The organism is Burkholderia sp. CCA53, assembly GCF_001685525.1.
In the GTDB taxonomy this organism is placed as follows: domain Bacteria; phylum Pseudomonadota; class Gammaproteobacteria; order Burkholderiales; family Burkholderiaceae; genus Burkholderia; species Burkholderia multivorans.
Genome location: NZ_BDDJ01000002.1, coordinates 1,034,130 through 1,149,472, shown reverse-complemented (window position 1 = coordinate 1,149,472; position 115,343 = coordinate 1,034,130). Strand labels below are relative to the sequence as shown.

At 65.4% G+C, this 115,343-nt stretch carries 79 protein-coding genes and 3 pseudogenes (1 of these 82 only partly in view); 32 read left to right on the top strand and 50 right to left on the bottom strand.

Annotated elements, in window-relative coordinates:
- The 11 genes and pseudogenes from BCR55_RS21495 to BCR55_RS21445 form a co-directional block, all read right to left on the bottom strand.
- Nucleotides 1-1,423: the 5' portion of a feruloyl-CoA synthase gene (locus BCR55_RS21495; RefSeq protein WP_065495879.1), read on the bottom strand. Its footprint begins 500 nt before the window's first position; 1,423 of the gene's 1,923 nt are visible here — the first part of the coding sequence; it begins with the start codon at nt 1,421-1,423; its stop codon lies off the left edge, out of view.
- 100 nt (nt 1,424-1,523) lie between these two features.
- On the bottom strand, nt 1,524-2,975 hold the full coding sequence (locus BCR55_RS21490) for an aldehyde dehydrogenase (protein WP_065495878.1): 1,452 nt from the start codon (nt 2,973-2,975) through the stop codon (nt 1,524-1,526).
- A gap of 52 nt (nt 2,976-3,027) precedes the next feature.
- On the bottom strand, nt 3,028-3,855 hold the full coding sequence (locus BCR55_RS21485) for a p-hydroxycinnamoyl CoA hydratase/lyase (protein WP_006397493.1): 828 nt from the start codon (nt 3,853-3,855) through the stop codon (nt 3,028-3,030).
- Nucleotides 3,856-4,261: 406 nt separating this feature from the next.
- Nucleotides 4,262-5,167, bottom strand: coding sequence for an SMP-30/gluconolactonase/LRE family protein (locus BCR55_RS21480; protein WP_065495876.1), 906 nt, complete (start codon nt 5,165-5,167; stop codon nt 4,262-4,264).
- A gap of 39 nt (nt 5,168-5,206) precedes the next feature.
- Nucleotides 5,207-6,226 (bottom strand): L-arabinose ABC transporter permease AraH, encoded by a 1,020-nt coding sequence (gene araH / locus BCR55_RS21475; protein WP_006397496.1) that lies wholly within the window; start codon nt 6,224-6,226, stop codon nt 5,207-5,209.
- A gap of 37 nt (nt 6,227-6,263) precedes the next feature.
- A complete protein-coding gene (gene araG, locus BCR55_RS21470; protein WP_006404694.1) occupies nt 6,264-7,811 on the bottom strand; it encodes an L-arabinose ABC transporter ATP-binding protein AraG in 1,548 nt (515 codons plus the stop codon).
- A gap of 20 nt (nt 7,812-7,831) precedes the next feature.
- Nucleotides 7,832-8,836: pseudogene (locus BCR55_RS21465) on the bottom strand (arabinose ABC transporter substrate-binding protein).
- 70 nt (nt 8,837-8,906) lie between these two features.
- The gene (locus tag BCR55_RS21460) at nt 8,907-9,836 is read right to left on the bottom strand and encodes a Gfo/Idh/MocA family protein (RefSeq protein ID WP_006404693.1); all 930 of its coding nucleotides are present in this window, start codon (nt 9,834-9,836) and stop codon (nt 8,907-8,909) included.
- A gap of 22 nt (nt 9,837-9,858) precedes the next feature.
- Nucleotides 9,859-10,788 carry a dihydrodipicolinate synthase family protein gene (locus tag BCR55_RS21455; protein ID WP_006411020.1) on the bottom strand — a complete coding sequence of 310 codons (930 nt, stop codon included), beginning with the start codon at nt 10,786-10,788 and terminating at the stop codon, nt 9,859-9,861.
- A 31-nt stretch (nt 10,789-10,819) separates the two neighbouring features.
- Nucleotides 10,820-12,196 carry an MFS transporter gene (locus BCR55_RS21450; RefSeq protein ID WP_065495874.1) on the bottom strand — a complete coding sequence of 459 codons (1,377 nt, stop codon included), beginning with the start codon at nt 12,194-12,196 and terminating at the stop codon, nt 10,820-10,822.
- An 87-nt stretch (nt 12,197-12,283) separates the two neighbouring features.
- Entirely contained in the window at nt 12,284-14,035 is a 1,752-nt protein-coding gene (locus BCR55_RS21445) for an IlvD/Edd family dehydratase (protein ID WP_006404689.1), read from the bottom strand.
- Nucleotides 14,036-14,149: 114 nt separating this feature from the next.
- Between BCR55_RS21445 and BCR55_RS21440 the strand changes: the two genes are divergently transcribed.
- On the top strand, nt 14,150-15,100 hold the full coding sequence (locus BCR55_RS21440) for a LysR substrate-binding domain-containing protein (protein WP_006404688.1): 951 nt from the start codon (nt 14,150-14,152) through the stop codon (nt 15,098-15,100).
- Between the two features lie 38 nt (nt 15,101-15,138).
- Here the strand turns inward: BCR55_RS21440 and BCR55_RS21435 are convergent, their stop codons facing one another.
- The 4 genes from BCR55_RS21435 to BCR55_RS21425 all read right to left on the bottom strand — a co-directional run bounded on the left by BCR55_RS21435 (nt 15,139) and on the right by BCR55_RS21425 (nt 28,211).
- Nucleotides 15,139-16,878 (bottom strand): ShlB/FhaC/HecB family hemolysin secretion/activation protein, encoded by a 1,740-nt coding sequence (locus BCR55_RS21435; RefSeq protein ID WP_065495872.1) that lies wholly within the window; start codon nt 16,876-16,878, stop codon nt 15,139-15,141.
- Nucleotides 16,879-17,028: 150 nt separating this feature from the next.
- Nucleotides 17,029-17,292, bottom strand: coding sequence for a hypothetical protein (locus tag BCR55_RS32675; protein ID WP_139094072.1), 264 nt, complete (start codon nt 17,290-17,292; stop codon nt 17,029-17,031).
- A 433-nt stretch (nt 17,293-17,725) separates the two neighbouring features.
- Nucleotides 17,726-26,908: a hemagglutinin repeat-containing protein gene (locus tag BCR55_RS21430; protein ID WP_175403839.1), complete on the bottom strand. Its 9,183-nt coding sequence runs from the start codon at nt 26,906-26,908 to the stop codon at nt 17,726-17,728.
- A gap of 283 nt (nt 26,909-27,191) precedes the next feature.
- Nucleotides 27,192-28,211, bottom strand: coding sequence for a LacI family DNA-binding transcriptional regulator (locus tag BCR55_RS21425; protein WP_065495865.1), 1,020 nt, complete (start codon nt 28,209-28,211; stop codon nt 27,192-27,194).
- Between the two features lie 189 nt (nt 28,212-28,400).
- Here BCR55_RS21425 and BCR55_RS21420 point away from each other — a divergent pair, with 189 nt between their 5' ends.
- The 7 genes and pseudogenes from BCR55_RS21420 to BCR55_RS21390 all read left to right on the top strand — a co-directional run bounded on the left by BCR55_RS21420 (nt 28,401) and on the right by BCR55_RS21390 (nt 40,390).
- Complete coding sequence (locus BCR55_RS21420) at nt 28,401-29,549, top strand: ABC transporter ATP-binding protein (RefSeq protein ID WP_059940020.1); 1,149 nt, start codon at nt 28,401-28,403, stop codon at nt 29,547-29,549.
- A gap of 9 nt (nt 29,550-29,558) precedes the next feature.
- Nucleotides 29,559-31,544 (top strand): beta-galactosidase, encoded by a 1,986-nt coding sequence (locus BCR55_RS21415; RefSeq protein ID WP_065495863.1) that lies wholly within the window; start codon nt 29,559-29,561, stop codon nt 31,542-31,544.
- A gap of 72 nt (nt 31,545-31,616) precedes the next feature.
- Entirely contained in the window at nt 31,617-32,876 is a 1,260-nt protein-coding gene (locus tag BCR55_RS21410; RefSeq protein ID WP_006409669.1) for an ABC transporter substrate-binding protein, read from the top strand.
- A 53-nt stretch (nt 32,877-32,929) separates the two neighbouring features.
- Entirely contained in the window at nt 32,930-33,877 is a 948-nt protein-coding gene (locus BCR55_RS21405) for a carbohydrate ABC transporter permease (RefSeq protein ID WP_059940029.1), read from the top strand.
- Nucleotides 33,878-33,894: 17 nt separating this feature from the next.
- A complete protein-coding gene (locus BCR55_RS21400) occupies nt 33,895-34,746 on the top strand; it encodes a carbohydrate ABC transporter permease (protein ID WP_006404677.1) in 852 nt (283 codons plus the stop codon).
- 346 nt (nt 34,747-35,092) lie between these two features.
- Nucleotides 35,093-39,243, top strand: a pseudogene (locus tag BCR55_RS21395) (CheR family methyltransferase).
- Nucleotides 39,244-39,385: 142 nt separating this feature from the next.
- On the top strand, nt 39,386-40,390 hold the full coding sequence (locus tag BCR55_RS21390; RefSeq protein WP_053298083.1) for a chemotaxis protein CheB: 1,005 nt from the start codon (nt 39,386-39,388) through the stop codon (nt 40,388-40,390).
- A gap of 15 nt (nt 40,391-40,405) precedes the next feature.
- Here BCR55_RS21390 and BCR55_RS21385 read toward each other — a convergent pair whose 3' ends face one another.
- The gene (locus tag BCR55_RS21385) at nt 40,406-41,884 is read right to left on the bottom strand and encodes a nitronate monooxygenase (RefSeq protein WP_065495861.1); all 1,479 of its coding nucleotides are present in this window, start codon (nt 41,882-41,884) and stop codon (nt 40,406-40,408) included.
- Nucleotides 41,885-42,420: 536 nt separating this feature from the next.
- Here BCR55_RS21385 and BCR55_RS21380 point away from each other — a divergent pair.
- The 5 genes from BCR55_RS21380 to BCR55_RS21360 all read left to right on the top strand — a co-directional run bounded on the left by BCR55_RS21380 (nt 42,421) and on the right by BCR55_RS21360 (nt 49,255).
- Nucleotides 42,421-42,825, top strand: a complete 405-nt coding sequence (locus BCR55_RS21380; protein WP_035955890.1) for a heme-binding protein — start codon at nt 42,421-42,423, stop codon at nt 42,823-42,825.
- 34 nt (nt 42,826-42,859) lie between these two features.
- A complete protein-coding gene (locus BCR55_RS21375) occupies nt 42,860-45,034 on the top strand; it encodes a malate synthase G (RefSeq protein ID WP_065495859.1) in 2,175 nt (724 codons plus the stop codon).
- Between the two features lie 483 nt (nt 45,035-45,517).
- Entirely contained in the window at nt 45,518-47,086 is a 1,569-nt protein-coding gene (locus BCR55_RS21370; protein WP_065495854.1) for a sensor domain-containing diguanylate cyclase, read from the top strand.
- A gap of 117 nt (nt 47,087-47,203) precedes the next feature.
- Nucleotides 47,204-48,583 carry a cache domain-containing protein gene (locus tag BCR55_RS21365; RefSeq protein ID WP_065495852.1) on the top strand — a complete coding sequence of 460 codons (1,380 nt, stop codon included), beginning with the start codon at nt 47,204-47,206 and terminating at the stop codon, nt 48,581-48,583.
- A 27-nt stretch (nt 48,584-48,610) separates the two neighbouring features.
- Entirely contained in the window at nt 48,611-49,255 is a 645-nt protein-coding gene (locus tag BCR55_RS21360) for a response regulator transcription factor (protein WP_006404668.1), read from the top strand.
- Between the two features lie 172 nt (nt 49,256-49,427).
- On the opposite strand, the gene BCR55_RS21355 is transcribed toward BCR55_RS21360, so the two are convergent.
- Nucleotides 49,428-50,024, bottom strand: coding sequence for a phospholipid-binding protein MlaC (locus tag BCR55_RS21355; protein ID WP_006397524.1), 597 nt, complete (start codon nt 50,022-50,024; stop codon nt 49,428-49,430).
- Nucleotides 50,025-50,343: 319 nt separating this feature from the next.
- On the opposite strand from BCR55_RS21355, the gene BCR55_RS21350 reads away from it, so the two are divergent.
- A complete protein-coding gene (locus BCR55_RS21350; RefSeq protein WP_065495850.1) occupies nt 50,344-52,977 on the top strand; it encodes an MMPL family transporter in 2,634 nt (877 codons plus the stop codon).
- Nucleotides 52,970-53,983, top strand: coding sequence for a VacJ family lipoprotein (locus BCR55_RS21345; protein ID WP_065495849.1), 1,014 nt, complete (start codon nt 52,970-52,972; stop codon nt 53,981-53,983). Before BCR55_RS21350 ends, BCR55_RS21345 begins: the two co-directional genes overlap by 8 nt.
- Before the next feature lie 29 nt (nt 53,984-54,012).
- Here BCR55_RS21345 and tssM read toward each other — a convergent pair whose 3' ends face one another.
- The 13 genes from tssM to BCR55_RS21295 all read right to left on the bottom strand — a co-directional run bounded on the left by tssM (nt 54,013) and on the right by BCR55_RS21295 (nt 77,004).
- Nucleotides 54,013-57,966 (bottom strand): type VI secretion system membrane subunit TssM, encoded by a 3,954-nt coding sequence (gene tssM, locus BCR55_RS21340; protein ID WP_065495847.1) that lies wholly within the window; start codon nt 57,964-57,966, stop codon nt 54,013-54,015.
- 28 nt (nt 57,967-57,994) lie between these two features.
- A complete protein-coding gene (gene icmH, locus BCR55_RS21335) occupies nt 57,995-58,936 on the bottom strand; it encodes a type IVB secretion system protein IcmH/DotU (RefSeq protein WP_065495845.1) in 942 nt (313 codons plus the stop codon).
- Nucleotides 58,937-58,946: 10 nt separating this feature from the next.
- Nucleotides 58,947-59,201: a PAAR domain-containing protein gene (locus BCR55_RS31375; RefSeq protein WP_012216198.1), complete on the bottom strand. Its 255-nt coding sequence runs from the start codon at nt 59,199-59,201 to the stop codon at nt 58,947-58,949.
- Between the two features lie 1,173 nt (nt 59,202-60,374).
- On the bottom strand, nt 60,375-60,731 hold the full coding sequence (locus BCR55_RS31370; RefSeq protein WP_175403838.1) for a DUF1493 family protein: 357 nt from the start codon (nt 60,729-60,731) through the stop codon (nt 60,375-60,377).
- Between the two features lie 1,368 nt (nt 60,732-62,099).
- Nucleotides 62,100-62,606 carry a hypothetical protein gene (locus BCR55_RS21330; RefSeq protein ID WP_139094070.1) on the bottom strand — a complete coding sequence of 169 codons (507 nt, stop codon included), beginning with the start codon at nt 62,604-62,606 and terminating at the stop codon, nt 62,100-62,102.
- Nucleotides 62,607-62,735: 129 nt separating this feature from the next.
- Entirely contained in the window at nt 62,736-63,107 is a 372-nt protein-coding gene (locus tag BCR55_RS32670; protein WP_139094069.1) for a hypothetical protein, read from the bottom strand.
- Between the two features lie 226 nt (nt 63,108-63,333).
- Nucleotides 63,334-69,279 carry a type VI secretion system tip protein TssI/VgrG gene (tssI, locus tag BCR55_RS21325; protein WP_065495839.1) on the bottom strand — a complete coding sequence of 1,982 codons (5,946 nt, stop codon included), beginning with the start codon at nt 69,277-69,279 and terminating at the stop codon, nt 63,334-63,336.
- A 70-nt stretch (nt 69,280-69,349) separates the two neighbouring features.
- Nucleotides 69,350-71,227 (bottom strand): type VI secretion system baseplate subunit TssF, encoded by a 1,878-nt coding sequence (gene tssF / locus BCR55_RS21320; RefSeq protein ID WP_065495835.1) that lies wholly within the window; start codon nt 71,225-71,227, stop codon nt 69,350-69,352.
- A gap of 352 nt (nt 71,228-71,579) precedes the next feature.
- Nucleotides 71,580-72,284, bottom strand: coding sequence for a phosphorylase (locus BCR55_RS21315; protein ID WP_065495832.1), 705 nt, complete (start codon nt 72,282-72,284; stop codon nt 71,580-71,582).
- 5 nt (nt 72,285-72,289) lie between these two features.
- Nucleotides 72,290-74,263 (bottom strand): squalene--hopene cyclase, encoded by a 1,974-nt coding sequence (shc, locus tag BCR55_RS21310; protein WP_006409820.1) that lies wholly within the window; start codon nt 74,261-74,263, stop codon nt 72,290-72,292.
- Between the two features lie 11 nt (nt 74,264-74,274).
- A complete protein-coding gene (gene hpnE, locus BCR55_RS21305; protein WP_006404657.1) occupies nt 74,275-75,528 on the bottom strand; it encodes a hydroxysqualene dehydroxylase HpnE in 1,254 nt (417 codons plus the stop codon).
- Nucleotides 75,529-75,532: 4 nt separating this feature from the next.
- Entirely contained in the window at nt 75,533-76,381 is an 849-nt protein-coding gene (hpnD, locus tag BCR55_RS21300; RefSeq protein ID WP_053298070.1) for a presqualene diphosphate synthase HpnD, read from the bottom strand.
- A 290-nt stretch (nt 76,382-76,671) separates the two neighbouring features.
- A complete protein-coding gene (locus tag BCR55_RS21295; protein WP_006397539.1) occupies nt 76,672-77,004 on the bottom strand; it encodes a hypothetical protein in 333 nt (110 codons plus the stop codon).
- A gap of 213 nt (nt 77,005-77,217) precedes the next feature.
- On the opposite strand from BCR55_RS21295, the gene BCR55_RS21290 reads away from it, so the two are divergent.
- Nucleotides 77,218-78,102, top strand: coding sequence for an alpha/beta fold hydrolase (locus BCR55_RS21290; RefSeq protein WP_006404653.1), 885 nt, complete (start codon nt 77,218-77,220; stop codon nt 78,100-78,102).
- A 29-nt stretch (nt 78,103-78,131) separates the two neighbouring features.
- On the opposite strand, the gene BCR55_RS21285 is transcribed toward BCR55_RS21290, so the two are convergent.
- From BCR55_RS21285 to BCR55_RS21275, 3 genes are read right to left on the bottom strand one after another with little or no spacing between them, the layout of a single operon-like run.
- Nucleotides 78,132-79,070, bottom strand: coding sequence for a GGDEF domain-containing protein (locus BCR55_RS21285; RefSeq protein WP_006404652.1), 939 nt, complete (start codon nt 79,068-79,070; stop codon nt 78,132-78,134).
- On the bottom strand, nt 79,067-79,693 hold the full coding sequence (locus BCR55_RS21280; protein ID WP_035488064.1) for a chemotaxis protein CheC: 627 nt from the start codon (nt 79,691-79,693) through the stop codon (nt 79,067-79,069). The genes BCR55_RS21285 and BCR55_RS21280 overlap by 4 nt, the downstream gene beginning before the upstream one ends.
- Entirely contained in the window at nt 79,686-80,054 is a 369-nt protein-coding gene (locus BCR55_RS21275; RefSeq protein ID WP_006397543.1) for a response regulator, read from the bottom strand. The genes BCR55_RS21280 and BCR55_RS21275 overlap by 8 nt, the downstream gene beginning before the upstream one ends.
- A 468-nt stretch (nt 80,055-80,522) precedes the next feature.
- On the opposite strand from BCR55_RS21275, the gene BCR55_RS21270 reads away from it, so the two are divergent.
- Complete coding sequence (locus tag BCR55_RS21270; RefSeq protein WP_006404650.1) at nt 80,523-82,763, top strand: hybrid sensor histidine kinase/response regulator; 2,241 nt, start codon at nt 80,523-80,525, stop codon at nt 82,761-82,763.
- Nucleotides 82,764-82,820: 57 nt separating this feature from the next.
- On the opposite strand, the gene BCR55_RS21265 is transcribed toward BCR55_RS21270, so the two are convergent.
- The 3 genes and pseudogenes from BCR55_RS21265 to arsC form a co-directional block, all read right to left on the bottom strand.
- Entirely contained in the window at nt 82,821-83,372 is a 552-nt protein-coding gene (locus BCR55_RS21265) for an NADPH-dependent FMN reductase (RefSeq protein ID WP_006404649.1), read from the bottom strand.
- A gap of 667 nt (nt 83,373-84,039) precedes the next feature.
- Nucleotides 84,040-84,215 (bottom strand): annotated as a pseudogene (locus BCR55_RS32660) (NfeD family protein); the annotation flags it as partial.
- Between the two features lie 112 nt (nt 84,216-84,327).
- A complete protein-coding gene (gene arsC / locus BCR55_RS21260) occupies nt 84,328-84,684 on the bottom strand; it encodes an arsenate reductase (glutaredoxin) (RefSeq protein ID WP_065495830.1) in 357 nt (118 codons plus the stop codon).
- A 1,237-nt stretch (nt 84,685-85,921) separates the two neighbouring features.
- On the opposite strand from arsC, the gene parA reads away from it, so the two are divergent.
- Together parA and BCR55_RS21250 are read left to right on the top strand one after the other, a co-directional pair.
- Complete coding sequence (parA, locus tag BCR55_RS21255; RefSeq protein WP_006397552.1) at nt 85,922-86,584, top strand: ParA family partition ATPase; 663 nt, start codon at nt 85,922-85,924, stop codon at nt 86,582-86,584.
- Nucleotides 86,585-86,607: 23 nt separating this feature from the next.
- On the top strand, nt 86,608-87,669 hold the full coding sequence (locus tag BCR55_RS21250; RefSeq protein WP_006411925.1) for a ParB/RepB/Spo0J family partition protein: 1,062 nt from the start codon (nt 86,608-86,610) through the stop codon (nt 87,667-87,669).
- Between the two features lie 78 nt (nt 87,670-87,747).
- Here the strand turns inward: BCR55_RS21250 and BCR55_RS21245 are convergent, their stop codons facing one another.
- Nucleotides 87,748-89,112, bottom strand: a complete 1,365-nt coding sequence (locus BCR55_RS21245; RefSeq protein ID WP_006397554.1) for a replication initiation protein — start codon at nt 89,110-89,112, stop codon at nt 87,748-87,750.
- A 1,822-nt stretch (nt 89,113-90,934) separates the two neighbouring features.
- On the opposite strand from BCR55_RS21245, the gene BCR55_RS21240 reads away from it, so the two are divergent.
- Nucleotides 90,935-92,116, top strand: a complete 1,182-nt coding sequence (locus tag BCR55_RS21240; RefSeq protein ID WP_006404645.1) for a DNA-binding protein — start codon at nt 90,935-90,937, stop codon at nt 92,114-92,116.
- 139 nt (nt 92,117-92,255) lie between these two features.
- On the opposite strand, the gene BCR55_RS21235 is transcribed toward BCR55_RS21240, so the two are convergent.
- The 3 genes from BCR55_RS21235 to BCR55_RS21225 form a co-directional block, all read right to left on the bottom strand.
- Nucleotides 92,256-93,269 carry a tyrosine-type recombinase/integrase gene (locus BCR55_RS21235; RefSeq protein WP_059940074.1) on the bottom strand — a complete coding sequence of 338 codons (1,014 nt, stop codon included), beginning with the start codon at nt 93,267-93,269 and terminating at the stop codon, nt 92,256-92,258.
- Nucleotides 93,270-93,353: 84 nt separating this feature from the next.
- On the bottom strand, nt 93,354-93,740 hold the full coding sequence (locus tag BCR55_RS21230; protein WP_006411918.1) for a DUF2471 family protein: 387 nt from the start codon (nt 93,738-93,740) through the stop codon (nt 93,354-93,356).
- 125 nt (nt 93,741-93,865) lie between these two features.
- Nucleotides 93,866-94,477, bottom strand: coding sequence for a helix-turn-helix domain-containing protein (locus BCR55_RS21225; protein WP_006404642.1), 612 nt, complete (start codon nt 94,475-94,477; stop codon nt 93,866-93,868).
- 167 nt (nt 94,478-94,644) lie between these two features.
- On the opposite strand from BCR55_RS21225, the gene BCR55_RS21220 reads away from it, so the two are divergent.
- The 4 genes from BCR55_RS21220 to BCR55_RS21205 all read left to right on the top strand — a co-directional run bounded on the left by BCR55_RS21220 (nt 94,645) and on the right by BCR55_RS21205 (nt 98,742).
- Complete coding sequence (locus tag BCR55_RS21220; RefSeq protein ID WP_065495828.1) at nt 94,645-95,844, top strand: glycine C-acetyltransferase; 1,200 nt, start codon at nt 94,645-94,647, stop codon at nt 95,842-95,844.
- A gap of 13 nt (nt 95,845-95,857) precedes the next feature.
- The gene (gene tdh / locus BCR55_RS21215) at nt 95,858-96,886 is read left to right on the top strand and encodes an L-threonine 3-dehydrogenase (protein ID WP_006404640.1); all 1,029 of its coding nucleotides are present in this window, start codon (nt 95,858-95,860) and stop codon (nt 96,884-96,886) included.
- Nucleotides 96,887-97,582: 696 nt separating this feature from the next.
- Entirely contained in the window at nt 97,583-98,209 is a 627-nt protein-coding gene (locus BCR55_RS21210; RefSeq protein ID WP_065495826.1) for a TetR/AcrR family transcriptional regulator, read from the top strand.
- A gap of 53 nt (nt 98,210-98,262) precedes the next feature.
- On the top strand, nt 98,263-98,742 hold the full coding sequence (locus BCR55_RS21205) for a nuclear transport factor 2 family protein (RefSeq protein WP_006397563.1): 480 nt from the start codon (nt 98,263-98,265) through the stop codon (nt 98,740-98,742).
- Nucleotides 98,743-99,284: 542 nt separating this feature from the next.
- Here the strand turns inward: BCR55_RS21205 and BCR55_RS21200 are convergent.
- On the bottom strand, nt 99,285-100,370 hold the full coding sequence (locus BCR55_RS21200; protein WP_065496712.1) for a tartrate dehydrogenase: 1,086 nt from the start codon (nt 100,368-100,370) through the stop codon (nt 99,285-99,287).
- Between the two features lie 121 nt (nt 100,371-100,491).
- Here BCR55_RS21200 and BCR55_RS21195 point away from each other — a divergent pair, with 121 nt between their 5' ends.
- The gene (locus BCR55_RS21195) at nt 100,492-101,415 is read left to right on the top strand and encodes a LysR substrate-binding domain-containing protein (RefSeq protein ID WP_035488061.1); all 924 of its coding nucleotides are present in this window, start codon (nt 100,492-100,494) and stop codon (nt 101,413-101,415) included.
- Nucleotides 101,416-101,729: 314 nt separating this feature from the next.
- Here the strand turns inward: BCR55_RS21195 and BCR55_RS21190 are convergent, their stop codons facing one another.
- A complete protein-coding gene (locus tag BCR55_RS21190) occupies nt 101,730-102,164 on the bottom strand; it encodes a hypothetical protein (protein ID WP_065495825.1) in 435 nt (144 codons plus the stop codon).
- A 227-nt stretch (nt 102,165-102,391) separates the two neighbouring features.
- Between BCR55_RS21190 and BCR55_RS31345 the strand changes: the two genes are divergently transcribed.
- Nucleotides 102,392-102,781: a LysR family transcriptional regulator gene (locus BCR55_RS31345; protein WP_083211862.1), complete on the top strand. Its 390-nt coding sequence runs from the start codon at nt 102,392-102,394 to the stop codon at nt 102,779-102,781.
- Between the two features lie 73 nt (nt 102,782-102,854).
- On the opposite strand, the gene BCR55_RS21185 is transcribed toward BCR55_RS31345, so the two are convergent.
- The 4 genes from BCR55_RS21185 to BCR55_RS21170 are packed head-to-tail and all read right to left on the bottom strand — an operon-like array spanning nt 102,855 to nt 106,170.
- Nucleotides 102,855-103,319, bottom strand: a complete 465-nt coding sequence (locus tag BCR55_RS21185) for a hypothetical protein (RefSeq protein ID WP_006404630.1) — start codon at nt 103,317-103,319, stop codon at nt 102,855-102,857.
- A 60-nt stretch (nt 103,320-103,379) separates the two neighbouring features.
- Nucleotides 103,380-104,597, bottom strand: coding sequence for a patatin-like phospholipase family protein (locus BCR55_RS21180; RefSeq protein WP_039222782.1), 1,218 nt, complete (start codon nt 104,595-104,597; stop codon nt 103,380-103,382).
- A complete protein-coding gene (locus BCR55_RS21175; RefSeq protein ID WP_065495819.1) occupies nt 104,594-105,379 on the bottom strand; it encodes a 3-hydroxybutyrate dehydrogenase in 786 nt (261 codons plus the stop codon). Before BCR55_RS21175 ends, BCR55_RS21180 begins: the two co-directional genes overlap by 4 nt.
- A 50-nt stretch (nt 105,380-105,429) precedes the next feature.
- Nucleotides 105,430-106,170 (bottom strand): acetoacetate decarboxylase, encoded by a 741-nt coding sequence (locus BCR55_RS21170; protein ID WP_006404627.1) that lies wholly within the window; start codon nt 106,168-106,170, stop codon nt 105,430-105,432.
- Nucleotides 106,171-106,602: 432 nt separating this feature from the next.
- Here BCR55_RS21170 and BCR55_RS21165 point away from each other — a divergent pair, with 432 nt between their 5' ends.
- Nucleotides 106,603-107,184, top strand: coding sequence for an undecaprenyl-diphosphatase (locus BCR55_RS21165; RefSeq protein WP_065495817.1), 582 nt, complete (start codon nt 106,603-106,605; stop codon nt 107,182-107,184).
- 56 nt (nt 107,185-107,240) lie between these two features.
- On the opposite strand, the gene BCR55_RS21160 is transcribed toward BCR55_RS21165, so the two are convergent.
- From BCR55_RS21160 to BCR55_RS21150, 3 genes are all read right to left on the bottom strand, one after another.
- A complete protein-coding gene (locus BCR55_RS21160) occupies nt 107,241-107,465 on the bottom strand; it encodes a hypothetical protein (protein ID WP_006397574.1) in 225 nt (74 codons plus the stop codon).
- A gap of 172 nt (nt 107,466-107,637) precedes the next feature.
- On the bottom strand, nt 107,638-108,450 hold the full coding sequence (locus BCR55_RS21155; RefSeq protein ID WP_053298062.1) for a siderophore-interacting protein: 813 nt from the start codon (nt 108,448-108,450) through the stop codon (nt 107,638-107,640).
- 34 nt (nt 108,451-108,484) lie between these two features.
- Nucleotides 108,485-109,228: a PadR family transcriptional regulator gene (locus tag BCR55_RS21150; RefSeq protein ID WP_065495810.1), complete on the bottom strand. Its 744-nt coding sequence runs from the start codon at nt 109,226-109,228 to the stop codon at nt 108,485-108,487.
- A 373-nt stretch (nt 109,229-109,601) separates the two neighbouring features.
- Between BCR55_RS21150 and BCR55_RS33135 the strand changes: the two genes are divergently transcribed.
- Complete coding sequence (locus tag BCR55_RS33135) at nt 109,602-109,802, top strand: hypothetical protein (RefSeq protein ID WP_146123978.1); 201 nt, start codon at nt 109,602-109,604, stop codon at nt 109,800-109,802.
- Between the two features lie 227 nt (nt 109,803-110,029).
- A complete protein-coding gene (locus BCR55_RS33965; protein ID WP_065495806.1) occupies nt 110,030-110,362 on the top strand; it encodes a hypothetical protein in 333 nt (110 codons plus the stop codon).
- A gap of 105 nt (nt 110,363-110,467) precedes the next feature.
- Here BCR55_RS33965 and BCR55_RS21135 read toward each other — a convergent pair whose 3' ends face one another.
- Nucleotides 110,468-111,193, bottom strand: coding sequence for a GntR family transcriptional regulator (locus BCR55_RS21135; protein ID WP_226823185.1), 726 nt, complete (start codon nt 111,191-111,193; stop codon nt 110,468-110,470).
- A gap of 667 nt (nt 111,194-111,860) precedes the next feature.
- On the opposite strand from BCR55_RS21135, the gene BCR55_RS21130 reads away from it, so the two are divergent.
- The 3 genes from BCR55_RS21130 to BCR55_RS21120 all read left to right on the top strand — a co-directional run bounded on the left by BCR55_RS21130 (nt 111,861) and on the right by BCR55_RS21120 (nt 115,191).
- On the top strand, nt 111,861-113,300 hold the full coding sequence (locus tag BCR55_RS21130; protein WP_065495804.1) for an FAD-binding oxidoreductase: 1,440 nt from the start codon (nt 111,861-111,863) through the stop codon (nt 113,298-113,300).
- A gap of 134 nt (nt 113,301-113,434) precedes the next feature.
- Nucleotides 113,435-114,763: an MFS transporter gene (locus tag BCR55_RS21125; protein WP_083211861.1), complete on the top strand. Its 1,329-nt coding sequence runs from the start codon at nt 113,435-113,437 to the stop codon at nt 114,761-114,763.
- Between the two features lie 32 nt (nt 114,764-114,795).
- Entirely contained in the window at nt 114,796-115,191 is a 396-nt protein-coding gene (locus tag BCR55_RS21120; RefSeq protein WP_059940714.1) for a RidA family protein, read from the top strand.
- The last annotated feature ends 152 nt before the right edge of the window (nt 115,192-115,343 follow it).

Here is a 115,343-nt window from a genome sequence, read left to right as displayed (position 1 = left end):
TCAGCCCGATCTCGGGCCGCTGCGGATCGACGAAGCGCACTGCGTCGCCGCTGCGGTAATAGCCCTCGTCGTCGAACACGTCGCGCGCGTCCGCATCGATCGCGCGCCAGTAGCCGGCCATCACGTTCGGCCCGCGAAAGCGCGCCTCGAGCTTGCCGTCGACGGGCACGAGCTTAGCGTCGCAGCCCGGCGCCGGCAGGCCGATGTAACCGGCCGCCGAGAACGGTCCGGTCGTGAACATGCATGACGGCGCGGCCTCGGTCATCCCGAGCCCCGCCATGATCCGGATACGCTCGCCGCAGTGCGCGAGCGTCACGCGCTCGAGGCGATCCCACGCGGCCTGCGACAGCCCCGCGCCGGCGAAGAAATAGAGCTTCACGCGCGAAAAGAACGTGCGGCGCAGCGCGGCGTCCGTTTCGAGCGCGGCGATCAGTTCTTCCCAGCCCTTCGGCACGTTGAAATAGACGGTCGGCGCGATCTCGCGCAGGTTGCGCAGCGTCTCGTCGAACTTGCCCGCAACGGGCTTGCCGTCGTCGATGTAGAGCGTGCCGCCGTTGTAGAGCGCGATCCCGACGTTGTGGCTGCCGCCGAACGTGTGATTCCACGGCAGCCAGTCGACCAGCACCGGCGGCTCGATGCCGAACTGCGGAAACGTTTCGAGGAGCATCTGCTGGTTGCTGCACAGCATCCGGTGCGTGGTCGGCACCGCCTTGGGCAGCCGCGTCGAACCCGACGTGAACAGGAACTTCGCGATCCGGTCGCCCGTCACCGCGTCGTGCGCCGCATCGACGTCGCGCGGCACCGTATCGAGCAGCGACGCGAAGCGCGTCGCGCCCGGCATGCCGTCGCGCGCCGACACGATCACGCGTTCGACGTCGGCCGGCACCGCTGCATCGAGCGCCGCGCGGTAGGCGTCGCCGTCGGACGCGAAGACGAGCCCCGGCGTCAGCAGTGCGAGCGCGTGACGCAGCTTGCCGTAGTCGCTCGACACGAGCGAATACGCGGGCGACAGCGGCGCATACGGAATGCCGGCCCACATCGCGCCGAACGCGATCTGCAGATGCTCGAGATCGTTGCCGGACAGGATCGCGACCGGCCGCTCGACCGACAGGCCGCGATCGAGCAGCGCCTGGCCGATCGCGCGCGCGCGTTCGAGCATCTGCGCATACGTGATGCCGATCCACGCGCCGTCCGCGCCGCGCCTCGCGACGAGCCAGCGGTCCGGATGCGCCTGCGCGCCGCCGACGAGCCGGTCGGTGAGCCGGCGCGGATACGCGCCGAGCGGCGTCGCCGCGCGCAGATACCAGCAGCCGTCGCGCTGCACGATCTCCGGCGGCGCCGTGCCGATCGCGACCGGCCGGTAGCCGGCGGGAACGGTCTGCGCGGCCGCGTCGCCGCGCGATTGGGTCGGGTCCGCTTCCAAGTCTTGTCTCCGTGCGGTTCCGGCGCGCGTGCGCCTGCGCTCGGCCGGAACGTCGTTGTATCGTGATCGCGGCTGCGACGCGCGCAGCCCGTGCCGATCGTCAGATCGGGTAATGCCGCGGCGCAGTCTGCACCGTGATCCAGCGCAGATCCGTGAATTCGGCGATCGACGCCTTGCTGCCGAAGCGTCCGTAGCCGCTCGCCTTCACGCCGCCGAACGGCATCTGCGCCTCGTCGTGCACGGTCGGCCCGTTGATGTGGCAGATACCCGATTCGATCCGCTTCGCGAGCTGCATCGCGCGCGCGATGTCGCGGCTGAACACGGCCGCCGACAGCCCGTATTCGCTGTCGTTCGCGGCCGCGAGCGCGGCCTCGTCGTCGTCGACGCGCTGCACGGTCACGACCGGCCCGAACGATTCGTCCGCGTAGAGCTTCATGTCGCGCGTGACGCCGTCGACGATCGTCGGCTGCATCACCGCGCCGTCCACCTTGCAGCCGAGCGGCAACGCGGCGCCGTGCGCGCGCGCGTCGTCGACGAGCGCCGCGATCCGCTGCGCCGCCGCTTCGCTTTCGAGCGTGCCGAGCACGACGCCCGGCGCGGCCGGGTTGCCGGCCTTTAGCGTGCGCGCCTTCGCGACGAGCTTGTCGACGAACGCATCGGCGACCTTGCGATCGACGATCACGCGCTCGGTCGACATGCAGATCTGCCCCTGGTTGAAGAACGCGCCGAACGCGACCGCGTCGACGGCCGCATCGAGATCGGCGTCGTCGAGCACGAGCACCGGCGCCTTGCCGCCGAGTTCGAGCAACGCGGGTTTCAGATGCTGCGCGGCGAGCGTCGCGACGATGCGGCCGACGCGCGTCGAGCCCGTGAAGTTGACGCGCCGCACGGCCGGATTCGCGATCAGCCGCTCGACGATCGGCGGGGCGTCGTGCGGCGCGTGCGTGATCACGTTGACGACACCGTCGCCGAGCCCCGCGTCGTGCAGCACGCTGCCGATCAGCCGGTGTACGCCGGGGCAGCCTTCGGACGCCTTCAGCACGACCGTGTTGCCGCAGGCGAGCGGCATCGCAAGCGCGCGCGTCGCGAGGATCACGGGCGCATTCCACGGCGCGATGCCGAGCACGACGCCGCACGGCTGGCGCACGGCCATCGCGAGGCTGCCCGGCACGTCGGACGGAATCACGGCGCCGTCGATCTGCGTGGTCATCGCGGCGGCCTCGCGCAGCATGTTCGCCGCGAGCATCACGTTGAAGCCGTACCAGTTCGCCATCGCGCCCGTTTCCGCGCGGCCGATCTCGATGAACTCGCCGGCGCGCGCGTCCATCGCGTCGGCCGCCGCGAGCAGCCGGCGGCGACGTTCGGTCGGCGCGAGCGCCGCCCATCCGGGAAACGCGCGCGCGGCGGCCGCGACCGCGGCATCCGCATCGGCGAGCGTCGCGGCCGCCGCGCGCGAGGCGATCTGGCCGGTCGCCGGATCGATCCGGTCGAACGTCGCGCCGTCCGACGCGCCGCGCGACACGCCGTCGATCAACAAACTCACTTCGTGCATTTCGCTGTCTCCGCTCAATTTCCGCCCAGGTCGGGTTGCGCCGCGTCGCCGCTCAGCGCTTGTACGCCTGCAGGCCGGGCTTGATGCTCTTTTCGTCGAGGAACTGCTTGAGCCCCTGCTCGCGGCCGCCTTCCGGATCGCGATAGTTGGCCTGGTCGAGCTTCGCGTACAGGTAGTCCTCGTTCTGCTCCCACGTCAGTTCGCGGCACCGCTTGAAGCCGTGCTTCGCGTTGCGGATCACGACCGGGTTCTTGTCGAGCAGCTTGGCGGCGAGCGCACGCACTTCGTCGCGCAGCTGCGCGCGCGGCACGCTCTTGTTGACGAGGCCCATCTGCGCGGCCTGCTGGCCCGTGAACGTGTCGCCGGTCATGATGTAGTAGAGCGCCTGACGATGACCGACCGTATCGGCCATCGCCTTGCTGACCAGATTGCCCGGCGGAATGCCCCAGTTGATCTCGGACAGTCCGAACACGGCCTCGTCGGCCGCGATCGCGAGATCGCAGGCGACGAGCGGCGAGAAGCCGCCGCCGAAGCACCAGCCGTTGACCATCGCGATCGTCGGCTTCGCGTACATGCGCAGCAGCTGCCACTGCCAGCGGCTCGCGTCGCGGCGGATCTTTTCCTGCAGGATTTCGGGGCCTGCGTCGACTTCGCGGAAATACTCCTTCAGATCCATCCCGGCCGTCCATGCGTCGCCTTCGCCGGTCAGCACGAGCACCTGCGCTTCGGGGTCGAGTTCGATCGCTTCGAGCACGTCGATCATTTCCGCGTTCAGCGTCGGGCTCATCGCGTTGCGCTTCTCGGGACGATTCAGCGTCACCCACGCAATCCCGCCCTCGACGGCGACTTTCACGGTTTTCCAGCGACCTTCGTAACTCATCTTCGTTCTCCAATGACAGCGCCGCCCGTTGCGACTCGCCGCCAATTTACTATCAGGTAGCCTGATATGTAAAGCGGATTGGACGCGCGTCCGGACAAACCCCTAAACGGGTGCGAACGCGGCGCGGCGTGCCGTCTCGGACGCGGCGCCGCAGGCATGCGCGAGCGACGGCGGGCGCCGGTGGGACGATCGAGGACGAGCGGTTTCGCGGAAAACGGGAGTCGCGATGCGGATGCGCGGTGCGAGGACGACGTGCGGTTTTCGGCGACGTGTTCGGCGCCGTATTTGTCGCCGTTGTGCCTCGGCGCGGCGCGAGGAATGAAAGTGTGCGGTGCACGACGCACCGGCAGCGAAGCAAGACGCGCGGCGGCACGGCGATCGCCGCGCGCGCCGCCGCGTCGCGCGATCAGGTACCGACGCCGCGCTTCAGCGCGAATCGCGCGGTCGGCAGCCCCGCATGCCGCGCCGCCGCGACGAACACGCCGCCGGCGTGCGGATCGTCGGCAAGCGCGTCGTCGGCAAGGCCGACGCGCGCGCTCGTCACGTAGAGCCGGCCTTCGCCGTCGAGCGCCGGGCAGCTCGGCTGTGCGGTCGGCACGTCGACGCGCTCGGTCTCGATGCCGTCGGGGCCGTAACGCACGACGCGCCGTCCGCCCCACTGCGCACTCCACAGCCCGCCGTCGCGGTCGACCGTCGCCCCGTCCGGATCGCCGTCCGGATCGGTCAGACGCGCGAACGACCGCACGCCGGACACGCCCGCACGGCTGTAATCGCCGACGAAGATCTCGCGCACCATCGAATCGCAGAAGTACATCTTCGTGCCGTCGGGCGAGAACGCGATGCTGTTCGCGATCGCGGCCGGCGGCAGCGCGAGCCGCTCCAGCGCGAGGTCGGAACCGAGCCGGTAGAACCCGCCGACCGCGCGCGGCGGCTCGCCGCCTTCGTCCTTCATCCCGAACACGAACGCGCCGAACGGATCGCAGCGGCCGTCGTTCAGGCGCGTCGGCAGGTCAGGCTCGACGTCGACGATCCGCGTCAACGCGCCGCTGCGCAGATCGAAGAGCGCGAGGTGCGTCGCGAGCCCGACGAGCAGCACGTCCGGATCGTCGGTCAGTGCGAAGCAGGCGAGACGCTCGGGCATCGGCCACTGCGCGAGCGCGGAGCCGTCCGCGCGGCAGCGCCACAGCCGCGCGCCTTCGATGTCCGTCCAGTACAGCGTATTCGTTGCGTCGCACCACGTCGCGCCCTCGCCGAGCGCGTTGCGGCAGTCGGCCAGCAGCGAAGCCGCCTCGGCCGGTGGATTCTGTTGCATGCCGTCTCCCGATAATCGATGCTCAGGCGGCGCGCACGCTCAGATCTTCATCGCGCGCCGCTGGTTGCGACGATACTGGTCGAACAGCACCGCGAGCAACAGAATTCCGCCGCGTATCAGATATTGGTAAAAGGTCGGCACGTTCAGCAGGCTCATCGCGTCCTGCACCGAGCCCATGATCAGCACGCCGACGAGCACGCCGGAAATCGTCGCGACGCCGCCCGTCAGCGACACGCCGCCGAGCACGCACGCCGAGATCACGCCGAGCTCGAGGCCGACCGAGGTCTTCGGATCGCCGAGGCTCATCCGCGACGCGAGCATCACGCCCGCAAAGCCGGTCACGAGCCCTTGCAGCACGAACACGGTGATCTTGATCCGCATCACCGGCAGCCCCGCGAGCAGCGCGGCCTCGCCGTTGCCGCCGACCGCGAGCACGTTCTTGCCGAACACCGTCTTGCGCAGCAGGAAGCCGAACACGACGAAGCCGACGATGTTGCTCCAGATCGGATACGAGATGCCGAGGAACGAGCCGCCGCCGAGATCGAAGAAGCGCTCCTCGGAGATCATCACCGCGTCGCCGTTCGACGTGATGAACGCGAGGCCGCGCACGACCTCCATCATCGCGAGCGTGACGATCAGCGAGTTGATGCGCCAGCGCGCGATCAGCACGCCGTTGACGAGGCCGACCGCGCCGCCCGCGAGTACGCCGGCCGCGATGCCGAGCACGACGCTGTGCGTCGCCGTGATCAGCGTCGAGGCGACGACGCCCGAGAACGCGACGATCGACGCGACCGACAGGTCGACTTCGCCGAGCGCGAGCACGAACATCATCGTCACGGCGATCGAGCCGATCAGCGTGACCGACAGCAGCAGGCCCTGGATGTTGCGCGGCGTGAGGAAGTCCGGCACGGTCAGCGACAGCGTCGCGAACAGCACGGCGAACACCATCACGATGCCGGAGCGGTTGATCAGTTGCCACACGCCGCCGCGTGCGCGCACGGGGACGGCGGCCGCGTCGGGGGACGGGGAAGTCTGTTGGGGTTGCATCGCCTGGCTCATGTCATTGCATTCCGTTTGTCACGCGTTCGCGCATCCGTCAGCGCGGCAGCGCGAGCTTGATCAGCGTATCGGGCGTCGCCTGCGCCTTCGCGACTTCGCCGGCGATGCGCCCTTCCTTCATCACGACGATCCGGTCCGACACGCCGATCACCTCGGCGAGATCGCTCGAGACGAGGATCACCGTGCGGCCCGCTTCCGCGAGTTCGTAGAACAGGTTGTAGATTTCGGCGCGCGCGCCGACGTCGATGCCGCGCGTCGGCTCGTCCATCAGGAACACGTCGATGCGCTCGGCCAGCCAGCGCGCAAGCACGACCTTCTGCTGGTTGCCGCCGGACAGCGCGCCGATCGGCGTGTCGCCGTCGCGCGTCTTGATCGCGAGCCGCTCGATATAGCGCTGCGCGAGCTCGCGTTCGCGCCGCGCGTCGAGCAGCATCCGCGCGGGGCTGAAATGCCGGCGCGCACTGATGTTGAGGTTGTCGGCCACCGACGCGATCGCGACGATCCCTTCCTGCTTGCGGTCCTCCGGGCACAGCGCGATGCCGGCACGCACCGCGTCGCGCGGGCTCGCGAACGCGACGCGCCGCCCGTTCAGCTCGACGTGTCCGGCACTCGGCCGTGCGGCGCCGTACAGCAGCTTCATCAGCTCCGAGCGACCCGCGCCGACGAGCCCGAAGAAGCCGACGATCTCGCCGCGGCGCGCGGCGAACGACACGGGCTCGGCGAGGCCGGGCCCCATCAGCCCCTTCGCTTCGAGCAGCACGTCGCCGGCCGGGCGCGGCCGATAGCCGTAGACGTCCTGGATCGAACGCCCGACCATGCAGCCGATCAGCCGGTCGCGGTCGAGATCGGCGACCGACTCGAACGTCTCGATCTTGCGGCCGTCGCGAAACACCGTCACGCGGTCGCACAGCGCGTCGACTTCCTCCATGCGGTGCGTGACGTAGATGATCGCGCGGCCGTCCGCGCGCAGCGCGCGGATGATCCGGAACAGTTGGGCGGTTTCGCGCGCCGAGAGCGAACTCGTCGGTTCGTCGAACGCGATCACGCGCGCATCGCGCATCAGCGCCTTGCCGATCTCGATCATCTGGCGCTGACCGATCGACAGGTACTTCACCGGCACGTGCGGATCGATGCGTTCGCCAAGGCGTTCGAGCGCGTCGAGCGCGCGCGCGGCGAGCGTGCGTTCGTCGACCACGCCGAGCCGGCTCGGCAACTGCCCGAGCATCAGGTTCTCGGCGACCGTCAGCTCGGGCACCAGATGCAGTTCCTGATAGATGATCGCGATGCCCGCTTCGAGCGCCGCGCGGGTCGACGCGAAGCGCTGCACCTCGCCGTTCAGCGTCAGCGTGCCGGCCTGCGGCTGGTTCACGCCGGACAACACCTTCAGCAGCGTCGACTTGCCGGCGCCGTTCTCGCCCATCAACCCGTGCACTTCGCCGGCGCGCACCGACAGCGACACGCCGTCGAGTGCACGCACGCCCGGAAAGCTGACCGTGATCCCGTCGAGCGCGAGCAGCGCATCGCGCTGCACGGGCGCCGCAGCCGCGGCGGGAGGGGCGGCGGCCGTCATCGTCTGCGTCGTCATCGCGTCCTCGCTCGCGCCGCTCAGATGCCGAGCTCGGCGCGCACCGCCTGCCAGTTGCTGCGCGTCATCAGCTTGCCGCTCGTCTGCGTATCGGCGGGCGGCATCTTGCCGTTGCGGATCCAGTCGACGAGGTTCTGCGTGCTTTCCTTGCCGTGATTCGTCGAGCTGACCGCGATCGTCCCGAAGAAGCCGGTCGGTTCCTTCTTCTGGAATTCCGCGAACGCCTCGCCCGCACCGTTGATGCCGACGCCGATCACGTCGGCCGCCGGAATGTGCAGCTGTTCGGTCGCGCGCACGGCGCCGAGCACGGTTTCCTCGTTCAGTGCGTAGATCACCCACTTCTTCACGTTCGGGTGACGCGCGAGCACCGGTGCCGCCGCGCTGAAGCCGCCTTCGTCGTCGGTCGTCTTCTGCGGCGCGTCGAAGATGTTCTCCTTGCGGAAGCCGTTCGCAAGCAGCGCCTGCGTCGCGCCGTCGGTGCGCAGCTTCGCGGTCGGCAGTTCGTAGTTCGTGATGCGCAGCGCGCCGACTTCCTCCGGCTTCCAGCCGCGCCGCTTCATCTCGTCGGCGATCGCCTGGCCGACCTGGTTGCCGATCTTCGTCGCCGACATGCCGAGATGCGGCACGTTCGCGAGCGGCTTGCCGGTCGAATCGACGAGTTGGTCGTCGACGGTCACGAACTTCATGTTGTAGCGCTTCGCGCGCGCGGCGATCGCCGGCCCGAGCCGCACGTCGGGCGCGCAGATCACGAAGCCCTGCGCGCCTTGCGAGCCGAGGTTGTCGATCGCGGCCAGCACCTTTTCGCCGTCCGGCGTACCGATCTTCACGACCGAGAAATTCTCCTTCTGACCGAGCGCGGCCGCCGCGTTCTGTTCGTTGATGAACCAGGCCTACTCGGGCATCTTGACGAGGAAGCCGATCTTCAGCGGCGCATCGGCGCGGGCCGTGCCCTGCATGCCCAGCGGCGCGATGCACAGCGCCGCCAGCAGCGCGCGCAACAGGGTTCTGCGATTCGTGCGAAACATGTCTTTGTCTCCTTGTATGACTCTGCGTGTGTGGTGGTTCTCGAACATGATGCGCGTGCGGCCGCCGCGCTCAGCGGCCGAACGCTTCGGTGTCGACGCGGCGGCCGAACAGGAACGCGTCGGCGACGAGCCGCAGCGGCCGCACGTCGACGTCGCTTTCGCGGCGCGCGATGAGCGCATGAAACTGCGCATAGAGCGCCGGATACTCGCGCGCCGGCCCGACTTCGACCGGCTCGCCCGCGATCGACAGCTTCGCGCCGCCCGCACTGATCGCGAGCACGCCGTCGGCCGTGTCGACCGCAATCTCCCACTGCTCGACCGGGCCGTGGCGCCAGTCGAATTCCGCATGCACGGGCACGCCCTCGGTATCCGCGCATTCGAGCTCGGCCGCGATCGGCGTCTGCGTGTCGCTCGGCACGACGAGCGTCGCCTCGCGCAGCACGAGCTCGCGCGGCAGAATCCGCGTGACGATCGACAGCGCGTTGATGCCCGGATCGAACACGCCAAGGCCGCCCGGCTCCCAGATCCATTGCTGCCCCGGATGCCAGCGTCGCACGTCCTCCTTCCAGCGCACCTGCACCGCGCGGATCTCGCGCGTCGCGAGCCATGCGCGCGCCGGTTCGACCGCGCTCGCACAGCGCGAATGCCAGGTTGCGAACAGCGTGAGGCCGCGCGACTGCGCGAGCGCCTCGAGCGCGGCCACTTCGCCGAGCGTCGCGCCCGGCGGCTTCTCGAGCATCACGTGCTTGCCGGCGTTCAGCGCCGCGCGCGCCTGCGCGTAGCGCACCTGCGGCGGCGCGCACAGCGACACGGCGGCGAGCTCGGGTTCGCCGGCCAGCAGCGCGCCCAGATCCGGATAGTTCCGCACGCCGGTGACTTCCGCATGACGGCTCGCGCATGCGGTCAACGCGAAACCGGGCTCGGCGGCAATCGCCGGCAAATGCTGGTCGCGGGCAATCTTGCCGATCCCCACGACACCCAGCGAAACGACTTGGCTCATCGTGCGCTCCTTGGTTCGTTGCTCAGCGTGCCCAGCGCAGCACGAGCGGATCGAGACGGCGCGCGATCGCGATCAGCTCCGCGCGCGTGTCCGGATGCAGCGCCGGCATCGGATGCCGCGGCGCCTCGCACGCGATCACGCCGCCTTCGCGCATCAGCGCCTTCGCGGTCAGGATCCCGGACTGCCGGTTCTCGTGGTTGATCAGCGGCAGCCACGTCTGGTAGCGCGCGAACGCGTCGTCGTGGCGCCCTTCGCGATGCGCTTCGAGGATCGGGCGGATGCCGTCCGGATACGCACCGCCCGTCATCGCGCCGGTCGCGCCGGCGTGCAGGTCGGCGAGCAGCGTGATCGCTTCCTCGCCGTCCCACGGCCCTTCGATCGCGTCGCCGCCGAGCCGGATCAGCTCGCGCAGCTTGTTCGCGGCGCCCGGCGTCTCGATCTTGAAGTACGCGACGTGCTCGATCTCGCGCGCCAGCTGCGCGAGAAACGGCGCGGACAGCACCGTGCCGCTCGCGGGCGCGTCCTGGATCATGATCGGGATCGACAAGGCGTCCGACAGGCGCGCGTAGAACGCGTGGATCTGCGCTTCGGGCACGCGGAACGTCGCGCCGTGATACGGCGGCATCACCATCACCATCGCCGCGCCGAGCTGCTGGGCGCGCACGCTGCGCGCGATGCAGGTCTGCGTGCTGTAGTGCGACGTCGTGACGATCACCGGCACGCGGCCGGCGACGTGCTCGAGGATCGTGCGCGTCAGCACGTCGCGTTCGTCGTCGGCGAGCGCGAACTGCTCGGAGAAGTTCGCGAGAATGCAGAGCCCGTCCGAGCCCGCGTCGATCATGAAGTCGACCGCGCGCTTCTGGCTCGCGAGGTCGAGCTCGCCGGTCTCGGTGAAGGTCGTCGGAACGACCGGGAAAATGCCGCGGTAACGCGGCGTACGGCTCGATGTCATGGTTCGGATCCTGCGTCAGTCGAAACGGCTGTCAGCCGGAAAGCGGCCGCGATTCGCGCGCGAGCGCGTCGCCCGCGCGCTGCGGCGCACGCAGCGCCGCGCGCACCGCGAACGTGATCAGCACGGCGAACAGCAGCGTCGCCGCGAGAAAGTACAGGCCGGCAGCAAGACTGCCGGTCGCCTGCTTGATCAGGCCGATCCCGTACGGCCCGACGTAGCCGCCGAGATTCGCGAGCGAGTTGATCGCCGCGATGCCGACCGCCGCGCTCGTGCCCGTCAGGAATTCGCCGGGCAGCGCCCACACGACGGCCTGGATCGAATAGAGCGAAAACGCGGTCAGGCAGATGAACAGGAACTGCAGCGCGGGCTGCTGCACCCACGCGCTGGCCGCCATCGTCAGCGCCGCCGCGGCCGACACGACGACGATGTGCGCATAGCGCTCGCGCGTCCGATCGGAATGGCGCGGCACGACGAGCAGCCCGACCACGGCGAACAGGTACGGGACCGCCGACAGCAGCCCGGTCGCCGCATCGCCGGTGCCGAACGCCTTGATGATCGTCGGCAGCCACAGCGACAGCCCGTAGATGCAGAGCGGGAACGGCAGGAACAGCGCGGCGAGCAGCAGCACGCGCCGGTCGCGCAGCGCCGCGAGCGGATTGCGATGCGCGTCGGGCCGGTAGGTGTCGCGGTCGGCCGCGAGCTCGCGCGCGATCCAGCGGCGCTGCGCGTCGTCGAGCCAGCGCGCGCGCTCCGGCGATTCGGGCAGCATGCGCAGCGTCGGCCACACGAGCAGCACGGCCGGCAGCCCGCTCGCGACGAACAGCGTCTGCCAGTTCGACATGCCGAACAGGCCGTGCGTCGACAGCAGCCAGCCGGCGAGCGGGCCGGTCACGATGCCCGCGACCGGCTGCGCAAGCACGAGCAGTCCGATCACGCGCGCACGGTCGCGCATCGGAAACCACTGCGTCAGGAAATAGAGGATGCCCGGATACAGTCCGGCTTCGGCTGCGCCGAGCAGAAAGCGCAGCACGTAGAAGCTCGTGGGGCCGCGCACCAGCGCCATCGCCATCGTGATCACGCCCCACGTCGCGAGAATCCGCGCGAACCACACGCGCGCACCGAAGCGGCCCAGCGCGAGGTTGCTCGGCACTTCGCACAGGAAGTAGCCGATGAAGAACAGGCCCGCGCCGAGCCCGTATGCCGCGTCGCTCAGCCCGACGGCCGCGTTCATGTGCAGCTTCGCGAAGCCGACGACCGTGCGGTCGACATATGCGACCACGTAGATCAGCGCGAGAAACGGCACGAGCCTGCGCGTGAGCAGTCCCATCAGTTGCCGTTCGTCGACGGCTGCCGCCGGGCCGGACGGGGCCGCGGCCGATGCCGCGGACGTGTGCTGCGTCGTCGTCATCCTGTCTCCATCGATGTGCATGCCGGCGTTGTCGCCGGTCTGTGTCGTTTCGCGTCGTGCCGCCTCGCGTCGCCTCGTGCCATGCGTTCAGTGCGAGTGGCTCGGCACCTCCGCACCGCGCGTGCCGACCAGGAAGTCCAGGTCGCAGCCTTCGTCGGCCTGCAGCACGTGATCGAGATACAGCCGCGCATAGCCGCCCTTGCCCGCCTGCCCGGCGACGCCCGGCGCGGCCGCCGGATCGACGTCGGAGAGCCGGCGCTGCAGTTCGTCGTCCGGAATGTCGAGATGCAGCGTGCCGGCCTCGCAATCCAGTTCGATCCAGTCGCCGTTGCGCACCGCCGCGAGCGGGCCGCCCGCGGCCGCCTCCGGCGCGACGTGCAGCACGACCGTACCGTATGCGGTACCGCTCATCCGCGCGTCGGAGATCCGCACCATGTCCTTCACGCCCTGCCGCAGCAGCTTCGGCGGCAGGCCCATGTTGCCGACCTCGGCCATCCCCGGATAACCGCGCGGCCCGCAGTTCTTCAGCACGAGCACCGAGTTCGCGTCGACGTCGAGCGCTTCGTCGTTGATCGTCGCCTTGTAGTGATCGAAGTTCTCGAACACGACCGCGCGGCCGCGATGCTTGAGCAGCTCGGGGCTCGCCGCGGACGGCTTCAGCACCGCGCCGCGCGGCGCCAGATTGCCGCGCAGGATGCGGATCCCGCCGTCCGCGATCAGCGGACGGTCGAGCGGGCGGATTACTTCGTCGTCGTAGTTCGGCGCGTCGCGCACGTTGTCCCACAGCGTCTTGCCGTTGACCGTCAGCGCATCCGGATGCGGCAGCAGGCCGCCTTCGCCGAGCCGGCGCAGCACGGCCGGCAGGCCGCCCGCGTAATAGAACTCCTCCATCAGGAAGCGTCCGGACGGCATCAGATCGACGATCGTCGGCGTGTCGCGGCCGATGCGCATCCAGTCCTCCAGTTCGAGCGGCACGCCGATGCGGCCGGCGATCGCCTTCAGATGGATCACCGCGTTCGTCGACCCGCCGATCGCCGCGTTCACGCGGATCGCGTTCTCGAACGCCGCACGCGTGAGCACCTTCGACAGCACGAGCCCTTCGAGCGCCATCTCGACGATGCGGATGCCCGACATGTGCGCGAGCACGTAGCGGCGCGAATCGACGGCCGGGATCGCCGCGTTGTGCGGCAGTGCGACGCCGAGCGCTTCGGCCATGCACGCCATCGTCGACGCGGTCCCCATCGTGTTGCAGGTGCCGGCCGAGCGCGACATCCCGGCTTCGGCCGACAGGAAATGATGCAGATCGATCTCGCCGGCCTTCAGCGCTTCGTGCAGCTGCCACACCGCCGTGCCGGAGCCGATGTTCTTGCCTTCCAGCTTGCCGTTCAGCATCGGGCCGCCCGATACGACGATCGCCGGCACGTCGCAGCTCGCGGCGCCCATCAGCAGCGCGGGCGTCGTCTTGTCGCAGCCGGCGAGCAGCACGACCGCGTCGATCGGGTTGCCGCGGATCGCCTCTTCGACGTCCATCGATGCAAGATTGCGCGTGAGCATCGCGGACGGACGCAGGTTCGATTCGCCGTTCGAGAACACCGGGAACTCGACCGGGAACCCGCCCGCCTCGAAAATCCCGCGCTTCACATGCTCGGCGAGCTTGCGAAAATGCGCGTTGCACGGCGTCAGTTCGGACCACGTATTGCAGATGCCGATGATCGGCCGGCCGTCGAATTCGTGATCGGGAATGCCCTGATTCTTCATCCAGCTCCGGTACATGAAGCCGTTCTTGTCGTTGGTGCCGAACCATTGAGCGGAGCGCAGCCTGGGTTTCGTTGCCGACATCGTCAATCCTGTGGAGGCGAGATACCGGCGCAGTCTAGGGAGAATTTTGATAACCTACCAATGACGTTTTCGCCGTTTCCCATATCGAATCAGACATTGATATAAACCCGTACGATGCCCGACGCCAGTCCGTGGGGAAACCGTTCCCGCCTGAAGACCCGCCAGTTGCTGCTCGTCGTCGCGCTTGCCGACGAGGGCAGCATTCACCGCGCGGCCGCCGCGCTGAACATGACGCAGCCCGCTGCGTCGAAGCTGCTGCGCGAGCTGGAGGAGTCGATCGGCGCGGTGCTGTTCGAGCGGCTGCCGCGCGGAATGCGGCCGACGCTGTACGGCGACGCGCTGATTCGCCACGCGCGCGCCGCGCTCGGCAGCCTCGATCAGGCGAGGGAGGAGCTGGCCGCGCTGAAGTCCGGGCATCTCGGTCACGTTGCGGTGGGCGCGATCACGTCGCCGGGGCTGCGGATCGTGCCGGCCGCCGTCGCCGACGTGAAGGCGTCGCACGCGAACATCCGCATCTCCGTCGAAATCGACACGAGCCTCGCGCTGCTCGAACATCTCGCACAGGAAAAACTCGACATCGTGCTCGGCCGGCTGTCCGCCGAGCACGACAAGCTGCATCTGCGCTACGAGCCGTTGACCGGCGAGCCGGTTGCGGCCGTCGTCCGCACGGGCCATCCGCTGCTCGCCGATGCGCCGCTCGCGCTTGCCGACGTGCAGCGCGCCGCGTGGATCGTCCCGCCGGCCGGCAGCGTGCTGCGCCATCGCTTCGAACTCGTGTTCCAGCGCGCGAGCCTCGCGCCGCCGGCGAACGTCGTTGAGACGGCCGCGCTGCTGTTCATCACGCAGCTGCTCGAACAGAGCGACATGATTGCGGTCGTTGCCGAGGACGTGGCGCACTACTACGCGCGCCACGGAATCGTCAGCGTGCTGCCGCTGGAGATGGACTGCCGGATGGACGACTTCGGGATCATCACGCGCACGGATCGGCTGCCGTCGCCGGCGGTGGAGGTGATGACCGATGCGATTCGGGCGGCGGCAAGGACGGTTTACGGAGTGGGGGTGTAGGAAGGCTGCCGGCGCATCCTGGTGCGCCGGCACTCTCGTCAAAACTGTGCCGAGGCCTGGAAAGCGATCGTCACGCGCGCCGTCGGGAAACCGGACGGCTTGTAGAGCGGCGTGCCGGCAAACAGGTCGTAGCCGTAGGCGCCGAAACGCGTGGCGACGCTGCCCTTCATGCCGATTACCGCGCCTGCCAGTTGTGTGCCGACCAGCACGACCGGCTGCGGGCCCCACACTCGGCCATAGTCGAGCCCCCCGTAGATCGCCATTCCCGTCTGCCCGATCGGTGCCTGAAGCTCGTTGCGCCAGTAGAAACCGCGAGAAGCCGCCAGCATCGTCTCGCCGTCGAAGCCGCGTACCGTGTAACGGCTGCCGATCGTCAGGTCGTCGATGTAGTAGAGCGTGTTGCCGGTGTACTGGCCGTGGAACGTTGTGACGTACCGGAACGGCTGCTGCGCGATCGTGAACGGCACCGACAGGTTCGCATCGAGCACCGCCATCTTGTAGCGGTAGGTCGGGCCGCCATCGGCTGCCAGCATGTCGTCCTGCGCGCCGAATGCGCCGATGCCCTGCCGGTACGCGAGCGTGCCGTCGAACTGCGCGTTGCCGAAGTAGTGGCGATCGGTCAGGCCGAACTCGACGAACGTGTTGTTGCGGCGCTGCTGCGGGATCTCTGTGTCTTCGATGAAGCTTTGACCGAAGCGGCGCGACAGCCGGAACTGCGCGCCGAACACGTCGTTCTGGCTACGCGACAGCACGCGGTTCAGCTTGAAGTCGACCGTCTTCGAATTGCCGCTCGCGATGAACGTCTGGTTCACGCCGGCGATCTGCTGGTAGTACGTGCTCGTGTAGGCCGAAAGCGTGGCGGTCCAGTAGCCCCACGGGATCGAGTAGAAGCCGTTCCAGCCGTGCGAGCCGAGGCGCTTGTCGCCCAGTTCGAGATCCTGACTCACGCCGACGTTGAAGATGTCGTTCAAGCCGAGCGGGTTGTCGATGCCGAGCGAGAGGTTGCCCTGCAGCTTGCCGGTCGCGCGTGTGCCGGAGTTGTCTACGGATGCAACGACCGACCACGGCTTGCCGCGCTTCACGTCGAGCACGACGTCGCTTTCGCCGGGCACGTCGGCCGGAATGATCTGCATCGACACGTCTTGGCTCGATACGCGTTTCATTTGTTCGAGGCCTTGTTCGAGGTCGCGCAGGTTCAGCAGGTCGCCGTCGCGCGTCGGGAAGGCGGTTTTCCAGGTGCCGCGGAGCTTGTCGCCGGCGAAGCGCACGCGGCGGATCACGCCGGGGATCAGCGAAAACTTGAGGGTGCCGGTCGACAGATCCTGTTCGGGCAGCAGCACGCGCGTCGTGACGTATCCGCGCGCCAGGATCGCTTGCGACAAGCCCTTGACGAGCATGTCGAGCCCCTGTTTGCCGATGCACTGGCCAGTGTAGTGCTCGAGCCATTCGCGCGCGAAGGCGAAGCGATCCATCGGCAAGGCCGATGCGCCTTGCGATTTCAGGGAAGCAGGCAGCGCATCGGGTACGTCGAGGGCGAAACGGTCAATGCGAAAGCACGGTGTTTCGGACGGCAGCGCTGGATACCCTGAGCTGGCCGTCACGTTCGATCGTACCCCGGGCGCGGAGACGGCTCGCTCGCGCTCACGTGCCTCTTCTTGCTGTCGGGATTGCTGGTCGTTGCCCGGAACGGTCAGGCGCGGCGCTTCCTGCGCTGACACACTGGTCGCGATAAACAGCAGTGCTGCCGCAGCAGAATTCCCCCGGCGAATAGTTTTCATATGTTTTTCTAGATATGCGATCGTGTACTAGGGCTGAAACGTACCTGCTATCAACGCATCACTTCCAATCGATTTGCGTGCAATCTTCATCCCGGCCCGACCCGATTGATATACACAACAACATCGCGCAAATGCCGATTGAATAGGATTTCACAACGGCATCACGAACCATTTTTTCGCACAAAAGCCACCGTTGCGAAAACGCAAAAAAACAAGCCCCAACAGAACACCATTCACTAAAACGAATCTCGTATCGTTGCTCGCCCACAAGAAACCGCCACCATAAAAATAGGCCACAAAAATCATTACGAATGCCTTTATGGAGACAAAGCACAGAAACGACAGCAAGAAAGCAGCCAAATATAAAGCAATCAATCTAAGTATTTCTTCATTTCCCAATCCGAGATTTGGCATCGTTTATCGCTTTCGTGCCGCTTTCAGCACTGGCAACACCGCCGACAGGAGCGAGATTGTAGGGATAAAAATCTCAGCTACTAATCGACCATACTCAAGTCGAAGGCGCGAAGTTTGCATAAACACGGAGCCCGGTATGCGCCGGGACCGCCGTTTTAGCTTTTACTCTCAGACTTGAACCACGGGCCGAATTTCGATGGATCATCGCTCAACATCCCGGCCTTACGCAACGGCTTCGGCAAAAATCGAATGTGTAAAACGAGAAAAACAATAAAGAATGGAAGGCCTATAGAAAATGCAGAGACGCCATCGCTCAGCCCCATCAGTTTCCGACAAATACCAATCAAAACGACCGTATAGCATCCTGTACTAAAAATCGAAACCAAGCAAACCATGAGCCATATTTGAGCTGTCGCATAGAGCCGCCGCCAATTCATTTCTGCTCTCCTGCGCGGTGAACATCATTGATGACCGTTGCTCCCTTCGAACCAACACCAAACAGCAAAATGCCCTGCGTCGTGCCGTATGGTGCCGCTTGGTTAATGAATGGAATCAAGGTATTGTTATTGATACGCGGTACGGTCACATCAAACATGGATCCCGGACGATTCAGACCATCAGCATTACCCATCTTGAGCGGGACTGGCGCTTTCAGCGCCGCAATCGCAGCTACCAAATTCAACCCGTCATATACAACATTCCCCCAACCAGCGGGCAATGCCTCATTAAACCCATACCGCGCAGGATTCACACCAGGTGAACTAGTTCCGTTGTAACGGTTGTAAAGACCATCCGCACCTTCTGCCATATCACCCAATCCAAAAACGATTATTCCTCCACCGCCGAGAGTACAACCGAGACCGCTTGCACAAAGTCCCGCGCCCGTCTTTACCGTCAGACCACCAACAACGACCTTAGCGGTATCCTTCGCGACTCCAACCGGATCGTTCCTCAACGCATCGCCAACCTTCTGCATCGGTGTGTAATCGAACAAACCCGCTTCCTTTTGCCGATTTACCCAATCCAGCTCCGGACCCAGCGAAGCCACCTCAACTTCACTCACGAAGTTCTTGTTCCGCTCCGCGCTCCCTTCCGGGTATTCTGCCCAACACTTCACCGCATAGCACGCTGCGCGCGTCAGCTTCTCTTGCTCCGCCTTGTCCTTCCCGGCCTTCTCGGCAATTGCTTTCTTTTCATTGTCGTGCAACTGTCGATTGAACCGATCAACGTTATATCCCGAGAACGCCCCCGATTCACCACCCACGACGCCGCCGGCCCCCGTCGCAAGCGCGTTCGCCACAATGTTGCCCAGCGCCTGATTTATGTTGGCGTTGCCGGTCGGATCGCTGCCTGCGATCGCGCTGCTCAGTTCGTTCAGCTTGCCCGACGCGATCGATGCAATCGCCGCGCCAGCTGCGCCACCGACCGCGTTGCCGCCCGCCAACCCCGTTACCAGCGCCGCACCCGCACCTTGCATCAGCGCACGGTTCGCTCCGCCTTCCTTCCATGCGTCCACACCGGCCTGGTCGCCATTGGCTGCAGCATCTTTCATCATCTTGTCCGCGTAGTCCCCGATTCGGCGCGATACCGCTTCGCCAGCCGCGCTGGCCGCCGCCATCATGTCCGACTGGTTGGCCAGCAGGTTCTGCATGTCCGGAAGTTTGGCGACCGTCCCGTTCGTGTTCGTCGTATCGCGATTCAAGCTGGCCACATCCTGCTTCTGGTTTGCCGAATCCGTGATCGTCACCGTCCCCGCACTCACGCCGCTCTTCGTCGTCGCGCTATCGCTGCCGCTGTCGTTCTGGCCGAGCATGGGCGCGGCGCCACCCGTATTTTTGCCCGACGTGCTGCCGTGCGCGCTGTAGTTCATCCCGCCGTCGCCGGTCGTCGCACCCGCACTGAAGCCGCTCGAGCTCGCATCGTAATGTGACTGGTTCTGAACGTCCGAGAAGGACAGCGAGCCTGTCGTCAGCGAATTCTTCGACGCAGCCGCGTCGCTCGCGATCAGCCCGCCCTTCAGGTCGGTATTGCGGGTGACGTTGATATTGAAGCCGCCATCGCCCGCATGAATTCCGGCTTGCTCGTTGACGCCCGCATAACTGCCCGACGCATTGCCCTTGCTCTGGCTGAAGCTCGCGCTGGCGCCACCTTGGCTGATGCTGAAGCCGCCACCCGAACTCGACTGATGCACCGCGCTCGTCAGCGTGTCCTGCACGCTGACGATGTTCAGATTCCCGCCCACGTCGGCGTTCACCTGATTACCCTTCACGTTCGAGCCGATGATGTTCGTATCGCCGCCGGAGATGATCGTCACATTGTTTGCGGCGGTTACATGGCTGTTGTTCTGCATGGCCAGATCGCTGTTGCCGTCGCCGTTCGCCTTCGACATCGCCGCGGAAACACCGAACCCGCCGGTCCCGACCGATACGCCCACGCTCGCGCTCTTCGATTCATTCGTACTACGCGTCGAGTCGGTGTCTGTCGTGTTGACGACATTGACCTGATTCTTCGCGGCCAGGATCACATCGTTCGCGTTCACGTTCGAGCCGGCGATCGTCACATTGCCGCTGCCAGCCTGACCGTTGCCGGTTGCCGCAAACGCCACCGTCCCGCCTGCATTCACATTCGAGCCGCGATTCGTCACGCTGTCCTCGGAGAACGCGCTCTTGCTGTGACTGCTGCCGACGCTGATTTCGACCTTGAACTGGGGCGTTTCACCCGCTCCCAACGCCCGGACCACATCGCCCGCAGCCACGTTCGCATCCCACGCGGCGCTCGCCGCGGCCATCCCGTGCAACGCCGCTGCCCGGCCATCCTGGCTATTGCCGGACGCACGCGATTGACCAACGGCGTTCGACACCGCGTCGATCACCGGTGCCTTCAGTGCCAGCGTCAGGCCGCTCTTCGAGACCTCCTGCGTCTCGCCGCGGCGGTTCGTGTCCTGCGCGGAGTCGATCGTCACGTTCGCGCCTGTGCCACTGAGATTCTTCGCTGCTATCAGGTCGCTGCCGGTCAGGTGCAAATCGTTGCCAGCCGTGATGCTCAGGTTGCCCTTCAGCGAACCGATTGTGCTGCCGTTGTTCGACACCTCGGTCGTCTGGCTGGCAGTCTTCAGCGAACTGCTGCCCACTGACACCGCCAGTCCCCCGCCCGACATCAGCCCGGATTCCTTCTTGTTGTAGTAGCTCGAAGACTGCAAGGTGTCCTGCGACGTCGTCACGGTCACGTTGCGCGCGGCCGTGAGCGTTACATCATTCGTTCCGACGATGGTGCTGCCCTGAACATTGACGTCCTTTCCACTGACGATGTTCACGCCGTCCGCCGACACCAGACTGCCGCGATTGAGCGTCATCGTCTGATCGACCCCGCTCGCCACCTTCACGCCGCTCAGCACATTGCTATGGCTGTGCGTTTCGTGCGAGTTGAATTCATGCGTTTCGGTTACCGCGCCGACATTCACATCGCCTGCCGCCAGCAGGTTCGCGTTACCCTTGTCGAGGCTGATCGCGCTGCCGGAGAGCGTGATGTCCTTGCCCGACACGATATTCACCGTGTCGCCGCCCTTGAGCGCCGTGCCTGTGAGCGCCTGATCCGACGTGTGCAGGCTATCCGCGTAGCTACCGTGACTGTCGCTACCCGAGCTGTTGCTGTTTACCGTCGACGTCGTGCTCGCCGCGCCGAGCGTCACGTTGCCCTTGGCAGCGAGCGTGCCACCCTGCCCGAGGTCGATCTGCGCGCCCTTGGCCGTCAGATCGCCGCTCACAACGACGTTCGACTGCCCGCCGACCGTCACAGAGCTTCCGGTGACCTTGTTGATATCGGTATTCGACACGCCGTTCGCCCGCTGCACGATCTTGTGCTCGCCGGTCTGCACCGCACCGAGATCCCAGTTGCCGCCGACGTTCATGCCGAGATTGCCGCCGACCGACAGGTTGCCTGCGTTCTGCTGGAAGTTGCCGCCCGTGACGATCGATGCGTCGCCCGTGACATTGAGCTTCGCCGTCGGCCCGAGCGTCGTCACTACGCTCGTCGCACCGTCACGGCTCACGCGTGTGTTCGTCTTCGTCGCCGTATCGAGAATCAGGTCCTTGCCGGCGTCGAGCTGCAGACTACCGGCCTTCACGTTCGCCGACGTCAGGTCGATATTGTTCTCCGTCTTCAGCGACATCAGCCCGCCGCTTTGCAGCGCGCCGAACGCGTTGTCGATCTGCTTGCCCTGGATGGCCAGCGTGTTGTCCGCCTTGATCGTGCCGCTGTTCGTGAACGACTGCGCGTTCTTGAGATCGATATTCGTCGCGCTGATCAGCGGGCCGTTCACATTCTGCCGGTTCGCCTGCGCGAGATACACGACCGGCACGAGCACCGACTGGCCATCCACCACGCGGGTTTCCATCATGATCACGTTGCCGGTCAGCTTCGACACCTGCTCGGCCGACAGGCTTGCGCCCATCGGCAGATCGAGCGACTTCGACAGATCCGCGCCGGCCGTCATCAATGATTGGTACATCGTCTGCAGGTCGGCGTACGGCCCCAACACGGCCTTGCCGGTCAGCGCCGTCACCTGATTGCGCACCAACTGCTGTTCATAGAAACCGTCGCCGAGCCGCTTCGGAATATGCGTGAGATCGACGCCGAGCTGGCCGAAGAAGTAGTCGCTCGAAATGAAGTTCTTCTGGTTCGTGAATGCCGGGTTCGTCTCGATCACGTAGTTCGCATTCGGCGCAGTGGTCGGCTTGAACAGCCCGCCTTGCGGAATCGCCAGATTGTTCAGCACGTTCAGCGCCGTCGTGCTGGCGATGATCGGATCGACCGGCGCCGGCGGACCGCCGTGCACCGACGATGCATCCGACTTCACTCCGCTCGCGTTACCGCTCAGGTTGGTCGGCATGAGCCCCGGCACCGACTGTCCCGGCAGCAAGCCAAGCGGTGGAATCGATGCGCTACCGGCCGTGTTGCTGACGCTGACACCCGTACCCGAAATCGTGCCGTTCGAACTCATCGTCGAGAAGTAACCGGGCAGCGTGTAATCCTTGATCGATGCCGGTGCCGCCTGCGTATAGCCGCCCGGGCGGCTGCCGACGAACGGCGCGTTGCCGAACGGCAACCGCCAGTCGTGTTCGGTGTTGTCGTAGTTGTTGTAGTGATACTGGCCCGAGTAGGAGACCGTCACGCCCGGCAGCTTCTGCCCCGACGCCGCCCAGCCGTCCGCGTCGTAGTGCCCCGGTATCTCGATGTCGCCCACGGCCGCGATGTTGCTCCAGTAGTTTTGCAGCGTACCGACCGACGATGCATCGATCTTGCCACCCGACACGATCTGGGCGGCCGGGCTGATGTCCGTTACCGTCGTTGCCGTCGCGCTGTCCGCGTAGTAGGTCGTCTTCTGATAGCTGCTGTTCCACTGCCCGCTATGCGGCGGGTCGGTCGGCACCCCACCCACGAAATCGAGGAAAAGGTCGCGCACTTCGGGCTTGCTCAGGTCGACCTTGCCGACGTCCCGACCCGAGCAGGCTTCCATGTGGATCGCCACGCACCCGGACATGCTGATGCCGAACTGCGCGAGCAATGCGGGATCGATCTGGCTGGTGGACGTCTTCATCACGCGGCGCGTGCTCGTCATCTTGTCCGTATGCAATTCCATGTCGCCTTCGGACTGGATCAGCGCCGAGACGTTGTTGACGAGCCCCGCGTTCGTGTAATTGCCGCTCGCGTCCTTGCCGCCTGCCAGCACGACCTTGCCCATGCCGACGATGGCGGTCGTCGCCATCGAATCGGTCGCGGTCGTGTCATCGCGGTTTTCGATGTCGTGTGCGAGGATTTCGAGCGTGCCGTTGCTGTCGGATGCACCGATCAGCGCGGTCGGGCCGAGGTTCGAGATCGCATTCGTCGCGTTGAGCGATACGCTGGCGCCGACGAGCGCGCCGGTATTGGTCAGGTTGGTCGATTGCGTGTGCAGCAGGCCGCCAGCCGTCAACGCACCGACGTTGAAGATGTTCCCAGCGTTGACGCTGAGGTTGTTGACCGACCGCAGGTTCGCGCTGTTCGTGAAGGTGCCGGGCAGCGTGAAGGCGAGGTTGTGACCGACGTTGAACTGCGTGTCGGATGCCGCCGTGTAATCTCCCTGCAAGTTCACGTTCGCATCATGCGTTGCGCTGTACGTGCCGCCACCCTGCAGCGTCGCCGCCACGACCGACAGGTCGTGCGTCGAGTTGATCTGGCCGTTCGTATTCGTGATGGCGCCGCTCATCGTCACGTTGACGTCGCCGTTTGAATTCGTGACATTGCCGATCGTGCCGCCGCTGTTGTCCAGGGTGTTACCTTGAATATGCAGCGACGCGCCGCTGAGCTGACCGCCCTGCGTGTTACTGATCGACGCTGCGCTGACCGTCACATCGCCGTTGCCGGTAATCGCACCCATGCCCGCTACGCCGCCGGCGCGGCTGTTCGCGATCCGGCTGCCGCCTCGCACCGTCATCTTGCCCGCGCCGAGGTCGACAATGGCGCCGTCCGCGTTGTCGATCGAGGCCGATTGAATGGTGAGCGTGCTGGTGTCGTCCGCAACCGATTGCCCCGCCTGGATGTGGCCGCCTCGGTTTGACAGAGCGCCGCCACTCTTCAACGACAGCGATGCATCCGATCGCAGCAAGCCCTGCGCATTGTTCACGTCGCCCGCAATCGTCGCGTCGATGCCGCGCTGCGCGGCGAGGATACCGCTCGCGTTATTCCAGGACGCCGCGTTGACGATCGCTTGCCCCTTCGTCACGATGGTGCCCGACGCGTTGTCGAGCGCGCTGGCGCCATCGCCCGGCGCAATCGTCAGCGTGCCGGTGCCGGCATGCGTAATGGTGCCGCCCGCGTTGTTAAGCTCGGCCGGCGTGAGCGTCAGGTCAGTGGCGTTGGTCTGAATCACGCCGGCAGCCGAGTTGTCGAGCGTGCCGCTGACGTTCATCCCCATCGCCGAGGATCCATACTGCGTGATCGTACCGCCGTGGTTCACGAGGTTCGCTGCCGTCAGCGCAAGCTGATTCGCCTCGAGCTTGCCGCCGCGGTTGTCCAGCGTTGAATCGGCTATGACCGACAGGTTCGGCGCGACGATCGAACCGCCCTGGTTCGTCATCGAGCCGGTATGGATCGTCGCGTTCGTGCCCGCGCCGATCTGGCCGCCGTTGTTCGCCAGCGTACCGCTGCTGACGCTCAGATCCGTGTTCGACAACAGCTTGCCGTTCGCGTTGTTCAGCGTGCCGGCGACGGTTGCCGTCAGTCCGTTCTGCGCGTTGATCGATCCCGACGTGTTGTTCAGCGCGCCGGTTTGCGCGACGACGCGCCCGTTGCTGGCGATCGCGCCGCCCACGTTCGATACCGACCGCGCACCGCCGCCGAGCGTCAGCGTGCCGTTGCCCGCATGCGTAATCGTGCCGCCATCGTTGACGAGCGCGGCAGGGGAAAATGTCAGATCAGTACTGTTGGTTTGCAGCGTGCCGCCATTCGAGTTGTCGAGCGTGCCCGACACGTTCACGCTCATCGCGCCGGCCCCGGTCTGCGTGATCGCGCCGCCGTGGTTCACAAGATCGGTCGCGTTCAACGAAACCTGGTTGGCCTGTACGGCACCCGCGCGATTGTCGAGGGTCGTGCCAGTCAGCGCGGCCGTCTGACCGACGATCGAGCCGCCGTTGTTGATGAGGCGCGCGCCCGCATCGACAGCCACCTTTTGCGCAGCCTGCAGCGTGCCGCTGCCGTTGTCGACCGACTGACCCGATACCCGCAGATTCGTGTTGGATGTGATCGCGCCGCGATTGACAACGTTTGCGCCTTGGATCGACACATCGCCGTTGCCGCCGATAACGCCGCCTTGCGCGCCGTTCGCGGTGGTACCCGCCGCATTGGTCAATTGGCCGCTCGTTGTCACCGACAGGCCGTCGCCATTGAGCGACGTGATGCGACCCGCCGTGTTGTCCAGCGACGTGCCGGCCACCGTCATGCCGGCCGCGCTCTGGAGGGTGCCCCGGTTGTTCGCGATGGTGCCGCCACGCACGTCAGCCGCGCTTTCGGAGATCAGTTCCCCGGACTGGTTGGCGATCTGGCCAGCCACGTTGACTGACAACGGCCCCTGCGATGAAACCTTGCCACTCTGGTTCGACAGATTGCCGCCAGTCAACGTCATGCCGCCGCCGCCCGACAGGCTGCCGTGATCGTTGATCACGGTGCCCGATGCGTTCGCCTGAATGGCACCCTGCGCGCTCGTCGTCGCGTTCGACAGGTTCACGTCGCCGGCCGTCGCGTTCAGCGACAGATTGCCGTTCGTCGCCGTCCGGCTGCCGGCGAGATTCACGCTGCCGCCCGTCAGCGACGCATTGCCGCCCGCCACATTCTGGCCGGTCGCGGTCAGCTGGCCCGACGCCGTCAGGTTCAGGTCGCCGCCGTGCGTGACGGAACCGTCGTTGTTCACGCCGGCGCCGAGCGTGCCGGTGGAGTTGACGCTGCCAGCGTTGACCGTTGTATTTTGCTGCGCCGCGAGCGTGCCGCTGTTCGTGAGATCGGCGGCCGTGCTCGCCGACAGCGATTGCTGCGCGTAGGTCGTGCCGCTGTTCTCGATGCCACCCGAGGCCGACAGCGCCACATTGCCGCTTGCCGTGGTCTTGCCGGTGAGGACGAGTCGGCCATTCGACTGCAGCGTCAGATCGCCTGCCTGCGCCGCGATCGTGCCGGCGTTGGCGACGCCCACACCAAACTCGTTCGACGCGAGGAATATCCGATCGGCATACATACCCCCTAGCTGACTCACATCGATCGCGACCGACGGAGCCGGGCCGTCGCCGGCGATCGGCGTCGCGGCAAGCGTGTCGTGATTGACGCGGGCGGCGCCTGCGATCACGTTCAGGTTCTTCGCATAGATGGCGGAATTGGCCTGGACCGCGCGGGCGATCAGGTCCACCTGATCGGTACCGGTTGCGTTCAGGCCGGCGCCCGCGACGGTCACGAGCCCGCGGTTGACGTTGTAGCCGGCGAGCGAACCATCGGCGCCGTAGTACGGCACGCCAGTCGTCAAGGTCGCGCGGCTGGTATTGAGAAAACCGCCGCCGTCGACAAAAACCCCGGACGGGTTGGCGAGCACAAGCTCGGCGCGGGCGCCGGCGATCTCGACCGTGCCGCGGATCTGGGAAGGGTTCGGACTGTTGACCTGATTGACGATGATCCGCGCGGCCTGCCCGGCGCCGTAATTCGGGTTGCCGTTGATCCAGCCCGCCTGCTGCGTCTGAACCATCGTGGCCGAGTTGTTCAGGATCGCGCCGGCCTTTTGGACGTCGAACTGGTTGTAGGTGTTGACCGATACGCCTGCACTGGAGGGACGCGCCACGTTGACCTGCGGCAGGCCGTTCGGCGTCTGGATCACCTGTGTGCTGGTACCCGGCGTCGCGACGATCTGCGCACCGGACAGAGTCGGCAGCATGCCGAATACGGCAACGCCTGCCACAACGACGCGAGCGCCGGACATCGACGAGCGCCGCCGCGCGCGTGCTTCACCCGTTGCCGACTTCCCGTCGGCCGTCGCTGTCTCCGCGACGGCCACCACCATACCGCGAAGCCTGGAATACACCAGGCGATGCGTATTCTTGTTCATTCTCGCCGACGCGGCCTGCGTCCGTTCGTTGGTCACCCGGAACGGAGCTTACCGAAAACCTTTCGAATTACTGTCAATCATTACCAAGTCGTTGGCGGAAAAACACAAATTTTGAATTTCGAACGTGTCTAATTGACTCGAAGACGTCATGTCTCGCATCGAGCAGCACGTCGCAGTGAAGAACGCGCAAATAAGCCGTGTCACACCAACCGGCAACCGATCCTCGCCACAGACAAAAAACGCGATTCAGCGCACGGCCCGCTCACGCCTTCCAGGCGCCCATTCACCGCGTCGCCACCACGCCCGTCGTGCCGCGCACCACGAGCCGCGGCGCCGATGCCGTCCTGACGCGCGCCGCATCGTCGACCTGCCCGCCGGCCTCGCGCAGCGCATTGAGCAGCTCCACCGCAAGTCCCGCCGCCTCGGCGGTCGGGATCGCGACCGTCGTCAGCGTCGGACGCGTATCGCGCGCGAGCTGGATGTCGGTGATGCCGATGATCGACAGATCGTCCGGCACGCGCAGCCCGCGATCGGCAGCCGCATGCAGCGCGCCGATCGCCGGCAGATCGTTGGTCGCGAGCAGCGCGGTGAGATCCGGATGCGCATCGAGCAATCGCCCCGCCGCGCGCAGCCCGCCTTCGATCGAATCGGGCTCGGCCGCGACGATCGACGCGTCGAGCCCCGCTTCGCGCATCACATCCGCGAACCCGTCGTAACGCGCCGCCTGCACGCCGCCGGCGCAACCGCCGACGATCGCGCCGATCCGCCGGTGCCCGAGTTCGAGCAGATGCCGCGTCGCGATCCGCCCCGCCTCGCGGAAATCGACCGCGACGCACGGCAAACCTTCCGGCAGCGCATCGGGCCGTTCCCACATGCACAGCACGACCGGCACGCCGCGCCGCGTCACGTCGAGCAGGTCCGGCAGATGGCTCGCGTTCGTCACGAGGATGCCTTCGGACACCGTGCCGGCGATCTGGTCCAGATACGCGCGCCCCTGCGCAGGATCGTCGTTGGTATTGCAGACGATCAGAAACTGCCCGTTGCGCCGCACCGCGCGCTCGACCGCGAGCGCGAACTCGGGATAGAACGGGTTCGCGATGCTCGATACCATCAGCGCGACCGTCGGGGCGCGCCCTTCCGCGAGCGCCCGCGCGGCAAGATGCGGCCGATAGCCGAGCGTCTGCACGGCCTCCAGCACGCGCGCGCGCGTCGCATCGCCGACGCGCCCGCGGCCGCGCAGCACGTTCGACACCGTCGCGGCCGTCACGCCCGCACGGCGCGCCACTTCATCGAGAGTCGCCATGTTTGCTCACTATCTGAGAAGCCCATCCAGTATTTGCTTCGCCGTGCGAAGCGGCGCACTATCGTCGCACGCCCTGCGGCTCGATCGCGGGGCGCGCCCCGGCCGCGAGCGCAATCGCCGTTTTTTTTGACTGCGGTGATTAAGCGCTTAATCATGTGCGGCAACGCATTAGAACATGGAGCGGAGACAATGGCCAGCATCTCGATGCGGCGCGTGCAGAAGGCTTATGGCGACCACGCGCCGGTCATACGCGACGTCGATCTCGAGATCGGCGAGCACGAGTTCTGCGTGTTCCTCGGTCCGTCCGGCTGCGGGAAATCGACGCTGCTGCGGATGATCGCCGGCCTCGAGGATCTGAGTGCGGGCGAGCTGTCGATCGGCGGCCGGCGCGTCGACGACGTGCCCGCGGCCGAACGCGGCGTCGCGATGGTGTTCCAGAGCTACGCGCTGTTTCCGCACATGACGGTCTACGAGAACATGGCGTTCGGCCTGAAGCTCGCGCGCACGCCGAAAGCGGAGATCGACCGCAAGGTGCGCGACGCCGCGCGGATCCTGCAGCTCGACGCGCTGCTCGACCGCAAGCCGAAGGCGCTGTCGGGCGGCCAGCGGCAGCGCGTCGCGATCGGCCGCGCGATCGTGCGCGAGCCCGGCGTGTTCCTGTTCGACGAGCCGCTGTCGAACCTCGACGCGGCGCTGCGCGGCCAGACGCGCGTCGAGATCGCGCGGCTGCACCGGCAGTTCGAGCGCGCGAGCGTCGTCTACGTGACGCACGACCAGACGGAAGCAATGACGCTCGCCGACAAGATCGTGCTGCTGCATGCCGGCGCCGACACGGCGCAATACGGCAGCATCGCGCAGGTCGGCGCGCCGCTCGAGTTGTATCACCGGCCGGCGAGCCGCTTCGTCGCGGGCTTCATCGGCTCGCCGCGGATGAACTTCCTGCCGGCCGTCGTCGCCGCGGCCGATGCGCAGCGCACGACGGTCACGCTCGTGCCGTCCGGCGAAAGCTTCACGCTCGCGCGCGACGGCGCCGCGCTGCGCGCGGGCGACGCGGTCACGCTCGGCATCCGTCCCGAACACCTGACGCTCGGCGCCGCACACGAATCGACGATGCTCGTGCGCGACGTCGCACTCGTCGAGCGTCTCGGCGAGCAGACCTGCGTGCATCTCGACCAGCCGGGCGGCACGCCGCTGATCGCGAAGGTGCCCGGCGACGCAGCGGTGCGCCCCGGCGAGCGCCTGCCCGTGCATGCGCCGGCCGCCGCGTGCCACCTGTTTACCGAAGACGGCCGCGCGCTGCCCGCGTCCGCCACCCTCTCCGTTCACCATTACGCATAAGGATCGCGCATGCGCGTCGGCGTCTGTTACTACCCGGAACACTGGCCGGAATCGATGTGGGCGGACGACGCCCGCCGGATGAAGGCACTCGGCATCGCGCAGGTGCGCATCGCGGAATTCGCGTGGAGCCGCATCGAGCCGTCGCCGGGCGAATACGATTGGGGCTGGCTCGATCGCGCGGTCGACGTACTCGCCGCGGCGGGCCTCGACATCGTGATGTGCACGCCGACCGCGACGCCGCCGAAATGGCTGATCGATCGCCATCCGGACATTCTCGCGATCGGTGCGGACGGCCGCCCGCGCGCGTTCGGCTCGCGCCGCCATTACGACTTCTCGTCGCCCGTCTATCACGAAGCATCGCGGCAGATCTGCACGGCGGTCGCCGAGCGCTATGGCCGCCATCCGGCCGTGCGCTTCTGGCAGACCGACAACGAGATGGGCTGTCACCAGACGGTCGTCAGCTATTCGCCGGCTGCGGTCGCACGCTTTCGTGAATGGCTGAAGGCGCGCTATGGGACGATCGACGCGCTGAACTGCGCGTGGGGCACCGTGTTCTGGAGCATGGAGTATCGCGATTTCGACGAGATCGACGCGCCCGTCGGCACCGTGACCGAAGCGCATCCGACCCATCGGCTCGACTACCGGCGTTTCGCGTCGGACGAAGTGGTCCGCTATCACCGGATGCAGGTCGACGTGATCCGCGCGCATTCGCCGGGCCGGCCGGTCGCGCACAACTTCATGCAGCTGTTCACCGACTTCGATCACTATGCGGTCGCGCGCGATCTCGACGTCGCGACGTGGGACAGCTATCCGCTCGGCGCGCTCGAGGAACACTGGTTCGCGCCCGACGTGAAGGCGCGCTGGCTGCGCACCGGCCATCCGGATTTCGCGTCGTTCAATCACGACCTCTATCGCGGCATGTCGAAGCTGCCGTTCTGGGTGATGGAGCAGCAGCCGGGCCCCGTGAACTGGGCGCACTGGAACCCGGCGCCGCTGCCGGGCATGGTGCGGCTGTGGAGCTGGGAAGCCTTCGCGCACGGCGCGGGCTGCGTGTCCTATTTCCGCTGGCGGCAGGCGCCGTTCGCGCAGGAGCAGATGCACGCGGGGCTGCACACGCCCGACGACCGGCTCGACGAAGGCGGCCGCGAAGCAGAGCGCGTCGCGCACGAGATCGCCGCCGTGCATGACGCCGATGCGCACGCGGACGCCGCGGTGCATGCGCGCGTCGCGCTCGTCTTCGACTACGAAGCGAAGTGGCTGCTCGACGTGCAGCCGCAAGGCGCGGATTTTCAGTACGCACGCATCGCCTTCGACTACTACTCGGCGCTGCGCGCGCTCGGGCTCGACGTCGACGTGATCTCCGCGCAGGCGCCGCTCGACGGCTATCGGCTCGTCGTCGTGCCGCCGCTGCCGATCGTCCCGGACGATTTCGCCGCGCGCCTCGCCGCATCGGGCGCGCATGCGGTGTTCGGGCCGCGCACCGGCTCGAAGACGGTCGACCTGCAGATTCCGCCGACGCTGCCGCCCGGCGCACTCGCCTCGATTCTGCCGCTGCGCGTCTGGCGCGTCGAATCGCTGCGGCCGAACGTGACCGAACGCGTCGACGGCGCGCTCGTCGACGGCGCGCCGTTCGCCGGCCACGCGCGCCACTGGCGCGACCTCGTCGAGGTGCGCGAGGCGGACCGCACCGTCGTGCGCGCGCGCTTCGCGGACGGTCATCCGGCCTGGCTGTCGCACGGCACGCTGCATTACTGGGCCGCGCTGTTCGACGACGCGACCACCGCGCAGCTGTTCGCGAGCGTCGCCGCCGAAGCGGGGCTCGCGCCGACGCCGCTCGCCGACGGCGTGCGCATCAGCCGGCGCGGCGGCCTCACATACGTGTTCAACTACGGCGACACCCTGCACACGATCGACGCCGTGCCGCCGGCGGCGTTCGTGGTCGGCAGCGCCGACGTCGAGCCGCGCGGTGTCGCCGTGTATCGCAGTCACGCATAGCCGTTTCATCGTCACCGCCGCGGCGCGCGACGCGCCGCCCACGCATAACGACAGACAGGACTGGAGACAACCATGACTCATCGCCCCGTTCGCGCCGCCGCCCGCTTCGCCACGGCCGCCGCCGTCGCGCTCGCGTCGCTCGCCGCGACCGCACCCGCCGACGCCGGCACGCTGAGCATCAACATCGCGTTCAAAGGCGCGAGCCAGCGCGCAGTGTGGCAGTCGACGCTCGATGCATTCCACCGCGCGCATCCGGACATCGACGTGAAAGCGACGTTCGTCGACGAGGAAGCGTACAAGGTGCAGCTTCCCGCGTGGCTCACGACCGTCGCGCCCGACGTCGTGAACTGGCATGCGGGCGAACGGATGGCGTATTACGCGAAGCGCGGGCTGTTCGAGGATCTGAGCGGCGACTGGACGAAGAACGGCTGGGACGCGATGTACGCATCGACGCGCAGCGCATCGTCGTACAACGGCAAGCAATACGCGGCGCCGACCGTCTACTACTCGTGGGGCCTGTTCTACCGGAAGGATCTGTTCCGCAAGGTCGGCATCGCGAACGAGCCGAAGACGTGGGACCAGTTTCTCGACGCGTGCAAAAAGCTGAAGGCCGCGGGCATCACGCCGATCGCGGTCGGCGGCCGCGACGCGTGGACGCTCGCCGGCTGGTTCGACTATCTGGACCTGCGCCTGAACGGCAACGCATTCCATCAGCAGCTGATGGCCGGCGACGTGCCGTACACCGACCCGCGCGTGAAGAAGGTCTACACGACGTGGAAATCGCTGATCGATGCCGGCTACTTCATCGACAACGCGCTGTCCTACGATCTCGACGGCGCGCAGCCGTTCCTGTTCCAGGGCAAGGCCGCGATGATGCTGATGGGCACGTTCATCGCGGCCGGCTTTCCGCCGAACGTGAAGCCGGAGATGGGCTACTACCGCTTTCCGGTCATCGACGCGAACGTGCCGACCGCCGAAGACGGCCCGGTCGAATCGCTGCACATCCCGACGAAGGCGAAGAACAAGGCCGACGCGCATACGTTCCTCGCGTTCGTCGAAACGCCGGAGATCGGCGCGAAGCTCGCGGAAGGGCTCGGTTCGCTGTCGGCGAACAGCAAGTCGCCGGAACCGGCTGATCCGATCTCGCGCATCGGCTTCCGGATTCTCGCCGACACGAAGGGCGGCGTCGCGCAGTTCTACGACCGCGACATGACGAAGGAAATGGCCGACGAAGGGATGAAGGGGATGCAGCAGTTCGTCGCGAATCCGGCGCAGCTCGATGCGGTGCTCGCGCAGCTCGAGCAGACGCGCAAGCGCATCTACAAGAAGTGACCGCGTGACCGTGCGGCGGCCGCGCGCCGCCGCGCCCGTTCAGGAGGCAAACCGTGTCCAGTCCGATCACGTCCCACCCGCCCGCCGGCACGGCCGCCGCCGCGGAGCGCGATGATGCCGTGCACGCGCCGCGCGCGCGCCGCCCGTCGCCGGCCGCGCGGCGGCAGCGCCGTGCCGCCTGGCTGTTTCTCGCGCCGGCGTGCGCGATGGTTGCCGTCTATGTGATCTGGCCGATCCTGTCGACGCTGTGGCTCAGCTTCTGCAACTGGGACGGGATGACCGAGCGCACGTTCGTCGGCCTCGCCAACTACGTCGAGCTGCTGCACGCGCCGACCTTCTACACCGCGCTGCGCAACAACGTGATCTGGCTCGTGCTGTTCATGCTCGCGCCGCCGCTCGGCCTCGCGCTCGCGCTGTACCTGAATCAGGCAGTCGGCGGGATCCGGCTCGTAAAGTCGCTGTTCTTCGCGCCGTTCGTGCTGTCGGGCGTCGTCGTCGGACTGATCTTCTCGTGGTTCTACGATCCGACGTTCGGGCTGCTCGCGCTGATCGCCGGGCACGGGATCCCGGTGCTCGGCGACGCGCGCTACGCGACGCTCGGCGTCGTGTTCGCCGCGCTGTGGCCGCAGACGGCGTACTGCATGATCCTTTACCTCACTGGCCTCACGTCGCTGAACCCCGAGCAGATCGAAGCGGCGCGGATGGAAGGCGCGCGCGGCTTCGCGCTGCTCTGGCACGTCGTGCTGCCGCAGCTGCGGCCGACGACGTTCATGGCGATCGTCGTCACCGTGATCGGCGCGCTGCGCAGCTTCGACCTGATTTCGGTGATGACGGGCGGCGGCCCGTTCGAAAGTTCGACCGTGCTCGCGTATTACATGTACGACCAGGCGATCAAGTACTACCGGCTCGGCTATTCCGCGTCGATCGCGGTCGTGCTGTTCGCGATCATGCTCGTCTACATCGCGTTCCAGTTGCGCCGAATGCTGCGCAACGAGCAGTGAACCTACCGGGAGCCATCATGTTTCCGACACCCGTCGCCCAATGGAAACCCGTCACGCGCCGGCTGTACAAGCTGTCGCTGCCCGTCGCGCTCGCGATCTGGCTGCTGCCGCTGATCGCAGTGTTCGTCACGTCGGTGCGCTCGACCGAAGAGCTCGTCGAAGGCCATTACTGGGGCTGGCCGCGCCATTTCTCGATGATCGAGAACTATCGCGACGCATTGACGACGTCGCCAATGCTGCACTACTTCTGGAACAGCGTGCAGATCACGGTGCCGTCCGTGCTCGGCTCGATCGCGCTCGCCGCGATGGCGGGCTTCGCGCTCGCGACCTACCGGTTTCGCGGCAATACCGCGCTGTTCGGCACGTTCGTCGCCGGCAACTTCGTGCCGGTGCAGGTGCTGATGATTCCGGTGCGCGACCTGTCGCTGCGGCTCGGCGTCTTCAATACGGTCGAGGCGCTGATCCTGTTTCACGTCGCGTTTCAGACCGGCTTCTGCACGCTGTTCCTGCGAAACTTCATCAAGCAGCTGCCGTTCGAGCTGATCGAGGCCGCGCGCATCGAAGGCGCCGGCGAGTGGACGGTGTTCTGGCGCATCGTGCTGCCGCTGATCCGGCCGGCGCTCGCCGCGCTCGCGATTCTGGTGTTCACGTTCGTCTGGAACGACTACTTCTGGGCGCTGTGCCTGACGCAGGGCGACGAGGCCGCGCCCATTACCGCGGGCGTCGCCGCGCTGAAGGGACAGTGGACGACGTCGTGGAACCTCGTGTCGGCCGGCTCGATTCTGGCGGCGCTGCCGTCGGTCGCGATGTTCTTCGCGATGCAGAAGCATTTCGTCGCGGGGCTCACGTTCGGCGCGACGAAAGGCTGAACGAAACGCGCGCGGCGGCGCGCGCGAGCGAATCTCCCCCTCCGCATCGAGAGGTTGCCCGCTTCGGCGGGCTTTTTTTGCGTCGGCAGCCGGCGCGCGCCGATCGCGTCGCGTCGCGCGGTCCGCGCTCGTACGCGGCGTCCCGTCACATGCCGAATGGCGTTCGGACACGCGCAGCCACGCCGCATCGGACGCTCGGAACGCCCCGCGCGGTGCCGTACAATGCGCACAAAAACGCAGCGAAAAGTATCGCGAGCGGGATCGCGGCGCCCCGTACGACGGCGATTCCGCGGCCGGCCCGGCGACTGACGGTGCGTCGTCTCACCTCATCAATCAGGAGAAGTCAATGGCACGGCAAGAGCCTACCGATCAGGAGCGGCTTCCCGCGTCTGCGACGTTGAGAAGCGATCTGGCCTTTCCGATCGTGGGCATCGGCGCATCGGCAGGCGGCACGACGGCCTTGCAGACCTTCTTCGAGAACGCGCCGACCGGCATGGAAATGGCATTCGTCGTCATCGTCCATCTGGCCCCGGAGCAGATCAGCCACATGGACAGCGTGCTGCAGCACACGACCGGCATGCCGGTCCGTCAGGTGACGAGCACCGTCCCGATCGAAAAGAACCATATCTACGTGATCGCGCCCGGCATGCAGCTCGAAATGTCGGACGGCTGCCTTCGCTGCAGCCCGCGCGAGATGTCGGGCGGCATCGCGCTGACGATCGACCACTTTTTCCGGACGCTGGCCGACGCGCACGATTCGCGCGCGATCGGCATCGTGATGTCCGGGACGGGCTCCGACGGCGCGGCCGGGCTGCGCCGCATCAAGGAAGTCGGCGGCATCACGCTCGCGCAGACGCCCGACGACGCCGAACACGCGGAGATGCCGAAGCAGGCGATTTCGGTCGCCGGTGCGGACATCGTGCTGCCGGCCGCCGAGATGCCGCAGAAACTGCTCGATCTGTGGACGAACGCGCGGCGCATCGAGCAACAGGGGCTCGAGCTCGCGCACGTTCATCAGAATCCCGACCGGCCGGGCGCCAACGATCCCGAACGCGCGCTGTCGGACATCCTGATGCATTTGCGCGTGCGCACCGGGCACGACTTCCGGCTGTACAAGCGCGCGACCGTGCTGCGCCGGATCGAAAGGCGCATGCAGGTCAACGGGCAGCGCGACCTGCTCGCGTACCGCGATTTCCTGCGCGCGACGCCGGACGAGGCGAACGCGCTGCTCGCCGACATGCTGATCGGCGTCACGCAGTTCTTCCGCGATCGCGACGCATTCGACTTCCTCGAACGGGAGGTGATCGCGTCGATGTTCTCGCCGGATGCGGGCGAGGAACAGGTGCGCGTGTGGGTCGCCGGCTGCGCGACGGGCGAGGAAGCGTATTCGATCTCGCTGCTGCTCGCCCGCGCGCGCGAGACGGCCGTGTCGAGCCAGGCGATCCAGGTGTTCGCGACCGACATCGACGAAGCGGCGATCGTGCGCGCGCGCACGGGCTCCTATCCGCTGTCGATCGCAGCCGACGTGCCCGAACCGCTGCTGCAGCGGTATTTCACGCGCGACGGCGCGCACTTCGTGATTGCGAAATCGGTGCGCGAGCGCATTCTGTTCGCCGCGCACAGCCTGCTGCGCGATCCGCCGTTCTCGCATCTCGATCTGATCTCGTGCCGCAACGTGCTGATCTATCTCGAACGGGCGGTGCAGCGGCAGATCCTCGAGCTGTTTCACTTCGCGCTGCGCCCGAACGGCTATCTGTTCCTCGGCACCGCGGAATCGGCCGACGCGGCCGACGATCTGTTTACCGTCGTCGACAAGAAGCGCCGGATCTATCAGGCGCGCGTCGTCACGCATCGCGCGAAAGCGGCGACGGCTTGCCCGCCGCTGCTGCACGTCGAATCGGGGTCGGCCGACGAGCGGCCCGTGCCGACACCCACGCTGCGCGCGCCGGCGAGCCCGGTCCAGCGCAATTTCTCGTATGCGGAACTCCATCAACGCGCACTGGAAATGTATTCGCCGCCGAGCGTGATCATCGACAAGGAATCGAACGTCGTTCATCTGTCGGACAACGCCGGCCGGTTCCTGCGCCACGTCGGCGGCGAGCTGTCGAGCAACATCATGACGCTCGTGCTGCCGGACCTGCGGCTCGATCTGCGCACCGCCATCTTCCGCGCGCTGCAGACGGGCACGAGCGTCGAGGCGCGCCGCGTGAAGTGGACGCACGACACGCAGGTGTCGTGGATCAACATGACGGTGCGGCCGTTTCACGACAAGGTCGCGAACGCGGACTTTCTGCTCGTCGTGTTCGACGAGGTGGACGGGCGCATGACCGACGAGGATCAGGCCGAAGCAAGCGGGCAGGATCCGGTGCTCGCGCAGCTCGAGCACGAACTGCAGCACAGCCGCGAGCAGCTCGCGACGATCATCGAGCAGTATGAGACGTCGGTCGAGGAGCTGAAGGCGTCGAACGAGGAACTGCAGGCGATCAACGAGGAGCTGCGCTCGACCAGCGAGGAACTCGAAAGCAGCAAGGAAGAGCTGCAATCGGTGAACGAGGAGCTGACGACCGCGAACGCCGAGATGCAGGCGCGGATCGAGGACACCGCCAAGGCCAACGACGATCTTCACAACATCATCGCGTCGAGCGAGATCGCGACCGTTTTCGTCGACAAGGAAATCCGCATCAAGCGCTTCACGCCGAACGCGACCGCGATCTTCAACCTGATCGACAGCGATCTCGGCCGCTCGCTGTTTCACATTACCCATTCGCTGCGCTATCCCACGCTCGCGGACGACGTGCGCCAGTCGTTCCAGTCGCTGCGGCTGATCGAACGCGAGATCGAGAGCGAGGCCGGCCGCTGGTATCTGATCCGGCTGCTGCCGTATCGCACCGCCGACGACCATATCGACGGCGCGGTGATCACGCTGATCGACGTCACGGATCGCCACCACGCGGAGGAAGCCGCGCGGGCCGGCGAGCAGCGGCTGCGCCTCGTCGCGCAGTCGACGAAGGACTACGCGATCATCATCCAGGACGGCAACGGCATCATCGCGAGCTGGAATGCGGGGGCCGAACGGATCTTCGGGTATACCGAAGACGAAATGATCGGCCAGGACGTCGAGCTGATCTACGAACCGAACGACCGGCATGCGCGCGTGCCGGCGCACGAACGCGAGGTCGCGACGCGCGAAGGCCGCGCGGACGACGAACGCTGGCATCGCACGAAGGACGGGCGGCGGATTTTCTGCAGCGGTGTCGTGACGCCGATTTCCGATACGTCGTTCAACGGCTTCGCGAAGATCGTCCGCGACCTGACGCAGCGCAAGCTCAGCGAGGACGCGAACCGCGAAGCGCTCGCGCGCGAGCAGGCGGCGCGCGAGCAGGCGCTCAGTTCGAATCAGCTGAAGGACGAATTCATCGCCGTGCTGTCGCACGAATTGCGGCATCCGCTGAACCTGATCGGCGTGCGCGCGGAAATGCTGCCGCGCCTGCCCGAAACGCGCGACATTCCCGCGGTGCGCGAAGCGGCCGAGCTGATCCGGCAGGCGGTCCGCGCGCAGGCGCAGATCATCGACGATCTGCTCGATCTGTCCCGCATCCGCACCGGCAAGCTCGCGCTCGAGCTGTCGCGCGTCGATCTGACGGCGGTGCTGCGCACGATCGTCGATACGTGCGAGGCCGACGCACATGCGCGCGGCCTCGTGCTGCAAACCGAGTTCCCGGACGAGCCGGCGATCGCACTCGCCGATCCGATCCGTTGCGAGCAGATTTTCTGGAACCTGATGTCGAACGCGCTGAAGTTCACGCATGCGGGCGGCCGGATCGTCGTGCGGCTCACGCATGAAGCGCGGATGCTGCGCGTCGACGTGATCGACGACGGACAGGGGATCGACCGCGACACGCTTCCGCACGTGTTCGACATGTTCCGCCAGGCGCCGCGCGACCGCACGCGCGGCGGGCTCGGCATCGGTCTCGCGCTGGTCCGGCAGCTCGTCGAAATGCACGACGGCCGGATTTCGGCGGCGTCCGACGGCCCCGGACGCGGCACCACGATGACGGTGTGGTTGCCGGCCGCGGCCGACACACGCATCGCGGCCGCCGACCGCCGTGCGTCGGAGGGCCGCATCGCGGGCCTGCACGTGCTGCTCGTCGAGGACGATGCGGAGACGGCGCTGTCGCTCACTACCCTGCTGAACCTGGCGGGCGCGGAGGTGCGCACCGCGGCGAGCGGCGCAGCGGCGCAGCGGCGCTGGAAATGCTCGCGCAAGGGCCCGTCGATGCGATCGTGTCGGACATCGGGCTGCCGGACATGGACGGCTACGCGCTGCTGCGCCGGATCAAGGCCGACCCGCAATGGGCGCGGTTGAAAGCGATCGCGCTCACGGGCCGCAACCGTGAGGCCGATGTCGGCGCCGCGACGGAAGCCGGATTCGACACGCATCTGCCGAAACCGCTCGATTTCGGCTTGCTGCTCGCGGCCCTCGCCGAACCGCGCTGAGCTGTTGCAACCGTGCGGCGCGCGCCGGCCTGCGGGCCTGCGGCGGCGTCGCGCGGGCACGCATGGTTTCGTCCACCGGGCCCCCGCGCCCGACGTCCGCATCGGGCACCCGCCTTGCGCGTCGATCCGCAAGGAGGGTGCCATGGACCATCGAGATGTCGTCGTCGTCGCGTCGTCGAGGGGCGGACTGCCGGTACTCCGGACGCTCGTGACCGACCTGCCCGAAGGCTTCCCCGTGCCGATCTGCATCGTGCAGCACATCGGCCGGCACCGGTCGATTCTGCCGGAGCTGCTGACGCGCTGGGGCCGGCTGGAGGCCACCCACGCCCGACACGGCGAGCACCCGCATCCGGGAAGAATCTACGTTGCGCCGCCCGACCGGCACATGGTGCTGCGCGGCGGCCGGCTGCATCTGCTCGACACGGCCGCCGAAAACTACGCGCGGCCCGCGGCCGATCCGCTGTTCCGGTCGGCCGCGCGCGAATACGGGCCGGGCGCGGTCGGCGTCGTGCTGAGCGGCGATCTCGACGACGGGTCCGCCGGCCTCGCGGCGATTCGCGCCCACGGCGGCTACGGCATCGTCCAGCATCCCGACGAATGCGAGGCGCCGTCGATGCCGCGCGCCGCGCTGGCCGCCGCCGGCGCGGACGCCGTCGCGACGGCCGACGAACTGGCGCACACGATTCATGCGGCGGTCTATGGCGCACGCGGCGAGGAGGGCCGGACGATGGCGGATTTGCGCACACTGGACGACGAAAGTCGAATCGCCGAGGGCCGCTTCCTCACGCCCCAATTGCTCGACGCGATCGGCGAGCGTTCGGCGCTCACGTGCCCGAGCTGCAGCGGCGCGCTATGGCGCATGCGCGACGATCGCCCCTTGCGCTATCGGTGCCATACCGGGCACGCGTTCTCGGCGCTTTCGCTCGACGATGCGGAGGCGCAGAAGGCGGAAGATGCGATCTGGGCCGCGATCCGCGCCGTCAACGAGCGGATGATCTTTGCCCGCGAGCGGCAGGAGTGGGCGCGCCGCACGGGCAACGCGGAAGACGAGGCGATCGAGCAGGCGCGCATCGACGAAAACCGGCAGCTCGCCGACGTGCTGCGCCAAGCGCTGCATGTAGCAACGCATGGCCGCGAGACAGGGTGACCGTCGCGCGCGGCGCTATCCGTGCACGCCGCCGTCCCTCAGCCGTACGTCGACCGCGCCGATGTTCTTCTCGTGCGCGACCAGCATCTGCGTCAGCGCCTCATGCATATCGCGGTCCGCGAGCGTCGGCAGCAACGCTTGCAGCTTGCGCACCACCCAGCGCTGGCCGCGATTCAGAAACGCCATTCGCTCCGCGAGATCGTCGATCGCCATCGCCTTTTCGTAGAACGCGCCCGTCGCGCGTGTCGGCGTCGCGCCGAGCGTGCGGATGGCATCGACGAGCACGCTGCACCAGTGCGCTTCGTCCTGACGAATATGCACGATCAGCCGATGCAGCGCGTCGTCGTCCGCCACTTCCGCCGCCGTTTCCGACGCGACGCGCGCGCCCGCGCGCTCCGCTTCGAGCAGTTCGTCGAGCGCGGCCAGCAACGCGGCGCGCTGCGCGTCCGCGTCGTGGCCCGAGGGCGCGGCCGCGCGCGATTCGAGGATCGCCGCCGCATCGCGCACGATTCGGCGCAACACGTCGGCCGCCGGCTCGACCGCGCCGATCTGCCCGGCGCCCGTGCCCGCATACAGCGCCATCGCCTCGAAATCGCCCGTCATCGTGCGCAGCGGCGAATCGGTGCTGAACAGATAGATCGAACGCCCCTCCTCATCGCCGATCACGACGCGCGCGTCGCCGAACGGATCGCCGCGCTCGCCGCGCGTCACGCTCGACGGCAGCACGCGGACCTTCGCGCCGCGCGGCCAGTTGATATGGAAGATGTCGGTGAGCAGCGTGTCGCCGTCGTGCGCATCGACGATCCGCTGCTTGTGATACGCGTGCGCGAACGATTCGTACGTCGCGAGAAATGCGGTGCCGATCGCCGCGCCCTGCGCGCCGAGCGCCATCGCGGCGGCCACGCCGGCACCGTCGACGATGCCGCCGGCCGCGAGCACCGGCACCTGCACCGCGCCGACGACGTCCGGCAGCAGCGCCGTTAGCGGCCGGTCGCCGCGCACATGGCCGCCGGCTTCGTGCCCCTGCACGATCAGCGCGTCGACGCCGGCCGCTGCGGCCGCGCGCGCGTCGTCGACGGAGCCGACCTGATGCACGACGCGAATGCCCGCGTCGCGCAGCCGGCGCACGATAGCCGGCATCACGTCCCAAAACAGCGCGACGACCGGCACGCGCAGTTCGATGCACGCGTCGAGTTGCGCATCGAGCAGTTCGGGCGGCGTCGCTGCGGGAATCAGATTGACGCCGAACGGGCGGTCGGTGGCCGCGCGCACCTGCTGCACCTCGCGGCGGATCAGCTCGACCGGTTCGCGCACCATGCCGAGAAAACCGAATCCGCCGGCCGCACTCACGGCGCTCGCGAGCGCCGAGCGCGCTACGCCGCCCATCCCGGCCAGCACGATGGGCCACGTGCAGCCGAGCAGGTCGCAGACGGGGCGATGCAGGATCTGGACGGCGCGGGCGTCGGGCCCGTCGCCACGCACTGGATTCGACATGCACGTCCTCCTTGCTGAGTCGGCGGCGCATCGCGGGGCGTTCGCCGAATGGATCACATTGTGACATATCGATCCATACGCCCGCCGCGCCGGCGCAGTTCGCTTGATCGGCATCACCGATGCCGTTCGTTCCGGCCCGATCACGTCCGTCCTTCGAATCGAGGCACCGAACGCACGCGCTGCGCGCCGCCACATCGACCCATGGTAGACCGCCATCGAGGCGCACGCCGAAGCGATCGCGCCGATCTCGCACGGCCGCCGCGCGTTCGTGAAGGAATACGAGGGTCTGCTGCGGTCGGACCCCGTGTAGGCGGACAAGGCGCAGCGCGCGCCAGCGCACGCGCGACCTCACGAGGGTCATCGCGGCCGAGCCGCCCGACGCGTGCGAAGCGGCTCGGCGAGACCGGACCGGATTGTCAGTGTGAACGTCGGCTGCCAGACTTTTCCGGACGGCACCGGCCGCACGCGCGTGCGCCACTGCATCGCACGCGCCGCCGTCCGACCGATCACCCGACCGACGATGCCGGAGGAGCCTGATGCAAACGAAGCCCGAACTCGAACTCGCCGACGCCGACCGCATCCTCGCCGCCGCACGCGCGGAGGCCGAACGCAACGGCTGGGCCGTGTCGATTGCGGTCGTCGACGACGGCGGCCATCTGCTCGCCTTCGCGCGGCTCGACGGCGCGTCGCCCGCGAGCGCGGCGATCGCGCAGGACAAGGCGCGCGCGGCGGCACTCGGCCGGCGCGACACGAAGGCGTATGAGGATATGATCAACGGTGGCCGCACCGCGTTTCTCAGCGCGCCGCTGTCGGGCTTGCTCGAAGGCGGCGTGCCGGTGACGGCCGGCGGCCGCGTCGCGGGCGCGATCGGCGTGTCGGGCGTGAAGTCCGTGCAGGATGCGCAGATCGCCCGTGCCGGCGCACAAAGCGTCGCGGACTGATCCGCGCGCGCATTTTTCCCCGGGAGGATTCACGATGATCGACCATGACGGACTGCAAGTCGCGCCAGCGCTGAGCCAGTTCATCGAAAACGAAGCGCTGCCGGGCACCGGCATCGACACGGCCGCGTTCTGGCGCGGCTTCTCCGCACTGGTGCACGACCTTGCGCCGCGCAACCGCGAGCTGCTCGCCGAGCGCGACCGTCTGCAAAGCGAACTCGACGCCTGGCATCGCGCGCACCCCGGCCCGGTGCGCGACCTCGCCGCCTATCGCGCGTTCCTCGAGCAGATCGGCTACCTGGTGCCGACGCCGGCCAACGTCGCCGCTACGACCGCGAACGTCGACAGCGAAATCGCGACGCAGGCCGGCCCGCAGCTCGTCGTGCCGCTGTCGAACGCGCGCTATGCGCTGAACGCGGCAAACGCGCGCTGGGGCAGCCTGTACGACGCACTGTACGGCACCGACGCGCTGCCGGAAGACAACGGCGCCGAGCGCACCGCAACGTACAACCCGACGCGCGGCCAGCGCGTGATCGACTACGCGCGCAACGTGCTCGACAACGCGGCGCCGCTCGCCGGTGCGTCGCACCGCGACGCGCTGCGCTATCGCGTGCAGGACGGCCAGCTCGCCGTCGAGACCGGCAAGGGCATCGTGCACCTCGCGCAGCCCGCGCAATTCGTCGGCTATCAGGGCGCGGCCGATGCACCCGCCGCGATCCTGCTGAAGCACAACGGGCTCCATCTCGAGATCCAGATCGACGGATCGACGCCGATCGGCCGCGCGGACGTCGCGAACGTGAAGGACGTCGTGCTCGAAGCGGCGGTCAGCACGATCATCGACTGCGAGGATTCGGTCGCGGCCGTCGACGCCGAGGACAAGGTGCAGCTGTACCGTAACTGGCTCGGGCTGATGCAGGGCACGCTGGTGGAGGAAGTGTCGAAGGGCGGCAAGACGTTCACGCGCCGCCTGAACGCGGACCGCGAATACACGACGCCCGACGGCGGCACGCTGACGCTGCACGGCCGCTCGCTGCTGTTCGTGCGCAACGTCGGGCACCTGATGACGATCGGCGCGGTGCTCGATCGCGACGGCAATGAGATTCCGGAAGGCATCCTCGACGGCGTCGTCACGACGCTCTGCGCGCTGCACGACCTGAAGTCGAAGCGCAATTCGCGCACCGGCTCGATCTACATCGTGAAGCCGAAGATGCACGGCCCGGCCGAAGTCGCGTTCGCCGATACGCTGTTCGCGCGCATCGAGGATCTGTACGGGCTGCCGCGCAATACGCTGAAGATGGGCATCATGGACGAGGAGCGCCGCACCAGCGTGAACCTCGCCGCCTGCATCGCGGCCGCGGCCGCGCGCGTCGCATTCATCAACACGGGCTTCCTCGACCGCACCGGCGACGAGATGCACAGCGCGATGGAAGCGGGGCCGATGATCCGCAAGGGCGACATGAAGTCGTCCGCGTGGATCGCCGCGTACGAGCGCAACAACGTGCTCGCGGGGCTATCGGCCGGGCTGCGTGGACGCGCGCAGATCGGCAAGGGGATGTGGGCGATGCCCGACCTGATGCACGCGATGCTGGAACAAAAGATCGCGCATCCGCGCGCGGGCGCGAACACCGCATGGGTGCCCTCGCCGACCGCCGCGACGCTGCATGCGCTGCACTACCATCTCGTCGACGTGCAGGCCGTCCAGCAGGCACTCGAAAAGACGCCGTACGCAAGCGAGCGCGACGCGCTGCTCGACGGGCTGCTGACCGTGCCGGTCGTCGAGCGTGCCGCGTGGAGCGACGAAGAGATCCTGCGCGAAGTCGAAAACAACGCGCAGGGCATTCTCGGCTACGTCGTGCGGTGGGTCGAACAGGGCGTCGGCTGCTCGAAGGTGCCCGACATCCACGACGTCGGCCTGATGGAAGACCGCGCCACGCTGCGCATCTCGAGCCAGCACATCGCGAACTGGCTGCGTCACGGCGTGATCACCGAGGCGTTCGTGCTCGACGTGTTCAAGCGGATGGCGCGCGTCGTCGACCAGCAAAACGCGGGCGACCCGAACTATCGTCCGATGGCGCCCGGCTACGATCGGTCGGTCGCGTTCCAGGCTGCCTGCGCGCTCGCGCTGCAGGGCACGTCGCAGCCGAGCGGCTATACGGAGCCGCTGCTGCACCGGTTCCGGCTCGCGTTCAAGGCGCAGCAGGCACAGGCCTAAGTGCGGAGGCGGGCGAGCGCCCGCATTGCGCGTGCTTCGACGGGCGGCCACGGCCGCCCGTTTTTCGTTTGCGCGGGCGCCGGCCTTCGTATGCGGCTGCATCGTCGCGCACCGCCGCGCACGCTCGCCGAACGCAAGCCGCCAAATCGCCGCGGCTTGACGCGGATCAATCGTTCGCGACCTTTTTCGCACGCTCCGACGTGCGCGTTATACTCAGTTCAATGCATCTCGCGACCGCCGCGCGCCCGAATCGGCGGCCAGGCTGTCACCGGATGCACGATCCGCCGGCCGGCTGTGCCGGCGCCTGCCGATCGTCGGCGCCCATCGTCTCCACCAACCGGGAGGGTGATGTCGGAACGCGCAGCACCCGCTTCGCGCGTCCGCCTGTTGTCCAGCCGCGTGCGATAGCGTGCCGGCTCGTCGTCAGCCTCCCTTGCGAACCACCGCATCGGCGCGCCGCCGATGCCCGACGATCCACGAACCATGGCAGAAACCGACTACGCAATGCCCCGCGAATCCGGCCTGACGAGCCGCGTCGCGACGCACCTGCGCCGGCTGCTGCTGCCGCACCTGATCTTCTATTCCGGCCTGCTGATCGCACTGCTGCTGATGCTGCTGTGCGCAATCGTGCTGTACGAGGGCCGCATCGACGCGCGCGAGCGCGCACGCACGACGCTGCAGAATCTCGTGCTGATGGCGTCCTGGGACATCGAGCGCAACATCGAGATCTATTCGCTGTCGCTGCAGGCCGTCGTCGAAGGCGAAAACGATCCGGCGATCGTCGCGCTGCCGATGCCGTTGCGCCGGCAGGTGCTGTTCGACCGCGCGACGACCGCGCGCTATCTCGGCGGCATCTATGTGCTCGACAGCCGCGGCAACATCGCGGTCGACGGCAAGAGCGACGTGCCGCGCAACGCGAATTTCGCGGACGCGCCGTACTTCACCGTGCATCGCGACCGGCCCGACGTCGGGCTCTACGTCAGCGATCCATACCACTCGCGGCTGCGCGGCGGCTCGCCGAGCATCGCGCTCAGCCGGCGCATCACGCGTGCGGACGGATCGTTCGGCGGCATCGCGGTGATGTCGATCCGCCTCGAATATTTCCGCGACCTGTTCTCGCGCCTCGCGCTCGGCGATCGCGGCGCGATGTCGCTGATCGGTACGAACGGCGTGATGGTGATGCGCGAGCCGTACGACGCGAAGATCGTCGGCCGCAACATCAGTCAGGCGAGCACGTTCCGTCAGTTCATGCGCGCGCGCGAAGGCAGCTTTTTCGATAGGGCGTCGATCGACGGCGTGCGGCGGCTGTATGCGTTCCGGCACCTCGACAACCTGCCGCTGATCATGATGGTGGCCGAATCCGAGTCGGAGATCTATGCGGCGTGGTACGACCGCGCGATCCCGATCGGTTCGGCGATGGCGCTGCTTGCGCTGGGCTTCGTCGGCCTGTCGCTGCTGCTCGACGTGCAGTTGCGCAAGCGCCATCGCGCGGAAACCGAGCTGCAGGCGCTTGCGCGCACCGACGGCCTGACCGGGCTCGACAACCGCCGGATGCTCGACGTGACGCTCGCGCGCGAATGGCGGCGCGCCGCGCGCTCGCAGCACGCGCTGTCGCTGCTGTTCGTCGACGTCGATCACTTCAAGCGCTACAACGACTCGCAGGGCCATCAGGCCGGCGACGACGCGCTCGCCGCGGTCGGCCGCTGCATCGCCGGCTGCCTGCGCCGCCCGGCCGACTATGCGGCCCGCTACGGCGGCGAGGAATTCGTCGTGATCCTGCCCGATATCGGCAGCGACGGCGCGGTGACCATCGCGGAGACGATCCGCACGAGCATTCTCGAACTCGGGATCCGGCACGACGGCAGCGCGTTCGGCTGCCTGACCGCGAGCATCGGCGTCGCGACCTGCCGGCCGGACCGCGACGACAACATGCACGCCGCGCTGAAGCTCGCCGACGACGCGCTGTACCGCGCGAAGGAAACCGGCCGCAACCGCGTCGTCGTGCTCACGGCCGCGCACGCGGGCCGGCATTACGCGCCGCGCACGCCCTGAGCGCACGCGCGCCGCACCCGCGCGCGCAAAATCGTCGACAATACCGGCTCCCTCCGCCGGCCGCGCGCCGGCGGCAAGCGTGCCGGCCGTCGCCGGCGCGCGTCCGTCCGCGTCACCATGAAGCTCAAGGCCAAGATTTTCCTGCTGGCGATCGTGCCGTTCCTGCTCGCGATCGCCGGAATCGGTTTCGGCGTGCGCCAGCAGGCGACGTCGCTCGCGCGCACGCAGCATGCGACGATCCAGGCCGCGTATCTGTCGAGCAAGGAAGTCGAGCTGAAGCACTACGTCGAGCTCGCGACCAGCGCGATCATGCCGCTGTACGACGCGGCCGGCCGCAACGGGCGCGACGACGCGATGCTGCGCACGCAGGCGCTCGCGATGCTGCAGAAGATGGATTTCGGCCCGGACGGCTATTTCTTCGTGTACGACCTGCACGGCAACGCGCTGATGCATCCGCGCGAGCCTGAGCGCGTCGGCCACAACTTCTGGACGATGCGCGACCCGCAGGGCGCGCTGACGATCCAGCAGCTGATCGGCGCCGCGTCGCGCGGCGGCGGCTTCGTGCGCTACGTCTGGCAACGGCCGTCGACCGGCAAGCCGGCGCCGAAGCTCGGCTACGTGGTCGCGCTCGAACGCTGGGGCTGGATGGTCGGCACCGGCATCTATCTCGACGACGTCGATACCGCACTGCAGCGGATCGACGCCCGCGCTTCCGCGAACATCGAGCGCACGATGAGCTGGCTGACCGCGATCGCGCTCACCGGCGCCGCGGCGATCGCCGTATGCGCGCTGGTGCTGAACGTCAGCGAGTCGCGCAGCGCCGATGCGAAGCTCAAGCAGCTCGCGCAGCGCGTCGTCGAATCGCAAGAGCAGGAGCGCGCGCGGCTGTCGCGCGAGCTGCACGACGGGATCAGCCAGATGATGGTGTCCGCGAAGCTGATGCTCGAATCGGCGCTCGCGCGCTTCGAGCGCGGCACGGTGCGCGTGCCGGAAGCCGAGCGCGCGCTCGCGTCCGGCGTCGTGCGGCTCGGCGACACGCTGCGCGAGGTGCGACGCATCTCGCACGCGCTGCGCCCGGCGATGCTCGACGATCTCGGCCTCGCGGCGGCGCTCGATCAGCTGATCCGCGAATTCGGCGCGCAAAGCGGCATCGACATCGGCTACACGCAGGTCGCGCACAGCGGCGCGCGGCCGCTGCCCGCATCCGTGAACACCGCGCTGTTCCGGATCGCGCAGGAAGCGCTGAGCAACATCGTGCATCATGCGCACGCGTCGCGTGCGGCCGTCACGCTCGACGTCGGCGCGCAGTCGGTCACGCTGACGATCGCCGACAACGGCTGCGGCTTCGACGCCGTGCGCTCGCAGGCCGACGAGCGCCGCGGCATCGGGCTGCGCAACATGCGCGAGCGCCTCGACGCGCTCGGCGGCACGCTGACGATCACGTCGCAGGTCGGCCACACCGTCGTGGCCGCGCGCGTGCCGCTACGCGACGCGTGACGCCTTACATCAGGAGACTCTTCGCTTATGAGCGCCCCCGACACCGCTCGACCCGCCGCCCGGCTGCTGCTCGTCGACGATCATCCGCTCGTGCGCGACGGGCTGCGCATGCGGCTCGAAGCGGCCGATCTGTCCGTGGTCGGCGAAGCCGGCAACGCCGACGAGGCGCTTGCGCTCGCGGCCGAACTCGAGCCCGATCTCGCGCTGATGGACGTCGGCATGAACGGAATGAACGGCATCGCGCTGGCCGGCGTGTTCCACGAGCGATTTCCGGCGATCCGCGTGCTGATGCTGTCGATGCACGACAACGTCGAATACGTGACGCAAGCCGTGCGGGCGGGCGCGAGCGGCTATCTGCTGAAGGATTCGCCGGCCAGCGAGATCGTCCGCGCGATCGGCGCGGTGCTCGCGGGGCAAACCTTCTTCAGCGAGGGGCTCGCCGCACGGATGATCCAGGCGAGCGCGGCCGCGTCGCCGCTCGACCGACTGACGCCGCGCGAACGCGACATCCTCGATGCGCTCGCCGAAGGGCTGTCGAGCAAGCAGATCGCGCAGCAGACGGGGCTGTCGGTGCGCACGGTGGAAACGCACCGGCTCAATCTGAAACGCAAGCTCGACATCGAAGGGCAGGCCGAACTGATCAAGTTCGCGGTCGAGCATCGGCGGCGGTAGCGGCCGGGCGACGCGCGGCGTGGTGTCGTTCCGGACGCGAAGTCGCCGCGCACGACGCGGGTACGGCTGCCGGCCGCTGACGCGCGCCGCCGGCCCGCGTCGCCGAAGCGGCGCGTGCGCAATAAAAAAGGACGCCCGAGGGCGTCCTTGCTGCGCACCGCGGCTGCGCCGCTCAGTTCGTGCGGGAATTGTGCTTCTGCAGATACGCGATCAGGCCGTCGATGCCGCCCGACGCGAGCTGGCTCTTGAACTGCCCCTGATAGACCTGGATCAGCCACGCCCCGGACATGTCGATGTCGTAGATCTTCCAGTCGTTGCCGACCTTGCCGAGCCGGTAGCCGACCGACTGGCTGTCGCCCGGCGTCGTGACCGTCGACTGCACGAGCGCGTCGGCGCCCGACGTGCCGCCGGCCTTGAACGAGAACTTCGCGTCCTGGTTGCCGAGCTGCGCGAGCGATGCGGCGTACGTGCGCGTCATCAGCAGCCGGAACTGCTTGTAGAGCTCCTGCTGCTGTTGCGGCGTCGCCTGCTTCCACGCGTCGCCGACCGCGATGCGCGTCGTGCGCTCGAAGTTCGTCGCGGGCAGGAAGCGCTGCTCGACGACCTGCGTGATCTTCGCCATGTCGCCGCCGCGTGCGGCCGGATCGGCCTTCATCGCGTTGACGGTACCTTCGACCGCATGGCGGACGATGTCGACCGGCGCGCTCTGCGCGAAAGCGGAAACCGACACGGCGGCCGCGGCGAGGAAAGCAAACAGATGACGTTTCATACGGATATCGCACTCGATGAGAAAAACGGCCGGCTCGTTTGCACCGGCTGATGGCGCAAAGTATAGCGGGCCTGACGCGCACCTGCCGTGCGGCGACCGAACTGTTACCTTTGCGCCCCTTTTGTCACAAAGCCCCGGCAGCGTGCGGCGCCGCGCGATTATGTAAGCGTCCCTTTATAAATGCGTGTTCGCCCATGCCGATTCGTGCCTGGGCGAGCAAATATCCTTCCCGCCCCAAAACGCGTCAACGTCACGACCCCGGCGCCGTCGCGCCGGTATACTCATTGCTTTGCCCTTGCCAGCCCCTCCCCACCGCCACATGGTGACATCTCTCATCGTCCGACTCGTCGCGTGGTCGGTACGACGCCCGGTCTGGGTCGTCGTACTGTCGCTGCTGATTGCCGCGTTCAGCGGCGTCTATGTTGCGCGTCACTTCAAGATCAATACCGACATCAGCAAGCTGGTCGATGCGGAGCCGCAATGGGCGGCGCTCAGTCAGGCGGTCGATCGCGCGTTCCCGCAGCGCAACGGCACGATCCTCGCGGTCGTCGAGGCGCCCGCGCCCGAGTTCGCGACCGCGGCCGCGCATGCGCTGACCGAATCGCTGCAGAAGCAGGCCGCGGCCGGCCGGATCGGGCCCGTCGCCGAGCCGGGCGGCGGTCCGTTCTTCGAGCACAACGGGCTGCTGTTCCTGTCGCCGCAGCAGGTCGCCGACACGACGTCGCAGCTCGCGAGCGCGCGCCCGCTCGTCAACGAACTCGCGAAGAATCCCAGCCTCACGGGGCTCGCGACGACGCTGTCGACGACGCTCGGCCAGCCGCTGCTGACCGGGCAGGTGAAGCTGCCGTCGATGGCGAAGCTGCTCTCGCGCAGCGCCGCGACCGTCGACGACGTGCTCGCCGGCAAGCCCGCCGCGTTCTCGTGGCGCGCGCTCGTCGACAACGATGCCGCGCGGCAGCCAGCGCGCGCGTTCGTGACCGTGCAGCCGGTGGTCAACTACGGCGCGCTGAAGGCCGGCGCGCAGACGAGCGACGTGATCCGCGAAACCGCGCGCGCGCTCGATCTCGAGAAGCGCTACGGCGCGGTCGTGCGGCTGACCGGCGAACAGCCGCTCGCCGACGACGAATTCTCGTCGGTCGAAGACGGCGCGGCGCTGAACGGCGTCGTCACGCTGCTCGTCGTGTTCGTCATCCTCTGGCTTGCGCTGCGCTCGAAGCGCATGATCGCGTCGGTGCTCGTCACGCTGTTCGTCGGGCTCGTCGTCACCGCCGCGCTCGGCCTCGCGATGGTCGGCTCGCTGAACATGATCTCGGTCGCGTTCATGGTGCTGTTCGTCGGCCTCGGCGTCGACTTCTCGATCCAGTACGGCGTGAAGTACCGCGAAGAGCGCTTTCGCGACGAGCGCATCGACCACGCGCTGATCGGTGCCGCGCACTCGATGGGCATGCCGCTCGCGCTCGCCACCACGGCCGTCGCCGCGAGCTTCTTCTCGTTCATTCCGACCGCGTATCGCGGCGTGTCGGAGCTCGGGCTGATCGCCGGCGTCGGGATGTTCGTCGCGCTGCTGACGACGCTGACGCTGCTGCCCGCGCTGCTGCGCCTGTTCGCGCCGCCGGGCGAATCGAAGACGCCCGGCTTTCCGTGGCTCGCGCCCGTCGACGACTATCTCGATCGCCACCGCAAGCCGATCCTGATCGGCACGCTCGCGGTCGTGATCGGCGCGCTGCCGCTGCTCGCGTTCCTGCATTTCGACTTCAACCCGCTGCATCTGAAAGACCCGCACAGCGAATCGATGTCGACGCTGCTCGCGCTGAAGGATTCGCCCGAAGCGGCCGTCAACGACGTGACGCTGCTCGCACCGTCGCTCGCCGATGCCGACGCGGCCGCGAAACGCCTCGACGCGCTGCCCGAAGTCGGCCGCACGACGACGCTGTCGACGTTCATCCCCGCCGATCAGCCGGAAAAACGCGCGGCGATCGCGACGGCCGCGAGCACGCTGCTGCCCGCGCTCACGCAGCCGCCCGCGCCGCCCGCCACCGACGCGCAGCGCGTCGCCGCCCTCAAGCGCGCGTCGGATCTGCTCGGCTACGCGGCCGAAGATCATCCGGGGCCGGGCGCCGCGGCCGCGCAGCACCTGTCGCAGTCGCTCGCGAAACTCGCGGCCGCCGACAGCGCGACGCGCGACCGCGCGGAGCGCGCTTTCGCCGACACGTTGCGCATCGCGCTGAATCAGCTCGCGGCGCTGCTGCAGCCGCAGGAGATCACGCGCGACGCGCTGCCGCCGACGCTCGTGCGCGACTGGGTCGCCCCCGACGGCAAGGCGCTCGTGCAGATTTCGCCGAAGGTGCCGAAGGGCGTCGACCCGAACGACGACACGATGCTGCGCCACTTCGCGACCGCCGTGAAGGCGGCCGAACCGGGCGCGATCGGCGGCCCGATCTCGATCCTGCATTCGGCGAACACGATCATCAGCGCGTTCCTGCATGCGGCGCTGTGGTCGATCATCTCGATCACGATCCTGCTGTGGATCACGCTGCGCCGCTTCGGCGACGTGCTGCGCACGCTGGTGCCGCTGCTCGTGTCGGGGATCGTCACGCTCGAGATGTGCGTGGTGCTCGGCATGTCGCTGAACTTCGCGAACATCATCGCGCTGCCGCTGATGCTCGGCGTCGGCGTCGCGTTCAAGGTGTATTTCGTGATGGCGTGGCGCGCGGGGCAAACCGGCCTGCTGCATTCGAGCCTGACCCACGCGGTGCTGTTCAGCGCCGCGACGACCGCGACCGCGTTCGGCAGCCTGTGGCTGTCGCATCATCCGGGTACGTCGAGCATGGGCAAGCTGCTCGCGCTGGCGCTGACCTGTACGCTGATCGGCGCCGTCGTGTTTCAGCCCGTCCTGATGGGCAAACCGCGCGTGAAGCGCGCGAAGAACCAAGCGCAAGGAATCAATGAATAACATGCGAATCATCGCGGTGACCGTCGCCGCAAGCGCGATGCTGTCCGGCTGCGCGACGGGACCCAACCGCAACCCCAACGACCCGCTCGAGCCGATGAACCGCGCGATGTACAAGTTCAACGACACCGTCGACGAGCACATCGCGGTGCCGATCGCGAAGGGCTACCAGAAGATCACGCCGACGCCGCTGCGTACCGCGATCAGCAACTTCTTCTCGAACCTCGGCGATCTCGGCAACATGGCGAACAACCTGCTGCAGCTGCGGATCACCGATGCGACGCAGGATCTGATGCGCGTCGCGATGAACTCGGTGTTCGGCATGGCCGGGCTGATCGACATCGCGACGCCCGCGGGGCTGCCGAAGCATCACCAGGACTTCGGGCTGACGCTCGCGCGCTGGGGCGTGCCGTCGGGCCCGTACCTCGTGCTGCCGGTGTTCGGGCCGAGCACGTTCCGCGACGGCGTCGGGCGCGCGGTCGACGTGCGCTTCAACCTGCTGAACTACATCGAGCCGGCTGCGCGCAATCCGATGTACGTGATGCAGTTCATCAGCGCGCGTTCCGACCTGCTCGGCGCGACCGATCTGCTGAAGCAGGCCGCGCTCGATCCGTATTCGTTCGTGCGCGACGCGTATCTGCAGCAGCGCAAGTCGCTCACGTACCGCGGCCAGTCGTCGGCCGGGGTGCCGAGCTACAACGAGCCGGGCGAAGCGGGCGCCGTGCCGGGCGCGGTGCCGGCAGCGACGCCGGCCGCGCCGGGGCTGCCCACTTACGAGGATCCGGGCGAATCGGGCGGCACGGGTGGCGGCGCGCCGAACAACGCGCCGGCCGCGCCGGGATTGCCGCAGTACGACGATCCGGGCGCGGACACCGCGACGCCGGCCAGCGCCCCGGCTGCCGCGTCGGCCACCGCACCGGCCGGCTCGACGACGGCACCGGCCGCGAGCGGGGCGCCGATCGCGCCGGCGATGCCGACCGTGCCCGCAAGCAGTCCGGCCGCGCAGTAAGGTCGGCGGCCTCGACGCTCGCTACTCTGTCAAAGCCCGCTGTCAGGCATTGCCGGCAACCTGCCGTGCGGCAATCCCGGCGGCGGGCCGCTATCGGGCAGGTTGAACATCGCCGTTGTGCCCGGACAGCGGAACGTCGCGAGCACATCGCTCGTCAACGGATTCGCGGCACTTCCCGCGCTCGCGATATCGAGCGCTGCTTCGCGACCGTCGAAGCTGAACACCACGCGCGTGCGGCCCAACGTGGCCGTCTCGATTACGTGCCCCTTCCGAAGCAAGCGCATTAGCGCCCATGGTCCGTCCGCTGCGATCGTCGACGTGTTCGGCCCGATGCTCGGGCTCGCGACGAGCCATGCGTGTGCGCCACCGCGCGGTCCCGGCCAGGTCACCGTAAAAGGCCCGACCGGGCCATGTCGATAACGCGTCGTCTGTCCGTCGATGTCGAGCGACAGGCTCATGATCGTCGGATCGAGTTCAGGGATGCGGATGTCGACCTTCCAGCTCGGTCGCCGGCGATCAACCTCGTTGAAGAAAATGTCGCGGATTGCCTTGGCATGCTCGAATGGCGCGAGGTCCGGCCCTTGGACGGCTTCGGTCGCACCCGGCAGCGTCCGGTAGCGCCACGGTTTCGCAGCGGTATCGACGAACGGAGCTAGCGTTCTCGTGAAGAAGTCGTCGATCACGCCTCCGTGCGCAAACATCCGCGTGAAATCGTCGATGCCGACGTCGCGGCTGCTATCGGGCGAGAACGGGTAGTTGCCTTCGATCGTCGTTCGACAAACGTCCCCGATTGCTGCCTGCACCTGGCGCGACAGCAGCCGGCCGATACCCTGATTGACTCCGCGTGAGCCCTCGACGGCGAGTTGATGCAGCACTGCCCGCAACGGCGCGGGCATCGTATCGGCCATCATCTTCAGCTTCGCGGCGTGCTCGCTTTCCGGCGGCATGCTGTTGTTCAGTAGCGCATCGTCCGCAATCGCGAGCGCTGCGTAGTAGTCGTTCAACAGATCGGCGATGCCGTCCAGGCCCGTTCTTCCCGCCGACGTTTCGACTCGCTGCGTATCCGAGCGTGTATCGGCATGGCCCGTCACGACCTCGCGCAATGCCGCGAAATGACGATCGACCCACTCGCGTTCAAGCTGTTCCGATGCACGAGGCCCCAGTATCGTCTCGGCTTTCTGGTGGATCGCGTCGGTCGCTTTTGCGAGGAAAGCGCCGTCCGACTTCGCCATGGGCTGTGTCAGCGTCGTTTCGATTACCGCCGCCCGGGCCAGACGCGTCAGCGGTGAATCGGGCGCGGCAAGAGTTCGCAGTATCGTGAGGTTGAACGCGAGACTCGTTCCGCTCACGATACGGATGTCGCCGAGAAACGCATCCCATTGTTGCGCGTACTCGAGCAGGTACCGCCGCGTAACCGCTGCCAGCAGCGCGTCGTCGTCCTGGTTCGGGGCGTTCAGCGTGCCAGCGGAATTCCTGCGAGGATCGCCCGACGCTCGACGTCCCATTACCCAGGCGTCGTCGTCGCTTGCCGCGCGAAGGAATTCCGGCAAGCGTTTGCTGAACACCGCCTGATAACCTTCTCGCGTAAAGATTCCAGGCACGCCGCCGGATAAGGGCGCTCCGCTGACGCGCGTAAACACCATGCCGGCCTGCGTTCCAACCATCCGCAGCAGCGAAAATTCATCCGGCGCGTCGTTCCACATCGTCGCTTTGGCGCGCCGGTAAAGACGTTCAATCAAGTCGCTGCCGTCGAGAAAGACACGTGCCTGTCGGATCAAACCATCGTTAGGGGACAGTGGCGAGCGCACGACATGTCCCTCGGAAAACAACCGTTGGACGTGGCCGATCATTGCGGCACGCCCACCGAACATGGCCGCACTGTCGTGCCTCGACCAATCGTCAAGCAGCCACATCCTGACGTCGTTCGCGTTGAACCGCTCTCGGTCGTGGAGCATCAGGTACACGCGCAACGCGTCGTAAGCGGCTTGGGCATCGCCGATCTCCACGGCACTGCCGATCGCGTCCTCCATGCGGCGGACGATGTGCGGCAACACGGCCTGCTCCGACAGGGCCTCGTACACATGGCGGCTGTCGGACGCGATCGTCTCGAGGCGGGCCGTTGCAAAACGAAACGTGCCGTCTGCATCGGTGGCGAGATGCGTCGCGTCATGCAGCAATTCCTTCGCACGATTCAACACCATCGGCACACGCTCGGGATTGGCGGAAAGGTCGCTTCGTGCGAGTAATGCGTCGAGTGACCGTGCCTTTTGCCCGAGCGTCGCAAGCGATGTTCGTTCCGTGACGAAGCCATTCCAAAGATTGACGCACATTGCGGCGGCAATCAGCCACACGAGCGAGTGTCCCAGCCACCGCTGCAGTCGTGCCCGATGCTCGCGATTCCAGTTCGGGATCGCGAGATGCCCTTCACGAAACACGACCGCGAGCCACAAATCGCGCAGGAAGTAACTGGTTTCGCCACGCGCCGGCCGCGGGGCCCTCGGTGTTGTGCCGGATGCGTCGACCATGCGTCGCAATAGCGTTCGACGTTCCGCAGCGACCGCGTAATCACCCTGGATTGCGCTCGTCAGATAAACGCCTCGGAACATCGCATGCGGTTGCGTCGGCCCGCCGTTGTCGTCCTTGGCGAACACGTGTTCGATCAGGTCGGCCAACGGGTTCACCAGTGCCGCAGCCGATTCGGGCAACACCGCAAGACGGCGCCGCCGGTCCATATCGGTTTCGTTGCGAAGCAGACTCGTGACGCCATCGCCGAGACGCGTGGCAAGCAGATTCAATTCTGTCCTGATCGCATCGTCGAGCCGCACCTGCAGATCGGACCGCAACGTCACACCCAAAATCTGCGCACGCTCGGCTTGCCCGAGCGACGCGAAATAGTCGGTGAAACCCGGGAGCCGATCTATTTTCGTGACGACCAGCCAGACGGGAAACCCGATGCCGAATTCGGCTTGCATCTCCTCGAGGCGAGCCCGCAACGCGCGACTCTCGGTCGTATGTGCGGCGGGATCCGCATGCGCCAGCGCAGCGACGTCGATCGTCAACAGCACGCCATTCAGCGGCAGGCGAGGCCGGATACGGCGAAGCAGCCGAAGAAATCCGTGCCACTCCGCGGCATCGCACTGCCTGCGAATAGCGCCCACGTCGGGTGGCTGATTTTTCCGCTTGCCGCCGTTCGGCCCGTCCGACGACGCCACCGGCAGCGAGTAGCGCGACGTGCCGTGTTGCACGTAGTGGCCCGCCGTATCGATCAGCACCGCCTCATTGGTCAGCCGCCATCCCGGCAAAGCCCGCGCGTCATCGGGTGCAAGCGAATGCTGAAGTCGAGCATCGAGCGGAAACGCCAAGCCGGAGTTACGCAACATCGAGGTCTTGCCCGAACCCTTCGGACCCAGCACGACGTACCAAGGCACATCGTAGAGATGTGCTGCGCCTCGAAACAGTCGCGCCAGCCTCCCGCGGGCCACTCGCCCGGCTTTCAACTGCGCGATCGTTGCGCGGGCCATGTCTTCGATTTCCGCCAAGCGCGATGCGGCCAGCGGCCGTGGGCCACGCTTGCCGAGTCGAAGCCATCGTCTGAGCCGACCGGGGTGCCGGCGCATTTGATTCCACCAACGGACCAACATGACGCAGGCATAAACGAACACCACACAGATCATTGCCAGAATGCGGGCCGTTACGGAAGCAAACAGCGGTTTGCCAGACAGCATCACGAGCGGAAACGCATGCCAGATCGCGAGACAGAGCAGCACGACGATCACGATGCTCATCGTCCAGTCGATCAGCCACAGGACCCATGCGGCGAGTACCAACGCGATCAACGTCAGTCGAATGCCGATCGATGCGAGCGGGCTCAGTCCGCCGAAAGTCAGTAGCGGTCCTGCACACCAGATCACGACGACGGCAGCAATCACCATCACGACCGCCCACAGATGACGCGAACTTGGAAACGAGAGAATCTTCTTCATGTGGACGGTGGATCGAATCCGGCTTGCACTACCGCGCCGGATCGCCCTGCGGCGGGTCGATCGCGCTGTATGGCGCGGTGCGCGCGATGTTGGACAGTTGTCGCCGCACGTCGTCGGCTTGCGCGCCCGACTCGATGCGGCAATAGACATACAGCGCGCAGAGCGCCGCTGACAGCAAGGCCGCCGACAGCCACACCGACATTTCGAAACAGGCTCTCGGTCGCGCCGATTCGATCGTCGCGGCGTGGGGCGACAGCGCGTTCGGGACGGTGGGCAGATGCGCCGCGATCGCGTTGTAGATTCGTTCTCGTACGCGGTCGTGCGCGCTGAACGTCCGGCCATGCGGATACCGGCCTTCAAACCCCAGGCTGAAAATCCGGTAGATCAGTTCGAGCAACGGCCAATGGTCGGCGGCGTCATCCAGCAGGCGCAGCGTAAGCGCGTAGACCTTCGAGCCGCCCTGGTTATCCTCGCCGATCCGATGGGTCAGCGCGTCTGACGCCCATGCAGCGCTTCCCGACGCGTCGCCGCGCGCCGCCAGTACGCGCATTGCAGCTTCGTCCAGTGCAGTGCACAGGCAATATCGGGCGCCGATCCTGTGATCCACGCGGATGTTGGCCCGTACGCACAGGCGCTCGAATACGCGGACTTCTTCGAGCAGCAGGTCGCGCAGACGTGCGTCATGACCGGTGTCGATCAAGGCGGACATGTCGATCAAGGCCCGAAGCAGCACCCTGCCCGCTTCCAGCAAGCCGTTACGGTGGCCAAGTACCGCTGCCAGTCTCGTCGGTTCGTCTTCGGGCGGCGCAAGTGGCCCGAATGGACGATTACGGCGCGAGCCGGGTTGCTGCCGTGGCTCGCTGTTCGAGAGGAACGTGCCGTTTGGCTGTCGCGGTGGCGCGGACGTGCGTCTCGCCGACACGATTTTGGGTGCGCTACCGGATTGCGTCGCGCTCGACATTCGGCTCATCGCAGCAAGGTCAGACCGTCGGACCGTCGTCGGACACGACAAGCGTCGCGCCGCAACTCGTGCCGCTGCCGTGATGGGCAATTTGGCGGCCGTTGATCGTGCCGACGCCGCCGTTGGTGATAACGCCCGCGCCATGTAGCGGGCATGACACCGCATCGCCTACACATGCCGCGGGACGTCCGTTGATCGCGACGCCTGCGCTCGCTGATGTGACCGCGCCACCGTGGGTGGTCAATGTGCCAAGGGTTGCAACGCGGGCTGGCATATCTCATCACCTCCAAAAAGTAGTCGTCCTATTTCATATCCGGACACCGGATCATCAAAAGCATGAGGCCATCGTGATCGGTACGTCTATACGCGGGCGGGCCTGGTATCGAGACTTCGCTTCATGCTGTTCGTTGTACGGTTCGTGCGGCGTTGGCAGGTTATCTGCTACGTAACGCCGGCCACTCGGACAGCCACGTTAAAACCCTTCATAGATCCGAGAAAAGCGAAACCAAAAACCAATCTCAACCACTCCCCGTCGATCACAACGGACAACAACAGCGATGCCACATCAACGGATCAATAGCATTTGCATTCGTAATCATCAATTGTCTGCCTCGGAGAATATGGCTTATCAGGTCGACCAACCTCCCGAACATTCCACGCTCACTACATCTATTAACGCATTTATCTAGCATCTCGGAATACGACCGACTTCCAGCAAGCATGTATGTGGAAAGCAGCCCCACTCCAACAACAATCAAAAAAACCACCACAAGCTGGAGTTTAATACTCGATCTCATAAACCGAAATCACCTCATCAAATCTAGGAATCGTATAATTTCGCATTTAACACCACATCGCCGACATCAACAACAAACACCAATCTAAACGTCGACCCGAATCTGTCAGTATATTTTCTCATCCCACGCTCCAGTCTCACACCAACCAGCCCGGAGATCGGAATGCGCTTGGTGAAAAACAATGACCTCACCACAATCACGTCATCTCTCAAAACAACAAAATTTCGCCTTATATAAGCAAATAAAACAAATTCGATCGAGATTGACAGAATCAAGAATTTATATGCCTGCCACCCACCAACGAACAAGACACACAAGGTGGCAATTATTAATAGCCACCCACCGACCCACATCATTAAAAAATATATGCCGACCTATCCCTCACAATTCTTAGAAATGGATCATCAGTAGCATTTCTTTGAACATGCCGATGCATCACTACTTCCGATTCCGAGCCTAGCGGCCCCAAAGCCTGCCACGGGTCCGGGAAACATCGCAGTATCAACAGCGCGGCCAGAAAACATCTTCATTGCCGTGGCATTCATAGCCATCATCCCCCTCCAAAGAATTGAACCGGATACTAATTGATATACCACGGCACCTAAGTATCGGCGCGTCGGAAGAGGCGTAGCACGACCAAGTCATAAAGTTCATGCCTCGTGCCAGCGCCCGGTTCTAATTGCGTTGTCGATCATACGCATTGTCAATGCAGAATATTCTCCGCGTCGCCTTACCGTCCAGCCCAAAAATGGCACCGCCCAAAGCAATGTGCGAGTGAATGGATTTTCACCAACAAACTCGGGAGGAAAATATTTATCGAACTCAAACGCACTTACGTCGACATGATATTGTTCACAAAGAACCGTAATACACCCCTCTGCCACATCGCCATAGACATCGAGATCGTGATAAAGACGTGTATCCAGCGTACATTTCGTTATCACTCTTTTTGAAAAACCGCACTGCTTTAAATATTCTCGCAATTCTGGTGATAGATCGTTTTTCATGAGCATCACTCACAAGAAACAGCATCGTGAATTTCATAGGTGGCTACGGCCATTCCAACATACGGCAACTTGCGAAGCACACTAGTGATCCCGTTTCGGGTCGAGATGGAGTACCAACCCCGCCTTGCTGCAGCGTGGTTCATTTGACGGAACGCGATGTCGTCGAACTGGCCGCCCCCCCGGCTCGCGATGGCGCCCACCCACTCGCCAGCATGGTCGTTAGCGCATTGATGCTAATAAGCGAAAAGCTCAACTGCCAATATCATTAATGTTTATAGAAAACTTACAATTCGACGCCGTTTAGGTAGCCTGCGCGTTCCACGTCACCCCCTTATTGTTTCGATTTCACGAAAACAATCGACTCGTCCTCAGACTCATAATAAATCAACCCAGACTTGATGGTTGACACAATGATTCCTTTCTCAGGAATACCACTCGCAACAGCGCTAGATCCAGTCGCCCAGTCTTCATATCCGAGCTCATACCCCCTTCCCTCAAAGTCGCAAACAACAACGCCATCTACGCCATTTTCTACGAGGACAGAATCGCCAGCCCGAACATTTCGATTTCCACCGCAATATTTCACACCATCTCCTACCAGAAACCAATGGCTATATAAATATTTCGATGCGCCTCATACGCTCACCCCATAAACTCAGCATCACACATATGGATCAAAGTCAAACGAAGCGCCAGCCGCACCTAATTTACTAATTGTTCGTGCATCAAGATGAAATGCAGGCCGAAATCCCTCTTCATCCGAGGAGATCGACACCGACAGTTCGACATGCAAACCCTCAACCTGTCGAGACGGCCCCCGTATTTCTCCCCTCCTTCGTCGAGAGCCGCGTTAATTTTGTGCAACAAAAAATCATGACTATATTCGCTTGACTCAAATTTAAACAAACAAATATCTTCGCCTGTTTTTGGATCGACGCCGTTCAATTCAACGATCAGTTTCATATATGTTACTTCAACTTATATGTGGTTCCCGCAAAAATAGGGCTATTTTCACTCCTGCACATTAATCTCAACTCATCCATCATTGCACCCACACAAATCACATCTTGATATTTTCGCCTTCTTGCCCATCCAGTCTTGCTTTGCTTCATGTTCTCGTCCAGCAACGCCCGCGGATTTTAGTAGCGACCTGCCAAGTTTCTTATCGCATGGATCGCAATCGTCATTCCGAGGACATTCTTTTGTCGCGCTATCCGTCCGGGAATCGGTATCAATATCATCAGTTTTTAGAATCCCCATTCCCAGAAAAATTGCGAAAGATGCACCAGAAATCACCATCGTCCACCTGAGCGCGATGCTTCGCCACTCGCCGACCGAGCGCGTCGTATCATTTGCAAATCGCCATAACTATTTCTGCATTAAGCTATCTTTTAGCGTCGCAGCCTTCTCTCTCATCTTAATGTCACGAACGCGGGATCCAGCCAGCAATATGCCAAGGCCAAAGTGCGCCATTTCTCGAGAAATATCATCGGCCGCAGCGGCCCATCTCTTGAGAACGTCAAATGACTCCGTCACGTCGCCATTTCTTGCCACAAAGTCTGCGGCAGCCATTCGTAAAATCTGAGACTTGTAATAAACCCGATTCTCGTCAATCGTTGCAATTATCTTAGATATCTGCCCGCCGGAGTATTTTTGAATATCACCGGTGAAATTCACGAAGATCTTATCAATACCGGGCGCAGATATAGCATTATGGTCCGATAGCAACCACAAATAAATGTCAAAAATCTGTGGATCAATATTATTCTCAAGAAGTTGGCAATCATCCAAAGCCGTTAAAGCCGCCTGCAGAGATTTTTTGCTTCTAGATTTTACTGACCGCTTGACCTCATCAAGCAACATTTCCAACTCCATGACGATCTCCGTACTTCGCTGATCATCGAGATTCTCCAATGCAAACGAAGTTTAGCTAACGGGCCGCGAAGCCTTCATGAACAACTAAATCTCACCCAATAACATTGACATTTGAAGCTATTAGAAATATCACGTCCATATTGCAGGCGAGGCGGCTCCAGCCTTCCAAACAGCCCTTTGCTTGCACATGTCTTCACACAGCGGCCCCATCTCTCTTGGTAAGTCGGCCGTCCAAACATCGCAATAAGGAAAATAAAGGTAAGCAACAAAACAACAATCCACGGATAAAACTTCGGAAAACGATCCTTCATAGTCAGCCTCGTGATGTGCATGTAGCGTTTCTCGGATCCCCGCCAAAAAATAGAATACGACCAATCGCATTTCTCTGGGCACGCTTGCATGCAAGGCCAGAATCATCCGTCCGGCGATGTTTCGACATAGGATCGTCACCGCAGTAGCTGGCGCCGCAATGGAAATGCGTAACTCGATCGGGATATCCACACCGGCTCAGACGCACTGAGTAGCACATTCATTGGAGTCGTCACGATAAGGATATAACGCTACTCGCGTCCTCCGGATTTTCCAAAGAAGACCGCTAAAGCCGAGCAGATACACAAATAAATTACGGAACAAAGAACAAATAAGACGCCGCCACCCAAATATTCCTTTACTGGTTCATAAAAAAACGCAAGCGGCGCGAAAAACAAAATGTATAACCAAACCCTATCTACTCTTCCTCGCATTTTTTCTCCTCACCAAAAGCACACTTTGCACCCTGCTTAATTCCTTGCCATGCCCCCTGCACGATCAAATCGCGTTTGATTGAATCCTTTTTAAGGTCGACGCGCACCTTCAATTTTGCCGCGCGATTTGCCGTGTTAGCGGATTGATTAGATAGATTTCTAATGGCTTTTATGGATCTAATTACGCTCTTTCTAGTCGCCCCCAAACTAGGCGCCACGACTCCGACGGCGACTGAAACCCCCACATCTGACCAGTCGATTTTTACGCAATCCCAATCAATATCGGTTAGCGGACGCCCATCAACCCAATTATTTTTTGCTTGCCTGAATACTTGCTTTGCCCCTTGCATAGCAATTTCGACCGCCCCACCAAGCGCCCCTCTCCCCAAAAATGAAGCAGCAGCGATCAATGGAACAAATAGGCCTTTCGGATCGTAAGCAATGTTAGGCGCACTATCTGCATAGCTGTAAAAATTGATTCCACCATCAAAGGCGATCGGATCCTGATTGATATACCGCCCCACCATCGGATCGTAGTACCTGAACCGGTTGTAATGCAGCCCCGACTCCTCATCCCGGTACTGCCCCGGAAAACGTATCGGATTGTCAACAACACGCGTCAACCACCTCGCCGTACGTCCATACGCGCTCAAATCTGCCGCCCACACCACCTCGCGCTGTTCGTCGTACAGCTCCTGCGGCGTCCCCAGGTGATCCGTCACGTAATGCCACGCCTGCCCATCCGCCAGCCGCGTCAACGGTCCTTCATGATCCGGATGCGGCACATACGTCACCGCCCTGTCCTCATGCGACGTGCGCCCCGTGCGCACCTCCTGCATCATCCAGTCGCCGTCCCACATGAACAGCGTCGTCTGCTGCGCGCCGCCCGCCGGCGTGTGATGCTTCGCCACCCGCCGGCCGAGCGCGTCGTATTCGTACTCGCTTCTCGCGCCGTCCGCATGTTCGATCGCGATCAACTGGTGGCTGCCGTCGTACCGATACCGCGTCACTTCCGGCACTTCCGACGGCTCCTCGTACTTCGGCGTCCCCGTCAGCACTTCCATCACGCGCAGCAGGTTGTCCGTCCCGCGCTGGCTGCGCTTCTCCGCTTCCGTCAGCGCCGGCTTCGGCGGCAGCGGCACCGTCCGCGCGATGCGGTTGCCATGCCCGTCGTACGTAAAATCCACCGGACGATCCGGGCGCGTCTGCGGCGCAAACCGCAGCAAGCGATCGCCGCTCGCCTTCCACGCCTGCATGCCTTCCACGTTCGGCGCAGCAGCCAGCAGGTTTCCCGCCGGATCGTAGTGAAACGCTTCCGGCCCGCTCGCCGCCATCACGTGCGTCAGCCGCGACAGCGCGTCGTACCGATACGCCTTTTGATCCCGCCACGCATCGTCCAGCGTCGTCAGCTGACCGGCGGCGTCGTATGCCCACGCCCGCCATGGCCGCGGACGCTCCAGCGAGCGCCCGCGTTCATCGAGGTTCTGCCAGCGATGCACCGCGAGCAGGCCATTCGCGCCATACCCGAAGTGATGCGACGCCGGACCTTGCGTACGCCGGATTTCCCGATGCAGCGCGTCGCGCTCGAAACTCGCGAGCGGATGCTCGTCCAGCAGGACGCCATGCACGTACCCCGAGCCGTAGCGCTGCCAGACAAGCGAACCGACGTCCGGCACGTGCGTCCAGTCGCGATTCCCGATCGCGTCCACTCCGTGCGTAAGCCGCCAGACTCGTCCGTGGTGTGCCTGCACCTCCGCCGTGCGGCGCCCGGCTGCGTCGTATTCGTAAGTGACCTGCACCGGCGCGCGCCCGGGCGAGATCGCCTGCGCCTGCGTCAGCAGCCCCCGCTCGTCGTAGCGATAGCTCGCTTGACTCCCATCGCTCGAGCGTCGCTCCACAGGGCGACCGAGCACGTCGTAAGTCACATGCGTCGTGATCTGTCCGTCCTGGCCGTGATCGATACGCTCGACCAGTTCGCCCGCCGCGTTGTACCGGTAGCTCTGCCGACGGCCGTCGAAGCCGGTCTGTTCGATCAACCGGTTGCGGCTGTCGTAACGGAACGTCGTCGCCTCCCGGTTCGCATTGGTCAACTTCGTCAAACGGCCGATCGCGTCGTATCGGAACTGTTGCGTCCCGCCCGCCGGATCGACGATTTGCGTTCGCTGCCCATATCCGTCCCAGTCCACGCGCGTCACGCGCTTGAGCGGATCCGTATGCGCAACCGCGCGGCCCGCTTCGTCGTATTCGACCTTCCACCAGCCCATGCCGGCCGGCTGCACCGCCGTCACGCGCGCAGACACGCTGCCGCTGTGGTGGCTCACCTGACCGAGCGCGTCGGTAGTCTCGGTCAACTGGCCGAACGGATCGTAGTCGTAGGTCGTCGTGTGTCCGGAGCAATCGGTGCGCGCCACGAGCTGGCCCGCGTCGTCCCATTGCATCTTCGTCACGTTCCCCAGTGCATCCGTGCGCGAGACGGGCAAGCCATTTTCGTAGGCGTAACGCGTCACGTTGCCGAGCGGATCGGTTTCGCTCGTCAGGTGACCGTGCCCATCGTAGCCGCGCTGCCAGATCTGCCCTGCCGGGTCGGTAATCTGTTCCGGGAGGTTGTGCTCGCCATAGCTGATGCGCGTGACGTTGCCGGCCGGATCGATCATCGACGTCGGATTGCCGCGCGCGTCGTTCACGATCCGCGTCGTACGACCGAGTGCATCCGTGTAGCCGGCCACGCTCCCCGTCTCGTCGAAATGCGTCTGCTCGACACTGCCGTCGGGATGCACGATCTTCTCGACCGCCCACAAGCCGTTGTAGTGATATTCGGTCGTATGCCCGAGGCCGTCCGTCACCCGCGTTGCGCGCAGCGACGGCAGGTAATCGAAGCGCGTCTCCCGCGTGACGACCAGCTGCCCGCCGGCGCTTTCGGTATAGGCGTAGGTCCGCAGGCAGTACGCATTCGGGGTGTCGTCGCTCCACTCCGATACGTGCGTCGCGCCGGCCGGCGTGCGGTAGGTCGTCAGCAGATGGTTGTCGTAGCCGTAGCGCCACGTCAGGTTCTCGCGATCGGTGGCCTCGACCAGATCGCCGTGCTCGTCGTACACATAGCTCGTCAGGTGCAGCGGCTGATTGCCGACACCCTGGTCGAGCAACACGCCCGTGATCCGGCCAGCATCGTCGAGCGCGCAGCGCACGGTATGCACATTGTTGCGAACTGTTTCCAACCAGCCCTGTGCCGTATAGCCGAGCGTCAGGCACTGGCCGTCGCGCGTCGCGATGCGTTGCAATTGCCAGCACGTCGCGTCGACCGGGTGACGGCCGTAATGCTCTTCGACGCCATTGCCGAAACGCAGCGCATAGGTGGCGCCCGACGCGTTGTCGTCACCGCGCATCAGCGTGAACTTCTCGATCGGATGGAAGTGCGCTTCGCCCGCGTCCAAGGCCGGAAACTGCAACTGCCGCCCATCCGCGTCGAAGTAGATCAAGCCTGTCGCGCTCGTGCGCACTTCCGTCGCGTACGGCAGCTTCCACGCCACACCCAGACTCCCGCGGCGCTGATCCGCGCTGCGGTAGCTGCGGCTCCAGTCGATCGATACGCGGCCCGGCAACGTAAAGTCCGTATGCGACAGCACCTTCTGCCCCGTCGCCAGATCGACCGGGTTCGCGCTGACGGCCTTCTTCGCGCACTCCGCGCAGTCAGCTTCGGTCACCGGCGCGAGGCCACCGGCATTGCCGTTCGTCATGCTGATCGTCGGCGCCTGCAGGTAAATCGCCGTGCCTTTCAGATGAATGCCGGACTCGTCGATCGTCACCGTGCCGCCCGGCCCGATCAGTTGCGTCTGTTTCGCGCCCGACAGGCTGCTTTCGCCCGTATCCGCCATGCGCAACTGGTTGGCGTTCGAGCTCGATACCGGTGCGGGCAGTTGCGGCGCGAAGTCGGGCGACGGCTCGATCGGATTCGCCTGATCGGCGGCCACGGCATCGCCCACCGCGTTGCCGCGCACGGTCAGCGTATAGGTGTGCCCGACATCGGCCGTCCAGTCCTGCACGACGCGGTCGGTGCGGCTGCGGCCCACCGTGCTTGCCATCTGCAGCCCGACGTTGCGCAGGTACAGCCCGCCGACGTTGACGTTGTAGGCCATTCCGACGTTGAACATCGCGCCCATGCCCACGCTCTTCACCGACGCAAGCGTCACGGTCTCGAACTTGTAGCCGCCGGTCGATAGCGTCCAGTGTCGCCCGATCTGATCCGTTTCATCGTGGCCGATCCGCTTCGTGCGGTCATGCCCGACCGTGTGCGTTTCGTCGGCCTCGATCACCGCATCAAGATTGCGCTCGGCCTGGATCCAGACCTGCTCGGCTCCTTTCTTGTCCTCGAAGCGGATCGCATTGGCGTTGCCGTATCCGCCTCCCTTGGTCGAGCGCGTCAGGATCCCGCTTTGCGTCGCATGGGCCGGGAGCGCCCACGGCGGCATCGTCATCGCGTTGTAGACACGCCCCGTCACGATCGGGCGATCGGGATCGCCGTTTTCGAAATCGACGATGACTTCGGTGCCGACCCGCGGAATATGAATGCCGCCGAAGTTGCTGCCGGCCCACGGATAGGACACGCGCACCCAGCAGGACGAGTTCTGATCCTTCACGTCGGATCGGTCCCAATGGAACTTGAGCGTCACCTCGCCGTTCTTGTTCGTCCAGATCTCCGCGCCCGGCGGGCCCGTCACGATCGCCGTCTGCGGGCCGCGCGTACGCGGTTTCCTGATCGTGCGCGGCGGACGAAATACCACGTCGGACGGCTGTACGGTGAACCTGCTGCGAATCGCGTAGGCGGAGAAGCCCGTCGTCTCGCCGGTTTCCTTCACGTCCAGCTCCGACGCGACCACCAGATACTCGCGGTTGGCGCCCGCCATCGGATGGCCGGCCAGCACGAACGTCGTGCCGCACACCACGTTGCGCAGGTTGCCCTCGCCTTGCGCGCGTGTGCCCTGCGCGTGAATCTCCTCCATGCGCACTTGCGCGAATGCCTCGCCGTCCTCCGTTTCCGTATAGTCGCCCGGCCATTCGTAACGTTCGAGCTGGTTGTGCGCCGTCTCGCGCGGCAAGCTGTTCTGCGCAGTCAGCGTCGCGCCCGGCTTCTCGAAATCGAAATCGTCGGTGGTCCAGACGCCCGATCGCAGGCGCTCCGTCGCCTCGAAGCGATCGACGTGCTCGCGGTCGATCTTCCGGCCCGGCGGGTAGTACTCGAGCGTCTGATACGCGACGCTTTCCACGCTCCGATAGGCGCCCGGACCGTCGACCAACACCAGGCGGTGCACGCCTTGCGAGTGTTCGAAGAACCACGCGATGCCGTGTTCTTCCATCAAGCGCTGGGCAAACGCGAAATCGGATTCGCCGTACTGGACCTGATAGCGCAGCGGCCTGTAGGTGCGGCCAACGCGCATCTCGAACGAATACCAATACGAACCGAAGACCTCGCGCAGGATGTCGAGCACGCTCTTCCTCTGGAAGATGCGATAGTCGGTCCGCTCGCGCGCCAGCGCGAGCCACGGCTCCAGCACGACGCGGTAACGGCACTGGCGATTCAGTTGGTCCACGTAGCTGGCCGCCGTCACGATGCCGCTGATTTCTCGCGTACCGGCGCCCCGGTTCGCCGCGCCCGCCTGGCCGGCCATCCCCGCGACGAAGCTGCCCATCCCGTCCAGCTGGATCGTGACGGTCAGTTCCTTGCCGAGCATCGCCTTGAGATCGAGGTTGGCCAGCATCTCGGCCGGCAGTCGCGGATCGGCGGGCGTCGTCAGCCAGAGTTCGTACGTGTACGGCGTGGAAAGCTGTTCCGTGCCCCGCATCGCGCTCAGGTGCAGCATCGCGCCGATGCCTTCGAGGTCCGGCAGCGCCGGGCCGCTGACCGAGAAGGTCCGGTTCGTCGTGAAATTCACCATGCGTGCTGGCCCTCGACCGCTTGATCGTTGTTATCCATTACCGACTGCATGAACCGCGTTCCTCCCCGCGTCAGGCTGCGCTGCGCGTCCCCATCCGAACCGGCCAGCGCATCAGCTCGCCGCGCTGCGGCGAGCGCAGCACGGACTGAGTAAAAGAATGTGTCGAAACGTGACGAGCGACGTAGTGCTCGAGGATCACGCCAAATAGAAAAGGGCTCGCGCCGTCAAAGCCGGCCTCGTCCACGGTCAGCACGCATTCGATGCCTCGACCGAACCGCAACGGGCCGTGGCCGGGCAGTTTCTTCGTCACGGGACGCGTCTCGACACGGATCAGGCTGTCGATCTGTCGGCGGAAACGCGCGTCGTCGGCAGCGGCAAACAAAATCAGAATGTCGCGTAGCGCGCTTCCGTCCTGAGTCTCCAGCCTGCCGTAGTCGAGGTTCAGCTGACCGATCAGCCGCCATGCCGCGTCTCCCTGTGCAAGCGGCGCACGTGCAGCGCTCGGCGCACGGACGAGTTCCGTTCGCCTGACGGGCGCGCTGATTTCGACAGTCAGATCGTTCGCACCGTCGGGCTCCAGCAAGCTCGGCAGATCGCTGTTCGTCAACCATGCATCCACCGACAGGTATTTCATGGCCTGCGGATAGGATTGCTCATCTTCATCGACCAGTGAAACGAACACGTCGGTACTCACGTATGGCGTACGAGCGCCGTAGCGACGGTATGACGTCTTCGCCGTTCCGTGCTCGCGGCGGATCGTGAAATAGCGCCCGTGATCGGCTTCATTGTTCAGCAGCGCCCGGTACAGCGGCCGAAACTCGAGCGATGCAGCTCCTTTGCTGACGAAGCCATGCAACGCCTCCACCGCGAACACCTTGTAATCCGAGCCGTTCTGCCTGTCGGGCTGCACGAGAATTTCGGCGCCCGTGCCCGGCACCTCGGCGGGATCGCTCGTGCGGCGAAACAGGTTGATGACCGGCGTACAGAAGAGGGCGAAGCGGGAAGCGTCGACGTGCTCGACCAGCGAACCGTCGAATCGATCCAGCAGCACGACGATCTCGGCTTCGCGATCGGTCAAATATCGCAATCCCGCATTCAGACCGGTCAGCGTGAAAAACCAGAAGCGCGCGGGACACGTCGCATATTCGTGCAGCAGGTTATGGCCATGAAACTTCGTCCCGACGAGCGGCAGCAAGCTCTCGTCGACAGCCAGCCCCGTATGCTCGATGGCGCGATCGCGGACAACGCCGAATGATCGGTTCGAATCGGCGAAACGATTCGGCATCCCGATCACGGAAGCCACGGCGCCAGCGTGGATCAGCTCGAACAGCCGCGATGCGACGCGCTCGTCGCCTGCCAGGTAGACGGACAACCGATCGAGACCGCGCAGCTCATCGAAGCGCGCTTCGCCGGTGGCACGGAGCCTGAGACGCAATGCGCCGCGAATCGGCCGGTCGGCTGCGCCATAGCGCTCTACCGATGGAATGTCCGGCGGCACGCCGGTCAGGCGCGCCGAAACGATCTCCAACGGATACAGCGTCACATCGAGACCGCTGCGAAACGTGCAGGGCGTGCGCTCACCATCGGGCACGCGGCTCGTGAACGTCGTGCCGCGAGGGACACGAAAACCCTCGAGCAAATTGCCTTGCTGTTCGTCGGGATAGAGACGCGCTACCGCGATCGATGGCGTTGGGGCGACGTAGTTCGGATAGACCGTTTCGAGCAGCCGGCTGCTCAGCAACGGGAACGCGGCATCCAGTTTCAACTGCAGCCGGGCCGTCGTGAAACTCGCGGCTTGCACCAGACGCTCGACAAAGGGATCGGCAATCTCGCCGGCATGCAGGCCCAGCCGGCGCGCAATCTTCGGATGCGCCTGCGCAAACTCCTCCACCAGCTCCTTGAAATAGAGCAGTTCTCGAGAGTAGGCATCAAGCAGATGAGGGTTCATGGCACGCGCAATCCGGGTTCCACGCCAAGCGTTCGACGGCATCGCTGTCGGCAATGTGTCGAATGCTAGTCGCAAAGACCATCTCAAAAAATCCCTGGCGGAACCGAGAAGTCGGATCGACATCCCGCATCGGCGATGCGTGTTTTCGAGATATAAACCGTTGTCCTGATCATTGCATTGACAACGTGATCCGCGGGCAAGTCCCTGCGCGCGTGCGCGTCGCTCAGGGATCTCTTGAAGTTCGCTGCTTGTACCATCGTGCAGATGCACGGGTCGCGAATGGTCGGAAGCGCCGCATCATGCAGCGCTCTTTTAACTTGAGTATGAAAGGGAGAGACGCGGCGTCCGCCGCTCAGACGATCCGCAGCGCGCCTTCGCGCCCGAACGCATGCCGTGCCTGGATCAGCGTCGTGCGCGCGGCACGCGCGTCGCTCGCGACCTGCAACAGCGGGCCGAGTTGCGACGGCTGCTTCAGCAGCTCGCGCAGAATCGGCAGGATGGCGGTGCTGCCGTCGTCGCGCAGCCCGGCGGTCGCCGCGCGCGGCAGCGTGCGCCACGCGGGATCGACGATCGCGCGGCACACCGCGAAAGGCACGCCACGCGCCGCCGCGAACGCAGCGGCGATATGCGATTCCATGTCGACGGCGAGCGCGCCCTTCGCGCGATGCAGCGACGCCTTCTCCTGCTCGGTGACGACGGGTGCGGTGACGGCCGCGATCGCACCGCGAGACACGCGCGTCCATACCGGCGTGTCGTGCAAGGCGACGACGAGCCGCGCGCTCCAGTCGGCGTCGGTCTGCACGCGGCCGAACGGCCCGTCGACCGCATCGGCGACGACGAGCCCGCCCGGCTTCAGGTCAGGGGCCAGACCGCCGGCCGTGCCGAAGCTCACGATGCCCGCACAGCCGCGCGCAGTCGCTTCGGTGAGCGCACGCTCGAGCCGGTCGGCCCGCGCGGCGAACACGGCCTCGACGCCGTCGCCGCGCGCGATGCGCGCCTCGAACGCCATGCCCGTCACCGCGATGACGGGCAGCCCGCCGCTCTGCCGCGATGCCATCCGCGTCAGATCCCGACCGTGACGCGCGTCGTGTTGTCGCGCTTCAGGTTGCGGTAGCGCGCCAGCGCCCACAGCGGGAAGAACTTGCGATAGCCGTGATAGCGCAGATAGAACACGCGCGGGAAGCCCGTCGCGGTGAAGCGCGCTTCGTCCCACAGGCCGTGCTCCTTCTGTTCGGCGATCAGGTAGTCGATCCCGCGCTTGACCGCCGGATTGTTGACCTCGCCGGCCGCCATCAGGCCGAGCAGCGCCCATGCCGTCTGCGATGCGGTGCTCGGTGCGGGCTCGTAGCCGCGGTAGTTCAGCTTGTAGCTGTCGCCGTCCTCGCCCCAGCCGCCGTCCTTGTTCTGAATCGACAGCAGCCATTGCGCGGCGCGCTTCACGCGCGCGTCGTCCGGCCCGAGGCCCGCCGCGTTCAGCGCGCACAGCGCCGTCCACGTGCCGTACACGTAGTTCATCCCCCAGCGGCCGTACCAGCTGCCGTCCGGCTCCTGCTCCTTCAGCATGTAGTCGAGCGCGCGGCGCGCCGCGTCGCTGGTCAGCGCGGTTTCGCCGAGCTGCGACAGCATCGACAGACAGCGGCCCGACACGTCGGCCGTCGGCGGATCGAGCAGCGCGCCGTGATCGGAAAACGGGATGTTGTTCAGGTAGTACTGCGTGTTTTCCGGCTCGAACGCGCCCCAGCCGCCGTCGCTGCTCTGCATGCCGACGACCCACTCGCGCGCACGCGCGATCGACTCGCGATACGTGTCGGACTGGTTCAGCTTTTGCGCGCGATCCATCGCCATCGCGACGACGGCCGTATCGTCGACGTCCGGGTAGTGCGGGTTCGCGTACTGGAACGCCCAGCCGCCGGGACGCACGTGCGGACGGCGCGAGATCCAGTCGCCGCGCACGTCGAGGATCTGCAGCGGACGCAGCCAGTCGAGGCCGCGCACTGCCGCCTGCTCGGCGCGCGGATCGCGCGTCTCGAGCAGCGCATGCGCGGCGAGCGAGGTATCCCAGACGGGCGACAGGCACGGCTGGCAATAGGCTTCGTCTTCGTGCACGACGAGCAGCTTCTCGATCGACTTGCGTGCGATCGCGCGATTCGGATGATCTTCCGCATAGCCGAGCACGTCGTACATCATCACCGCGTTGGCCATCGCCGGATAGATCGCGCCGAGGCCGTCCTCGCCGTTCAGCCGCTCGTCGACGAACGCGACGGCCTGACGAATCGCGCGCTCGCGCGTATAAGCCGGAAACAGCCCGTCGACCGCGCGCAGCACGTGATCGACCGCACGGAAGAACGCGAACCAGCCGGCGCTCTGGTGACCCTGGCGCGGCAGCAGGCCCGCGTTGACGGGCGGATCGATGAACAGCTCGTCGATGCGGACGCCGCGCGGATTCTTCGCAAGCGGACGCTTCGCATTCAGCACGAGCAGCGGCACGATCACCGTGCGCGCCCAGTACGACACCTTCGACAGATGGAACGGGAACCACTGCGGCAGCAGCATGATCTCGACCGGCATCATCGGCACCGCGCGCCACGGAATCGCGCCGTACAGCGCGAGCTGAATCCGCGTGAACACGTTCGACATCTCGGCGCCGCCCATCGCGTGGATCGCGCGGCGCGCGCGCTGCATGTGCTCGGCGTTTTCGTCGTCGCCGATCACCTTCAGCGCGAAGTACGCCTTCACGCTCGCGCTGATGTTCGGCGCGCCGTCGGTAAACAGCGGCCAGCCGCCGTCGGCCTGCTGGATCCGGCGCAGATAGCGGCCGATCTTCTGTTCGAGCTCGAGATTCGGCGTCTCGCCGAGATAGTGGACGAGCAGCACGTATTCGGCGGGAATCGTCGAATCGGCTTCGAGTTCGTAGACCCAGTGCCCGTCCGCGTTCTGCGCGGCGAGCAGCGCGTCGGTCGCGCGTGCGACGGCCGCATCGAGCTCGGCCGGCACGGTGCCGGCCGACAGGGTAGCCATATCGGTGAGATCGTTCATCGGTCCCTCTCTTATTGTGTCTGGAGCGCATCCGCGGCCTGCTGGCCGGAACGGATCGCGCCCTCGATCGTGGCGGGCAAGCCGGTGGCAATCCAGTCCCCCGCCAGCACAAGGTTGGTCCAGCGCGTACGCACGGCCGGACGTTTCATTTCCTGCGACGGCACCGCCGCAAATCCCGCGCGCGGCTCGACGACGAGCTGCCACGGCGGGACTGCCGCCGCGTTCGCGCCCGTCACGCGCGCCACGTCTTCCCACAGCCGCCGCGCGAGCGCCTCGCGCGGCAGGTCGAGCCAGCGGCCGGCATCGTGAACCGTCGCCGCGAGCTGGCCCTCGCCGGTGCGCACGGCATCGGCGACGCCGTTGATGACGGTCGTGTCAAGCGGCGCGCCGGGCGGCGGCTCGGCCGCGAAATAGGCGGTCGCGACCGCGCCGAACGCGTCGGGCGCGGCCAGATCGGGCACGAGCGGCTGCGCAACGTCCGGCGGCACGGCCAGCACGACCGCGTCGCCCGGCGCGAGATCGATTCGCTGCCCGCCGGCCGCGAGCGCGTCGACCGCGTTGCCGCGCGCGCCGAACTCGAGCGCATCGAGCCGCGAGCGCAGCCGGATCTGCGCGCCGCCGTGCTGCAGCATCCGCAGCGCCGGTTCGACGAACGCGCTACCGAGCCCGTGCCGCGCGACGAGCGGCCGGCAGCCGGGGCCGCCGGCCGCGAGCGTCCCGCACAGCGCCGCGCGCGCCAGCTCGGCGGTCGCATGACGCGGCTCGACGTTCAGCACGCGAAGAAAATGCGGCCGCAGCCAGCGCTCCCAGAGCACGCCGTCGCAGCGCATCGTCTGCGCGAGCGAGCGGCCGGTGCGCGCGAACGCGAGCGAGGCGAGCGACGCGTAGTCGAGCGGCGTCGTGCCCGGTGCGCGTGCGGTCGCGTCGAACAGCCACGACGGCCAGCGCCGATTCCCGAAGCGCAGCGTCCAGCGCTGCTGCGACGCGAGATCGACGACCGGAAATTCGGACGACGACGGGCCCGTCAGCTGATCGGCCGCGCCGATCGTGCGCAGATAGCGCTGCGTCGCCGCCTGCCCCGCGAACACGCGATGCAGGCCGCTGTCGACCGTCGTACCGAGCGTCGAGTCGAACCACGAGCGGCAACGGCCGCCCGCATGCGCGTGCGCGTCGTGCAGCACGATGCGCCGCCCGCGACGTTGCAGCTCGACGGCGGCCGACAGGCCCGCGAGACCGGCACCGATCACGTGGACGGTTCTGGGCATCGGCTCAGAACAGCGCGTAGCGCGCGGCGATCATCAGCATCCGCGCCTTCGGCTTGCGCAGCGGCGCGCGCGGTGCCGCAAAGCCGCGGGCGACCGCCGCCTCGAGAATGCAGCGATACGCGCCCGACATGATCCGCGGCGCCTTCACCTGCGCGCGTGCGCAAGTGTCCATCACCGCATCGGCCAGCCTGAAATGTTCGAGCGCGCGTTCGACGAGCGTCGCGCACACGCGCGGCAACGCCGGGTCGCGGGCGATCGTGGCCGGATCGGAAATCGCGATCCCTTCGCGCTGCAGCAGTTCGCGCGGCAGATAGCAGCGGTTGATCGCCGCGTCGTCGTCGATGTCGCGCAGGATGTTCGTCAATTGCAGCGCGCGGCCGAGGTGGTGCGACAGCTTGATGCCTTCGGCTTCCGGCATCCCGAAAATTCTCACCGACAGCCGGCCGGCCGCGCTCGCCACGCGGTCGCAATAGAGGTCGAGCGTCGGCTCGTCGGGCGCGCAGATATCCTCGGCGGCGTCCATCGCCATCCCGTCGATCATCGCGTGGAAGTCGTCGCGCTGCAGATTGAATGCGCGGATTTCGCGTTCGAGCGCGACCAGGTGGCGCGGCGGATGGCCGGCGAAGCACGCGTCGATGTCGGCGCGCCAGCGTTCGAGGCCCGCGGCGCGCTCGGCGCGCGGCAGGTCGCTGTCGGCGATATCGTCCACCGCGCGGCAAAACGCGTAGACCTGGAACATCGCGTCGCGCTGCACGGCCGGCAGGATGCGCATCGCGAGGTAGAAAGAACTGCCCGATGTGACGGCAGCGGCGTCGGTTTCTTGTTCGTCCACGACGAGATTGGAAACGGCCAAGACGAGCTCCACGGAGACACCCGCGCGGGGCGATTGAAGAAGCGATGCCCGGCTGGGATGGTCAGGCGGCAAATGCGTGCGAGATAGTCGAACGATCGACGCAGACAGGCACAAATTACCGGCCGGTTGCCGGAATTGGGCAAAAGTATAGCAATCTTTGAAGATCGATGGCGGGCGGTTGCTGCCGCGCGCGCCAGCCGGAAAGCCGCGCCGCAGCGGGAGCGGCCGGCAAGGCCGGCGCCGCGGGGGCACCGGCATGCGGCCCGGCGAATCGCGCGGCGGCCGCCGCGTCAGCCGTAGACGATGTCGCGCTGCAGATCGAGCGCGATCAGCCCCATTTCGCGCGTGAGCTGCAGCATCGCACGGCGCTCCAGGCGCGACCCCATGAAGCTCGTCACGCGGCCGTCCGGTTCGGCCGTGAACTGGAACACCGCGCCGCCGGTGCCGAACCACGCGCCCGGCACGTCGGGCGATTCCGCCCAGTCGATTTCCTCGAACACGCGCGCGATGCCGGCGCGCACCGCGTCGCTCGCGCCGATCGGCGGCGCGACGTCGCCGAGGTCGTCGAGCGAGTAGGGGCCGGGCTTGTCCGGTTTCCGGTAGAAGAGATAGTCGACGTTCATCGGTGAAGCAGCGGAAGACGGCGGGAAAGCGTCAAACTAACGCGCTTTTCCGCAAATTTGAATCAGACTCGCACGAAATTGTGGCCTTCGCGAGACATTCGGGGCAGCATCGTCGTCGCGCAGGCGACTGCCGGCGCGCGCAGTGCGGCGGCCCGCTTGCGGCACGCCGCGTTCGTCTAAGATGACGCTTTGTCCTGATAAAAACGCAGATCCATGGAGACGAACGTGACCGCCCCCTCGCAGTCCGATCACCCGGTTTTCGTGCTCGTGCACGGCGCATGGCATGGCGCGTGGTGCTTCGCGCACGTCGCCGCCGCGCTGGCCGCGCGCGGCCATCTGTCGATCGCGCGCGATCTGCCCGCGCACGGCCTCCACGCGCGCTTTCCCGCGTCGTATCACGTGCGGCCGCTCGACAAGGACGCGTTCGGCGCCGAGCCGTCGCCGGTCGCGAACACGACGCTCGACGATTACGCGACGCAGGTGATGCAGGCGGTCGACGACGCATACGCGCTCGGCCGCGGCAAGGTGATCCTGGTCGGCCACAGCATGGGCGGCCTCGCGATCACCGCAGCTGCCGAACGCGCGCCGGACAAGATCGCGAAGCTCGTCTATCTGGCCGCCTTCATGCCGGCCGCGGGCGTACCGGGCCTCGACTACGTGCGCGCACCGGAGAACCGCGGGGAACTGCTCGGCCCGCTGATGCTCGCGAGCCCGCGCGTTGCCGGCGCGTTGCGGATCGACCCGCGCAGCGGCGACGCCGACTATCGCGCGGCGACGCGCCGCGCGCTTTGCGACGACGTCCCGCAGGCCGATTTCGACGCGGTGGCGAACCTGATGAGCTGCGACGTGCCGGCCGCGCCGTTCGCGACGGCGATCCCGACGACGGCCGCGCGATGGGGCGCGATCGAGCGCCACTACATCAAGTGCCTGCAGGATCGCGTACTGCTGCCGGCGCTGCAGCAGCGCTTCGTCGACGAAGCCGATGCGTTCGCGCCCGGCAATCCGACGCACGTGCATCAGCTCGACAGCAGCCATTCGCCGTTCATGTCGCAGCCGGCCGTGCTCGCCGGCGTGCTGGCCGACATCGCGAAGCACTGACGGACCGACCGACTGATCGACCGCGCCGCCTACGCGTAGCCGACCGAGCGGTCGCGGCCGAGCCGTTTCGCGCGATAGAGCGCGGCGTCCGCGTCGTTGACGAGCGCGTCGCATGCGGGCTGTCCGAGTTTCGCGCACGCGGCGCCGACGCTCGCCGTCACCGCGACGCTGACGCCTTCTGCGTCCACCGTCGTGCGGCCGATCGCGTCGCGCACCTTGTCCGCGACCTGCAGCGCTTCGTCGAGATTCGTGCAGGGCAGCAGCAGCGCGAATTCCTCGCCGCCGAAGCGGCCGAACGTATCCTGCGCGCGCACGATCGCCGCGACGCGGCGCGCGGTCTCGCGCAGCACCGCATCGCCGACCGCATGGCCGAAGCGGTCGTTGATCGCCTTGAAGTGATCGAGATCGAACAGCAGCATCGACAGATCGCCGCCGTAGCGCTGCCAGCGCGCGAACTCTTCGCCGAGCCGCGTCTCGAAGTAGCGCCGGTTCGCGATGCCGGTGAGGCCGTCGCGGTTCGCATGCTCGCGCAGCTTCGCGACCGCCTCTTCGCGCTCGCGCTGCATCACGCTGACGTGCGTGACATCCGAGATCGTCACGCACACCGCTTCGACGTCGCGGCCGCGCGTGAGCGGCATGAACGTGCAGTCCTGCTGCATGTAGTCGACGCCGCCCGTGATCGGCCGATCGTGCTCGAAACGAAACAGATAGGGCCGCTGCTCCCACGAGCTGAACGCGAAGCTGCCGAGCTGGAACACGCTGTCGAGCTTGCGCGTGAGCCACGCGCGCGGCAGGTCGGGGAAGCAGTCGAAGAGGTTGCGGCCGATCACGTCGGCGGCCGGCACGCCGCTGTGGTCCTGCATGAAGCGATTCCACATCAGCACGGTCATCCGGCGATCGAGCACGAACAGCCCGAAGCCGACGCGCTCGATCACGAGATCGCTGAGCGACGCGCGTTCGGTCGTCATAGCGCGGACAGCAACGCGTCGAGCGCGTCGCCCATCAGCCGGATCGAGTCTTCGGCCATCAGCATCACGAAATGTGCGCGAAACGCGTGATCCTCGAGACCGAAATTCACTTCGAGCAGCAGCGCGACGCTCCATGCGAGCACGGTCGGCTGGAACACGTCCTCGAACGACACGTTGGTGCCGAGCAGGCCCGGCGGAAAGAACACCGGCTTGCGGCCGAGCTCGTCGAGAATCGACGCGACGCATGCGCCCATCAGCGCGTTCGCGACGTCGAACACGAGTTCGTCCTGCGTCGCCATCCCGCCGTGCGTGCCGCCGCCGAAGGTGCGCTCGACGAGCGACATCAGCCGCCCGACGCCCGCGCTGCGGCAGAGCACGATCGCCTCGCCCTTGATGTCGGACCGGAAACCCTGGCGCACGGCGGTCACGTTGTCGTCGATCCCCGTCATCTCGCGCAGCGCGCGTCCCGCCTCGGCCGCATGGACGACGCGCACGCGCGGCACCGACAGTTCGATGAAGCGGCCCAGCAGCACCGCGAGCCGTGCCGCGGCGCGGCCCATCGCGAGATTGGCGATCTCCTGCAACGCGTCGCGTTGCTCCGCCGTGAACACCGAGTCAGGCATACAACCCATACTCCTTGAGAATGGGCAGCAATGCCTCCGACGTCACGGGTTTGGCGACGAACGCGATCGCGCCGAGCTCGCGGACGCGCGCTTGCGCCTGCGGCTGGATGTCAGCGGATACCACGATCACGAACGTGTTCATATCCTCGTGGCGCAGTGTTTCGAGCACCTGATAGCCGTTCATGTCGGGCATCGTCAGGTCCAGAAACATCACGGAAGCTTTGCCGTCACGATAGAGCGCCAAGGCCTCTCGACCATTCGCTGCATACGCGACATCGACGTCCCAGTCTCCCGGCAAGGCTTTCGCCAACAGTTTGCGCGCAAGCAGCGAATCGTCGGCAATCACAATCGGCAAGGACATGGCAGTGAAGCGAAATACGGAATGGTCTCTCTCGCGTTAACGACTTTCCGGAGCGCTTCTTGAGCGCCGGACGTCGCGTACGCGGCAGCCGCCGGTGCGGCACGAAGGCAGCGCCGCGCATAAGAGCGACGCGCCGCGCGGCGGATACCGGCGGGCGCATATCTATCTGTCATAGGGAAAGCAACGCGCGATTCTCGGAGTAAACCGAAAGCACCGCAACTCGCCATTTTTACTGCTTCGAACAGAATCGATTCAGCCGTCGCCTATTCCGAAAACACTCGCGACCATTTTTGACACGAAGACGCAAAATTTTTCTTTGTGTACGTTTGCGCTTCCGGATTCGTCGCGTTTTCAATCTGACGATTTGCTTCGCGCGATATGCTTGCCGCCGCGGCTGTCGCCTTGCGCACGGATCGCCGACGCAACTCGTTTATGATGGCAGGCACCTCTGCAAGACCCTCCTACCGAATGACGTCCGACCGGCCCGCCGAATCCCGTACTCCCGTCACCGCTCCCGCCGACGACTGGCAGGACGACGGCAACTACGCATCCGGTGCGCCCGAACACGACTTCGCGGTCCGCCGCATCACGTTGATCGTGCTGCTCGTCGCGGCGATCGTGCTGCCGTGCATCTATGTGGTCGTGATGGCTTACAACGACCTGAAGGCACGCGAGGCGGCCGCCAGCGACGTGACCATGCGCACCGTGCGCGTCGCCGAGGAACATGCGCTGAAGGTCTTCGACCTGACGGAAACGCTCGACGCGCGGATCGTCGATCTCGTGCAGGACATGAAGGACGCGACCGTGCGCAACGAGGAGGCCGACATCCATGACGCGCTCAATACGATCGCCGGCGGCTATCCGCAGGTCGCGGCCGTGTCGATCTTCGGCGCAAGCGGGATGCTGCTCGCGAACTCGCTTTATTACCCCGCGCCGTACGCGTCGATCGAGAACCGCGAAGACTTCATCGGCATCCGCGACGGCCGCGTGATCGAGCACATCTCGAAGCTGATGATGGGGCCGCTGAAGCTGGAGAACATTCCGGTATTCAACACCGGCATCGCGCGGCGCAACAGCGACGGATCGTTCGCGGGGATGGTGTCGATCGCGCTGAAGTCGTCCTATTTCAACGCGTTCTACCGCGATTTGCTCGGCGGCGCGAAAACGCCGATGACGATGGCGCTCGCGCGCTCCGACGGCGCGGTGCTCGCGTCGTATCCGCAGTTGCCGTCGGCGACGCACACCGATCGCGAGGCGACGTTCGGCAACCCGCACAACGATCCGCGCGCGGGCGTCGTGCGCGTGCATCACGGCGGCAGCGGCAGCGAGATCGTCGCGTACCGGCAGGTCGGCAGCTATCCCGTCTATGTGATTTGCACGTATCGGGCGTCCGCGATCTGGCGCGAATGGTACGAGCATCTGAGCGTGCTGTTCCTGTCGATGTTCGCGCCGTCGATCGCGCTGTGGTGCGTGATCTGGCTGTCGCTGAAGCGGCTCAAGGCCGAGGAGCGCGCGTGGGAACGCTGGCAGGCGGAGGCGTCGATGCGGCGCTCGATCGAATCGGCGTACCGGCAGTCGCGCAAGATGCAGGCGCTCGGCAACCTCGTCGGCAGCGTCGCGCACGACTTCAACAACCTGCTGATGATCATCTCGAGCAACGTGCAGATCATGCGGCGGCGCAACGCCGAGCATCTCGACAAGGAGCTCGGCGCGATCGAACGCGCGCTGAAGAACGGCCAGTCGCTGACGCGCCAGCTGCTCGGCGTCGCGCGCAAGCAGCCGCTGCACAGCGAGACGATCGACGTCGGGCAATGGCTCGGCTCGTGCCGCGAACTGCTGAAGACGTCGCTCGGCTCGAAATCGTCGCTCGTCGTCGCGATCGATCCGGGCGTGTGGCCGATTCGTGTCGACGTCGCGGAGCTCGAGCTCGCAGTCATCAATCTCGCGGTGAATGCACGCGATGCCATGCCGACCGGCGGCCGCTTCACGGTCGGCGCGCGCAACGTGACGCTGCGCCGCGAGGACGGCTTCCCGCTGACCGGCGATTTCGCGCAGCTGTCGTTCGACGATACGGGCTCGGGCATGGCGCCCGACGTGCTGTCGCGCGCGTTCGAGCCGCTGTTCACGACGAAGGCGCACGGGATGGGCACGGGCCTCGGGCTGCCGCAGGTATTCGCGTTCTGCGAGCGCTCGGGCGGGCTCGCGACGATCGACAGCGCGGTCGGTGCCGGCACGTCGGTGCGGCTCTATTTGCCGCGCGCACGGGCCGAGGACATCACGACGCGGCCGCCGGCCGCCGCGCACGTCGCGCCGCACACCGGGCTGCACGTGCTGCTCGTCGAAGACAACAGCGAAGTCGCGGCCGGCACAGAAGCATTGCTGTCGCTGCTCGGCCACCGCGTGACCTATGTGGCGACCGGCGACGACGCGCTGCGCCTGATCGAAAGCGCCACCGACGACAACGCGTTCGACCTCGTGATCTCGGACATTCACATGCCGGGCCGCCTCAACGGCATCGATCTCGCCGAGGCGATCGACAAGCGGCCGGAGAAACTGCCGGTGATCCTCGTCACCGGCTATGCGGAGGAGCTCGACCGCACGCGCAGCGTCAACGTACGCGTGCTGTCGAAGCCGTTCGACATCGCGCTGCTCGACGCGATCCTGATCGAGATCCGCGACGGGCGCGACGAGCAGCACCCACGCCCGTGACGACGGCCGGCGCCTGACGGCAGCGGCCGGGCGCGCCGCACGGCGACCAGGCGGACTTCACTTCTTCAGCAGGCGGACCCAGTCCGCGTAGCGGTCGACGAAGCCCTGCAGAAACTTGCGCGTGTCCTCGTTGACGATCTTGCCTTCGTCGTCGATGCGCGTCGGATCGTGCTTGATAAACATCTCGGGCTGCCCGAGCAGCTTCACGTCGAGATACGAGAGCACGTTGCGCAGATGCTGCTGCGCCAGCGCGGTGCCGGTCGCGCCCGGCGACGTGCCGAGCACGGCGCCCGGCTTGCCGGCCCACGAATTCGAACCCCACGGGCGCGAGCCCCAGTCGAGCGCGTTTTTCAGCACGCCGGGAATCGAGCGGTTGTATTCGGGCGTGACGATCAACAGCGCATCGGCGGCTTCGATCGACTGCTTGAACCGCTTCGCGACCTCTGGAAAATCCGCGTCGTAATCCTGGCTGTACAGCGGCAGTTCGCCGATCTCGACGAATTCGAACGACAGGTCCGACGGGGCGAGCGAGATCACGGCATGCGCGAGCGCGCGGTTCCACGAACCGCGACGCAGACTGCCGACGACGACCGCAACACGATAGGCCATGGTGTTCTCCTTCCGGTAAGTGAGGAATCGAATCGATTGATTCCGGGCAGGCGGCAAAGGTCTGTTTATAGGCAGGCCAGCCCGCGAGCCGCCCGGCCGGGCCATCCGGCCGACTTTCCACAAGGTTTTCCACAGAAATTGTGGATAACTCTGGGTGGAGCGTTGGGCGAATGGCGGCTCGGTGCGTCGCGGGAAGCTGTGTGCGACGCAAGGCTTGGGGAAGCATAGCGCAGCGCGGGGGTTCGGGGCGGGAAAGCGAGACGGGGTGGGACGGGACGGTGCTGGGGTGCTGGGGTGCTGGGGTGCTGGGGTGCTGGGGTGCTGGGGTGCTGGGGTGCTGGGGTGCTGGGGTGCTGGGGTGCTGGGGTGCTGGGGTGCTGGGGTGCTGGGGTGCTGGGGTGCTGGGGTGCTGGGGTGCTGGGGTGCTGGGGTGCTGGGGTGCTGGGGTGCTGGCGCTGGTGCTGTGCCGGCGGTCGGACGCCGCAGAGCGTCGGACGAGAGACGTGGAAATCGCTGCGCCCCGCAAGTCGTCGGCCGGGGCGCGGTGACGGGTGCGGGCTTGGCGTCAGACGCGACGCCCGCTTGGCTCTGTGATGCTCGCCGCGAAGGCGCCGCACCCGTTCACGAACGGCGCTCGCCGCTTTGCGTTTTCCTCGTGGCACTTTTCGCTCGCGCCGATATCGAGGTTGACGTCGGGATTCGTCGACGTATCGCGCTTGTGCTTCAGCCCGAGCGCCGGGCACCCGAGCGACGCAGCGCGATCGCGGCGGCCGCGCCGATCTGCACGTGCGGCGGGAAGCGTGCGAGCCGCAGCAGTCCGCCACCGGCGACACAGCCGAGCGCACCGGGTGCGTTATCGTGGACCGGCACGGCGTTCCTGCGCTGTGCCGCTGCCTGCGATTCTGGTGAAGGCAAACCGGCGCCGGCCAAAAAAGAAAAATAAATCGACAAAGAATTATTCGAAAAGCGCGCGCACGGCTTCCGGCGGACGGCCGATGGCGGCCTTGCCGCGGTAGACGACGATCGGACGCTGCAGCAGGATCGGATGCGCCGCAATGGCCGCATACGCTTCCGCGTCGGTCAGTTCGGCGCGACCGAGATCCAATGTCTTGTACGGCTGCTCGCCGTCGCGAAGCATGTCGCGCACCGGGCGACCAAGTTGACGATGCAGCATCTCTAGTTCCTCAACCGTCGGCGGCGTCTTCAGATACTCGACGACGTTCACCGGCGCACCGGTCGTGTTCAACGTCTCGATCAACGCGAGCGTCTCGCGGGACTTCGAGCATCGGGGGTTGTGATAGATCGTGATCATCGTTTCAGCGTGGATGGTGGAGGCCAGTATTGTAGCGAGTCCGACGGTGCGGGTTTTGATGGCAGAGGAAAGGGGCGATGTGGCGATGTTCGCTTTTGATGCGCGGCGGACCCGAAGCAGGGAGCGGCCAGTGGTGAAATCGGGAGGGCTTTATGCGCATAAAGGCATCGCAGAAAGATGGGAGCGCGGTGGACCGCCGTGCAGACGCGGCCGGCCTTGGGCAGATCCGTGGACTCATCCTTCACATAGCGGCTCGCCGGATTTATGCGCATATAAGCCACCGCAGGACCGAGGCGAAGGCAACTGGATGAGCCCACGCTCAAGACTTCGGAGGCACGCATCGTTTGAATAGCAGGGCAGGGACTTTATGCGCATAAAGAGCCCGCCGATGAGAGCGCGGTCACAACAACGGTCCCGCCAGATCGACACTGGGTACCACGCGTTTCCACTGCGTACAGATTCGCGACAGTCGCAACCGGGACCGGCCGGCCGGCGGCGCAGTAGCTCTATCCGCCGGCAGACGATGCACCGGCCCGGCCCGCATTGGCTCCAGGAGCGACTCCGTCATCAATCGATGGCCTTTCCCTGGGGCATCCCGTCGACTTTATGCGCACAAACCGCCTCACGCCGACATGTCGACGGCTGCCCTGCAATGCTCCGGCCACCGGGGCGAAGCAATCAGGACCGCGAACACGCGAGCGAACGCAAAGCAACGGCCGCCCGCCTACAAGCGCAGGGACTTACCGACGCAGCGACCTACCAGAGCAGTGACCTACCAGAGCAGTGACCTACCAGAGCAGTGACCTACCAGAGCAGTGACCTACCGGAGCAGTGACCTACCGGAGCAGTGACGCACCAGAGCAATGACCTACCAGAGCAGTCGCTTAGCAACACCGCGGCCTGCCGATGCAGTGCCCTACCATCGCGAGTCTGAGCAGCCGAGCTCACCGGTTTATGCGCACAAAGTCCGGCCCAGTTCGCTCAAGGAGCCTCTGATATGCAAGATCGAACCCTGCGCAACTGCGCTTGCATGCCTATCACTTGAGCCACGTGATCGACGCTCGAGCGACGCACGTGAGCGACCTCGATCAGGCCATGCGCCTATCACGCTCGGCCGCAGCCTTTATGCGCATAAATCGCTTGTCCGAATGGCCAACGCGTCGTGCTTCGGCGACAAGTTCATTGAAATATAAATATCGTCCTGTAGAATTCCAACGATCAAAAACAGGAGTGAAAATTGGCCGCAGAAATCATTGCAGTCACTCAACAAAAAGGCGGTGTCGGCAAAAGCACGATCGCCATGCATCTCGGTGCCGCATTTCATGAAAAAGGAAAACGCGTCCTCGTCATCGATGCAGACGGCCAAAACACACTGGTTCATTGGTCCAGCGCATCGGGCGACGGCGACAACGGCATTCCTTTCCCCGTCGTCAATCTCGCGGAAGCGGGCGGCCAGATCCACCGCGAGATCAAGAAGTTCATCAACGACTACGACATCATTGTCGTCGACTGTCCGCCGTCGATCACCGAGAAGGTGTCCGGTGTCGTCCTGCTGGCGGCATCGATTGCCGTGATTCCGACGTCGTCGTCGCCGGCCGATTACTGGTCGAGCGTCGGCCTCGTGAAGCTGATCCAGCAGGCGCAGGTGATGAACGAAGACCTGCGTGCGGTATTCCTGCTGAACAAGACCGAGGAAAAGCGAATGCTGACGCGCGAACTGAAGCGCGCGCTCGAAGAACTCGGCTTCCCGCTGTTGAAGACGCAAATCCCGACCCGCGAAGCGTACAAGCAGGCCATGGCGCTCGGCCAGACCGTCCTGCAGATGAACGATCGCGGCGCCAAGCTCGCGGCCGCGGAAATTCGCGCATGTGCCGACGAAATCGTCGCGATGCTGCCCTGACTTTATGCGCATAAAGGAGTCGCATGAAACCCTCCCAGTTTGCAAAAGGATTCCAGGCGCGCCCGGATATCACGACGAGCGAGAAGCGCACGGCGCTTGACCGGCTGAACGCGATCGATGGCATCGTCAAGTCCGACGCCCCCGCGCCGGCAACCGCGAAGTCGGCGAAGAAAGACAGCGCCGCGCCGCATGTGCCGGACCTCGCGATCGATCTGTCGACCGACGAATCGCCGCAGTATCGTGCGTGGCGTCTCGAGAACCGCTACGCGCCCGGCCAGGTGATCGAACTGCCGCTGAAGGCGATCAAGCATAGCCCGTTCAATCCTCGCCATTTCTATCTGAAGTCGTCGATTGCCGAGCTCGCGGTGAACCTCGCGAAGCAAGGGCAACAGCAGGCGATCCACGTGATTCCGGACTACGACAACCCGGGCACGTACTTCGTGAGCGACGGCGGCCGACGCGTGCGCGCGCTGAAGGAAGCGAACAAGGACTCGGTGAAGGCGATCGTGATCGACGTCCCGATCGGCATTCAGAGCTACAAGCTCGGCTACGATCTCAACGTTCAACGCGATTCGCAAACGGTCTTCGACAATGCAGTCGTGTGGCGTCGCTTCCTCGACGACAAGCACTTCCAGAGTCAGAAGGAGCTCGCCGAGCACCTCGGTCTCGACGAATCGACGGTCGCCGTTGCACTGTCGATCGGCAAGCTGCCGGAAGCAGTGATGCAGGAGATGGTTGCGCGGCCCGATCGCTTCGGTTCGAACATGGCATATCAGGTCGGCCGCTATCACGCTGCGCGCGGCACGGAAGCGACGCTGCGGCTGATCAACAAGATCGTGTCGGACGATCTCAGCACGCGTCAGGTATCGGACATCGTGAAGGGCCGCGTCGCGGCGCAGGACGCGCCGAAGCCGGCGAGCCGCCAGCGCTACGCTCAGCGGCTGGAAATCAAGCTCGGCGGGAAGTCGGTCGGCGATCTGAAGTCGTACGGCGACGATCGCATCGAACTGCGTCTGCGCGGCCTGCCGAAGGACAAGCGCGATGCGATCCTCGAGCAACTCGAGCGCATGCTATTGGCGGACTGATCGAGAAAAACAGACGGCCCGGCGATGAAGCCGGGCCGCTTGCCCTTTCACGCAGCGCGCTCACGCGCTGCAAACGCATTACGCAGCCCTGGACTGGTTCAGCGTAAACGCGAGCAGATCGCCGTCGGTCGGCTCGCCCCAGGTCTTCTGGGCCAGCCAGTCGAAGAAGGCCGTCTCGGCCAGCTTGGATTCGAGCCCGCGCTTGCGCCAGTCGTCCCGCAGATGCGTGCCCAGCGTCGGCAGCGCTTCGGCCTCGAACGACTCGCGCGCCACTTCGCGTTCCAGCTCGCCCTGTTCCTCGTACAGCACCTTCGCTTCCTTCCGGCGGAACGCCGCGAATTCGCTGAGCAGTCGCGCCTTCAGATCGTCCGGCTGAGCCGCAGCACCCTTCGCCGACGGCGCCGCGGCCGGCAGTGCGTCGACCGCATCGACCGGCGGCGCATAGCCTTTCTTCAACGCATCCTTGAACAACGCGGCGGCGCTGCGCACCGGCGGCAGCGTCGTGCTGCGCATGCGCTGCTCGGTCATCTGCAACGCTGCGCGGATACGATTCTCTTCGCTGTCCGCATAGAGCGTCTGCGCCTCCTTCAGCGGGATGCCAAGCTTCACCATCCGGTCCACCAGCGTGCTGTCGAAGACGTTCGGATGCTCGTCGAGCGCCAGCATCGGTTGCTTGCGCTCGGTCACGCGGAACTGGATTTCGGCCACTCGCCGCCCTTCGCGATGCTCGATCAGCTCGACGAAGATATTGGTAACCGCGTTGACCTCGGCGATCGCCGGGCGCAGATAGTCGCGCTTGAAGTACTTGTACTCGCGTTTCGCTTCGTCGCCGGCTTCGGTGTCGGGCGTGCCCGACAGAATCGGCCGCCACCATTCCCACGGCTCGCGCATCGTCAGGTGACTCGGGTTCGTCAGATAGCGCACGCAGATCTCGTAGAGCGCGAGGCCGGCACTGCTGCGCAGCTGGCTCTGGAACTGCAGGCTCAGGCGCGCATACTGCACCGGATCGAGCAGTTTCTTCTTGATCTTCGGCGCGAACGAAAATTCGACCCACACGCGCCGTGTAGCCGGATCTTCGAGAATTTCGGCGTCGGCGATCAGGGTGGAGATCCCCCATTTGCGGCCGGGCTTCTGGCTCGACGTGCCCGTGCTCCATTCCACCTGCACCGACACCATCCGGCGCAGATGCTCCTTCACCAGCGCGGTGTCGTTCGAATCGAATGCGGAGTTGGCGACGATGTCCGACAACAGCGCGCGATACGTATCGCCCGAGTCGTCGGCCTGCTGCGCGACGGCGAGCAGGACATTGAACAGCTTGCGAGTCAGGAGCGTGATCTTGCCGCTCTTCGGCTGAATTGCGATTGCCTCGACGGCCTTCCGCAATTCGGCTGAACTGGCACTCACCACATCCACATCGGTTTTCTTGGCGCGCTTCGTGGCCATGCGTCGGGTCGGAGGAGAAGTTTCCCGGAAGGATAGCGCCTGTGGTGATGTGCGTCCAGAACGACATGCTCACCATAGCCGGTGAAGCGCGCAGATGAAACGGCACTCACCCCAATCGTTCCCGTAAACCCTCACCGGTCCGCGGCAACTGCGTTTCAGCCGATTCCAGACATGTCGCGGGATGCACGGATTCACAGAATTTTGCCTGTGCAGAATACGTGCGCAATCGGCTCCCGTATCAGCTCACCTTTCGAATTGTCGTAATTTTGCGACTGTTTGTCGGGGTGACCGCGGCGTCTTATCCGCGGTGCTCGCACTGCAGGTGCCAAGCCGCCAATACAAGGCTGTATGTCCATACAGCAGCGGTCCAACAGCGTGATTGCGCGAATGCGCGACGTCGACGAACGGCCGTGCAACGCCGCATCCCGGTGCCCAACCCGGCAGCGTTTCGACGGCGGACGCGCATTGTACAGCGCTCACTGCGGCACGGGTCCCGAAAACGCTCACCTTAGCGACGCCGGATCACAGCGATCGAAGTCGGGTCGACGCCCGACATATGGGCGCTCGACGGTATGCCATTCCCGAAAAGCCTCACCTTTGCGTCCGAAAGCGATGTCGCGCAGGCCATCCACACAGCTCCCGAAAAACCTCACCGTAACCTCGGCGGTTTCAAAAATCCCAATGGCGTCCAATACTTATGCGCGGCAGCGAATTCCACTGTGTCGCACGGTCGCTCCCCGAAAAGCCTCACCTTTTCACGCGAACACAGAGCCGTCAAAGTCGAAATTCACTCCCGAAAAGGCTCACCTATGCGGGAAAAGGTCACAGTAAAACGGAGATTTTTCCCGCGCCAGGCGGGCTTTCCGGCGATATCGACCGGCCATCGCTCCCGAAAAGCCTCACCTGTGCGCAATCTGTGTGCAGATTCTGCCCCCGAAAAAGCTCACCTCTAGCGCGCTTGCCCCACTGTGAAACCTATCCCGAAGACGCTCACCTTATGCCGATCGAGGTAGACAACCCGCCGCTTCGCTCCCGAAAACCCTCACCTTTGCGGCGCCACAGGCATCGAATAGCGCTTTTGGCCGACAAAACCGCCTTCGTTTCCCGGAAATCCTCACATCAAAACGCCGCGAAGTCCCGTGAAACCTCACCTTTCGGGAAAATTGCCTAAAAGTTGGGCAAAAACGGGGCGCAAAGGATCTCCTGCAAATTCTCACCTATGTCTGCACAGGCAGAAAACTGTGCATGCTGCTGCTGTGCGGGTCGCGCGGCTGTGCGCCCCCGAAAAGCCTCACCTTTGCGTATTTCCGGTTTTCACTGTGATCCCGAATCCGCTCACGACCTTTCCTGCAACGGCTCACGCTGCTCCCCGAACTCCATCACGTCGGCTCCCGCAGAAGGTCACCTTGTCTCCCGTAAAACTTCACCTTGCCGGCCGGAGAGCCTTGCTACGTAAGGCTGTGCCGTGGCGTTAACGTTTTTAACTAAGGGTTCAAAGGTGTTTACTTCTAATACTCTCAACACCTCTGCCTGCGGAGTTTTCCACAGAGACGTCGATCCCTGAACACCGCCCGGCTGGACATTCACGCGATGTGAAACAATGGCACTTTTTCCGTGTGAGGGGAAAAACCTTTTTACAACAAACCCTTACCGCACTTTCTTCGCTTTGTTTCACGAAATCGGAGGCCGGGCTAGCGCAGCAAGCGTCACAGACGCCACTTCCGGCACGAACGACGCGAATTCGCAACGCATCGCGAAAATTGGTATCAGGAGATACGTATTTCGTTATGATCGCAACATCTCAACGTATGTGAGCTGATTCATGACCGTCGACGAAATGCGTCAGAGCATTCGGGAAGAACTGGAATCGATGCGCGCGGCGGGCGCGCGTCGCCAGGAATTGTCGATGCACGCCTGCAAGCGGTTGTTTTTCGATCTCGGGATCCGGCCCTCGGCGGCCAATGTGCGCGACCTTACGCAAACCGGCAGCGCCAGCGATATTCCGAAAGACATCGACCATTTCTGGGAGCGTATCCGCTCCGCGTCGAAAGTGCGGCTCGAGGGGGCCGCGATTCCCAAAAGCGTCGAGGAAAAGGCCGGCGCACTGATCGGCGCGCTCTATGAAGAAGCGCTGAAAGCCGCTCGCGACGGTCTCGACGTCGATCGGCAACAGGTGCGCGCCGAGATGGCCGCGGCCGAACAGCGGTTGCGCGATGCGACCGTTCGTCAGGAAACGCTCGAAGCCGCGCTCGCGCGTAGCGAAGCCCGCAATGAACAGTTGCAGGCGCGCGTGACCGAGCTCGAAGTTCAGCTCGCATCGCAAACGACGCACGGTTCGGCGAACGAGGCCACGTTGCGCGCGACGGTCGCGCGGCTGGAAACGGAACTGGCCGCCGCCCACGGCCGCGTCGATACCGAGCAGACGCTGAACGCGACGCTGCGCGATCGGATCGACGAACTGCAGGCCGAACTTCAGCATCGCACCGAACACTACGCGCAGCAGATCAAGGATGCGGTGGCCGAGGCCGAACGGCGCGTGAAGCCGATGCTCGTCGAACTGGACTCGTTGCGCAGCATGGCGTCGACCTACCAGAGCGGTTTGCGCGACGTGCAGCGCAAGGAATTCGATTTCCTTCAGCAGCTCAGTGCGGCAAAGGCGCGCGCCGACCGGCTCGAAGAGCAGTTGCGCACGCAGAGCGACGAACTCGAACGCGCGACGCGCGACGTGAACGCATTGCGCGCGAATCGCACGATGAGCCCCGAGATTGCGACGCTGATTCGACGGCTTGCGGATGCGGGACACCTGGACGCCGATGCGTTCGCCGCGATCGGCACGGCGCTCGATCACGACGTGCCGGTGCCGAGCCAGTGTCCGCACTGCGACGGCGAACCCGAGCTGTCGCACACCGACGACGGTTTCGAAGTGTCATGCCCGGAATGCGAGCACGCGTCGGGCTCCTGGCCGTCGCGCCTCGAGGCCGTCACGCGTTTTGCGCGTCGGTAACGTCGGCTGCGGCGCGGCTGCGCCGCACAGGTGAGAATTTTCGGGAAGCGTGAGGTGAGGATTTTCGGGACCCAAAAACAGGTGAGGCCGCGCCAGGCAACGCGCTCACGGTTCGCTTCCGTGAGCGGCCGCCTGCGAATCAGTGAGTTTCGCCGCTGTCGACAGCGTCACCTTCGACCAACTCCGCTCGCCAGGTTTTCCACGCGCGGTGCAGACGGTTCGCCGAAATCGGCTGCACGAACCCCAGCCACTTGCCGACCCGCTCCGGCGGCACGTCATGCTCGAACAGCTCGGCAGCATAGGTGTTGCGCAAGGTCTGCGGGCTTGTGCGCGCCGTGCGCGACGACGTCAGCCCGGCCGATTCGACGATCGCATCGATCGCGCGCAGCATCGTCGCCTTGTGCATGGGTCGCCCGGTGTGCGACGCCGGGAACACGAGATCGCCCGGAATCTGCTGCCGGCTGCGCTCCGCGAGCCAGGCATCGAATAACGCAATCGCGAACGAGGCGAGATGCGCGTCGCGTGCGAAGTCCGGATGCGTGGATGGAATCCGCAGCGACGTGCCGCTCGTATCGACGCAACTAATCGTGAGCACGCGTGCTTCGCCCGTCTTGATGCCGGCGCCGAGAAAGGCGGCGACTAGCGCACGGTCGCGGCGCTCTTTCCAATAGGCTGCACCCGACACACCGATCGGCGAAAACAGATAGGCGAGCAGCGCCGCGCGCTCGGCCGGCGTCAGAAAGCTGGTCGGCTCGTTGTCGCGTGCCTTGCGCCAGTCCGCTTCGCCATCCTGAGCGATGAAGCGCGCCGGATTCGTCGACGCGAATTCGGTGCGGCGAATATGGTCGAGTACACGCTCGATGAGCCGCAGATAACGCAGCCGCTGCGTTTTGCGAATCGGCAGTTCGCCGACGAACTCGGCGATCGACGCGGTATCGACGGTCGCGAGATTTTTCTGACGTGCGCGCAGCCACGCGAGAAATGCGCCCCATTGCGCGCGATAGACGTCGGCCGACGAGCGGCGGTAGTCCTGCATTGCCAGCCATGCGTCGAACGCGGCTTCGGGCGAAACGATCCAGTCGGATGCGCCGCGGTCGAACAGATCCTTTTCTTCTGCGCGCGCCGGTGGCGCGGCCGGGGTGGGAAGGGACATGTGATTTATTCCGTTAGTTGCGTATATGGTAGGGCGTTCGCAACATTTCGGGTAGCGGCGCGTCAGAGCGCGTCGCGCGCGCCGTCAATCGCCCCATGCCTGCTGACGCGCGCTCGGGGTGCGTTCGTGCCGCGTGCCGGCCTCCGACTCGGCGCGCGCGGCGGCCTCGTAGGCGAGCACCGCGAACGAGAAGACGGCGGGCAGCGCGTTCGACCGACCGAAATCGATCGGATCGTCGGTTTGGGGAAACGTCATGTCGGCCGGCCGTTCGAACAGCTGCCGCATGCCGGCGTCGTGGCGGCTCGCAAAGCCGAGATCGGCGAGCGCTTCGGCTTCGATGGCGTGCAGCAGGCGCCACGTGAGCGGCACGCGCTGGCGGATATAGCGCGCCGCGATATGGCGGACGATGTGCTCGAGATCGTGCGCGGCAGCCTTGAAGCTGAGCGCGGCCAGGTCTTGTTCTTCTGTCATCGCAGGCTCCTGTCGGGCCGGCGCGGCGTGCGGCGCCGCTCGGCCAGTGCATGGCGGAATGTCCGTATACTGTACAAATATACAGTTATTTCCGCAACTGGCCGCTCGGACGACTATCGGCGCCGTCAGCGATGGATCACGATCAGCAGTGCCCGGGCTTCGGCCTTGCCCGGATTGCGAATCGCGTGGGGCGTGTCGGCGGCATAGCGGCCGGTGTCGCCGGCCTTCAGGCGCCGGCTCGCGGCGCCGGCCTCGATCTCCATCGTCCCTTGCAGCACGGTGAGGTGTTCGCGCGTGCCGGGTTCGTGCGCATTCGACACGAGCGCGCCGCCGCCCGGCAGCGTGAGTTCGTACCACTCGAATTTGCCGGCAAGATCGATCGGCCCCCACACGCGCAGCTGGTATTGACCGTCATGGCCGGCGAGCGTCGGGATGTCGTGCGGTCCGTCCACGCGAATCGTTTCGGGCGCTTTCGGCTGCGAGAACAGCTCGTCGAGGGTGATGCCGAGCGCGTTCGTCAGCCGCCATGCGACCGCGATCGTCGGGTTCGCCTTGTCGCGCTCGATCTCGGAGAGCATCGATTTCGAGACACCGGCCGCCCGGGACAGATCGTCGAGCGTGAGCTTGCGTTCGTTGCGCAGCCGCTGGATCTGTTCGCCGACGCGCGGCGGCGTCGCGGCCGGCGGCTGCGGGGCGGCGCCGGCAGCCGTGCGCCGCGATCCGGATGAACTTGCCATTTGGATTCCGTTCGCTTAGAGTTGTTCGGTATTTCGAATTCGAGTTCGAAATATCGGATAAATGCGGTCAACCGAACGACCGACTATAACAGTAGCAGGCTGTTGCGCGGCGGCCACGAGCCGTTTCGCGCGCGCTGCATGCTGCGAACCCTGTCAGGAGCTTTGTGATGCGTGATGCCTTTCTCGCCCAGGTGCGCGGGACACTCGACCAGATCCGCGCGGACGGCTTTTACAAGACCGAGCGCGAGATCGCGAGTCCTCAAGCCGCTGCCGTGCGGCTCGCCGGCGGCGCCGGCGTGCTGAATTTCTGCGCGAACAACTATCTCGGTCTCGCGAACGATCCGCGGCTGATCGCGGCGGCGAAGGCGGGGCTCGACCAGGACGGGTTCGGCATGGCGTCGGTGCGCTTCATCTGCGGTACGCAAACCGTGCACAAGCAGCTCGAAAGTGCGCTCGCCGCGTTTCTCGGCACCGAGGACAGCATTCTCTATTCGAGCTGCTTCGACGCGAACGGCGGGCTGTTCGAGACGCTGCTCGACGAGAACGACGCGGTGATCAGCGACGAGCTCAACCACGCGAGCATCATCGACGGCATCCGTTTGTGCAAGGCGAAGCGCTACCGCTACCGGAACAACGATCTGGCCGATCTCGAGGCGAAGCTGAAGGAAGCCGATGCGGCCGGCGCGCGCCACAAGCTGATCGCGACCGACGGCGTATTCTCGATGGACGGCATCATCGCCGATCTGAAAGGCATCTGCGATCTCGCCGATCGCTACGGCGCACTCGTGATGGTCGACGATTCGCATGCGGTCGGCTTCATCGGCGCGCACGGCCGCGGCACGCCCGAGCATTGCGGCGTCGAAGGGCGCGTCGACATCATCACCGGTACGCTCGGCAAGGCGCTCGGCGGTGCATCGGGCGGCTACGTCGCGGCACGCCGCGAGATCGTCGATCTGCTGCGCCAGCGCTCGCGTCCGTACTTGTTCTCGAATACGCTGACGCCGAGCATTGCCGCTGCATCGCTGAAAGTGCTCGAACTGCTCGGCAGCGACGAAGGCGCGCAACTGCGCGAACGCGTCCGCGAGAACGGTGTGCGCTTCCGCGAGCAAATGACCGAGGCCGGCTTCACGCTCGTGCCGGGTGCGCATCCGATCATCCCGGTCATGCTCGGCGATGCGCAGCTTGCGTCGAACATGGCCGACAAGCTGCTCGCCGAAGGCGTCTACGTGATCGGCTTTTCGTTCCCCGTGGTGCCGCGCGGCCGCGCGCGTATCCGCACGCAGATGAGCGCCGCACACACGCCGGACCAGATCGACCAGGCCGTCGCCGCGTTCGTGCGCGTCGGCAAGTCGCTCGGCATCGTCTGACGGAGGCGCGGCGATGAAAGCACTGGCAAAGCTCGAACGTGCGCCCGGCCTCACGCTCACGCGCGTGAAGCGCCCGGAAGTCGGTCACAACGACGTGCTGATCAAGATCCGGCGCACCGCGATCTGCGGCACCGATATCCATATCTGGAAGTGGGACGACTGGGCGCAGAAGACGATTCCGGTGCCGATGCATGTCGGCCACGAATATGTCGGCGAGATCGTTGAAATGGGTCAGGAGGTGCGCGGCTTCGCGATCGGCGATCGCGTGTCCGGCGAAGGCCACATCACCTGCGGTTTCTGTCGCAACTGCCGCGCCGGCCGCCGTCACCTGTGCCGCAATACGGTCGGCGTCGGCGTGAACCGCGAAGGCGCGTTCGCCGAGTATCTGGCGATTCCGGCGTTCAATGCGTTCAAGATTCCGCCCGAGATCTCCGACGATCTCGCATCGATCTTCGATCCGTTCGGCAACGCGACGCATACCGCGCTGTCGTTCAATCTCGTCGGCGAGGATGTGCTGATTACCGGCGCGGGGCCGATCGGAATCATGGCCGTCGCGATCGCCAAGCATGTGGGCGCGCGCAACGTCGTGATCACCGATATCAACGACTATCGCCTCGAACTCGCGCGCAAGATGGGCGCGACGCGCGCCGTCAACGTCGCACGCGAGTCGCTGCGCGACGTGATGGCCGATCTGCGGATGACCGAAGGCTTCGACGTCGGCCTCGAGATGTCGGGCGTGCCGAGTGCCTTCACGAGTCTGCTCGAGGCGATGAACCACGGCGGGAAGGTCGCGCTGCTCGGCATTCCGCCCGCGCAGACGGCGATCGACTGGAACCAGGTGATCTTCAAGGGGCTCGAGATCAAGGGCATCTATGGCCGCGAGATGTTCGAGACCTGGTACAAGATGGTCGCAATGCTGCAAAGCGGCCTCGATTTGTCGCCGATCATCACGCATCGCTTCGCCGCCGACGATTACGAGAAAGGCTTCGCCGCGATGCTGTCCGGTGAAAGCGGCAAGGTGATTCTGGACTGGACCGCGTGATCGTCCGACGACACGGAGCGATATGCGCATCGCTCCGTGTCGCTCGCATCCATCGCCGTTCGGATAGGTCGGCCCGCGCTCGATTTCGCGCTTAAGGTGAGAAGATTCGGGAGTCCGGTGTGCGCGTTGGATCTTCGGCCGGTCGGTAGCTTCGACACGTTGAAGCCGCTACCTCGCGCCGTAGATTGCGGGCATCGACGTACTGTCACTCGCCGTCGTATTCGCCACGGAGAAACGCCGAAACTCGCGATTCCGATCGTGCGACATCGTCGGTGATCGACCATCGCCATGCGGTTTCACCTTCAGCTCTTCCAGTGCGCTCCGTGACGGTGATTCGTATGACGCGAATCGCCGCCGATGCCGCGTCGCACTTTTCCCTTTGGTTCTCCGGCTGCCGCGTACAGTTGCACACTGGCCGGGCACACAGCAGCGTGAATCGATCGACGCTGCTCCGGCTCACCGAGCGTCATCCGCACCGCGTTTCCCTTTCGCTCACCGACTGCGGCGTACACATGCACACTTGCTGCCCACGCAACAGCGTGAACGAATCGACGTCACCCCAGCTCACCGAACGTCATCCACACGTATCCCTTACCCGCGCGCTCGCGTCCCACCCCGCCCGACTTTCCCCTCTCGCCGCCAAGGTCTCATCGCAAACCGCTTGACGACGGAGAACGATCGTTCTACCTTGGCGCAATGAACACACAGATCGATCCGTCCGCCGAACCCGCCGACTCCGGCGTGCGCGAGCGTCTGCTCGACGCAGCCGAGGCGCTGATCTATTCAGGCGGCATCCATGCAACCGGTGTCGATGCGATCGTGAAGCGCTCCGGCGCCGCACGAAAGAGCTTTTATTCGCATTTCGAATCGAAGGAAGCGCTGGTCGTGGCGGCGCTCGAACGCCGCGACGCGCGCTGGATGCGCTGGTTCGTCGACGCGACGCTCGCGCGCGGCAAGTCGCCACGTGCGCAGCTGCTCGGCATGTTCGACGTTCTGCGCGACTGGTTTGCGCAGCCCGGTTTCCACGGCTGCGCGTTTCTGAACACGTCCGGCGAGATTGCCGATGCCGACGATCCGGTGCGCGTCGTCGCACGCGAGCACAAGGCGCGCTTGCTCGCATTCGTGCGCGAGCGGCTCGACGCCTATGCGGACGTCGCCGGCATCGAGCGGCGCATGCTGGCGCGGCTCGCGCGTCAGTGGCTCGTGCTGATCGACGGCGCGATCGGCGTCGCGCTCGTAAGCGGCGACGCCGGCGCTGCCCGCGATGCGCGCGCCGCGGCGGAATTGTTGCTCGATGCCGCGCTGCGGTCTTCGACATCGTAAAGGCGAAACCCGGCCGCGCGCGACGCGGCCATCACGTTGAACAGGAGCGTCCGATGTCCGATTCCGTCGAAGTCCGTCCCCCCGTCCCGCCGTTTACGCTCGAAACCGCGCGTCAAAAGGTCCGTGCCGCCGAAGATGCGTGGAACACGCGCGATCCGCAGCGCGTCTCGCTCGCCTATACGCCGCAAAGCCGCTGGCGCAATCGTGCCGAGTTCGTGACCGGTCGCGAAGCGATCGTCGGCCTGCTGCAACGCAAGTGGACGCGCGAACTCGACTATCGGCTCATCAAGGAGCTGTGGGCATTCGGCGGCAACCGGATCGCGGTGCGCTTCGCGTACGAATGGCACGACGATGCCGGCAACTGGTTCCGCTCGTATGGAAACGAGAACTGGGAGTTCGACGAGAACGGTCTGATGGCGCACCGTCACGCGAGCATCAACGACTTGCCGATTCGCGAAGCGGATCGCCTGTTCCGCTGGCCGCTCGGCCGACGCCCGGACGATCATCCGGGGCTGTCGGACCTCGGGCTGTAACGCCGGCCGCATGCGCATCGGCTCCTCGGGCTGCAGGAATTCGCGTACGCGTGCCTGACGGTGAGGAACTACGGGAGCCGATGCGTCGACGGTGAGATTTTTCGGGAGCAGGTGGAGCGACGCACGACGCGCATGCTTCGAACGGTACGATGCACGGTCGCATGATGCGCGAAGCGTCGATACCACTGCGAGCAACGATATCGACGTGGTATCGACCGGTGCGCACACGCAGCCTCTTCTTCTCACCGCGCGCATTCGTCATCGCGATTCGACGAAGAACCGTGCCTGCAAAGCGAAGGTGCGCCGCGATGTGAATCGCATCTCACCGATCGCATGGGACTTCGTATGCGATAACTCGGCGCGAATGGCCCCGCGTGCCGTAAGCGGTGCGATACATCACCGCACCGCACCGCACCGAAGCGTTCGCGCTTTCACCACGGCAACCATCGACGCCCACCTTCGCATGACCGCGCTCGCCCGCTCGCCGATCGAACCGACAAGCGCCGCAAAACCAGAACCCCGCGCCACGCACCGCCGCCGCATCACCGCGCGATTTGCGCCGCGATCGCCTCGCCCACTTCCTGCGTGGCAGCCTGGCCGCCAAGATCGCGCGTACGCGGCCCGTTGCGCAGCACGTCCTCGATCGCCGCGACGATCGCATCGTGCGCGTCGCGTTCGCGGCCTGCTCCGTTGCCGAGGAAGTCGAGCATCATCGCGGCCGACCAGATCATCGCGATCGGGTTTGCGATGAGCTGCCCCGCGATGTCGGGCGCCGATCCGTGCACGGGCTCGAACAGCGACGGGAACGTGCGATCGGGGTTCAGGTTGCCCGACGGTGCGATGCCGATCGTGCCCGTGCACGCAGGGCCGAGATCGGACAGGATGTCGCCGAACAGGTTCGACGCGACGACGACGTCGAAGCGATCCGGCTGCAGCACAAAGCGCGCGCACAGAATGTCGATGTGCTGCTTGTCCCACGCGACGTCCGGATAGCGTTCGGCCATCTCGGCCGCGCGCGCGTCCCACCACGGCATGCTGATCGCGATGCCGTTGCTCTTGGTCGCGACGGTGAGCTGCTTCGCGCGCCGCTGCGCGAGTTCGAACGCGAACTTCAAAACGCGCTCGGTGCCGTGCCGCGTGAAAATCGCCTGCTGCATCACGACTTCGCGCTCGGTGCCTTCGAACATCGTGCCGCCGACCGACGAATATTCGCCTTCGGTGTTTTCGCGCACGATCATGAAGTCGATGTCGCCCGCGCGACGGCCGGCGAGCGGCGACGGCACGCCGTCGAACAGGCGCGCGGGCCGCAGATTGATGTACTGGTCGAATTCGCGACGGAATTTCAGCAGCGAGCCCCACAGCGATACGTGGTCGGGCACCGTGGCCGGCCAGCCGACCGCGCCGAACAGGATCGCGTCCATGCCGGACAACTGCGCCTTCCAGTCGTCCGGCATCATCTTGCCGTGCTGCGCGTAGTAGTCGCAGCTGGCCCAGTCGATATGCGTGAATTGAAAGCGGATGTCGAACCGCGCGCTGACCGCGTCGAGCGCGCGCAACCCTTCGGGCATCACTTCACGGCCGATGCCGTCGCCGGGAATGACGGCAATGTTGTAGATCCTGTCGCTCATCCAACGCTCCTTCGCCGATCGGACGACCGCCCGCACCATGCGTGGCGGCAACGTCTCGTCATTCTATTTATTTCCATCTGGATTAGAATCGTGCGAAACGTTAATCGACTTTCCACAGATCGTGAACAAATCGCCGAACCTCGAAGACCTGCGCGTGTTCAGCCTCGTCGTCCGACTGGCCAGCTTCAGCGCGGCCGCCGAGCAGCTCGCGGTGTCGGCTGCATACGTGAGCAAGCGCATCGCGATGCTCGAGACGCAGCTCGGCACGCGCCTGCTGCATCGTTCGACGCGTCGCGTGACGGTGACCGAAGCGGGCGAGCGCGTGTTCGCGCATGCCGAGAAGATCCTCGACGACGTCGATCATCTCGTCGAAGACGTCTCGACGACGCGCACGGTACCGCGCGGCACGCTGCGCATTTCGAGCAGTTTCGGTTTCGGCCGGCACGTCGTCGCGCCCGCGCTGCTCGACTTCAGCGCGCGCTATCCGCAGCTGAACGTGCGGCTCGATCTGTTCGACCGGCTCGTCGACGTGGCGGCCGAGGGATACGACCTCGACGTGCGGATCGGCGACGAGATCGCCGATCGTCTGATCGCGCGCCGCCTCGCCGCGAACTACCGCGTGTTATGCGCGTCGCCCGACTATCTCGCGCGGCGCGGCATGCCGCGCACGCTCGCGGATCTCGCGTCGCACGACTGCCTCGCGATCAAGGAGCGCGATCATCCGTTCGGCGTATGGCGATTGAACGTGCGCGGCGATACGGTGACCGTGAAGGTCGGCGGCGCGTTGTCGACGAATCACGGCGAAGTGGCCGTGCAATGGGCGCTGGCCGGACGCGGCATCGTGCTGCGCTCGATCTGGGAAGCCGGGCCGCTGATCGACAGCGGCGCGCTGTGCCGCGTGCTGCCCGATGCTGTGCAGCCGGCGAACATCTGGGCGGTCTATACGGAACGCGTGGCCGCGTCGGCGAAGGTGCGCGTGTGCGTCGATTTTCTCGCGCAGGCGCTGGCCGGACTCAACGCCGACTCGGTTGCCGGCGCGGCCTGACGCCGCGCGACGCGGCCAAAGGTGAGCGTTTACGGGAGGCCGAATCGCGCGTCGCAAACCGGCCGAACATCGCGGCAACGTGGGCGGCATGGGGGCGTGCCGCTCACGCCGGTCATACAAGAGATCAATGTCGACAGCCCGGTTTGACCGATCACGAGCGAGCGGCGGCCCGCTCGTGCGAGCTTCGGTGAGGCCGCGGTATCCGGCATGGAGTCCACGCCGCGCATTGAGCCGGCGCTTTACAGCGGCCGCCGCCATTGCGACTCTCGATTCCCTGCCTCTTCACTTGACGCACCCGCGGCCGCCTCGCCGAATCATTTCGCGCGGTCGTGCTCCGCGAGACCGATCGCCTTGTAGTCGTAGGTCGGGTAGAACTCGGTGCGATATGCGCCCCACGCCGTATCCTCGAGCACGCGATTCACTTCGCGCAGCCGCGACGCCGGCAGCCGCAACACGATGATCTGCCCGATGCCCATCGTCACGGTCCAGCTGACCACGTCGATGCCGGGAGGCGGAAACGCTTTGTAGAAGCCCTGTTTCGCGAGCTGCGCGTTCAGCTCGGCGAGCGGGCGCGACTGGTCGTGCTTCAGAAAGACGGTCAGCAGTATCGCGTTGTCAGGCGTCGCGGCGACCGTGCTCGTCGGCACGTTCGACGTCTGGGCAAACGCGGGCGCACTGCACGCCACGGCGGCCGCGAACGACGCGGCAATCGTGAGCGAGCGAATGGGGAAATGCGGAAACGTCGGCATGACATGACTCCGTGGCTGCGTGGACACGATCGCCATCATGCATGATGGCGCCGATTGCTGCCGGGAGCGAGCTGCCGTAATGCCGCATGCGGCGGGTCGGGCGTAACGGATCAGGTCTCGAGCGAGCGAGGTCGGCTGGCCGAAGGCCGTTCATCGGTCGGCGGCCGCAGCGCTCCGCGCGCGACGGACGCCGGCATCGGCAACGGCTGGCGGCCGAGCCTGCCGATGTGCTGACGAATCGCGACAGCGGTAATTCGCGATCCTGTCGTCTCGCATCGCGCGACTGTCTCGCACCAAAGGAGCGTGAGAATCGATTCGACGGCATACGGCGATTCAAGCTGAGCAACGAAACGGTGATCGTGAAAGTTGCGCGGCGCCGCGTGCTGCTCGATACAGTGCCGCTGGGCACCATTGGGAACGACTGTTCAGAACACGTCGGCCGTACAGGCGAAGCCACGCGTGCGCGTCGATTCTCTTTCGCAGACGCAGACGCAGGCGCGGCTGATTATCGACTCGGCGCACCACGCGCCGTGCTGCCACACCACGCACTAAAGGTGAGCTTTTACGGGAAGTCCGAACCGCGCGTCGAGAACCGGCCGACCCTCGCCCGCACGTGAGCTGCACGGCCACGTGCCGCTCACCATCGATTCAGCGCAGCGCAGCCGCGATATCACGCGCATACCCCGCGCATCAAAGCCGGTTGTCTTTCGCGAGCGTCAGCACGCGCGCCCAGCGCTGCGCGTCGCGCTTGTCCATCATCGGCAGCTTCCACTCGCTGCGTGCGCCGTCGTGCACGCGCACGACCAGATGCCAGCGGCCGTCGACCGGTTCCGCTTCGCAGCCGTCGAGTTGCGAGAGCGTATAGCGGCCGTCCGCGCCGTCGTGCGACAGCCACAGCAGGCCCTGCGTCGCGGACACGCGCAGTTCGCCCCACGCGCGATGCATCGTGTGCGTCCAGCCTTGCTCCTTCGTATTCGGCGCGACGTCGCGGCGCCGTTTGATCCACCACGCGACCAGCGCGAACAGCAACGCGGCGGCGAGCACGGCCGCCGCGATCGCGATCGGCCGGCCGAACTGCGCGGCGATCACGTGAAATGTATGAACCGCGCCCCAGCCGACGGCAATGAGCGCGAACAGTGCAATGAAAATCGGCATGACAAAAACGGAAAGGAGAACGGGCCGGCACACCGATCGTGCCGGCCCGCCATGCACGCATTACCGTCGACGGTGAATGTCGTGCGTGACGAAGCCCGCATCGTTGGTGGGCAGCGCGAGGCCGTCCTTCACCGCGAGCGTCTTGCGGATGTCGTCTAGCCCTGCGGACCAGTGGTCGCGCATCGTCGACAGACCGAACTGATAGTCCTTGTAATGATGCTCGTACGCCTTCTGCTGATAGATCAGATGCTGGATGTTGTACTTCTTGCCGTTCGACATCGCCTCGGCCTCGATGCACCACGGATCGGTCTTGCGCCGTTCCTCGGGCACTTGATCGAGCACGTGGCGCAGCACGTTGCGATAGCGCTGTTCGCGCTGCAACGTATCGGTCACGAAACGCGTGCGGCTCGAGTACTGCACGTCCTTCGTGCGCTCGGCGACGTCGGCCATCGTGCGCGGCAGCGGCCCGCGCGCGCTCCAGAGGTCGACCTGGAACGCGAGCGTGTCGCGTCGCGGGCGCGCGCGCAGCACTTCCATCAGCGGCGTATTCGAGACGACGCCGCCGTCCCAGTAGTACTCGCCGTCGATCTCGACCGGCGGGAACGCGGGCGGCAGTGCGCCGGACGCCATGAAGTGCTCGGGCAGGAGACGGATGCGCGAGTTGTCGAAGTAGACGAAGTTGCCGGTGCCGACATTGACCGCACCGACCGACACGCGCGTCTCGCCCGAATTGATCCGGTCGAAGTCGCAGAGCTTCAGCAGCGTCGCGCGCAGCGCCGAGGTGTCGTACCAGCTGATCTTCTGCGGATGATCGGACACGCCCGGCAGCGGCGGCGGAAAGCGCGGAACGAAGAAGCCCTGCTGTCCCTGCATCATCGCGCTCGCGGCCTGCGTCGCGGTGAAGAACGTGCGGATCTGGTCGATGCTGTTGAACAGCGCGAACTCGAACGCGGCGGGAATCGCCGGAAAGAACGCGGGCTGGCAGATCGTTTCCCAGAATTCGCGCAGCCGCTCCACGCGATGCTCGGGCGCGTTGCCGGCGATCAGCGCGGTGTTCAGCGCACCGATCGAGATGCCCGCGATCCAGTCGAGCGGAATGCCGGCCTCGTGCAGGCCTTCGAATACGCCGGCCTGATACGCGCCGAGCGCGCCGCCGCCTTGCAGCACGAGCGCGATCGTCTCGTACGGCAGCGAGCGCGCGGCAGCCGGCGCGCCGGCTTCGTGCTGCAGTTCGGCCGCGTCGACCGCCTGCTTTTCGGTGCGGGCGTGCGGCTTCATTGCATGAACCAGCCGTGGCTGACGACGAACGATTGACCGGTCAGCGCCGCGCTCGGGAACGCCGACAGGAACAGCACCGTCTGCGCGACGTCCTGCACGGTCGTGAACACGCCGTCGACCGTATTGCCGAGCATCACCTTCTTCACGACTTCCTCTTCGCTGATGCCGAGCTCCTTGGCCTGCTCGGGGATCTGCTTGTCGACGAGCGGCGTGCGCACGAAACCCGGACACACGACATGCGAGCGCACGTTGTGCTTCGCGCCTTCCTTCGCGAGCACGCGTGCGAGACCGAGCAGCCCGTGCTTGGCCGTCACGTACGCCGACTTCAGCGGCGACGCCTCGTGCGAGTGCACCGAGCCCATGTAGATCACGACGCCGCCGCGATCGTCCTTGTACATGTGCTTGAGCGCGGCCTTGGTCGTCAGGAACGCGCCGTCTACGTGGATCGCCTGCATCTTCTTCCAGTCGGCGAACGAATAGTTTTCGATCGGGTTCACGATCTGGATGCCGGCATTCGACACGAGAATGTCGACCGAGCCGAACGTCTCCGCGACCTTGTCGATGCCGGTGTTGACCGCTTCCTCGTTGGTCACGTCCATCGCGACGCCGATCGCCTTGCCGCCGGCCTTGTTGATCTCGTCGGCGACCGCGTTCGCACCGTCCAGGTTCAGATCGGCGATCGCGACGGCCGCACCCGCCTTCGCCAGCTCCAGCGCGATTTCCTTGCCGATGCCGCTCGCGGCGCCCGTGATGACTGCGGTCTTGCCATTCAGGTTGCTCATGTTCGAATTCCGGTAGTGAAAGGATTGACAGGAAGTAACGACTGCGGAGGTTACTGAGCCAGGTAATCGTAGACGACTTCGCCGAGACCGAGCGTCAAATCGGCGACGAGGTGGCGCGCCTCGACGATCTCGAGCACCGGCAGATCGGCGACCGGCGCGAGCGCATGCGGCGACAGTTCGAGCGATGCGGGGCCGGTCCATGCGCCCTTCATCACGATGTCCTGCATGTAGTAGCGCACGAGTTCGCAGACGCGCGCGGTGCCGTCGACGTGCGGAATGATCTTCAGCAGGAAATTCGGCCCGGCGAGACGCTTCGCCTGTTCGACGATGTCGAGTTCCTTGTGCTTGTAGCCCATCGTGCCGGTCGCGACGCGCACCTTGCCGTAGTCGAGCGTACCGAGGATGTGATCGGTGTTCACGTGCAGCGTCGGCGACGCGAGCTTCTTCGGAAAGCCCCACAGCTCGCGGCCGCCGGCGATCGGCGGGTGATCGTCCAGATACATCGCCAGCGTGTAGCCGCCCGGCTGGCCGTTGTATTCGACCGGAATCACCTGGCCGCTTTCGGTGTAGTCGCCGAAGCCGGTGGAGTCCGCCATGCGGATGAATTCGTAATGGACGAGCGGCTCGGTGACCTTCAGCGGCTCCGGCACGATTTCACGCAGACGGTCCGGATCCGTGCGGTAGGTGATGATGAGGAATTCGCGATCGACGAAACGATAAGGGCCCATCGGGAACGCGGGGCTCGTCAATGGCATCGCAAACGCTTTCGATCGGACATCGCTGATTTTCATGCGGACTCCTTGTTGTTGATCGCTTCGTCGAAGACTGCTCGTAATCCTATGCCTGTGTGCCGCCGTTGTGCGATGCCGCAATCGGAAATAATTGTTGCGCATTCTGAAGAATTGACTGCGCAAATGTTGAGGCGAATGGTCGAGACGGCGCGAATCGCCGCGCGGCCGGCCGATGATCGCACCATCGGCCGCGTGCAAATGTGAAACAAGGTGAGGTTTTTCGGGATACGAGGGGAGGATTTTCGGGAGCCAACCGCGCGGAATGTGACAGTTGCGTGAACTTGTGTTGCAGTGCGGGTTCTAAGTGCGTTCGCCGCAGCGGACGCACGCGTCCCGTACGGCGCCCGCATTAAGCATCGCTTAAGCCGGCCCGTCGCAACATCGCGGACGGCCGGGCGATCCGGCCGAGTCTTTCCGTCCCAGAACCGATTCATGCATAACATCAATCTGACGCTGTTTTCCGCTCTCAACGCCGGCCTGACGCCGCACGCGGGTGTCGCCCGCCTGGCGATCTTCGCCGCAGACTGGGTCGTCTATGCATTGCCCGCGATGCTGCTGCTGACCTGGCTCTTCGGCGAGCGTACGACGCGCCGGCAGGCGATCGAGGCCGGCGTCGGCGCGTGCGTCGCGCTCGTGCTGGCGCAGGCGATCGGCCATCTGTGGTTCTCGCCGCGGCCGTTCATGGCCGGCGTCGGCACGCAGCTCATTCCGCACGCGCCCGACAGCTCGTTTCCGAGCGATCACATGACGTTCGCATGGAGCGTCGCGGTCGGCATGCTGCTCGGCGGCACGACGCGCGTGACGGGCTGGGTGATGGCGGCGCTGGCGCTCGCGATTGCGTGGGGGCGCATCTACGCCGGCGTGCACTGGCCGTTCGACATGGCCGGCGGCGTGCTGGTCGGCACGGCGGGCGCGCTGGCCGCGCATCTGTATGCGAGGCGGGCGGTCGATGCGCTCGACCGCATCGGCGACGCCGTGCATGCCGTGATCATGGGTCGACAGCCTGCGCCGTAATCGAATGCGGTAGCGCGGAGGTACGCAGGCGCCGCACACGCGGCGACGCGACGCAATCAGCCGGGCGTCTTCGCCGCTTCGGCCGTCGCGGAAGGCCCGGTCGTGCCGTGCAGTTCGGTGGTGTCCGTCGACTGCTGCGCGACCGCATCGCGTTCGAGCGCGCTTTCCTTCAGGATCGCGCACATCGCGACGAACAGCGCGAGGACGACCGCGGCAAGGCCGCAATAACCGACGATCTTCAGGTGACGAACGAAAGGCGCAGCGTGATTTTCTTTTGTCATGATCGGGCGCTCCTGGGCACGCGGCGGCCGCTGTCTCCCGACAGCGCCGCCGCTCACACAGATATATACCAGTCGCGATGCCGCTGCCAAGCCCGTGCCGGTCGCGGCGTCCGGATGCGCGCGGTTGCCGCGCGCCCTGCATGAAGCGAAAACCCGATGCCGCGCGGGCGCGTCAGTCGTCGAGCGTCTCGTGTACGGCCGCCGCGCCGCGCTTCCAGTACGCGGACGCGCGAATGCGCGATTTGTCGACGCCGCGTTCGCCGGTCAGATGCGCGCGCACCGCGCGGATCGCGAGCGCTTCGCCGGCTGCCCATACATAGCCGTCGCCCTCCGGTAGCGGCAGGTCGCGCACGGCGTCCAGCAGGGCGTCGCCGTTGCCTTCGTCGCGGAACCGCCAGATCTCGTGCACGTCGGCGCGCGCGTCGAACGTGATCTTCGCGCTGCGATCCGCGACTTCGAGCACGACGGCGACGCGTGCGCCGGCCGGCAGTTCCTCGATGCGTCGCGCGACGGCCGGCAGCGCCGTGTCATCGCCGATCAGCAGATGCCAGTCGAAGCCGGTCGGCACGACGAACGAGCCGCGCGGCCCGCCGATCCCGAGCCACTGGCCGGGCCGCGCCTGTGCCGCCCACTGCGACGCGGGCCCCGGATGATTCATCACGAATTCGAGATCCAGCTCGCATGCGGCGCGATCGAAGCGGCGCGGCGTGAAGTCGCGCGCGACCGGCTTCGGCTCGCCTTCGGGAAACACGGGGCCGTTCGCGCCGAGCGTCGGCAACGCGGGCCGTTCGGTGCCCGGCGCCGGGAAAAACACTTTGACGTGATCGTCGAACGACGACGATTCGAAATCGGCGAGATCCGGGCCGCCGAGCGTGACGCGCAGCAGATGCGGCGTGACCGCGTGCACGCGCAGCACCTGCAGCAGGCGGAATTTCAGTGTGTGACGCACGCGCGTCACGGTGCGATCGGCAAGGGTGGTGTTCAATCCGTTCTCCAGGAAATGTGACGGGCGGCGCGCGTTACACGTCGGACCGGCCTTCGATTTCGGCGATCGCGCGGCGCAGAATGGCCGCGATGCGCCGCTGCTCGTCGGGCGATGCGGCGCTCTTGTGCAGCAGCGCATGCTTCAGCGCGACGCGTGCGTCGACGAACTCGGGCAGCCAGCCGGCCTGTGCTTCGTCCTGCGCTCCGGCGCCCGACGCATCGGCGCCCGACGCTCCGGCGCCCGACGCTTCGCCGGCGAATGCGCGGCGCATGAATTCCATCTTCCGCGCGAGATGCGTGAGGCGAGCGAACAGCGTGTCGACGCGCTCGCGTTGTGCGTCGAGATGGGTGCGGCCGGCGTCGGTCAGCGCGTAGCGCTTGCGATTGCCTTCGGCTTGCGACGCGACGTAGCCGACTTCTTCGAGATACGTGAGCGCCGGATACACCATGCCCGGACTCGGGCTGTAGAAGCCGCTCGAGCGCGTGTCGAGCGCCTTGATCAGTTCGTAGCCGTGGCTCGGCTGCTCGGCGAGCAAGGCGAGCAGCAGAAGCTGCAGATCGTCGGACGTGAACTGGCGGCCGCGCGGCATGCCGTCGTCACCGAAGTCGCCGAAACCGCCGCGCCCGCCACGGCCACCGAACGGGCCGCCGCCGCCAAATGGATCGTGGCCGCGCCGGTGGCGGCCGATTGCGTGCCAGAGGCCGGCGATCCAGTCAGGGCGCGCATGCGCACCATGACCGTCACATCGGGCATGGCCGCGGAAGTGGTTGTGTCGCATGATCGTGTCCTATATATCGGAAAACATATCTAAAGATATATATCGAAAGATAGAGCGTCAAGGGGATTATTGGGGGCTGGATGGGACCGTTCGCGACTACGGCTGGGGCAGGTCGTTGGACGGGACTTCGCAACGTAGCGCTTCTCGCTTGCGTCTACTGGGCGTCGGAAGCTTCGCGGGCGCCCTGCGCGGCATGCCAGCGATGTGCTCGAGCCCGACAGCAACAGTCGAACGGGCGACTGTTATCGCCGTCGGACTCGAGTGCCGGCGATGCGTGCCAGATGGGGTCCAACAAGCGACGTCAACCACGGTCGCGACCAAGCGTGTTGAAGACCCGTCAGGCTATGAGTTGGCGTCTTGGTGGCGGCGCCACGTGAACGAGCAACTCCATGCCCGTGTCCGGCATCTTCTATTCGACTTCAGCCGATACCTCGTCGAAATCGTGACGGCGTACCAAGCCGCCATCTTCGGTGCCGAGCTGGACGTGGGCGAGTTGCTGCGAAGTCGGCACGAGGACGAGTGGGTCGTCACTCGATCGTTATGTTCATCGGCTATTGTTCGCACGCTTTATTGACGATCGCATCGCTCGGCAACCCTGCTAGCAGTCGTTCTGAACCGCATCGGCTGTCGAGCCTGATCGACATGGCGGGGCGCTCCGCATGCGGCAGATGGTCGGCACGATGCAGACCGACAACGATGCGATGAAGGGCCGGCGCGTTCCGTCCGTTTCACGTTGTCGCGCCGGCCGGAGCGCACATTGGTCACGGATCTGCGGCTCGGCCCGGATACCCGTTTGAGTGCGTGAACAAGGACGGTTGCGGGCATCTGCGTCGCCTCGATGCGCGGCAAATCATGCGGATCCACTCGCTCGCGCCGCAGGCGGATCTGTGCGCCGGCTCAGCGAGCGGCCTGACGCCCTTCGTCCATCTTCGCGACAGCGTCTTTCAGCAGCCCACGCAACCACGCGAGCCCGGGATCGGAGGTTCGGTGCTTGTGCCATTGCATCGCCTGCTCCACCGTCGGGACCGGCACCGGCAACCGCCGCTGACCGATCGCCGTGCGATCGAAGCGGGATTTCGGCACGACGGTACGATCGACGCGCTTGTCACGCATGCGCTCGAGCTGTCGAGCTGATCCATTCAGTCGCGCGGGTCGATGAATCGCACGGTTCATTGTGCTTTGCGCGCATGCGATTCGCCACACCGGTGCCGGCCGATAGCCGGATCGGCCGGCCAGCATTTAGCTTCGCCGCTTTGGGCCAATAGCGAGTTGCTCGCAAATCTCGATGGCGATGGGCACCATGCGCTGCATGTGCTTGCGCGCGAAATGCTCGGCAGCGTAGCCGTCTCCGTGCAGGATCGCTCGGCCGATATCCATGTGGTCGACCAGATTCAACCGCCAGTGGTCATGCCGGAGATCCCGAAAATAGATCGCGTGAAGGATCGGAAAGTTGAACTGGTCCATCAATTGGCCAACCGCATCAATGCCCGACATGGTGTTGATGGTTCGATGAAACACGCCGTTTTCGGTTCGGTGATTGTCGACACGATTCGCGTGCTCCTGCGCGGTCACCTGCTCCAACAGCGCAGCGATTTTTTCGCGATTGCCCGGTAGATCGATGCGTTCGGCCGCGGCTCGTGCGCCGAGCCCCGCGATCACTTCGCGAACCCGGAACATTGCCTCTATTTCGGCGCGGTTCGGCGCAGCAACGGTCGCGCCGCGATTCGGCTCGAGGCGGATAAACGAGTTGTGTTCGAGACGACGCAACGCTTCACGCACGGAACTGCGGCTCACGCCAAGGTCACGTGTGAGATCGGCTTCGACGAGCCGCTGGCCTGGTCGGTACTCGCCGGCAACAACACGACGCGAAATCTCTTCGAACACGAAGTCGGCGACGCTGCGTTCTTGATCCACTCGCGCGGCAGATTGCTCGTGCGATTGCCCGGTTTCGGGGGCCGTTGACATTCTGACTGACTCCATAGGGTCTGTTTGCATGGGGCACGCGCATGCGTTGCCACGAGACCGGCGGCGCGCGACGCGGCGAGCCGCCGCGCTTGTGGCAACCCTTGACCTGAATTTCATTCTACGGGAATGCCCGAAATCGCCCGTATCGCGCGTCGCTCGTCGCTTGTTCGGCGCGGCCAAACGGCCCTCCGTGGCAGGAACGATTCGACGATCTCAAGACCAGTACCGCCGCTCATCGTGTCAGGCCGGCTTTGCGCGCATGAGGCGTCGGCTGGCGAGATTCCGAGCGATTGTCCGACATTTCCTGCCCGTTGGCGAATGCCGCCGCCGTCACGGATCCAAAGCTGCGCAATCGATCTGGCTAGGGTAAACCTCGACGGAATCTCGATTGACGCTCCAACATTGTCCGACAATAATTCGGGAAATTTCGCTGCTTCTCAGGGAATTGCGAGTTCAGCGTAAATTATGTCGGACAAAACGTGCCGCTGCACAAGCGATCCGTAGCCTGGTTCCGTGGCTGCGTACTGGCGTCGCCGCACGACTCATGTTGCCCCTGATACGGCGGTGATTGACCGGCAATGTCATGCCATATCGCTGCCCATGCTGTCGGCGATTGCCGCTACCGCGTGGTGTCCGATCCTGCAAGCGCCTCTTCTCTGGAACTCGCATGTCTACAGCAACAGAAGCGCGCACCGCGCTTGAACACCGCCTTGCCGATATCTGCGCTGCCCTCGACGGGCAGGTTGCGTTTCTGAATGCGGCAGACGCCGGCCCGAAATATCACACCGACTGGAGCGGTGCGTATGGCGTCCCGGCGCCGGTACTGCGTCCACGCACGCCCGAGGCGGTGGCCGCACTGATGCAGCGTCTGCACGCCGCTGGAATTCGTTCGGTCGTGCAGGGAGGCATGACCGGGCTGGTCGGCAGCGCCGCGCCGCAGAACGACGAAGTCGTTGTGTCACTGGAGCTGCTGAACCGGATTATCGAAGTCGACGAGATCGGCGCAACGATGACCGTCGAGGCCGGTGTTCCGCTCGAAACGGTTCAGCAAGCTGCGCAAGCGCACGGGCTGTTCTTTCCCGTGGATCTTGGCAGTCGTGGCGCCTGCCAGATCGGCGGCATGATTGCGTCGAACGCCGGTGGCAACCGCGTATTGCAATACGGGATGACACGACAGTCGGTGCTCGGGATTGAGGTGGTATTGCCGGACGGCTCGCTGCTCTCGCACCTCAGCAGTGTGTTGAAGGATAACGCCGGCTACGATCTCAAGCAGTTGTTCGTGGGCTCCGAGGGTACGCTTGGCATCGTCACTCGCGCCGTGTTGCGTCTGCAACCGTTGCCGGTCAGCCGGCATACCGCACTGATCGCGGTCGATGGATTGCAGCAGGTGTTTTCGACGCTGCGCGCGTGTCGCGCCAGCCTCGGGCCGATGCTGACGTCATTCGAGGTGATGTGGCGCGACTACTTCGACTTCGTCACGCAATGCCTGAAGGTGGGTCGCGATCCATTCGACGGCGCGGGCAGCCATCTCGTCCTGCTTGAAATGTCGGGCTTCGACCGCGATACCGGTCGCGACGAAAGCCGCCTGCTCGAAGCACTCGAAACGATCGCGGAAACCGTGGGGACCCCGTTCATCGTGCTCGCGCAGTCGCTTAGCGAGGCGGAGGCATTCTGGCGCATTCGGGAGTCGACGGGCGAGGCCGCGCATGCGCTCGGGCCTTCCATTTCGTTCGATATCAGTATCCCCGCACGGCATCTGGTCGACTGCATGGCCCGCCTGCGCGCAGACCTGCTTCGGCTATCCCCCGATTGCCGCACGCTCACGTTCGGTCATCTGGGAGACGGCAACGTCCATTGGGTGATTGGCATTGACGATGCGTCCGTCACCGACAACATCAAGGCCGCGGTCTATCGCCATGTGGTGGAGGCCGGCGGCTCGATTTCAGCCGAGCACGGTATCGGATTCGAGAAGAGGCCTTACTTCGAGAGCACGTGCAGTCGCGTCGAGATTGACGCAATGCGTCGAATCAAGCGTCTGTTCGATCCGGGCCTCCTGCTCAACCGCGACCGGATCTTCACGATGCCCGTCACCGATCGAACCGCCTGAACAGCGAGCCGCGCAAATCAGGCGAAACAGCCTGTGGCACGCCAACGCATTCGCATATTGCAGCGGGCGCCGCTCGCCGTTCGCGCAACGGGCTGTGCACGTACCCATTCACACAAGGACCCTCGGAGACCGGCATGACATATGACTCATCGGCAGTGACGCGAACGCCTGCGTCGCCCTTGCCGGCTTTGACCGACGTCGGCCTGGACAAGCTGTATGCAAAGGTCACGCGACGCTTGATCCCATTCTTGTTGCTCTGTTTTGTCGGGGCCTTCCTCGATCGCGTCAACATCAGCTTTGCAAAGCTTCAGATGTCGAGCGATCTGGGGTTCAGCGAAACCACCTACGGCATTGGGGCAGGGATCTTCTTCCTTGGCTACTTCCTGTTCGAGGTGCCGAGCAACATCCTGCTGCACCGGATCGGCGCGCGCATCTGGATCGCCCGCATCATGATTACGTGGGCGATCCTGTCGGCAGCCGTGATGTTCGTTCGCACGCCAGCCAGTTTCTATGTCTTGCGCTTTTTGCTGGGCGCGGCGGAAGCCGGGTTCTTTCCCGGCGTGATTCTGTACCTTTCGCGGTGGTACCCCTCGGCACGCCGGGGCAAGGTCATCGCGCTGTTCATGATCGGTTTTCCGCTTGCAAGCATCATTGGCGGCCCTTTGTCTGGATGGATCATGCAGGGGTTGCACGGAGCCTTCGGGCTGGCCGGATGGAAGTGGTTGTTTTTGATCGAGGCGGTGCCGTCGTTGATACTGGGCGTCGCAACGATGTTCTATTTGACCGAGCGCATCGCAGACGCGAAATGGCTGGATGAGCAGGAGCGACGTGTGCTGACCGACGCGCTTTCGCAAGAGCGCGTGGAAGCTCAACGCACGTCGATCGCGGGCGCGCTGACGGATTGGCGCATGTGGTATCTGGGCGCGATTCTGTTTCTGATAGGCCTGGGCATGTACGGCCTGGTTTTCTGGCTGCCGACGCTGATCAAATTGTCCGGAATCTCCCACCCGCTTCAGATCGGATTGTTGAGCGCCGGCCCCAATATTGCTGGCGCCATTGCGATGGTGACATTGGGCCGAAGCGCCGATCGCCGGCGCGAGAGGCGGTGGCATATCGCGCTGTCCGGATTTGTCGGTGCACTGGGACTGGCCGGTGCCGCGCTATGGCCGGACCAGACTTTCGTCGCCATGATCGCGATTTGCGTGGCCGCCATTGGAATCTTCCCGGCAGCACCCGTTTTCGGGGGAATTCCGGCCAGGTTGCTTGGCGGCGCGGGTGCGGCGGCCGGCATTGCGATGATCAACTCCATTGGCAATCTGGCCGGCTTTTTCGCGCCGGCCTTCTTCGGCTGGATCAAGGATGCGACGCATAGCACGATGGCAGGGTTGCTGGCCTTCGCCTTCGCATTGTGCGTCAGCGCAATCCTCGTACTTCTGCTTCCGCGTCACATCGCAAACCGGTGACGGCTCAACCCATTGCTGGATCAGACATCGAAATGAAAGAAGTGATCGATATCGGCTTGCCCAAGCCAGCACAACCCTTTTCATGGGCAACCAAGGCTGCGGGCTTGCTGTTCACTGCGCACGGTCCAGTGCGCAGCGATGGCTCCGTGCATACCGGGGGCATTGCGATGCAAGCGCGCCTGACATTCCAGAATCTGAAAATGGCCGTCGAGGCCGCCGGCTCGGATCTGTCGTGTGTCGCCCAGGTACTGGTGACGCTTGTGGACGTGGACGATGTTCCCACGGTAGATCGGGTTTACCGCGAATTCTTCGCCGATTCCTATCCGAACCGGTCGACGGTTATCGCGAAGGGTCTCGTCGTGCCCGGGATGCGCATCGAGATCGTCGCATATGTCGCGCTGCCGGTTGACCGATCCTGCGCTCGTTGAATTCGTCTTCATGCATGCAGCGCAGAAGCGAAGTGCCGTAATGCCGTGCGTAGTCCATCGCGGTGTCGCTTGGGCGGGGGCGTAACGGTCGGAATCTGCAATCGTCGCGTGCAGGTTGGCCGGTTTCTGTGGCCGCCGTCGCGATGTGATGG

Excerpts from the sequence above, each read along its gene's own strand:
- BCR55_RS21425 (WP_065495865.1), bottom strand. The coding sequence starts at position 28,211 with ATGGCGACTCTCGATGAAGTGGCGCGCCGTGCGGGCGTGACGGCCGCG.
- BCR55_RS21230 (WP_006411918.1), bottom strand. The coding sequence starts at position 93,740 with ATGACAGAAGAACAAGACCTGGCCGCGCTCAGCTTCAAGGCTGCCGCG.
- araG (WP_006404694.1), bottom strand. The coding sequence starts at position 7,811 with ATGACGACGCAGACGATGACGGCCGCCGCCCCTCCCGCCGCGGCTGCG.
- BCR55_RS21280 (WP_035488064.1), bottom strand. The coding sequence starts at position 79,693 with ATGCCTGACTCGGTGTTCACGGCGGAGCAACGCGACGCGTTGCAGGAG.
- tssI (WP_065495839.1), bottom strand. The coding sequence starts at position 69,279 with ATGGTGAATTTCACGACGAACCGGACCTTCTCGGTCAGCGGCCCGGCG.
- BCR55_RS21245 (WP_006397554.1), bottom strand. The coding sequence starts at position 89,112 with ATGGCCACGAAGCGCGCCAAGAAAACCGATGTGGATGTGGTGAGTGCC.
- BCR55_RS21285 (WP_006404652.1), bottom strand. The coding sequence starts at position 79,070 with ATGACGACCGAACGCGCGTCGCTCAGCGATCTCGTGATCGAGCGCGTC.
- shc (WP_006409820.1), bottom strand. The coding sequence starts at position 74,263 with ATGAACGATCTCACCGATATGGCTACCCTGTCGGCCGGCACCGTGCCG.
- BCR55_RS21220 (WP_065495828.1), top strand. The coding sequence starts at position 94,645 with ATGCGTGATGCCTTTCTCGCCCAGGTGCGCGGGACACTCGACCAGATC.
- BCR55_RS21130 (WP_065495804.1), top strand. The coding sequence starts at position 111,861 with ATGTCTACAGCAACAGAAGCGCGCACCGCGCTTGAACACCGCCTTGCC.
- BCR55_RS21125 (WP_083211861.1), top strand. The coding sequence starts at position 113,435 with ATGACATATGACTCATCGGCAGTGACGCGAACGCCTGCGTCGCCCTTG.
- BCR55_RS21170 (WP_006404627.1), bottom strand. The coding sequence starts at position 106,170 with ATGAAAATCAGCGATGTCCGATCGAAAGCGTTTGCGATGCCATTGACG.
- BCR55_RS21165 (WP_065495817.1), top strand. The coding sequence starts at position 106,603 with ATGCATAACATCAATCTGACGCTGTTTTCCGCTCTCAACGCCGGCCTG.
- BCR55_RS21265 (WP_006404649.1), bottom strand. The coding sequence starts at position 83,372 with ATGGCCTATCGTGTTGCGGTCGTCGTCGGCAGTCTGCGTCGCGGTTCG.
- BCR55_RS21345 (WP_065495849.1), top strand. The coding sequence starts at position 52,970 with ATGAATAACATGCGAATCATCGCGGTGACCGTCGCCGCAAGCGCGATG.
- BCR55_RS21415 (WP_065495863.1), top strand. The coding sequence starts at position 29,559 with ATGCGCGTCGGCGTCTGTTACTACCCGGAACACTGGCCGGAATCGATG.
- BCR55_RS21435 (WP_065495872.1), bottom strand. The coding sequence starts at position 16,878 with ATGAAAACTATTCGCCGGGGGAATTCTGCTGCGGCAGCACTGCTGTTT.
- BCR55_RS21225 (WP_006404642.1), bottom strand. The coding sequence starts at position 94,477 with ATGGCAAGTTCATCCGGATCGCGGCGCACGGCTGCCGGCGCCGCCCCG.
- BCR55_RS21485 (WP_006397493.1), bottom strand. The coding sequence starts at position 3,855 with ATGAGTTACGAAGGTCGCTGGAAAACCGTGAAAGTCGCCGTCGAGGGC.
- BCR55_RS21135 (WP_226823185.1), bottom strand. The coding sequence starts at position 111,193 with ATGTCAACGGCCCCCGAAACCGGGCAATCGCACGAGCAATCTGCCGCG.
- BCR55_RS21400 (WP_006404677.1), top strand. The coding sequence starts at position 33,895 with ATGTTTCCGACACCCGTCGCCCAATGGAAACCCGTCACGCGCCGGCTG.
- BCR55_RS21375 (WP_065495859.1), top strand. The coding sequence starts at position 42,860 with ATGATCGACCATGACGGACTGCAAGTCGCGCCAGCGCTGAGCCAGTTC.
- BCR55_RS21235 (WP_059940074.1), bottom strand. The coding sequence starts at position 93,269 with ATGTCCCTTCCCACCCCGGCCGCGCCACCGGCGCGCGCAGAAGAAAAG.
- BCR55_RS21190 (WP_065495825.1), bottom strand. The coding sequence starts at position 102,164 with ATGCCGACGTTTCCGCATTTCCCCATTCGCTCGCTCACGATTGCCGCG.
- hpnE (WP_006404657.1), bottom strand. The coding sequence starts at position 75,528 with ATGCCCAGAACCGTCCACGTGATCGGTGCCGGTCTCGCGGGCCTGTCG.
- BCR55_RS21150 (WP_065495810.1), bottom strand. The coding sequence starts at position 109,228 with ATGCGACACAACCACTTCCGCGGCCATGCCCGATGTGACGGTCATGGT.
- BCR55_RS32675 (WP_139094072.1), bottom strand. The coding sequence starts at position 17,292 with ATGCCAAATCTCGGATTGGGAAATGAAGAAATACTTAGATTGATTGCT.
- BCR55_RS21380 (WP_035955890.1), top strand. The coding sequence starts at position 42,421 with ATGCAAACGAAGCCCGAACTCGAACTCGCCGACGCCGACCGCATCCTC.
- BCR55_RS21290 (WP_006404653.1), top strand. The coding sequence starts at position 77,218 with ATGGAGACGAACGTGACCGCCCCCTCGCAGTCCGATCACCCGGTTTTC.
- BCR55_RS21455 (WP_006411020.1), bottom strand. The coding sequence starts at position 10,788 with ATGACATCGAGCCGTACGCCGCGTTACCGCGGCATTTTCCCGGTCGTT.
- BCR55_RS21445 (WP_006404689.1), bottom strand. The coding sequence starts at position 14,035 with ATGTCGGCAACGAAACCCAGGCTGCGCTCCGCTCAATGGTTCGGCACC.
- BCR55_RS21160 (WP_006397574.1), bottom strand. The coding sequence starts at position 107,465 with ATGACAAAAGAAAATCACGCTGCGCCTTTCGTTCGTCACCTGAAGATC.
- BCR55_RS21250 (WP_006411925.1), top strand. The coding sequence starts at position 86,608 with ATGAAACCCTCCCAGTTTGCAAAAGGATTCCAGGCGCGCCCGGATATC.
- BCR55_RS21205 (WP_006397563.1), top strand. The coding sequence starts at position 98,263 with ATGTCCGATTCCGTCGAAGTCCGTCCCCCCGTCCCGCCGTTTACGCTC.
- BCR55_RS21275 (WP_006397543.1), bottom strand. The coding sequence starts at position 80,054 with ATGTCCTTGCCGATTGTGATTGCCGACGATTCGCTGCTTGCGCGCAAA.
- BCR55_RS21460 (WP_006404693.1), bottom strand. The coding sequence starts at position 9,836 with ATGAGCCAAGTCGTTTCGCTGGGTGTCGTGGGGATCGGCAAGATTGCC.
- BCR55_RS21175 (WP_065495819.1), bottom strand. The coding sequence starts at position 105,379 with ATGAGCAACCTGAATGGCAAGACCGCAGTCATCACGGGCGCCGCGAGC.
- BCR55_RS21315 (WP_065495832.1), bottom strand. The coding sequence starts at position 72,284 with ATGGCATCGCGGCAGAGCGGCGGGCTGCCCGTCATCGCGGTGACGGGC.
- BCR55_RS21420 (WP_059940020.1), top strand. The coding sequence starts at position 28,401 with ATGGCCAGCATCTCGATGCGGCGCGTGCAGAAGGCTTATGGCGACCAC.
- BCR55_RS21410 (WP_006409669.1), top strand. The coding sequence starts at position 31,617 with ATGACTCATCGCCCCGTTCGCGCCGCCGCCCGCTTCGCCACGGCCGCC.
- BCR55_RS21350 (WP_065495850.1), top strand. The coding sequence starts at position 50,344 with ATGGTGACATCTCTCATCGTCCGACTCGTCGCGTGGTCGGTACGACGC.
- BCR55_RS21430 (WP_175403839.1), bottom strand. The coding sequence starts at position 26,908 with ATGAACAAGAATACGCATCGCCTGGTGTATTCCAGGCTTCGCGGTATG.
- BCR55_RS21355 (WP_006397524.1), bottom strand. The coding sequence starts at position 50,024 with ATGAAACGTCATCTGTTTGCTTTCCTCGCCGCGGCCGCCGTGTCGGTT.
- BCR55_RS21450 (WP_065495874.1), bottom strand. The coding sequence starts at position 12,196 with ATGACGACGACGCAGCACACGTCCGCGGCATCGGCCGCGGCCCCGTCC.
- BCR55_RS21180 (WP_039222782.1), bottom strand. The coding sequence starts at position 104,597 with ATGAAGCCGCACGCCCGCACCGAAAAGCAGGCGGTCGACGCGGCCGAA.
- BCR55_RS21440 (WP_006404688.1), top strand. The coding sequence starts at position 14,150 with ATGCCCGACGCCAGTCCGTGGGGAAACCGTTCCCGCCTGAAGACCCGC.
- BCR55_RS21295 (WP_006397539.1), bottom strand. The coding sequence starts at position 77,004 with ATGAACGTCGACTATCTCTTCTACCGGAAACCGGACAAGCCCGGCCCC.
- BCR55_RS21270 (WP_006404650.1), top strand. The coding sequence starts at position 80,523 with ATGACGTCCGACCGGCCCGCCGAATCCCGTACTCCCGTCACCGCTCCC.
- BCR55_RS21365 (WP_065495852.1), top strand. The coding sequence starts at position 47,204 with ATGAAGCTCAAGGCCAAGATTTTCCTGCTGGCGATCGTGCCGTTCCTG.
- BCR55_RS21490 (WP_065495878.1), bottom strand. The coding sequence starts at position 2,975 with ATGCACGAAGTGAGTTTGTTGATCGACGGCGTGTCGCGCGGCGCGTCG.
- araH (WP_006397496.1), bottom strand. The coding sequence starts at position 6,226 with ATGAGCCAGGCGATGCAACCCCAACAGACTTCCCCGTCCCCCGACGCG.
- BCR55_RS21210 (WP_065495826.1), top strand. The coding sequence starts at position 97,583 with ATGAACACACAGATCGATCCGTCCGCCGAACCCGCCGACTCCGGCGTG.
- BCR55_RS21370 (WP_065495854.1), top strand. The coding sequence starts at position 45,518 with ATGGCAGAAACCGACTACGCAATGCCCCGCGAATCCGGCCTGACGAGC.
- BCR55_RS21120 (WP_059940714.1), top strand. The coding sequence starts at position 114,796 with ATGAAAGAAGTGATCGATATCGGCTTGCCCAAGCCAGCACAACCCTTT.
- tssM (WP_065495847.1), bottom strand. The coding sequence starts at position 57,966 with ATGAAGAAGATTCTCTCGTTTCCAAGTTCGCGTCATCTGTGGGCGGTC.
- arsC (WP_065495830.1), bottom strand. The coding sequence starts at position 84,684 with ATGATCACGATCTATCACAACCCCCGATGCTCGAAGTCCCGCGAGACG.
- tssF (WP_065495835.1), bottom strand. The coding sequence starts at position 71,227 with ATGAACCCTCATCTGCTTGATGCCTACTCTCGAGAACTGCTCTATTTC.
- BCR55_RS31370 (WP_175403838.1), bottom strand. The coding sequence starts at position 60,731 with ATGAAAAACGATCTATCACCAGAATTGCGAGAATATTTAAAGCAGTGC.
- BCR55_RS21385 (WP_065495861.1), bottom strand. The coding sequence starts at position 41,884 with ATGTCGAATCCAGTGCGTGGCGACGGGCCCGACGCCCGCGCCGTCCAG.
- BCR55_RS21480 (WP_065495876.1), bottom strand. The coding sequence starts at position 5,167 with ATGCAACAGAATCCACCGGCCGAGGCGGCTTCGCTGCTGGCCGACTGC.
- BCR55_RS21200 (WP_065496712.1), bottom strand. The coding sequence starts at position 100,370 with ATGAGCGACAGGATCTACAACATTGCCGTCATTCCCGGCGACGGCATC.
- BCR55_RS21360 (WP_006404668.1), top strand. The coding sequence starts at position 48,611 with ATGAGCGCCCCCGACACCGCTCGACCCGCCGCCCGGCTGCTGCTCGTC.
- BCR55_RS31375 (WP_012216198.1), bottom strand. The coding sequence starts at position 59,201 with ATGCCAGCCCGCGTTGCAACCCTTGGCACATTGACCACCCACGGTGGC.
- tdh (WP_006404640.1), top strand. The coding sequence starts at position 95,858 with ATGAAAGCACTGGCAAAGCTCGAACGTGCGCCCGGCCTCACGCTCACG.
- BCR55_RS21185 (WP_006404630.1), bottom strand. The coding sequence starts at position 103,319 with ATGCCGATTTTCATTGCACTGTTCGCGCTCATTGCCGTCGGCTGGGGC.
- BCR55_RS21390 (WP_053298083.1), top strand. The coding sequence starts at position 39,386 with ATGGACCATCGAGATGTCGTCGTCGTCGCGTCGTCGAGGGGCGGACTG.
- icmH (WP_065495845.1), bottom strand. The coding sequence starts at position 58,936 with ATGAGCCGAATGTCGAGCGCGACGCAATCCGGTAGCGCACCCAAAATC.
- BCR55_RS21240 (WP_006404645.1), top strand. The coding sequence starts at position 90,935 with ATGACCGTCGACGAAATGCGTCAGAGCATTCGGGAAGAACTGGAATCG.
- BCR55_RS21330 (WP_139094070.1), bottom strand. The coding sequence starts at position 62,606 with ATGGAGTTGGAAATGTTGCTTGATGAGGTCAAGCGGTCAGTAAAATCT.